This window comes from Colwellia sp. SU-HH01172 (assembly GCF_057553355.1).
On the sequence record NZ_BAAJMB010000006.1, the window covers coordinates 57,672 to 173,014 of the forward strand.

Consider the following 115,343-nt stretch of genomic DNA (forward strand, 5'->3'; position numbering starts at 1 on the left):
CATAATTGAACTGGGTCATGGTTTGATCACAGGCATCAGCACAAGCACCACAATTTATGCACTCATATTGCAGGCCATTACGAATATCAATACCAACTGGGCAAACTTCCACACAAAGATTACAGTCAACACAGTCTCCTAGCCCTAGCTCTTTAGGATCTTGTTTGCGCTTACGGCGACCACGATTTTCTCCACGTAGTTTGTCATAGGCAACCAATAAGGTATTTTTATCGAACATCGCAGATTGAAAACGTGAGTATGGACACATATATATGCACATTTTTTCACGCAACCAGCCAGCATTACCGTAAGTGCATACAGCAAAAAAAAGCACCCAAAACGTTGTTAAACTATCCCAATTAAATTGAATTAAATCGAGATACAGTTCGCGTGTCGGCAAGAAGTAGCTCATAAAGGTGGTGGCGGTTAAAAAAGCCATTAAGCCCCAAACCAAATGCTTAGCTGATTTTCTCGTAATGGTATCTAGCGTTTTAGGTTGCTTATCGCGCTTAATTCGTTGATTACGACTTCCTTCAAGCCACTCTTCAACCCAAATAAAACTGAAGGTCCACACCGTTTGTGGACAAACGTAGCCACACCAAATTCTTCCTAGCCAAGTGGTAACAAAAAACAGTAAGTAACAACTCACTATCAACAGACCCGCTAACAAAGTGAAGTCTTGTGGAAAAAAGGTTTGTGAAAAAATATGAAATTGCTGTTTACCAATATCGAGTAACACAGCTTGATTACCCTGATAATTAATCCAAGGCAACAAAATAAATATCATGACAAATATAATGCCGGTAAGTTTTCTAATTTTTTGATAGCGCCCTTTTTGCTTACGAACATAAACGGGGGACTCAGACTTGTACGGCTTAATGATCAAATCTTCGGCTTTATAATCAAACTTCATGGTTTACTACTAATACGAACAACAGGATACTCGCTATTAGCAAAATAAACGCCAACTATAAAATAAAAGTTAACGTATTGTTTTAATTAAATAAAAGCATAATTCACTTACAATTCCAAGCCTCAAAAGCCACGATATAACGCGCATCCACGATATATCGTGCCATCAATAATAATTAACTGTGTATTACCGGGTCTAATTTGGTCTAATGATTTTTAACTTTTTCATCCGAGACCGTAACGTGCTTTCAGGTAAAGCGAGTAGTTTTGCTGCCCCCATTTCTCCACCGATACGCCATTTGCAAGCTTTAAGTACACTGCTAATATGCTTTTTCTCTGCTTGTGCCAAGGTGTCAAACTCAACTAATTCAGGTGCTTTTACTGAGCTTTTAAAATTAAAATTTAGAATGTCTGATTTTGCCAAGATCATTTCTCGTTCTAATAAGTTCTGCAGCTCTCGTATATTGCCCGGCCATTGATACTGCATTAATTTAGCTAAACTGCGATTACTTATCGCAGTAATGCTCTTTCCTAGTTTTTTATTCAACGAGCTTATTATAGCTTGTGACAGTAATGGAATATCTTCTTGTCGATCTCTTAACGGCGGCACAGTTACGGGGAAAACATTCAGCCGATAGAATAAATCAATCCTAAAATCTCCATTAGCCACCATAGCAGACAAATCTCTATTGGTTGCCGCAATAACACGAATATCAATGGCCAGTGTTTCACTGCCACCTACACGCTCAAACTCTTGCTCCTGTAGTACCCGTAATAATTTCCCCTGTGCTTCCATGGATAACTCGCCGATTTCATCGAGAAAAAGCGTACCGCCATTGGCTAGTTCAAAGCGGCCTTTACGACGCTCTGTTGCGCCGGTAAAAGCGCCTTTTTCATGACCAAATAATTCTGACTCTAATAAGCTTGGTGTAAAAGCAGCACAATTCACTTTCACCAATGTGGAGTTTTTCCGTTGACTTAAGGCATGAATATTACGTGCCACCAGCTCTTTACCTGTACCATTCTCACCAAGGATTAATACCGTACTATCAGTTTGTGCCACCAATTCAACTTGCGAGAGCATTTTTGTTACAACTGGGCTCTTACCTACCAAACCTGCTGAGGACCATTCTTGTGCGAGTTCATTCTGTAAATAAGTATTTTCAGCTTTCAATTGCTCGGTGAGTGATTGCACATTTTCTAAGGCACTACGCAATGCCAGTTCAATTTGTTGCTGCTGACTAACATCACGAAATACTGCAACCGCGCCAATGATTTCTTTATTCTTAAAAACAGCCTGTGTAGTGTATTCTACAGGGAAACTAGTGCCGTCCTTGCGCCAAAAAACCTCACCGCTAACTTGTCGAGAAATGCCGTCAAGTGCGGTATTGAATATTTTGCAATCACAGGCCGGGTAAGGTTCGCCATTGCTATAACTGTGATGATGAAACTGATGAATGTTTTGACCGAGTAATTCAGCGGATGACCAACCTGTCATTGCTTCTGCCGCTGGGTTAATAAAAATAGCTCGTCCTTGCGCATCGACGCCGTAAATACCTTCACCGACAGCGTTAAGCAATAATTCTGAATCTGCAAGATAGGCTTTAATTTCTTTATTCATTTATTCCTCAAGCAAAAAAATGCTCAACATTTTCTTTAAATTAAGTAGCTAAAAACACAGCCACGATATATCGAGGGTATTATGATTGATATTTAGAAGATTAAAAAGAAAACTTTTAAAAGATAAAAAAAACAGCGACATCCATTTTATTGATGCAGTCGACAATTTCCTTATTTTTCGTCTTTCAATCGTTACCAATTAGCCCTAAGCTAGTTTTTCAACATTATATAATTAGCATAGAGGTGGCTATGAAAGATAATTTGACCGCGCTATTTAAAGCCATGCGTTTACCATTTTTGTTGCTAACATTATCCGTTGTTTTACTTGCTATAGCCGCAGCGATTAACACTGGCGTCAAGGTATCGAATACCGACATTATTTTGGTATTTTTCGGTGCCTTGGCTGCTCATATCAGCGTTAACTTACTTAATGAATATCAGGATTATCATAGTGGGCTTGATGCCCTAACTGAAAAAACACCTTTTAGTGGCGGTAGTGGCGCTTTGATAGCCACCCCCTCGGCAGCTCATTTTATTGCGAAAATGACGGTGTTCTTTTTAGTGTTAACCATTGTAGTAGGAGCATACTTCGCTGCGACAGTAGGCTTAACTATTATTATAATTGGCCTGTCAGGCTTAGCGATCATCCTATTCTATACTCAATGGATAAATAAACAGCCCATTCTTTGTTTGATTAGTAGTGGCTTGGCCTTTGGACCGTTAATGATATTAGGGACTTATGTTGTTTTAACGGCAGAAGTTAGCTGGCATGTTTTTTCAATTTCGCTTGTGCCATTTTTCTTAACAAATAACCTACTGCTCATTAATCAATTTCCCGATATAGCAGCAGATAAAAGTGTCGGTAGAAATCATTTTTCAATTTATTATGGTATCAACACTAGCCTTTACGTTTATCTTTCATTTTCAGTTTTAGCGCTTATCAGTACGATTGTAGTGTTGTTTAATCACGACTCTTCTGCAATCGCCTACCTTACACTAGCGCCTATTGTACTTGCGCTGTTGGTGATTTCAGTTTTTATGAAAAATGGAACAATTATGAAAAACATAATCACCGCAATGTTAGTGTCGGTTATAAGTGCAGTACTTACGCCACTCTTTTTAGCTACTGCGATATATTTAGCTTAGCGTTAGGTGAATATTAATTATTAAAAAAGGGAAGCAGTTAGCTTCCCTTTTTGTTATTTGATGAAGTGTCGCTTTAAGCTATAACTAGCCATTATAATTTTCTGGCATTTCTAATGCGGCAACACCTGAATCAACCGCGGCTTGCGCAACGGCGATGGCAACGGCAGAACGTAAACGTGAGTCCATAGGTTTTGGAATAATATAATCTTTACCAAACACTAAGCTAGTATCACCACTTGCTGCTAGCACTTCTGCTGGCACGTCTTCTTTTGCTAACGCACGAATTGCGTGTACTGCGGCAATTTTCATTTCGTCATTAATAGTACGTGCGCGCACATCTAACGCACCACGAAATATAAACGGAAAACAAAGTACATTGTTTACTTGGTTTGGATAGTCTGAACGCCCGGTCGCCATAATTAGGTCATCGCGTGTTGCCATGGCAAGTTCAGGCTTAATTTCAGGATCAGGGTTTGAGCAAGCAAAAATCACAGGCTTGGCTGCCATCAGCTTAATATGCTCAGGCGATAATACGTTTGGCCCAGAAACACCCACAAAAACATCTGCGCCATCAATAGCCTCTTCTAACGTACGTTTATCAGTATTGTTAGCAAAAAGCTTTTTATATTCATTAAGATCATCACGGCGCGTATGAATGACACCTTTAGTATCAAGCATATAAATTTTTTCACGCTGTGCGCCACACTTAATCAATAACTCCATACAGGCGATTGCAGCAGCACCCGCACCCATACAAACAATATTAGCATGGCGAAGCTCTTTACCTTGTATTTCGAGTGCGTTAATCATACCTGCGGCCGTAACAATGGCCGTTCCATGTTGATCATCATGGAACACTGGTACTTTACAACGCTCAATAAGAGCTTTTTCGATAGCAAAACACTCAGGTGCTTTAATATCTTCGAGGTTAATACCACCAAAACTATCAGCAATGTTTGCCACGGTATTAACAAAGTCTTCAACAGTTTTGTGTTTAACTTCAATATCAAAAGAGTTAATGCCAGCGAAACGCTTAAATAATAATGCTTTACCTTCCATCACTGGCTTAGAAGCCATTGGCCCTAAATTACCTAACCCTAAAATAGCGGTACCATTCGTAATAACAGCAACGGTATTGCCTTTGCCTGTATATTTATAAACATCATCAGGATTTTCAGCAATGGCACGAACAGGCTCAGCAACACCTGGGCTATAGGCGAGAGAGAGATCTTGGCTCGTTTCAGCTGGCGTCGTTAATTCAACGCTGATTTTCCCTGGAGTCGGGTAAGCGTGGTAATCAAGTGCTTGTTGGCGAAGATCTGTCATGTCTATTCCTAATATGTGAAGCTAATGCGTGGGTTTAGTTCGATCTTAATGTTGCATGTGCAACAATTCATGATATCTATAGTCAATATTTCTATATTATATGTTATTGCATTGCGCTTGCTAATTTCAAGCCCTTTTATATATATTAATTCGCTACAAGCTATAAATAATATAGCCTTAGCAATTTCATATTTCACATAATTTAGCTGAATATTCAGCATAAACCACTAACTATTCATGTGTAAATGGCGGTTAGAATACCTTATCAAGCGATAAGCAGTTTAAATATAAAACTTAAGTTTAAAACACCTGTTTTATATATGAAATGACTGAGTTTTGTATCATTTCATAACAGATAACAGAATTTAGCGACAGTTCGTCAAAGTTGCTTTTTAACTGGTTAACCTGCTAATTAAGATAACTAAGTATAGCCTGTAATTCTTTCTGTCTATTTTAGGAGCTGAATGCAGAAACCCTAATTGGATAATTAAACAATTTCAGCTATAAAAAAACCACCTAGAAGGTGGCTTTTAAAAACTTGGTCAAAACAACAAAAATTTAATTATTCGTCAAACGGATTAACTAAAATCATGGTTTCGTTACGATCTGGACCGGTTGAAATAATATCAACAGGTACGCCAGTCACTTCTTCGATACGCTTAATATAAGCAATAGCGTTTGCCGGTAAAGCATCAACAGAAGTAGCACCAACCGTTGTTTCAGTCCAACCTGGCATTTCTTCGTATACTGGTGTGATTTTTTCGTAACCCTCAGCCGCTGTTGGTGGCACAGTGATAACATCACCTTCTGCCGTTTTATAACCAACACAGATTTTTAAGGTTTCTAAACCATCTAAAACATCAAGTTTAGTTAAACAAAAACCACTAATGCTATTTACTTGCACGGCACGGTGCATCGCAACCGCATCAAACCAACCACAACGACGTTCACGACCCGTTGTCGCGCCAAACTCATGACCAACAGTACCTAAGTGATGACCTACTTCGTCATCCAATTCTGTTGGGAACGGGCCTGAGCCAACACGTGTAGTGTACGCTTTAGTAATACCTAAAACATAGTCTAAGTAACGTGGACCAAAACCACTACCAGTAGCAACGCCACCCACAGTGGTATTTGATGAAGTTACATACGGGTAGGTACCGTGGTCGATATCAAGCAATGTACCTTGCGCACCTTCAAACATGATAGAGTCACCCGCTTTACGCGCTTGATCTAACATTTCTGAGATATCGGCAACCATGCTCTTAATGGTTTCAGCAACCGCCATGGCATCGGCAAGTACTGTTTCGTAACTTACCGGTTCAGCTTTGTAGTATGTGGTTAATACGAAATTATGGTATTCCATAATTTCTTTTAATTTCGCGGCAAATGACTCGGCGCAAAATAAATCACCAACACGTAAACCACGACGAGCAGCTTTATCTTCGTAAGCTGGACCGATACCACGACCGGTAGTACCAATAGCTTTGCTACCACGAGCTTTTTCACGAGCTGCATCTAAAGCATTATGGTAAGGAAGAATTAACGGACATGCATCGCTAATTAAAAGACGTTCACGTACAGGTACGCCACGCTCTTCTAACATTGCCATTTCTGTCATAAGTGCTTTAGGACAAAGAACTACACCGTTACCGATCAGGCACTTTACGTTATCACGTAATACGCCAGATGGAATAAGATGTAATACGGTTTTTTCACCGTTAATGACTAGTGTATGACCTGCGTTGTGGCCACCTTGGTAGCGCACTACATATTTGGCTTTATCAGTAAGTAAGTCGACGACTTTACCTTTACCTTCGTCACCCCATTGGGTGCCTAGAACTACGACGTTTTTACCCATGTTCACATATTGGTAAGAAAATTAGGCGGGGATTCTATCAAATATCAATATTGAGTCCAAGCAATAATTGTTGATTTTTAATTCAATTATAAAAAAGCTTTACATAAAAGTAGGTTAGCAAAAATTTAATTTATCAACCATAACAACAAGGCACCAACGGCTACTAGAAAAAGTCCTATTTGTCGTATCGAACCAGCAGACTCATTTGCCAGCTTAAGCACATATGCTCGCCATTTATTAGGAAATAAGGCTGGAATAAGCCCTTCAATAATTAGTGCGATGGCAATCGCCATAAGTAATGTCGATGTCATTATTTTTCCTTATAAAAACAAAAGCCATGACAATTGCCATGGCTTTTATAATGATTTTTAAAATCTATTACTTCTCTTTTTTACCATCTTTTAAGTAGTGGAAGAAGTCGCTGTCAGGCTTCACCACTAAGATATCATTCTTAGAACTAAAGCTTGTTTCATAGGCTTCTAAACTACGGAAGAAGTTAAAGAATTCGGCATCTTGTCCGTAAGAATCAGCATACACTTTTGCCGCTAAGGCATCACCTTCACCACGTATCTCTCGAGCGTTCTTTTGCGCTGTTGCCAGCATTACCGTTACTTTAGCATCAATAGTTGCACGAATGATTTCAGACTGCTCTTGACCTTGAGAGCGATGCTCTTTCGCCACAGCTGTACGTTCTGCACGCATACGTTCGTATATTGAGTTACTCACTTCTGTCGGTAAATTAATGGCTTTAATACGCACATCAATCACTTCGATACCTAAATCTTCACGGCTACTTGCAGCACTTTCTAATGCTTTAGCCATGATTTCATCACGATCACCTGAAACAATCTCTTTAATAGTACGGGTACCAAACTCAGTACGTAAGCCATTATTTACTTTTTGCTTTAATAATGCGCGGGCGTTATCAATCGAACCTGAGGTACGCAAATAGTAGGTAGAGAAATCAACGATACGCCATTTAACAAATGAATCGACCATTAAATCTTTCTTTTCAGATGTAACGAAACGATCTGGCGCTTCATCTAAGGTTTGAATGCGGGCATCAAGTTTACGTACGGTGTTAATAAATGGGAATTTAAAATGTAGACCTGGGTCATACACTTTCATATCACCACTATCGCCGTCACGTTTAATTTTTGAGAATTCAAACACGATACCGCGTTGGCCTTCAAAAACAACAAATACCGAAGAAACCGTCAAAATAAAGAGTAAAGCAATCACTGCCAATATAAAGTTCTTCATGGCTTAGTTTCTCCCATTATTGAAGCGGTCATTACGGCCCGATAACGCTGGCGCAGTGTTATTACTATTGGTCGAGTTTACACTCGGTAATGACTGTTGAATAACACGTTGTCCGGTAGACTGCTGCTGCATAATTTTATCTAACGGTAGATACATCATGTTATTACCACCATCAACATCAACCATCACTTTACTGGTGTTACTGTAAACTTTTTCCATCGTCGTTAAGTACATACGTTGGCGAGTCACTTCAGGAGCTGCCTGATATTCAGGAAGTAATTTATTAAAGCGAGCAACTTCACCTTCTGCATCTAACAAGATTTGTGCTTTATAGGCTAATGCTTCTTGCTCTAAGCGTTTAACACGACCACGCGCACGCGGTTCAATGCCTCTAGCATAGGCTTCAGCTTCACGTAAAAACCTAACTTCATCTTCTTGTGCCGCAATGGCATCATCAAAAGCATCTTTCACTTCTTCAGGAGGACGAGCATCTTTAAAGTTAACATCGACAATAATCAAACCTAAATTATAAGGTTCAATGATTTTATCTAATTCTCTCCAAACTGATTGACGTACTTCTTCACGACCACTGGTAAGAATATCGTCCATTTTCGCATGACCGATAACATAACGTAGCGCACTATCAAGAGATTGGCTTAAACTGTCATCAGCGTTAGTCACGCTAAAGATATAGTTACGTGCATCAACCACACGGTATTGGATCTGCATCTCTACACGGACAACGTTTTCATCTTGTGTCAACATAAAACCAGCAGATGGCAAATCACGTGTTGTTTGCATATCAACCGGAATAATGCGTTCAACAAATGTCCACTTCCAACGTAAACCTGGCTCTACTGTGCCGGCATACTGACCAAAGCGTAAGACGATACCTTTTTCAGCCTCTTTAATGGTATAGAAACCCGTGAAGGCGTATACCAAAATAGCAACAATCAATAAAACCATGATGCCAACACTAGAAAGACTTTTCCCAGAGCCGCCACCAGATTTTTTACCACCAAAAATACCGCCAAATTTATTACCGATATCTTTTAGTAAATCATCTAAGTCTGGTGGACCTTGATTTTTGCCACCTTTATTTTTCCAGGGATCCTTATCATTATTCCCCGGTTCATTCCAAGCCATGGTACTCTCCGCTATAAAAAATTAATGCCTAACTGATGTATATGCAATAAAACCTTAGGTTTAGGCTAATATATCAGTCTGTTAAGTTTGAATAAAGTGCTCTATTTTTGCTTCATCTAGTTTTAATAACCGATTCCACTCTCGAACCGGTAATTTCACATCCATCATGCAATTACCTTGTTCATCATAATATTCGTTAGTAATACAATTTAATTCATAAAGTTGACCACGAAGTTTACCTGCACTTGGTGGTAAACAGAGTAAGTGTTTGACTACTTGTTTGCCCAAGCGTTCAGCTAAGGCGGTAAATAAAAGTTCAATGCCAACACCTTGTTGTGCAGACAACCAAACACGAATTGGCATACCGAATTCATCTCGGTCAATTCTTGGTTCAACGTCATCCAAACGGTCTATTTTGTTACAAATTAATAATTGTGGAACATCACCCGCTTCAATTTCTTTTAAAACTTCTTCTACTTGTTCAATATTCTCGCTACGACGCTCATCAGAAATATCGATAACGTGCAGCAACAGCTCTGCTTCACGTGTTTCGGTTAATGTTGCTTTAAACGCCGCCACTAAGTCATGTGGAAGGTGACGTATAAAGCCAACCGTATCCGCCAATATCACTCGGCCAACGTCTTCAACTTCAATTTTTCGTAACGTCGGATCTAAGGTGGCAAATAATTGATCCGCAGCATAAACATCAGCATTAGTAATATGATTAAATAATGTCGATTTACCGGCATTGGTATAACCCACTAAAGATACCGTTGGAATTTCCGCTCGGTTTCTTGCTCGACGCCCCTGTTGTCTTTGCTTTTCAACTTTACCTAAGCGTTTGCGGATATTAACCATACGCTCATGTAATAAACGTCTATCAGTTTCTAACTGAGTTTCACCCGGACCACGTAAGCCAATACCACCTTTTTGGCGCTCTAAATGCGTCCAGCCTCGGATCAAACGCGTACTCATATGACGTAATTGCGCTAACTCTACTTGTAACTTACCTTCGTGAGTTCTGGCGCGTTGGGCAAAAATGTCTAATATCAAGGTTGTGCGATCAACCACTCGGCATTCACATAATGCTTCAACATTTTTTTCCTGCGACGGCGATAAACTATGATTAAATAGCACGACGTTTGCATCATACATGCGCACAGCATCGGCAACTTCATCTGCCTTGCCTGTACCGACAAAAAATTTCGGATGTGGCGTACTACGTTTACCGGTAACGGTATTTAACGCGTTCACTCCCGCAGAGCTAACAAGCATTTCAAATTCTTGCAGATCTTCTCGAGTATTATCATCAGGGAAATCTAAATGAACAAGTATCGCCTGCTCACCTGCTTGATACCTATCAAACAAATGAGCGACTCCATACAATACTAGCTTTAGCCATTAATCTTGTGATTCCTGATTATAATCTGACTGGTTAGTTTGGGGGGCAGGCATAGTAGATACTGCACGCGCTGGAACTACCGTAGAAATAGCATGCTTATACACCATTTGGCTGACGGTATTTTTAAGTAAAATTACAAACTGATCAAATGACTCTACTTGCCCTTGTAGTTTAATGCCATTAACTAAGTAAATTGCTACAGGAATACGATCACGACGTAACGCATTCAAAAATGGGTCTTGTAAAGATTGCCCCTTTGCCATTATTTGGCCCCTTTTGTTATTTTTAGTAAAAAGTTAAAATTTCTTTTCATATGTTTTATTAAAATTATCAATAAAACTAGCTGGTTAATGCACAACTAAATTAATTATACATCAATGTTTAAAGTTTGCTTACTGCTGACAAAATAACTTGTAAATTATTTTCATCTTCCATATGCAACCAGTGTAAATTTTGCCAACTGCGTAACCAAGTTAATTGCCGTTTTGCCAATTGACGAGTTGCACAGATACCTTTGAATACCATTTCATCATGATCACATTCACCTTGTAAATGTTGCCACATTTGACGATATCCTACACAACGTATGGCAGGTAAATCATGATGTAAATCATTTCTTGCTTTTAAAGCGACAACTTCTTGCTGAAAGTTTTGTTCGATCATTTGATTAAAACGTAATTCTATGCGCGCATGTAGGTCACTACGTTCTTTCGGTGCTATAGCGAACTGTAAAACATTTCCGCTGACTTTATCACCCTTTATTTCGGTTAATTGTGTCAAAGTATTACCTGTTTTTCGGTAAACTTCGATCGCTCGCGCTAGACGTTGCGGGTCATTACAATGAATTCGCTCGGCCGATACCGGATCAAAACTGGCTAATTGCTCATGCATTGCCAGCCAACCTTTTTGCTTTGCTTCAAGTTCAATGGCTTTGCGTATTTCTGGATCTGCCTCGGGTAACGGCGAAATCCCTTCTATTAAACTTTTGAAATACATCATAGTGCCGCCAACCAATAGCGGAATTCGTCCTTTGGCTCGACTAACAGCAATTGCTTTGAGGGCATCATGACAAAAATCAGCCGCTGAATAGCTTTCTGCTGGATCGCGAATATCAATCAATTGATGTGGATATTTTGCTAACTCTTCTGCTGTTGGCTTTGCCGTGCCTATGTCCATACCTTTATAGACAAGTGCAGAATCAACGCTAATAATGTCACATGGCAACGCGTCATAAAGCGCCATCGCTAACGCGGTTTTCCCCGATGCTGTTGGCCCCATTAAACAAATAACAGGAGGCTGTTGTAACTCAACATTATTTCGGCTTGCACTGTCAGTCATTTACTTAGCTATTTACTCTAATTGGCTTATAAACGATGTGAGGTCGATGGCGACGGAATTCAAGCGCAATTGCTGCTCAAATTGGCAATTAAATTGGTTTTTTGCCTTTTGCCATATTTGTAGTGCCTGCTTTTCATCAACTTCCTCATTCACCATTAGCGCCGACAAGGCCATTTGCCAATCAATTTCTGAAAGTACTTCGTCTCGTTCTTCGACTTGTAACTGGCTAATTAACCTATCAAAACTGTAAGCAACATCTTTATTTCTTAACAATGCTGGGAATTGACGAATTTGTAATGTGGTTTTATTTAGTTGGTGAATTTCCATACCCAAATGCTGAAATTGCCGGCCATTAATTTTGACAAAATCAGCAACTTTTTCACTAACGGTTATTTTTACTGGTAATAATAACGGCTGACAAATCAGCTTTTCATGCCAACGCTGCTGTACCGTTTGCAACTTCACCAGTAAATCGAGCTTATTAATTGACAGCAATCTCAACTCTTGCTGTTGTTGGAATACGATGTAATGCGGTGCTTGCCAATGCAAAACTTTAGTTGCTTGGCTGTTTACCAGTGATTCTTCTGCCGCGGGGTTAACTACCGGCTCTTCTCGCGTTACTGTCGGCTTTTCGTTCGGCGAAAAGCTATCGACTAAAGGCGTCATTAGCTCACTATAAGCTTTACTCGCTTGTTCATTCACCTTGGCCGTATATGAGTGCGCCGGCGAATATTGCTTTACCGAACTTTGCCCAAACTGCCCTGACGAAACTTGCCTTGTCGACCGAGAAGCTGTGCCGTGTGCGACAGAACCCGCACTTGAATTCGTTTCGGTACGCAACGGCGTAACAAAACTGGTATCTGCACTGGTAGCCGTATTTAGCTGTAAAGTATCGCTGCTAGCAGGAATAATCTCGCCAGTATTATCATCAATAGTTAGCTCAGGCTCACGTGCAGAAATTAAGGCTTGATGACAAACAGAGTAAATAAAATCATGAACATAGCGTCCTTGATGAAATCTGACTTCATGTTTTGCCGGATGAACATTAACATCAACCTCTCGGAAGTCGAGATTAAGAAATAAAACAAATGCTGAGTAACTATCATTAGGTAATAGTTCGGCATACGCCTGACGAATAGCGTGATTGATTAATTTATCACGCATCATGCGACCATTGACATAACTGTAGCAAAGATCATTTTGACTGCGGTAAAAACTCGGTTGCGCTATCCAGCCATGAAGATGAAAACCATCATGTTGGCAGTCAACTTCTAAGGCATTATCAATAAATTTTTGTCCACAAATTTGCGCCACTCGCTTACTGCGTTGGGCGGCAGAATTGACCAAACGAAACTGTTTAATGACTTTTTGGTTGTGGGTCAACACAAAACTAACATCAAAGCGAGCCAACGCAACTCGTTTGATCACTTCTTCAATATGGCCAAATTCAGTTTTTTCTGTCCGTAAAAATTTTCGTCTTGCGGGGGTATTAAAAAATAGATCACAAACATCTATTGTTGTGCCATTGGGGTGTGCAGCCGGATTTACCGTAACCGCCATATCGCGGCCTTCAGCATTGGCTTGCCACGCTGATTCTTGCTCATGAGGTTTTGAGGTAAGCGTTAACCGAGAAACCGAACTAATACTGGCTAATGCTTCACCACGAAAGCCTAAACTACTAATTGACTCTAAGTCGTTAAGATTTTTAATTTTGCTGGTGGCATGTCGACTAAGCGCTAAACCTAATTCGTCTTTAGCAATGCCTTTACCATTATCAATGATGCGTATGCGCTTAGCGCCACCTTTTTCAATATCTATTCGAATGCTCGTTGCACCCGCATCTAAACTGTTTTCCACCAGTTCTTTGACAACGGATGCCGGGCGCTCCACCACCTCACCAGCAGCAATTTGGTTGGCAAGACGAGCGGGAAGTATTGCAATGGTCATGTCTAAATTAGTCTGCCTGTGGAATTTTTAATGTTTGGCCTATTCGAACAACATTGGATTTTAGATTGTTTGCTGACTTTAGCTCACGTATTGAGACTTTATAACGCTGAGCAACAACCGAAAGTGATTCGCCTCGACTGACTTTATGCTCTCGCACACGAGTCGCAGCGAATAAGCTACCATCAGGCGGATTACGAGAAAAATAATTGTCGATCGCGATATAAATCGCTTTCGCTAATTTTTGCTGATGTGCGGGGTTATTTAAGCGCTTTTCTTCTTGATGGTTGGAAATAAAGCCGGTCTCAATTAATACCGATGGAATATCAGAAGACTTTAAAACCGCTAAGCTTAAACGCTCCGGTTTCTTCTTGTGCAACTTAGTGACTTTTTTCAATTGTTTTACTACATGCTCAGCAAAATCGTAGCTGCTGGCCATAGTGTATTCTTTTTTCATATCAGCAAGCGCTATTGCTAAATTATCATCTTTTGTTTTCTTAATGGTCTCGCCCGCTCCACCTAATAACTCTGAATTTTTTTCTCTATTTTGAATCCAACGAGCAAACTCTGAATCGGCACGGCGGGTGGCTTGCACCCATACAGAAGCACCATTAGGTTTAGATGAGGTAAATGCGTCAGCATGAATAGAAATCAACAAATCAGCCTTGGACTTTCTTGCCAATACTGTTTTACGATTATGATTTACATAATAATCGCCGCTGCGGATCATCACAGCTTTTAAGCCTTTTTTGCGATTAATTAACTTAGCAAGTTTCTGTGCTATTTTTAATGTGACTTTTTTTTCATATGTCCCTGCAGCGCCAATCGAACCAGGATCGTCACCACCATGACCGGCAACAATAGCGATAACTATATCGCGTTTACCTGTGCTGTTGTCATGTTTGGCAACGGCTTTGCTTTTTTTATCATATAGGTCGATAACAAGACGATCGCCATACTGTCCAGCAGGCGCTAATGGAAAAACAGAGATACGGTAACTATCAGCTAGCTCTAATACTAAGCGAGTTGAGCCTTTCTTTTTGGAAGTACTTGAACGAATTTTCTTAACACGTTTATCGGCTTTTATTGCTGACATCAGGGAAGCAATATTTTTACTATTTTTAAAATCAATGACTAAACGATGAGGTGACTTTAGAGAAAAATATTTAAAATCTGGCTTTTGGCTAAGATCAAACACCACTCGAGTATTTTCAGGTGCAGGCCATACCCTGACATTTTTAATATTATTAACGGCATGAGCAGCAGCAACCATACCAAACCATAGCATGGTGATAGTGGCTAATTGTTGTGCGAATTTATTAAAACGCATTTAAATTTATTCCCCTTTAACTAGCACTTTTATTGGCTATTTTTATTATTATTTTTTGGCATATTCATTTGCCAGTCAACCATCAAAGTCATTCGTCAAATTGCATAAACGCGAGCATAAGTTGCTGCCCTATTGCTGTCGCCGACTGCATAGTAATAGCGCGTTTATTATCATGATATGCTAAATCTATGATTATATCTGCAGCGGCAATCATACCATGACCTTTTTCAGGCCATTCAATAAAACTACAACTACGAGGATTAAAATAATCTCTAATGCCCATATATTCCAGCTCTTCAGGGTCAGCTAAGCGGTATAAATCAAAATGATAAACCTGCCAATCTTGCAGCTCATAAGGCTCAACCAAAGTATAAGTCGGGCTTTTAACATTACCAACATGCCCCATACCTTGCACAAAACCACGAGTTAATGTTGTTTTCCCCGCGCCAAGATCGCCATTTAAATATACAGTAATACCGTGCTGTAAGTCTGACTTTACAATATCAGCAATACGTTTACCCATAGCTATAGTGGCTGCTTCATCGGCTAAAATAAAGCTCTGTTTTGTCACAAAATCATTCATCTTTCATTTTTACTTCTGGTTTATTGCTATTGCAGTTATCACATACATGGCATTGTTAAATCGCTTTCACCATTAATCAAGCGTTGCACTTCTGGATAAAGATCGCTGGCCAGTATACCAATTTTTCCATGCTTCTTGGCAATAATATCAGCTGCACGGCCATGAATATAGACACCAAGGCGAGCGGCTTGAAATAAATCAGCCGTTTGTAAAATTAACGCGGCAATAATGCCACTTAAAACATCCCCCATACCACCGCTTGCCATACCGGGATTGCCCGTGCTATTAATCCAAATAGTTTCTCCATCAGATATCAGTGTTCCTGCCCCTTTCAACACACATATACCGCCATAGCGATGAGCTATTTTTTTAACGGCCGAAAAACGATCTGCTTCAACTTCAGCAATTGAACATCCCAGTAATACCGCCGCCTCCCCAGGATGTGGCGTAAGCACCCAAGAATTATCTTTTCTCGGTTGCTGCGCAAGAAAATACAAGGCATCGGCATCAACTACTTTACTTGGTGTAAATTCGATAGCGCAATCAAATAAGGCCTTTGACCAGACATTTCGTCCTAAGCCTGGGCCAAGCACAATTGACTTTACTTTATCTAATGCATTTGATGCTTTTAGGGCTTGCGCGCAATTAGCAATGACCATCAATTCAGGCCGACGCGCTAACAAAACATCTCGAGACTGTTCATGGCAACAAACACTGACCAAAGCGGCGCCAGCACGCAACGCCGCTTCTGATGCTAAACATATTGCGCCAGTAAACGTACTTTCACCGCCGATGGCTAGCACCATGCCAATACTGCCTTTATGACTTGCAACTTGCCGTTTTGTTAATGTCGGCAAATGAGCAAAATTTTGACGAAAGCAGCTGCTTGAGGCTAAGTTGGCGAATGTTTGATTCACTCCTAGTGTTTCTAACTGTAACTCACCAACATAATTTGCGGCTTGCCCGGTTAGTAAACCTTGTTTGTACGCAATAAAGGTAATGGTTAAATCGGCATTTATCGCTACCGAGTTCACGACGCCTAAATCAGCATCAAGACCCGATGGCACATCAACAGCAACCCTAAGGCAGTTTTTATCATTTATTGCCGATATCAGTTGAATAAGCTCGCAGGCTAACTGACCACGAAAGCCAATCCCAAATATGCAATCCAATAGCAAATCACCATCAAATGCTGTTATCGCTGCAATGGCTTGTGGCGATTGAGTCGCATAAAATATCTGAACTGAACATTGCTCTAGTAATTCTAGCGCTTGCAGGGCATCACCCTTAATTTCAGATCTTGTTGCATTGACAACAACGGTCACTGTCATGCCCGCTTGATGGGCCAATTTCGCAACAATGTAACCATCACCACCATTGTTGCCCTTGCCCGCCACCACTAATATTTGCCGTGCACTCGGATAAAACTCTCGAATATTTTGGAAAACGGCTGTACCTGCACGCTGCATTAATTGAAATAAGTTTATGCCAATAGCTTGCGCTGCATCAGCCTCATAACGCTGCAGTTGATTAACCTTATAGGCTTGATGTGTTAAACTCGTCGACATTGTTTTTCCACCTTATCACTCTAGCCACTGCTACCATGACAACTCCTGCTATTAACTATCAAGAATTAACAGAAAAAATCAAGCTTTGGGGTCAAGAACTTGGTTTTTCGCAAGTAGGTATCTGCGATGTTGATTTATCGGCGCATGAAGCGGCATTAACGCGCTGGTTGGAAAACAACTATCATGGCAATATGGACTACATGGCACGTCATGGGTTAATGCGGGCTCGGGCTAAAGAGTTAGTGGCTGGCACTTTAAATGTGATCAGTGTTCGGATGGACTACTTACCAACCGATGCTAAATTTGCTCGAATATTGAAAAACCGTGATCATGCTTATATTAGCCGTTATGCATTAGGGCGAGATTATCACAAATTAATGCGTAAACGGTTAAAGCAACTTGGCGAGAAAATTAAAGACCACTGCGAAATATTTAACTACCGACCTTTTGTCGACTCTGCACCGATACTAGAACGACCATTAGCCGAAAAAGCTGGGCTGGGCTGGGTTGGCAAGCACTCACTGCTCATTAATAAACAAGCCGGTTCATGGTTCTTTTTAGGCGAACTATTAGTTGATTTACCCTTAGCCGTTGATAAAAAACCGGAGAATGATTGCGGCAGCTGCGTCGCTTGTATAAAAATTTGCCCAACACAGGCTATTGTCGAACCTTACGTAGTTGATGCTCGACGTTGCATTTCATACCTCACCATTGAGCTACGAGATGCAATTCCAGTTGAGTTTAGACCATTGATAGGTAACCGAATATATGGCTGCGACGATTGTCAGCTTATTTGTCCATGGAATAAGTTTGCCAAACTGGGCAGTGAAGACGATTTCAAACCACGACAAAATTTAGATAACATTGATTTACTGACACTATTTTCATGGGACGAAAAGAGCTTTTTACATAAAACCGAGGGCTCACCAATTCGCCGTATTGGTTTTGCTTGTTGGCAGCGAAATATTGCCGTTGCTTTAGGTAACGCAAATTATTCTTTGGCTAATGTCGCTGCGTTAACAGAAAAGCTAACAACTGCTGATGACATGGTAGCAGAGCATATTCATTGGGCACTTGCGCAACAAGAATTAAAGTTGCAAGAAATGAGTCAAGATAAAAACTCACGCCTAACCGCTAGGTTAATTCGCTCGGTAGAAAAAGGCATGCCACGCGATGCCTAATCTAATATTGAATTATTTCAATAACATCTATTAAACGTTCACAATGAAACCGCAGAGCTCAATACCTTTAGGCGCAAAGTTTCTGCCACTTACTGGTTAATTCATTTAATATCGCTGGCGTTTTACCCGCTGATGCTAGCTTGGAAAACTGACTAATTAACTGTTCGGCAAGCGCTATATGGGCATTGGTTGCCTCACCTTGTTGTTTGATGGTAATTAATATCTTCAGCTGGCTGATCATCAGTTTTGTATTTTCTGGGCTCAAATGTAGTGCTTGCATAATGGCCTCTAAAGCCGGCAATAAACGGTTCTTTTGGAAATGCTCCACCGCCATGCTATATAACTGCTTAGCGGTAAAGTGTATTTCTTCACGGTCTTGAGTTTCCTGCTCAATATAGCGTTTAACCACCTGACAATTTAATGATTCACCAGAAATTTGGTTGTTAATTGCCTTTAATATATGAATAGCATCTTCTCGCATGCCAAGCTCATGTAATACTTTTACTTTATCAAGATTGTCTTCAACCACAGTCGTTGGCTTTAATGACAGATGATTCTCAACTAACCTTGTTGCTTTACTTTCTTCATTGCGAACATTGTGCAGCCTGGCTTTTACCACCAATAACTGCTGCTTGAATAACTGAATATCCTGATAATCGTTTTCAAGTTGTTCAATATAACGATCAGTTTGCTTTAACACGGCTTCCGCGCTTTCATCTGGGGTCGCACAAGCGAGATCTATTCCAGCTCTGATGACATTAAAGATCAGCTCAGGTGAATCATGAATTGAATTTTTTGCTTGCTGAGCAATATTTCGTGTCGCGAGATACTGACCTTTGTGGTCATGGGTTAAACGGGCTAAATCCCATGATTTTTTATTGCGCTCAATATTTCGGGGAGCTAATGCCGTCGCTTTTTTAATTTCTTCGTAGGCTTGTTGATACTGCTCTTGTTCGATGTAATATTGTGCCATCATGTCATGAGCACCAAAGCGGGTTTCTGGTTTATCAGTCAAGTTACTTAGCATTTCACGAATTTCATCAATCCGCCCCTGTTTTAGCAATGCTTTGGCATAACCTAAATAAACCCATGAATGTTGATACTGCTTAAACAACTTTTTATAGAATACTTCTGCTTCTTTAAATTCTAATAACTGTAGAAATGATTCGCCTTTAATGCGGTTAATATTGGCGTGAAATGGTGCCAATTTACTGTTCAACAAATGCCGGTCTGCAAAATAAATCGCCTTGGCAAACGCTTTTCTATCAATAGCACTATAAATATTAAACAGCACTTGTTTTACTTTTAAGGTGCTTGTTAAACGCGCTTGTACTTTTTTTATCGCTAGCGGTTTAGTCCAAAAATCATCAGGTTGTAATTCAATAATTGAATTAACTAAGGATTCATCGGTTTCAGAACTAAGAAAAATTAAAACCGTAGTTTTAGTAACGTGGCCCTTAAACTTTAACTCTTCTAATAAATGAAAACCGTCTTTGTCACTTTTAACATTAAAGGCACAAATAATGACATGAAAATGCATTTCATCGCATAATTTTAAACCATAATAGGCATTTTCTGCACAGCGGACTTCTTTAATACCCAGTTCAAATAAGCTTTCTTTCAAAACCTCATGAACAAGTAGATTATCATCAATAATCAAAACATTGAGTTTATCTAACTGTGCTAAAGTATTTTTTTCAGCACTTTTCATTATTTACCTTAACCATCATTTTCACTTTATTCTCTGCTGCTGTCGTTGTTGACATTGCATCAGGACATTTTTTTTTGCTTGGTTATCAAGTTGCCGCCAAGCCATTATTTCTTCAATATGACGATTACATCCCAAGCAAATATCTTGCTGATCTAAACAACAGTTTCGTACACAAGGGCTGGCTATATCGACCTCAGCCGCATGGGATTGTTCTATCTTCATATGGACTCTGCAAACTCGGATAACTGAGCGAAAGATAATTTAAGTTGCACTATGCCTTGGTGTAATTGCTCACGTTGTCGTGACGAGAGTCCAATTCCACTGTCAACATTAGCCAGTATTTCTTTACATGCTTGGCATGACATCAACAAAGGTTGTGCTGCAATAACATCAGCACGATGCGCCAGATGCTGCAGGCACGACGATACTAATGATATATTATTATCAGCAATATGCTGCTCTAGTTCTAGTAGTTGCTGTTCGATATCCATCAAGTAATCATCTAACATATATGCCGCTAATTCAGCAGAGCCTTGATTCCTAGCATAAGCTGTAAGATCAAACGCTGCACTTGTATCAGACATTTGATTTAGTGCCGCCTGCGAAACTTTGACTGATTCACTCTCTTGCTGCGCGTTTTTCACCGCATTATCGTTAACCGTAGGCGTAATAAGTTTCAATGTCGGTTCAACATCAAGCTTAGCGTTAATCGATTTTTCCGTTGTTGTATTTGCCCGTGCACTGTCTTGGACTGGCACTGGTTTTAGCCAAGTCGACAATAATTGAATTATCGTTTCAATATCAAGAGCAGCCGGCATCTGACCTTTTTCCCATGACTGAGTCGATGGCACCGATGCTAAAAATTCACTGGCCGCTTTTTCGTCATTTGCCAGCGCAAAGACAGCGCGGGTACAGGAAATCTGGTCAGCGACTTCAAGGCGTAGTGCGGTAAATTCTGAAATCAGTACTAAGTATTGACCTGTTTGCCAATATTGTTCTGCCTGCTGTGATTGGGAAACCAAAGTCACCCGTAAACCTAACCAAAGTAAAATTTGCATTAACAACTGGTGCTCGCTCGGTATAGCAACAGCTAGCAAAACATTGACTTGCGTTGCAGAGAATTGGTATTGAGCGATAATGGCGCGATCAACTAAAAGATTTTGTTGATTTTGACTATCCAATAATTGCACAAGGTTATTTTTGAGTTCTTGCTCATACCATGGCAGGTTGCACAGAGAAAAGATCCCTGTTCTGGTAATATTTGCGGTATAAAAAGGCTGTAACACCATCACTTTAGGTTTTAATTTACTCGGTAATGTCGAGAGGTACTGAACGATTAAATCAAAATCAGAGCAATACACTTCTGGCGACATTATGATAGCGTCGAGCTTATTTCGCGTTAAGTGTTTGATGCTTAATTGTCGTTGAAACAAGGTCAAATCTTGCATAGTTTCAATGACAACTTTACTGTCACTAAATGCCTGTGAAATTCTTTCACGGTTAGTTTTATCTGTCGCTATAACTAGAATACGACGTTTAGCTAACTTAGCCACATGCTGCTGAATTTTTTTCTGCGCCAATGTTGTATTGACTTGCTCTTCATTAGCAAGCTCAGCGACAACCAAAGGAATATCAAAGGTAAATTTAGCAACTTCATCTAAAATAATATTTTCTTTGTTACTGACGTTAAACATCAACATTAAGTCATGCAAATAGTCGATAGTATATTGTGGCCCCTGCACACTCTCTTCACGGTCTTGGACTAAGTCATTTATCGTTCGTGCTAGTTCATCAGCGCATGAAGGCTTGCTAACAGTGAAGCAGCAACGGACAATTTGTTGTGCGCTACTGACATCAACAAGTTTAAAGCTAATATCTAAACTGGTATCAGATTGTTTTGTTAATAACACTGAGCACAGCGAGCGTATCATTGCTTGGAAAAATTCACTTTCTATAGTGATATTAGGGTTTAGGTTGTTATCAACATTGACATACAAGGCATTATTATTTTCAACTTCTGCCAGAGCAATATTCATCACCGCACAATGAATGTCATTAATAATATTAACACTCGACAAAGTCAGTAAATAATCATCCCGTCGCAGCAGCGCTCGTGTTTTTTGATGATCACACCAATTCAGTAATTGCGCTAGTGATTTATCCGTAACATATTCTCGATGTTGTGCATCTACCGACAATAGTTGCTTCTGCAAAATAGCATTTTGTATCGTGCGAGCAACATGATCGCTACTGTTAATAATGTTAAGTTTATCGACTTGATTCTGTTGTTGGAGTTGTTGCTGTAATTGACTATTTTCAATCTGTAAGTTTTGCAATTCTTCTGCTAAACAAACACTGCCACGCCATGCATCGTTGTGGTATTCAATAGTCAACATTATCGCTTTTTCTTGCACAGTAACAAGCATAAGCTTTTGCATACTTTGCTTTGTTTTTGCGCGGCGTGCGGCGCTAATAATAACGCCAATATCTGTGCGACTAAATAAATGACGCCAATGTTGTTTGGTTGATTTAATGTTCAACAAGGATAAAAGAGGCTTAATTTTCAATGGTTCAAGCTGTGGTAACTGCCAATAAGCATGACCACTATGTTGAACCATAAACGCTGTCTGCAACTGCTGTTTCTGTGCGAGATTAAGGTAGTCTGCTTCACTATATTTAGGCCGAGAAAGTTGTTCAATAGTCGCCAATATTTGCGCCGTTTCATGACAAGGTAATGCGTCTAACACCTCGCCTTTTTCAACAAATTTTGTCACAGCTAAAGTGCTTTGCTGGCCGATGCGTTTTAACTTGTTGCGCATGCTTAAAACCACAAGGAAGAATAGCAAGATCAAAAAACTAAATATCGCTATCACTAACCAAACGTAATCACTATCGGTCAACGTTATATTGATTTTTGCAAACCATTTTTTAATTAACGCGTTTAATTGGCTTGGTTTCGGTGCGACTATGGTTGACGTTTTGGCTGAAATAACTTGGAGTTCAGCTTTTAGTGCCAATAATTCGCTACGATAATCCAACATTCTCCGCAATTGACCACGCCATTTGGCGAAAGTATTCTGTTCGACAAACAATAATTCATTTAAGACCAAAATTTGCGCTTCAAGTGCTTTTTCTGCCTCACTTTTGTTGAGGTTTTTACCAATATTGATTAGCCATTGCTGAAGCTCTGAATTGGCTCGCTCTTGCAGATAGTCAAACTCAGTCAAATCATATTGTAAATCTAAACGGCTAAACATCACTAAGTTATCAAAAAGTAAACGGGATAGCTCACGATTACCATTTAAGACAATCGCAAGTTCACTTAATGCTTTTGCTCTTACTGCGGTAACACGATCTGTTAAACGGTCCGAAGTGAGCTGTTGATGTAGGAGATTTTGTTGCTGAGACTGAGCTGAAATTAACGCAGACAAACTATCGGTTACTAATGTCAGCTGGATAATCACGCTATCTTTCAATTGAATATTTCGTCGGTCGTTATCATGTAAACGAACAACATTCTCAGCTTGTTTTTGCAGTTGCTGTGATAACTGCTCCAATAAACGCCGGTTATTTCTTGAAAGTAAGGATAACTGTTTTAAATTATCATTAAGCTCTTTGTAAAAACGCGTAAATTCTGTCGCTTCCGCACTTTCGATAACAGCATGAATCAAGCGTTCGTTATTTATTAAAACGGCTTGCCGCTGATTAGCTTGAGAATAAGCAGGAATTTGTTGATTATTTAAGAGAAATAATTGCTGTGATTGGTAAAAATAAAAACCTACACCGATTGTACAACTTAATAGGAAGCACAAAATTAGCAAAAAATATCGACCAGAAAATTGGCGATAAAGTGGCAAAGTTAAATCCATGAAAGAAACAATATCCCAACAAGTCAAAGACAAATAAATAATATCAATAACAGTGTATGGATTTAACCGCAATTAGCAACGATTAATCATCGCTAGTTTTTTGCCATCAAAACTATCGGTAAGTCTTACTTAGACTTGGTTCGTTTCTCGATCCATGCCCAAGTCATGATACATTCAATCGGTTGCTGGCCTGACTCATCAGTAATTTCAACAATAATTTCCATATTGCCTTTTTCTTCGGTCAACTGCTCAACTTGCTGAGCAGATATGGTAGCAACTGCTGTTAACGAACCTTGCATACGCCGTTGATAATTAATGGTCATCGATTTTAATAATGGCAATCGGCTGTCTGGTAAATTCATACCAAAAACAATACCCGTAGCCGACTCGGCCAAAAGTGCTGCCGCTATCGCATGTACTCCACCGATATGGTTTTGTACTCTCTTTTTATTTGCCAAGGTCAATCTAACTTCTCGTGGCTTGATATCCACTATGGTGACTTTAGCGGTATTAGCAAACTTAACCTGTGAGCAGAATAGTTTTGTCATTAAAAATGAGTGTGTTGCATTGGGAAATTTCTTGATTAACGCAACTGCACGACTAAATCGGTTTGCCATAGCTATCCTTAAGTATTTATAAATTAATGGCACTAGATTGCAACAAACTGGTCTGACCTGCAAGGATAATATAAAAAAAAGACACCTAGGTGTCTCTTTCTAACATTATTATAACGATTTAATTAAGTTTGAAGAAATGCTGCTGATAAACCTTCAACTCTGCAATCGACTCTCGAATATCATCTAATGCTAAATGAGCTCCGGTTTTAATCACTTTATCTAGTACCTCAGGTTTCCAGCGACGCGCAAGTTCTTTGATTGTGCTGACATCAAGGTTACGGTAATGAAAGTAATCTTCAAACTCGGGCATATATTTATTAATAAAGCGTCTGTCTTGACCTATGCTATTGCCACACATAGGTGATTTGCCTTTAACCGCATATTGCTCAAAAAATGCTAATGACGCGGCACTTGCTTGTGCTAATGTTGTTGAACTTTCGCGACAGCGCTGGGTTAGTCCTGATTTTCCGTGATGTTCAATACACCATTGGCTCATGTTATTTAGAACATCGTCACTTTGATGAATTGCAAAAACAGGGCCTTCTGCCAATATATTCAATTGACTATCTGTCACTATTGTCGCAATTTCTAAGATAACATCCGTACTCGGCTCAAGACCGGTCATTTCTAAATCTAACCAAATCAAATTGCTATCATTTGCACTCATTGTTTTTCCTATATCAATTAGAGTCAATTGCTTGATTTTTCCAATCAAGCTTTAGCAAGATCTATATGCAAAAGGCGTTATTACACATGCATCTTGACTGGTAACAAGTATATAATACGTTAGAATGGTGCACGATTAAATTTATTTGTGGTTTGTCTACACAGATTAAATGTAAATTCTGAGTAAATATAAAAATGAGAATAACTTGTGGCTAAAGCCAAAAAATTAACTAAAGGCCAAGCACGTCAGATCAAAGCGAACCAAAGTAAAAAGTTACGTAAATCAACTGAGAAGGTGCAGTGGCAGGATGAGCAATTAGGTCCTGCAGAAACCGGAACTGTGATTAGCCGCTTTGGTCAACATGCCGATGTAGAAGATAATGACGGAACAATTTGTCGTTGTAATATGCGCCGCAGTATTTCTTCTTTAGTTTGTGGTGATAAAGTGCTTTGGCGTAAAAGCAAAGAAACTCAACATAGCATTTCTGGCGTTATTGAAGCCGTGCATGAACGAGGTTCAGTTTTAAGCCGCCCCGATGTATACGATGGTGTAAAACCAATCGCGGCCAATATAACTCAAATACTCATTGTCTCTTCGGTATTACCGGCTTTTAATGCTGACATTATTGATCGCTATTTAGTGGCAGCAGAGCAAACTGGCATTACGCCGGTTATTCTCATGAATAAAATTGACTTACTAGATGATAGCAACCGAGATGAAATAGAAAAGCAACTCAGTATTTATCGTGATATCGGTTATCAAGTCACTTATGTAAGCAATGAAACCGGTGATGGTATTGCCGAACTAAAAAAACAACTTAGCCAGCACACCAGTGTATTTGTCGGCCAATCTGGCGTTGGTAAGTCAACACTCACCAACACCTTGATGCCTGAGTTAGGGGTAGTCACTCAAGTGGTTTCTGAGAACTCAGGGTTAGGGCAACATACCACAACCGTCGCTCGGCTTTATCATTTTGAAGATGGCGGTGATCTTATTGATTCACCGGGCATTCGAGAATTTGGTCTATGGCATTTGTCGCCGGAGCAAGTCAGCAATGGCTTTACCGAATTTAATGATTACTTAGGCACCTGCAAGTTCAGGGACTGTAAACATCAAACCGACCCAGGTTGCGCTTTAGTCGCCGCCAAAGATGCTGGTCATATCCACCCTGAACGCCTGGCAAGCTTTCAACGAATTTTAGCAAGTTTAGGTGACAACACCCTAACCACTCGCTTTAACGATTAAAAACAAAAGAAAATTAAGGAACAACAGTGTTACTCAACAAAATAAAAATTGCTTTGCAATATCTAATGCCTAAACATGGAATTTCACGCTTAGTTGGCAAATTTGCTGCCGCTGAAGCGGGCTGGTTAACCACCAAAGCGATTAGTTATTTCATTAAGGCCTACGATATTAATATGGCAGAAGCCAAATTAAAAAATGCCAGCGACTTTAAAACCTTTAATGATTTCTTCACCCGTGAACTCGAAGATGGTGCTCGAACCATGGATAGTGACCCAAGCACAATATGTTACCCTGTTGACGGAGCAATAAGTCAGCAAGGTCCTATTCAGCAAGGACAACTTATTCAAGCGAAAGGATTTGATTATAGCTTAGTAACCTTACTTGGTGGCGACGAAGCAACAGCTGCGCCATTTCAGGATGGTGAATTTTCCTGCATTTACTTAGCACCAAAAGACTACCATCGTATTCACATGCCGATCACCGGCACCTTACGCGAAATGATTTATGTACCCGGTGATTTATTTTCTGTGAACCCGTTAACGGCAAATAACGTCCCTAACTTGTTCGCGCGTAATGAACGCGTTGTTGCTATTTTTGATACTGCTCAAGGCGCAATGGCCATGGTGTTAGTTGGCGCAACCATTGTCGCTAGTATTGAAACGGTTTGGGCAGGTACGGTAACCCCACCTGCTGGTAAAGATGTTTTTCGCTGGCAGTACCCTGCGACTGGTGTTGACGCTATCACCCTTGAAAAAGGTGCAGAAATGGGCCGCTTTAAATTAGGTTCAACTGTAGTAACTACCTTTGCCCCGAACATGGTGAAATTTAACCCGCAAGCCGGACCAGAAACCGTTACTCGCTTGGGTGAACATTATGCGGACTTAATTGCTGAACAACAAAAAAATGCTATTGAAACCGATCATGGCTAACGCTATTTCCCTGCAACGAATCCCAAGCAAGTGGACAGAAATGTGCAGATAATTGCCCATCGAGGAGCGAGTGGAGAGTTTCCTGAAAACTCTCTGTTAGCCTTTGAACAAGCGATAAAACAAGGCTGTGATGGTATTGAATTGGATGTGCAATATCATCAAGCCAGTGGTGAGTTCGTATTAATTCATGACCGATTTGTACAGTACAAAGGGCAAAAAACTCATTTTAATCAGCTATCTATCACAGAGCTGCTGAATATTGAATCAGATCCCATGCATAGTATCTGCACTTTGCCAACAGCACTCGATTTAATTGCAGGACATTGCTTGATCAATATTGAGATAAAGTCATCGGCACAGGGTACACAATTAACGCAAGAGATCACTCAACTAAAAAAAATCATTCAGCAAGCAAAAATAACTAAGGGCATTCTTGAGCAGCACCTTGTTGTATCATCGTTTAATCACTCAGCCTTAATATCTGTCGCGACATTATTGCCCAATGTAGAAACTGCGGCGCTTATTGCCTGTTGTCCCGTAGATTATGCCAAATTTTGCCAAGTATTAAATGTATCACAATTGAACCTTTCAATAGATTGCCTCAATCAAGAGATAGTGGCAGATGCACACTCGAGAGGACTTAAAGTGTGGGCTTATACTGTTGACGGTATTGATGATATTAAACTATGCAAAGAATATGGCGTAGACGGTATCTTCACTAATTTTCCGCAGTATTCGAAGCAGCGAGTACTGGCATTAAAATAGTCCGTTTATAAGTCACTTAGTCAATGAAAGATTACAAAAAATGGTCTTTTCTAATCGTCAATCAGTAAAGAATTTAGCAATTACTATTGCTCATTTATTCGTCTCAAGCTAGGATAACTGTCATCAGATACGACTATGTTCGTATAATAAGAATGTGAACAATTTGCTTTAAGGAATCTCAATGTTACGAGATAAATCAGATATCAAACCAACGGAAGCTGAGCTGACGTTGCTTAATATCCTTTGGAAAATGGGCCCAGCCACAGTTCGACAAATTCACGAATCGGTTAGCCAAACTCAAAAAACCGGCTATACTACGGTATTGAAAATATTACAAATTATGCATGAAAAAGCATTAGTTATTCGTGATGAAAGTAATCGAGCACACGTTTATGCGGCTGCGAATAGCGAAATGGTAACGCAATCTTCATTACTAAAAGATTTAGTATCAAAAGCTTTTGGTGGTTCAACATCAAAGTTGGTTATGCGAGCCTTAGATGACTCAACCAGCAAAGAAGAAATTGAAGATATTAGACAGTTACTAAAAGAATTAGACGAGCAATCGTAGTTACTAGCAAAGTTAACTAAAGCAATAGAAGCTAAGCAAAATATTCAATGATACAAGAAAGCTTAATTAATAGCCCATTATTGGCTGGCATAGCAATAACCCTTATCCATTTTTTATGGCAAGGGGTATTAGTTGCGTTGGTATTAAAGCTTTTACTGTCATTAATCTCCTACCAAAAGTCTCAAGTTCGTTATACCTTAGCGTCTTCTGCAATGTTGGCCAACCTTGCTTTACCGCTAATTACCTTTTTTATTGTCTATGATAGTGAATACCGGCAAGCAACGAGCTTAGTGCAAGCCCTTCCCTTGCTTGATCAAAGCTTTTATTTAGATAACATGCCGACAAACGCTTGGTATATTGAATGGTTTGAATATTTACCTACGATATCAATATTTTGGCTAAGTATAGTGAGCTTACTTTCAGTAAAGCTTTTGATCGAACTGTTCAATGTCAATAAATTGCCCTTGCAAGGGACATTAGCAGCGCCGCCATTACTACAAACACGCTTTGAAAGTTTAATGACTAAAATAGGGCTATCACGTCAGGTTAGGTTATTATTATCGCATAAAACTGATGTACCTATGGCCATTGGCTGGCTAAAACCTGTGGTATTAATACCTGTTAGCATGATATCTGGCTTAACCCCTCAGCAATTAGATATGTTAATGCTGCATGAATTAGCACATATTCGACGCCACGATTATTTAGTTAATTTTTTACAAACCTTAGTAGAGACATTGTTGTTCTTTCACCCAACAGTACGTTGGGTCTCAAAACAAATGCGTAATGAAAGAGAGTATTGTAGCGACGATATCGCAGTGCAACATAGCGATAGTGCATTGGCTTATGCTCATACCTTGGCGGATACCGCATCTTTGTGTCAAAAGCATAGACATCACGCTATTCCAAGTATGGCGATGGCAGCATCTGGCGGAGATCTCAAACAGCGGGTAGTAAGGTTATTAGATAATCAACCACATTGTACGCAAACATCAGATTCAGGAAAATGGCTGGCTTCATTTACCATTTTATTGGTTATTATCTTTGGTTTTTCTAAGTACTCGTTAACACTACCTATCATAGATTTACAATCAGGTAGTATCTCGTTAAGCCGCTCTCCCGTTGAATTAAATAAAAGTTCGATAACATACGCCCCCATGTCGCTTGAAAACGTAACTGGCCATTCACCGTTAGCTGAGCAACTAATTGCCATGAATAGCGCCAAAACGAACCTTTATCAACACTTGTCAAAGCCTACCAACAGTCAGGAGAATTCAGCCAAACAAGGTGTTGTGAATAGTTCGCCTACCCCAAAAAAACAAGAGATGAAGAAAACAACGGGCAGCAACCATCAGATTACAAAGTATTATGATGAATTACCTATAGTGCTAGATTCGGCGCCAGAAAAAAACGTTGAAGAAATTAACAGTAAACTTATGCATAAAGCTGCCGCGGCTGATAAAATGGCACTTAATGCAACTAAGTCCATTTCAGATATAGCGTTTGAGCGTACAGATTCAAGTAATAAATCAGTGACTTTTAAAAACCCATATTCAAACCGCGTAGCATCTTTATTAAATGACCCCAAAACATCTAATAGACAATTGCCTTCAAGCAAAAATTTGTCGCACAATGCAGTCGATAACAAGTCATTCGAAGAAAACTCATACAACCAACTCGGTCAAGCTATCAACAGCAACTTCCCTGAGAAATACAATAATGGCTTTGCGAAAAACCTCGAGCTTCAAGCGCAAAATAGTGACGCGAAACTCATCACGTCAATCGAGCCTAGATACCCGTCTTCAGCAAAAAGAAAAGGCATTGAGCTTGAAATCATGGTGGAATTTAGCATTGATAAGCATGGTTTAGTGAAAGACATCCAATTTGAGTCTAAAAGTAAAGTGAGCTATTTCCGTAACGCCATTCGTAATGCTATGGAAAAATGGCGCTTTCTACCAGCGGAAAAAAATGGCATTGCGGTAGAAAGCAAAATGTCGAAAATATTTTCATTTAGTCTACTGAAATAATGCCCCACGTTGCTCACGCAAAGAAGCAAACTTCTCTTGTTGTTCCGGCGTTAATACTTGAAAAACTGCATGGCGCATTTTTGCCTTTTCCATGGCAATATTCTGAAAATCTAACTGAAACTCTGCATAAATAGCTTTAAATTTATCTTCATTGAATTCACTGTCTTGTGCTAAAGACTTAACCTGTTCTTTAAAGCCAGACATAGCTTCTCGACGATCTTTTTTATCAACTTTTGTTGCAGCAAAAATATCTCGTACTTGTTGTCGCTGCTCTTTCGTTAAATCAAGTTGCATTGCCATCATTCTGAAACGTTTTTTCATCCGTTGCTGATGGTTCGAATGACCTTTCTGATAATCACTATACTTAGCCTGATTGGTATTTTTCTCATCATTGTAGCCTTGTGAATTAACGTTAAAGGTTGTTAAGCATAGCGCTGCAGCGCCCATTGCCATATAGGGTTTTATCACTGAATATAATTTATTTGCTTTCATAAGTTTTACTCCTCAATTAAGTTAGACCCAGTATAAAAGCTGCAACGAAAAGAAACGCAAACCAACGTAAATGTTATGTAAATATCCTAAGCGCGGTTAAATTTTTACGCTATTATAGTGACAAGTTAAGGCAAATAAGTATGACAAAAATGAAAAAACATAAGCTTTTATTAATAGATGATGACAAAGAACTTGCTGAATTGTTATCTGATTATCTTGCTACTGAAGGTTTTGAACTTATTTGTTGTTATGATGGTATTTCGGGTTTAGAAAAAGCATTTGACGAAAATATTTCACTTATTCTTTTAGATGTTATGATGCCTGGCTTAACCGGTTTTGAAGTTTTAAAAGCGCTGGGTGGTAATCACAAAACACCAATACTAATGCTAACCGCAAAAGGTGACAATGCTGATAGAATCTTAGGTTTAGAGTTGGGTGCCGATGATTATTTGCCAAAACCTTTTCAACACCGAGAACTGCTAGCACGCATTAACGCTATTCTCAGAAGAATCGACATTGTTCAAAATAGTAAAGAACAAAATAGTGCCTTAGAAGTCAATGGCGTTGTTCTCAATCACGCAACCAGACAGGTTAGTTGTCACAATGAATTCATTGAACTGACCGGCACTGAGTATCAAATAATTGAGCATCTGATGTCTAAACCTGGCGAAATTGTTAGTAAAAATGAAATTTCTGAACGGGTATTGAAACGCAAACTCAGCGCCTTTGATCGCAGCATCGATATGCATGTCAGTAACATCCGAAGAAAATTATTACCTTATAGCCCGAGTGATAAGCTTAAAACCATTCGAGGTGCCGGCTATATTTTCTTGGCAGGAGAGCTTATTTAATGGCTAAACTCCCAGAGTCATTTTCTTCTATCGGTGCAAAACTTTTTCTATGTTTTTGGTTGATTGTTATTTTTACTATCGCTACTACGCGATTAGTATCTGAACAATTTACACCAAAAAGCTTTATAGCGCCTAGCCACCAATCCGATATTTCGATACTAAATCGTGTCAATCGCTTGCTCAGTAATTCTGCGCCGACTAGCGCTGAAGAAACCCTGAATATTTTGCCAACACGTAAAGGCAGAGAATTATTATTGAAAAATATGCTGACCAATGAAGTGCTCTCTTCAGATACATGGCAAATTAATAGTTTAGCGACATTTTTAAACGACAATAACTTAGAAAGCTTAACAACGGTTAAATTTGAATTTTTTCGTATGACCGGCCCAATCGATCTTAAAATAAATGAGATCCCATACCAACTATTTCTTGCCAGTCGCGATAGAAGAGCGCGCTTTGGAAGCTTTATGCTGCGCTTACCAATATGGATTCGCGCTGGTATCCCCATCATCATCAGCTCGATATTTCTTTGGTTATTAGCGCGTTCGTTGACTAAACCGTTAATTGCTATGCAAAAAACAGTGGCAAGCTTTGGTGATGGCGAGTTCACAGCCCGTGTGCCATTAGCAGCACAACGTAATGATGAAATCGGTGCCTGTGCAGCAAGCTTTAACTTAATGGCCGAGAAGCTTGAGCAAAATATAAGTTCACACCAGCGCTTAATGGCTGATGTATCACATGAATTACGTTCACCAATGACACGCCTGCAAATTGCTTTAGGATTGGCACAACAAGACAATATTAACCCTGAATTGTTACAAAAGCATTTGCAACGTTGTGAATTGGAAGTTGCTCGCCTTGATGAGATGATTTCCAACGTGCTTTCGCTTTCTCGTATGGAAAATACCATCAGCCAAATGGAGTTAATGTCAGTTGATCTGAAGCCGCTACTAGAGCTTTGTATTGAAGATGCCCAATATATCGCTAATGAAAAATCAATCAACATTGCTTTTCACTGCAGTGGTAGCTGTTTAATTCAGGCAGATCCAACACTACTGTCAAGTGCCCTCAATAATATATTGGTGAATGCCGTTAAATATAGCCATAAAAATGACATCCTTAATGTTTGCCTAAGTCAGAATAGCACTAGCTTTATCATAGATATCATTGATACCGGCACTGGCGTGCCCCCTGAAGATTTAAGCAAACTATTCGAGCCCTTTTACCGAGTGGCACAAGCTCGAGATCGGGCGACAGGCGGCACGGGCTTAGGTATGGCGATAGCGAAGCAAGCCGTTATGGCTCATAACGGTTCAATTAGCGCGAAAAACAATGCCAGTAAAGGTTTAACCGTTACTATCGAATTACCTTTCACATCAGGCAAAGATTCCGTACATGAAGCAGCCTAAAGTAAAGTTAATCATTTTATTTACCCTTAATTTAATAGGAATCTCCTTGATGGCCAATGCTGATAGTAACACCAATAAACAAATGCTTACGCCAGAAAAAATTACCGCTATTAGCCAATTTTGGCAATCAGTTACTGAAGCAACATTTACAACGCACGACAATATCAGTATTGCCTACACGACAAACTTTAAACGTCCAAACAAGCCTTATGTCGTCATAGTGCCAGGGCGTTCAGAAAGTTACCTGAAGTATCAAGAATTAATGTACGACTTTGATCAACAAGGTTTTGATACGGTTGTGATTGATCATCGAGGACAAGGCTTATCGCAGCGCCTGCTGACAAATAGATTTAAAGGGTACGTAAATAGTTTTGATGATTATGCCCAAGACTTACACCAGTTGTTAAACGAGGTAATACCGCAAAACTATCCCGAACACCATGAGGAGGCATTTATGCTTGCCCACTCTATGGGGGGAGCAATTGCACTTAGATACCTGCAATTACAGCAACATAAAATAAAAGCGCTAGTATTAAGCTCACCTATGATTGCGATTTCAAGTGGTAACATTCCCAAAGGCCTCGCAAAATTCGTTGTGGAGTCGGGCAGTAAATTAAATCAATGGTTTAGTGAATCTCCATGGTACTTTTTGGGGCAAAGTGATAGTAATCAAACATCATATCAAGACAATAAGCTAATGCACTCACAGGAGCGCTTTCAACGTTTCCAAAACCTTTATCAAACAAAACCAGAGCTAAAACTAGGTGGCGTTACTTTTAAGTGGCTACAACAAGCACTGGCGGCGAACAAAAATATTTTTTCCGACTTATCGAAACTTTCAACTCCCATATTACTGATGCAATCAGGTGAAGAGCATATTGTTGATAACTCAGCCCAAAATGAATTTTGCCAACAATTACATAAAATACAGCCGCAATCTTGCTTTGGCGGCAAGCCTTTGACTATTGACGGTGCATATCACGAACTATTATTCGAAATTGATGAGTATCGTAGCCAAGCACTCACCCGCACTCTAGACTGGTTTATCACTCAGCACTAACGTTAGCAATAGCTCTAGAATATAATCGGAACTAAACGTCGACTGAGCTGAGTGTAGCAACAACAATTTAGTTGACTGACTTTTCATTAGTCGCCAGCTCGCTACTAACCACCGATGATGGGTCATGATGAATAAAAACTTCACATGGCGCTAATGCACGAATGATTTCCGCTTCAATCGCTTCACCTATGCCGTGGGCTTCTAATAGCGATAATTCATCATTTAACTCTAAATGAAATTGAATAAAGCGACTTTGCCCAGCCTGTCGCGTTCTCAATTCATGCAAACCTAGCGCACCTTTATGCCCTTTTACTATGGCTATAATCGCCTCGGTTTCATCTTCAGTTAACTCATGATCCATTAATTGATGAACACTTAGCCAAATAATTTTGCTGGCGCCAACAAGTAAAAAAACACCGACACCGATAGTAAAGGTACCATCAGCTTGCAACCAATAACCTTGACTTAAAAACAGGGCCGCCAGTACGCCTAAATTTAACAATATGTCAGATTGATAGTGCAGTGCGTCCGCACTTATCGCCACCGATTTAGTTTTAGCAATCACATACCTTTGTAGCAGCACTAACAGTAATGTCATGACTATTGCCACTATGGAAACCCCAATGCCGACTTCAGTACGAATCACTTGTTGTGGGTTTATAACACGTTCAACACCATTAAAAACTAATAACAAGGCTGAGCCCATAACAAAGGCTGCTTGCACTAAGCCCGCTAAACTTTCTGCTTTCCCGTGACCAAACTTATGTTCTTCGTCAGCGGGAGCAAGGGCAAAACGCAATATCACCACATTCATTATTGACGCAAATAAGTCTAGAATCGAGTCAGTGGCGGAAGCTAACATGGCACTCGCGTCAGTTACAAACCAAGCATATAACTTCAAAACAACTAGCAGCAGTGCCGTCGTTGTTGCCGCAAAAGCCGCCAGCTTGACCAAGAAAGCATATTGATTTGAATGTGTCTGCGATGATTCCATTAAAGCCTCAATTTATGCCTGTTCAAGTTAAGTTTAGCAAAGCAATGCTTAAGCATTAACTATAAGCAGGTTATAATAGTGCCACTATAAAATTGATTAAGCACTGATATGTTAGACGTTGTATTATTTCAACCTCAAATTCCACCTAATACCGGCAACATAATTCGGTTATGTGCCAATACCGGCTTTAGATTACATCTTATCGAGCCTTTAGGCTTTGATCTAGAAGATAAAAAACTGCGAAGAGCAGGATTAGATTATCACGAGTTTGCCGCCCTTAAGCGTCATGCCAACTACCAAGAGTTTGTTAAAAGCGAACAACCTAAGCGAGTATTAGCGGTGACAACTAAGTCAACCGGCTACTATGGTGACATTGACTTTCAACAAGGTGATTATTTACTTTTTGGCTCTGAAACAGGTGGCTTGCCTGAGCACGTTAGACAGCAAATTCCCGACCAAGACAAAATTCGCATCCCGATGCTAAAAGATAGTCGAAGCATGAATTTATCCAATGCCACGGCCGTCATCGTTTATGAAGCTTGGCGCCAATTAGGTTTTGCAAATTCAATTTAAGTAGTCTAAAAAATAAAAAGGCGTATCACTTATCGTAATACGCCTTGTTAGCAAAACTGTCGTAGAGTCTACTATTCAAATTTTCGTTCGCGAGAAAGTAAGTCTGCTGCCGCAAGCTTAGCGTTTTTATTGCGGTAAAGCACTTGATACACTTGCTCAACAATCGGCATTTCCACACCCATACGCTCAGCTAGCATATAAACTTCTTTCGTATTACGATAACCTTCGACAACTTGGCCGATATCTGCCATGGCTTTTTCAACGCCAATACCATGACCGAGCGCAAGACCAAAGCGTCGATTTCGAGACTGATTATCAGTACAAGTTAAGACTAAATCGCCTAAACCTGCCATGCCCATAAAGGTTGATGCTTGTGCATTCAATGCACAACCTAAACGTGTCATTTCCGCTAAACCACGGGTGATCAACGCGGTACGAGCATTTGCGCCAAAGCCTATGCCATCCGCCATTCCTGCCCCTATGGCAATAACGTTTTTGACCGCACCACCAAGCTGCACGCCAATAAAGTCATTATTACTATAGACTCTAAAAGTTCTTTCGCAATGCAATAGGTTTGAAATATCGCTAACAAAGGCCTCATCGCTAGACGATAAAGAAATCGCGGTTGGTAACCCTGCCGCCATTTCTTTTGCAAAAGTAGGACCTGAAAGTACCGCTAGAGAAATATCTTCTCCGAGCGCTTCTCTGGCAACATCTTGTAGCAGCCGGCCAGAGTCATGTTCTAAACCTTTAGTTGCCCAGACTAAACGTGCATCTTGACGCATGTGGGGCTTTATTTGACTTAATACGTCACCAAAGGCATGACTAGGTACAACTAATAAAATATTTTTACTGGCACTAGCCACAGTGGCTAAATCGGCACAAACTTCTAACGCTTCAGGAAATTTACTGCCCGGTAAATACTTTTCATTAGCTCGGCTACGCGCCATTTCAGCCACATGCTCAGCGTCTCGTCCCCAAAGTAGGGTTTTATGACCGTTACGTGCTAAACAAATAGCCAGTGCAGTGCCGTATGAACCGGCACCGATAACAGCAATAGCAGCCGTTTTACTGGTCATAGATTAATGAGTTTCAGTACTAGCAGGCACTTGCTCTGCTTGTGCTTGAGCAGCACGTTGTTGCACATAATTAGCAAATAATGCTTCAAAGTTCACAGGGGCAAGGTTAATTTGTGGGAATGAACCACGACTAACCAAGTTTGCTACCGACTCACGAGCATATGGGAATAATGTTGTTGGACAAAAGGCACCAATAGTGTGAGCTAATTGCGCTTCAGGTAAATTACCAATCGTAAAAATACCGGCTTGTTGTACTTCAGCTAAAAATGCGGTTTGTTCTTCAATTTTAGCCGTTACCGTTAATGACAATGTTACTTCATAGGTATCATCAGCCAATTTATTTGACTTGGTATCAATATCTAGTTGAACTTCAGGCTTCCACTCTTTTTGAAAAATTGCTGGAGAGTTAGGCGTTTCAAATGAAATATCTTTAGTGTAAACACGTTGAATTGCAAATTGCGGAGCTGGTTGTTCGTTTGTTGCTTCTGCGCTGTTTTGGTTTTCGTCAGCCATGGTATTACTTCCTATTATTCGCATCATTAAGACACGTTATCTGCTAATTTAATGTTATTCAATTATTGTCGATGTAGATTAAGCGCCAATGACTGAAGATAGTTTTCCTTGGGCATGCAATGCAAATAAATCGTCACAACCACCAATATGTTGGTCGTTAATAAAAATTTGTGGCACGGTTGACGCACCTTGACTACGTTTGATCATTTTTTCACGTAATTGAGCATCGCCGTCAATTTTAATTTCGTTATAAGCAACTTGCATATCATCAAATAAAGCTTTCGCTCTCATACAATAAAAACAAGTGACTTTAGTATAGATTTCAACTGCCATCATAATATCTCGTGGTGTTTGTTACTTTTTAGCAACTGGTAAGCCAGCACTTTGCCATGCGTTCATACCACCTTTAAGTAAATTCACACGAGTAAAGCCAGCTTTAGCCATTTGGCTAGCGACTTTGCTTGCACTGATACCTGCGGTACATACAATAATGATGGGATCATCTTTATGCTTTTCAAGACTAGTGAAGTCATTTTTACTAACTTTTTCACTATTCAAATGAATTGCATCAACAATATGTCCGGCTTTAAAGTCTTTCTCACTGCGGGTATCAACCACAACACCTGATTCTCGATTGACTAAAAAAGTCATTTGTTGTGTGCTCAATTGTTTAATTGGCGACATTTGAATTCTGATCGTTAGTACGATAATCATTAATACAATGGCAAGCCAAGCGGTACTAAGTAATGGTTGGCTCATTGCAAACGTAATAAATTGGTCCATAAATTCTATATTCTACTAAACTAAAATTGGCAACAGTATACAGGCTAATAATATAAACCCAAACTGAACTTTACAAAGAAATAAATAATTACCACTTAACATTACTTTTTCTTCTTCACAATGATCTGCTGCGCTTTTACTTTTAGCCTCAATTAGCAGAATTGCTTAAAACATTTTCTAGTTAACGACAGAAGATATTCCTTAGATCTCTTGATATACTAGCGCGATAATTTTACATTTTATCTATTTATCGACGTTGTCTAGACGTTGGATCTAATCTCTGAGTATTTATAGGAAGCCGCAATGCCAAACAAGAAGTCAACAGTTCTTATTATTTTAGATGGTTGGGGATATAGAGAAAACCCAGAATCCAACGCTATTTATCATGCTAATACCCCAGTAATTGACAACTTAATGGCAAATAAACCCAATATGCTAATTCAAACCTCAGGAATGGCAGTAGGCTTACCTGATGGCCAAATGGGCAACTCCGAAGTGGGTCATGTTAATTTAGGTGCTGGTCGCATTGTTTATCAAGACTTTACCCGTATAACAAAAGCGATAGAAGATAAAGAATTTCAAGCTAATCCTGCATTATCCAACGCCATTGATAACGCGATTAATAACCAAAAAGCTATCCATGTTTTCGGCTTGTTATCACCTGGTGGTGTACATAGTCATGAAGAACATATTTTTGCTTTACTTGAGATGGCGGCGAATAAAGGCGCTAAACAGGTTTATTTGCATGCCTTTTTAGATGGACGAGACACACCACCTCGTAGCGCGTTAGCATCTCTTGAAAAAGCCCAAGCAAAATTTGCCGAGCTTAATTGTGGTCAAGTTGCTTCTATCATTGGTCGTTACTACGCAATGGACAGAGACCAGCGTTGGGATCGTGTTGAACTAGCCTATAACTTAATGGTTTCCGGTGAAGCAGCATTTGAATTTAGCTCAGCAACCGACGCCTTAGCTGCCGCTTATCAGCGAGATGAAAATGACGAATTCGTACAAGCATCGGCAATAACGACAGCGGCCGGAAAAACCATTAACGTTGCAGAAGGCGATGCCATGATTTTTATGAATTTTCGCGCCGACCGTGCTCGACAATTTACCCGTTGTTTTACCGAAGAGAACTTCTCTGGTTTTAACCGAAAACAACAACCTAAAATTAACGATTTTGTCATGCTGACAGAGTACGCTGCAGATATAAAAACTCCTTGTGCCTTTCCAACCGTCGCACTTGAAAACGTTTTAGGTCAGTGGCTAGAAAAGCATAACAAGACTCAGCTAAGGATATCGGAAACAGAGAAATATGCCCATGTGACATTTTTCTTTAGTGGCGGTAAAGAAGACACCTTCGTTGGTGAAGAACGAGTGCTTATTCCATCACCACAAGTGGCCACATATGACTTACAACCGGAAATGAACTCTACCTTGTTAACCAATAAACTTGTCACAGCTATTGAAAGCGGCGAGCATGACTTTATTGTTTGTAACTACCCCAATGGCGACATGGTTGGCCATACTGGTGACTTTAATGCCGCGGTAAAAGCCTGTGAAGCCGTAGATGCTAGCATAGGTAAAGTTATTCAAGCGTTGAAAAATACTGGCGGGGAATGTTTAATTACTGCCGATCATGGCAACGCAGAACAGATGGTTGATACCAGCTCAGGTCAAGCACATACCGCACATACCTGTGAACCCGTGCCATTAATTTATGTTGGCCGTGATGCTGAGATGAAAACGACCGGAGCCCTTAGTGATATCGCACCAACACTGTTAGCATTAATGGACTTACCTCAACCCGAAGAAATGACAGGTAGCAGTTTACTGCAGCTAAAATAAGGCCTTATTTTGGCTTTCTTTCCACTCAAAAAAAGTAATCTGCATCATTACCATCAAGCTAAAGTTATGATGGTAATATCGCTATTGCTTTTTGGGGTTTATTTTCCGGTGTATGGTCAGAATTCTCTGCCGAAAAATTCCACGGAAACCGATCAAAAACTCCATGACATTCAACTGGCCATCACTCAACAAAAGCAGTTATTAAATAGTACTGAAGTTAAAATTAGTGATTTAGAAACACAGTTAAAAAAAGATGACCTTGCTATTGGTAAGGTAGCAAAAGAGCTAAACCTAACAAATAAGCAACTCACCGATACCCAAAAAAAATTAGCTCAGCTCAGCACTGAAAAGCAGCAACTCGAAACTGAGAAAAAACAGCAAGAGAAAATATTAGCAAAACAGCTCAGGGCTGCTTATTCAACTGGCCATCACGATTATCTAAAATTAATTCTTAATCAAGAAAACCCGGCAAGCGTGCAACGGACCATTACCCATTATCAATATTTAAATAAAGCACGAATAAATGAAATAGAAAATTTCAAAGCCACAATAGTCAAATTGGAAAATGTTACCAATCAATACCAAGAGCAGGCGGAACAATTAACGCAATTAACTCAAGAGCAGCAGCAACAAAAACAACTACTAGAGTTATCTAAAACTAAGCAAAAGCAAACCTTGCGGGCACTCAATAACAAAAAGCTCAGCAGTCAACAGCGCTTGGCCAAGCTAGAACAAGAGGAAGCCTCTGTTGTTGCCCTACTCCAAAAAATGGCGGAAGCGGCTCGCAACGAAGTAAACTTACAAGGCTTAAGTAAGCTAAAACGAAAATTAGCTTGGCCAGTAAAAGGAAGAATAAGACATAGCTTTGGTAGTCGAAAACAGGATCACCTAAAATGGAAAGGGGTATTCTTATCGGCTCCTATTGGTCGACAAGTTAAAACAATACACAATGGTACCATCTTGTTTTCAGACTGGTTAAAAGGCTACGGTTTAGTATCCGTTGTCGACCATGGTGATGGCTATATGAGTTTATATGGACATAACCAAGCCTTACTCAAATCAGTCGGTGACCGCGTTGAAGCAGGCGAGCCAATTGCACTTATTGGACAAAGCGGTGGTCAAACTGAATCTGGCTTATATTTTGAAATTCGACATACAGGTAAAGCGGTAAATCCAAAACTTTGGTGTAAATAATCAAGCACAATGATTGTCATATCCGCATCGATTTTAGCCATTTTACATGTTAGGCTAATATCAATTTCATAATAAAAATAAGAAAAACTGTGTTGCGACTATTTTTTATCTTCTGTTTATTCTCCTGTTTTTTCGTTTCAGCGCAGCCGGCACAAGTGGCAATCATTATTGATGATATTGGCTATCGTAAAAGTGACGTACAAGCGCTATATTTACCTGGCAATATCAGTTATGCCATTTTGCCTCATACCCCTTATGGCCGTTCATTAGCGTTACAAGCAAAAGCAAAAAACAATGATGTTATCTTGCACATTCCGATGGAAGCCCAAAACGGTAGAAAGCTGGGTCCTGGGGCGCTAACTAGCACAATGAATGAGTCAACAATTAGACAAAGCTTATCAGCGGCATTTGCTGAAGTGCCGTTTGCGCTGGGCATCAACAATCATATGGGTAGTAAGCTTACGGAATTATATTCGCCAATGGCGTGGACAATGCAATTTCTAAAAGAGCGTAATTTAATTTTTGTCGACAGCATGACCACTAGCGCCAGCCAAGCAGAGACGGTGGCAAAAAGCTTTGGAGTACCCAGTTTACACCGCCATATTTTCCTCGATAATGAACTTAGCCATCACTACATTAGTGCTCAATTTCAACAACTGATTGTCGATGCCAAAAAATATCGCCGCGTTGTCGCCATTGCCCACCCTCACCCAGAAACGGTAATGGCTTTATCAAAACTTTTACCACTACTAGCCCAGAACGAAATTGAACTTGTGCCAATTTCAAGCTTACTGAGCAATGAGAGTCTTGGGCAATTGCCACAAATTAGTGCCGACGAATAGCAGCCAAGCCATTATTTGGCTTAGATAAGAATTAAACTTTTATTTTGTTTTTTTCCAACAGTTGATGTAAATATTTTACCGGTATTGCATAGGTAATGCCGCTTGGATTACTGATCACTGTTTCTTTACTTTTCTGAACAAATACCTTGTTAATAATACCGACAACTTCTCCTGTTTTAACATCGTACATAGCACTACCACTATTGCCTGGGTAAGCGGTTGCATCTAATTGATAAACTAAATATGGATCTCGCATTCGTTTTAACATTGCAATACTGATTTGCCTCGAATTATCAACCGGAATAATTGTTGGTGTTACCGCCGCAATCATGCCTCTGTGTGTTACAGGATAAAGTCCTAACACGGCACCAATAGGAAAGCCGGTAAAAGCAATATCACTGCCTTCAGGGCGAAAGTCACGATTCGCTAATGCCATTGCGGGTAACGATGGTCCACCAATTTTAAGCACGGCGATGTCATGTTCTTTATCTGTTGCAACCAATTGAGCAACTCTCACTTTAGTTGCCGGCCCTTTACCGGTAAAAACGGCAAGCTCTTGCAATAAGGTGTCGTCGAGCTCCCGATCAACTACATGGCTATTGGTAATAATATAAGTGCCATTACCAATAACAAAACCACTACCATAGAGTCGATTTTTCGGTTGACCTGTCGGGGTATAAACACCAATACCCACTACCGACGGTTTTATTGCTTTAACCGTTTCTACTAAATTACCACGAGCAACGGAGCTGAATATCAGCAGTGCAAATAGTAATGCTTGGAATATACGACTCATAAATAAACCCTTTTCAATAAATTCTCACATTACCTCAACTTAGCACACTTTTTAGCTAGCGAATTCGAAATTTTTGCCCATAATTAAGTGACTTACTATTGAGAAGCACACATGGAGGAAGATAAGTGGCAAGTATAGTACCTATTTTGGCAGGCGGTGGCACGCGGTTACCAGCACATATTGGAGTATTGCAAGCACTAAAAGAGCTGCAGGTTAATTTTTCTCATATTGTTGGTGTATCAGGTGGAAGTATCATTGCTAGCCTTTATGCTGTGGGACTCTCAATCGAGGAAATAAAGCATATTGCCGTCACCACTAACTATAATCAGTTTAGAGGCTTTTCGTTGCTCGGCTTAATTCGCAATGGCGGCTTAAGCTCAGGAGATGTATTTGAGCAATGGGTTGATCGACATTTAGATGGCAGAACATTTGCTGAACTTGACTATCATTTGCATATTGTTGCCACCGATGTAAAAACAGGTCGGCCTGTGATATTTAACCGCGATAGAACACCCGGTATGAAAATATCGCAAGCGGTGCGATTTTCCATGTCCATTCCACTTGTTTTTAGCTTCAAAAATTTTGGTAAACATCTAATGGTCGACGGTAGTATATTGTCTGAAGATGCCTTACATCGTGACTGGGCCAACAATGGCACACCTGTATTATGTTTTCGCCTGCGCGGAGAGCATGAATATGATGAGCTGAAAACTAACGGGCTATTTCCGATAGTGAACTATGTCACACTTTTGATCAGAACATTTATGACGACAATTTCGAGAGAATATATCAATGACGCTTTTTGGCATAGCACTATCATCATTAACACCGGTCTATCCTCTGCCGTTGACTTTGGTATGAGTGAAGAAAAAAAGTTTGGCTTATTTGATATTGGCTATAAAACCGCAATGGAAATAGTCCCCATTAAAACAAAGTTCAAAAACTAATTTGTGAACAGTAGCTTGCCGTATGTTAGCTGAACTTTAGGCGAAGCAGATGAGTGTTTGATAACCCTAGGTAAATTAATTAAGGTTTACTGCAAGAAGATCAAAAGTCTCAGCTATTATTTAGCGAAGTTTTATTAATATAATCTATAATCTAGCGATAAAATGTTAAATTAATTATACAAGCATGTTTAAATCAAGTAATAATAGTGGCTACGCTTAACCTTTTATATGCTAGGAAGCAGAGGTAACAATGAATTGGAGCAAGAAATTGCTAAATGTGCCTGTTATTGGCCATATCACTAAACGAATTGCATCGATGAAAGTCAATCATGATGCCATGAATATTGCTGAGCATTTTACCCAATTCTTAAAACCAGAAGTGGCGATTAACGACGAACTACGCGATGAAGTATTTCGTATTCGCCACAATGTTTATTGTGAAGAGCTTGCCTTTGAAAAAGTAAAAGATGAAGGTAAAGAGCAGGATGAGTTTGATGCCCAATCAATTTTTTCAATGATTAAGCATAAGCCGTCAAATACCTACACTAGCTGTGTCAGAGTGGTTAAATCAGCCAATGAAACAGAATTATTACCGATAGAAAAATATTGTCTTGAAGCTATTCAAAATGAAGAACTACACCCAAGTAACTTTCCACGCCACGAAATCGCTGAAATATCTCGCCTTGCAGTAAAAGCTGACTTTAGACGACGTAAAACAGATAAATTTAAGGGCTCCGCTATCGGTGCCATAAGTGAGTCAAGTTACTCAGAAACCGAGCTACGTTGCTTTCCATTTATTGCTATCGGATTATATATGGCAGCAGCAACCATGAGTATCGAAACAGGGGTAAAGCATGTTTACGTCATGATGGAGCCACGGTTAGCCCGTAGTATGAAGTTTGTTGGTATTAACTTTATTCAATTGGGTGAAGCAATTGACTATCATGGTTTACGAGCACCATACTATATCAACTCAACTATCTTCATGGAGAATCTTTCGCCAGGTTTCAAGTGTCTTTACAAAGAAATATCTGAAGATATTTGTAAGCACATTGCCGCTATTACCTAATACCTAATTTTTCGCATTAAGAGCGACAGACAGTTAGTATAAGTGTTGTTACTAGCAGGCTACCAAACCAACAGGGAGTTATAAATGTTAGATACCCTCCAAGAAATCAAAAATGTGCTGCACGAAAAGGCCGAGCTGCTAACAGAAAACGAAGAATTTTCTCATTATGTCAGAGGCACGGAAGGCTTAAATAGTTTTCCAGAAAAACAACGCTCAATTATTGGTGCCGTAAAGCCCAATAGTAAAAATGATGTTAAAGCCCTACTCAATTTAGCAAACCAACTCAGTGATAATGACCAGTTGAAATTCAGTATTCACCCGATTAGTAGTGGTCGAAATTGGGGCTACGGCACCAGTCAACCGCCGGCTCCAAATAGCCAAACACTGATACTAGATTTATCAACCTTAACAAAGATTGAATTTGATGACGAACTAGGACTTGTCACACTAGAGCCCGGCGTAACACAGCAGCAACTTAGTGAATTTTTAATCGCCCATGGTGATAACTTCATGGTTCCGGTTACTGGTGCAGGGCCTGATTGTTCAATCGTAGGCAACGCCATCGAACGTGGCTACGGCATTACCCCACACAGTGAACATTTTAACGCGGTCAATGCCATTAAAGGCTTTTGGGCCAACGGTCGTCCGTTCCAATCAGCCATTTATGAGTTAGACCAATCTGAAGATAAATTTGTTGATAAAACCTTTAAATGGGGGGTGGGGCCTCATTTAGATGCACTTTTTACTCAATCAAGTTTTGGCATAGTAACCGAGATGACGATACGGCTAGCCGCTCGCTCACCTGCTTTTTCTTCATTTTTCGTGCAACTAAAAGATAACGATGTCCTTGACCAAGCAGTACCTTTAATTCGACAAGTATTAAGGGAATATGAAGGTATAGTGGGCTCCATTAATCTTATGGATAAACGTCGAGTATTGGCCATGTTTGCTGAGAATCCAAACGGAAGCAATCAACATAAGGTTATGTCAGATGATGACGTTAGTCGCCTTGCTAAAAAGCACGATATTCCCAGTTGGACAATTGTCGGTAGCATTTATGGCAGCAAAGGTGTTGCTAAAGCTGCACAAAAAGAAATTTCAGCAATTTTTAACGCTTTATCAGGTAAACAAATTTTTTCAAATAGCTTGCTTGTGCGCACAGGAAAGCTATTCATTTACAATACCCCAGAATTTTTATTTAAGTTAATCCCTCCTCTTGCTATGGTCAGAGAGCAACTCAGATCATTTGATATGGGTAATGAAATAATGCTTGGCAAACCCAATAAAGTCGCGCTAAAACTGCCGTACTGGCGTCATAGCGATAACAACATTTTGTCTCGCTCTTCGCTATCGCCCGGTAAAGATAAATGTGGACTACTTTGGTATGCACCGCTTGTTCCGATGAAACCAGAAGCAATGAAGGATTTTACCGCCTTTATCAGAAATACTTGCCCTAAATATCAAATAGAGCCTTTTATTACTTTTACTAACTTAAAACACGACTGTGTTGATAGCACCATTCCAATTGTATTTGACCAAGACAATGAACAAGCCGTGCGAGATGCCCATAGCTGTTTAGACGAACTTGTTAGCGAAGGACTGAAAAAAGGCTTTGTACCTTATCGTTTAAATATCGACCAACAACAAAATTTACTCAACAAAGAGTCTGATTTTTGGCAAACAACTAACGAATTAAAGAAAGTATTAGATCCAAATAGAGTATTGAGCCCTGGTAGATATAACCCTATTTAAGTTGTCTTTTTGATTATCCTATCTTAAATTTTCTTGCTATGTTATTGCGTGAATTGAAAGGCCAGAGCATAGCAAGTTAAGAAGTCACTTTATTGGTTGATAATTATACAAAATTGCTGTCGACATATTTTACACCATCAAAAAACCTCTTATATACACCTTACAAAAAATCATACAAGCGCATGTTAAATAAGTACTTTTAATAAATGGCACGCATGATGCTTATTAACCATCAGCAATGACATGATGTTTTACATTCAAATAGATGGAAGAAGTGAAGTATGAACAAATTAATTAATAAAAAGATTATAGGTAGTTTAGCGCTAGGTGCAGCCCTTACATGTGCACAAGCAAATGCAGCTATCATCACTTTTTTTGGTGATGATATCGCTTCAGGTCAATGGGCAACAGATGGCTCAGGCCTAACAAGTAGCTTTGTTGATCAAAGCAATGTGATCGATGCAAGTAACGGTTACTTTATTGAAACTTTTGATACCGCTACGGCAATGACAGATTTAGCCGGTGTTCCAGACATGCAATACAATATTGCGGGCAATTCTGATGGCTGTGGCGTAAACACCTTAAGCCAACCTGGTATTACTGTTACTGAAACTGGTGGTGGTTTAGGTGTTGCTGATGGCAACCTACCAGGGCAAGCAGCACGACCAGGTAATACTGGTTCAGCAAATTATGTTGATAACACTTGTTACGGTTTTACTCCTCAAACAGGTAGTTCAGGTACTGTTGAAGTTGACTACACAGCCTTTTTAGCAGGTTTAGGCGGCGTACAGTTAGATTACTTTGGTTTCTACTGGGGTTCTGTTGATACCTATAACGATTTCGAATTCTTTAACGATAATGATGGCACTTCTGTAGCTATCACAGGTACTGAGTTATTAAACTTACTTGGTGGCCAATCAGGTAACCAAGGCTTACCAACGTCAAATACTTATGTAAACATCGATTTTGATGGCTTTGCTTGGAACCGCTTTGTCGTAACAAGTACAGGTATTGCTGGTGAGTTTGACAACGTTGTTACTGGTTTAACAACTCGTAATAGAGACGTTCCAGAGCCAATGTCACTTGCAGTATTTGGTTTAGGCTTATTTGGCTTAGGTGTTGCAAACCGCAAGCGTAAGTTTCAAAAATAAGCGATAACTTTTTGCTTGAATAAAATATAAACACTAAGGCTTACTGTTATTCAGTAAGCCTTTTTTAATACCCCATGACTTTCTTCACTTAATTCTCCCAGCACCCGAGTCTAAACAAAACGGCACTGGTGATAACTGTTCCGTCAAAGAGCAAAACCCTCGCGCATTAAAAAACTATCAACACTACTTTAGCTGTCAAGAAAATTTACAAAAATCGTATTTCAAAAGCTGCTGTACAAAAAACAACCAGGCAAGATGTTGTATTAGCAAGCAATTAAATTATTGGCATATTGAATGCATTTTTTAGCAAAGTTGTAGAAGTATATTCTTATAAATTTTTTTAAGGGATAACCTATAATGAAAAAAATTATCAAAAATTCGAGTGTGAAAACACTGGCTCTATTAATCGGACTATCTTGTACTGGAGCAAATGCTGGCATCATTGTAGGTTTTGGTGGTCAAGCAGCAACCGATGGCTCAGGTTTAACCAGTAGCTTGGTTAATGCTAACAATATACAAGATGTCTCTAGCGGATTATTTATTGAAACTTTTGACATCGCTACTGCGGTTACAGATGTTGGGGGTATCATTCCTGGTGGTCTAGGTGGTTCGGATACGACTCATAACTTTGATGCAACGGCTGATGCCGCAGGTTGTGGCGTTAATACCTTAGGTGCTCCAGGAATTGTATTGTCAGAAACTGGCGGTGGTTTTGGGGTCGGCTTTGATAACATCCCAGGCGTTGCCGCAAAACCTGGCAATGGTAATACTGACGTACCTTCAATAGAAGATAATACCTGTTATGGCTTTACGCCGGCAACTGGCTCTTCTGGTACAGTAACCATAGATTATTCGGGATTTTTAACCACCCTAGGCGGCGGCGTATTAATTGACTATTTTGGTTTTTATTGGGGTTCTGTCGATAATTACAATGATTTTACATTTTGTGATGGAGCTACTTGTGAAACCCTTCTAGGCACTACCTTATTGGCACTTGCTGGCACTCAATCTGGTGATCAAAGCGATGCGGGCTCTAACAGATATGTCAATATTACCTTTGATGGTGGCTTTGCATTTGATAAAGTTATTGTGAACAGTACCGGTATTGCTGGCGAATTTGATAATGTTGTTGCTGGCTTGAATAACAGACCAAATGTTCCTGAACCAACATCATTAGCCATTTTTGGCTTAGGGTTAATCGGTGTTGCATTAACTCGATTAAAACGTAGATAGAGTAACGATTGTTTGCCGATTTATTGGCTTTATGAAAATAGAAAAAACCCAGTACAGAGTGCTGGGTTTTTATTTGCTTAACTTAATTCATCTTCGAGCGAACCTTCACACAAATCACAAACGGCATTAAAAGCTATCCTAAGGATTATAACTTCGCCGTTAATGCATTAAGCTTTTCGGTTTGTACATCATTTTTTGGCTCAACGCCTGCGATTAATTTTTTTGCTTCTGCAGTTTTGTTATTAAGGATTAATAATTCAATATAATTAAGCGTTATATCAATATCTTTACCTTTTGAAAGTGAATGCGCTTCACTAGCTTTGCTAAGTGCAGTCACTTTATCACCGGATTTTAACAATATCTGCGCATAGGTATCTGGCACATTCGGAATGCTACCGGCCAACTCATAAGCTTTTTCAGCATAAGTCAAGGCGACAGCCATATTGTCAGCTTCCATATTAAGCCAAGCTAAATTATTAAGCGCAATCGCATTCTTTGGCTGACTTTCAACAATCACTTCATACGCTTTTAATGCTTTTTTCGGATCTGATTGAGTATAAAAATTAGCTAACAACTCTCTGATCCTAATAGCATCTGGGTTTTTATCTAAATGCGTTTCTAGGCCTGCAATTGCTTGTTCTCGTTGATTAGATCTGGCCTTGGCTACAGCAATGAAAATAGCGTTTTGGCTCGATGGTATCGCTTGATAAAATTCATTTAGTAAAGGTATCGCCTCGGCATAATTTCCTTCTAATAGAGCAATTCTTCCCTGCATACCTTGACGATTAGTTTCACTTAACCCTTGTGCTGATAGCTCTTTAAATAAGCTTTTTGCTTCGCTAACTTTACTCGAATCGAGTAACAGCTTCATTTTTGCCAGCTGTAAAATTTTACTATTATTTGGTTGCGTTACGATTGCTTTTTCAATGACACTCAAGGCGCGACCAAACTGCTTAGACATCGAATAGCCATTGACCAGCAACAACACAGGTTCAATATGATATGGATTTGACAATAACCAATTTTGAGCAATATTCTGTATTTCTGCGTTATTCTTTTGCTTCATCTGAGCAATAATTTTTAATTGCCACAATTTTTTAGGTGAATTAATCGACGTGGTATAGGATGATAATATTTCATTGGCTTCGGTAGGTTTAGCAAGGTCAAGTAACACTTCCGCATATAGCAAACCGTATTGAATATTAGCCTTTTGACTTTCATAAAGCGCCTTAATGCTTGCTAAAGTCTCGCTGTCTTTCACAATAAAATAGTGCTGCTTTAAAATGCTAACATTATTGGGGAAAAGTGATATCGCTTTAGATGACCATGCTTTTGCCTCGTCTTCTTTCCCTTCATTTAGCGCTATTGCCGTTAATTCTCGTAGAGCAAATAAATTTTTTGGCTGTAACTCAATGCTTTTCATTAGCGTTTCTTTGGCTTTGGCAATATCACCTTGTTTTATTTGTATCGCTGCCTGTATATTGTAGCCTTCTGCCTTTTCAGGATGAGCTTGCTGCCATTTTTCAGCAATACTAGCAGCTTGTTCAAAATCACCGGTTTCTATCGCAAGATAGGCAATGGCTAATTCCGCCCCTTTCATATTAGGATCTTGAGCGACGGCCAGCTCTAAATCCTTAATTCCTGACGGGTCGTTTAACATTAGCTTTAAAAAACCTTCACGGACATTATTTTTAGCGCTATTTGGGTCTTCTACCCTTTTTTGACCTGCCAGCTTGTCTGATATTTCTTTTGCCTTTTCAAAAGCGCCTAACTTTGCCAGCTGAAAACTAAGTGAGGACAAAAAGTCGATATCCTCTTCAGACGTTGGGCTAAGTTCACCAATACTGTCATCTAGATCTGTCACTAAACCAAGTTGTAATTGATTAACAGCAAACATCTTACGAGCCGGATGCGCTGGTGCCAGATATTTTACTATCGGCTTCAAATGCACATAACTTTGTTCATAGCTCTTTAGAAAATATGAACTAATACCAGCAATAAGTTGCAAATAAGGCTTATTAAAATTGCTGGTAAGCGCTTGCTCGGCGTGAGATTTTGCTTCTTTATAATTTTTTCCCTGAAACTTCACCGCCGCTTTAACATAATGTGCAAACGCCTGGTTAGGGAAGTTAGCTAAAATAGAGTCGGCATATTTTTCAGCTTCATCAAAGCGTTGCTCTTTTAAGAGTGACTCAGTCAGATAAACAGAGCCAATCCCAGACAGCGGTTGTATTTCAACATAACGCGTAAAACTTTTGCTGGCTTGGCTAAAGTCGCTAAGAGCCGTGGAGATTTGCCCTTGTAACATTAAAGCGTCAGGATTATTTGGCTCAATTGATAAGGCTTGCAAAATCAACTTCTTCGCTTCTTCGGGGGTGTTTTTTGATAAATTTAAATAACCATTCGCCATTAAGGAGTATATATTTTCTGGAGCAAGTTCATTTACCGTAGCCACTGCGGCTTCGGCGGCGTCATTATCGCCGGTTCTCAGCGCAGCTAAGGTTTTATAAGAGAAGTACTGAGCTTTAGCATCAGCTGAGAGTTTATCGCTATGTTCATCAAGGGACAAAACACCAGCATCATCCTCAACCAGTAAATAGGCTCTTGCCAATGAAGGTATTACTTGGCTATCAGGGTAGTCAAAATCCAGTGCTTTTTCTAACTCCTTCGCCGCATTCACCCCACTGCCTTGGCGTAAATAGGCTTGACCGAGTAAATAACGCGCTTCAGCATTTTTCGGCTCTAATTGAATCGCATTCTTTAGTTCGATAACAACTTGATTAATTTCACTAGCTTCAGTCAAGCTTTTTGCTTTAGCAAGGTGTGAGCTAGCCGTTTGTTGTTCACCACAACCAACTACACCGATTAACAGAATAAGCCAACAGGCAATAATTTTTTTCAGTCTCATGATTTCATCCTTTTCAAGCCAAAGACTTTTGACTTAGCTGTCAATTTTTCTTCTTGGTATTATGAACACCTTGTATGCCGACACCAAGGTTTATGCTTTCTATTAACAATAAATACTAGCATAGAGCCAGTAAAGATAACATCCATCTATTAGGATTGCTTGCTTGGTTGCCGTGATGTAATTTAGGACCAGTAATAACAAGTTGCTAACAAGTGAGCAGTGCTGTTAAGGTTACTCAAACGTAATGCTAACGTATTCAAGAAATAGAATATTATTCACAGGTGTTAGGTTTATTCATGCTTTCGCCATTAACAACATTAAAAATAAAATCAATGAAGCCGACAGAAAATAAAACTTTAAGCATACTTCGCCAGAATTCGACGTTTTTAGCGATCACTTTACTCTTTTTTGTTATCTGGTTGTTAAATATCCCTATTGCGAAAACCCTGTGGCGCCATAGCTTTGATGATGGTACTTATTCCCATGCTTATCTGATCCCGTTTATTGTGCTTTATTTATACTACAGCCTTGCAAGTGTAAAGCTGTTGGAATTCTCTTCAGACATTAAGCTTGCAAAAGTAGTACTGCTCGCCTTAAGTTGTTTTTGTCTATTTTTAACTGCCACCGCTCAATTGAGTGTTGGTTACTGGCTTTCAATACTTTTAGTATCTTTAGCCTCGGTTAACTTATTGTTTCGCTTTAATTGGTACCTGCTTTTTCCAACGACACTACTGATATTTATTTTTCCAGTCTGGGGCGCCTTGGTGCCATTATTGCAAAATATTTCTACAAAAGCCGTGACCTTTATTATGGGCTTTAGTGGTATACCTATTTATGTTGAAGGTCAATTTATCACCATTCCCGCCGGTGTATTTGAAATTGCCGGAGGCTGTAGCGGCTTAAGATATCTTATTGTTTCTTTGGCAATTAGTTCATTGTTCATCTTTTTGTATATTCAAAATGTAAAGCGCGCAAGCTTGTTTTTAACGGTTGCTATTTTAGGGGCTTTATTAACCAATTGGATCCGCATTACTGCCTTGATTGTCATTGGTGATTACACCGATATGCAGAGTAGCTTGATGACAGATCATAACGCCTTTGGTTGGTATTTATATATGCCATTTATGCTCTTATTATTTCTCTGGGGTAATAGACTTTCCGATCATGATCTAGTTAATACAAAACGTAGCGCCCAGACAAAAACTTCAGATTCAGCTCAACATTATGGCAATGTATGGGTATTGTTACTGTGTTTAATGATTTCCTCAACGACGATCAGCGCCTCATTCTCCGCAAATGAAACACCTGATATAGCGCATGAATTTACAAGCAAAACAAAGCCATCGGTTCACTTTTATTCTGCCGTAGAACAACATAAAAATACCGGCAATAGTATTAAGTTAACCTATTACTTTAATGGCAATGAACTCGACGGCAAACCAAGTTATTATGAAAACAACTTAATCCCTAATGGTTGGAAGATAATTGACCAACAACGTCAGTCAATAGGCTTAGTTTATAACGTATTTCGAGCAAATAAAGAGGCGCTAATTGTCGCTAACTATGAAATTAATCAGCAGAAATTCTCTTCATTAAGCGCATTTAAAATGGCGCGTCTAACCTTAGCAGCAAAAAACATTAGCAAAACCAAACTAAATTGGTTATTTGTACCCTGTACAACGAGTTGTGACGATGAGTTAAACGCACTGAAACACTACAGCAGTGACCTTTAACTCACCAGCATGACAGTATCAACCTTGTATTTTGATTAATAAGGCGTGTTTAAAGCTCACACTCAACATTAATTTGTTGCCCAATTGGCACCCAATATTAAATGCGCGAGCCAAGGTAAGTCACTGGTGGTTGAATACATCCAAGCAAATCGTCTTGGCGGTTTAATTTCCCAATACGCTTTCGGTTGCTTGCTTTTTTGTTCTTTTAGCCACTTAACGTAGCTTGCTTTACATTGTTCGGTTAGCGCAGCAAATAAGGTTTCTACTAAAAAACCATCTTGTTTAGTTTGTTGTTTAATATAAACCGACTTCCCCAATAGCGCCGCAACATCACAGGCATGTTGTGGGTCCGTCCACTGGTTCAATTCTTCTTGGTTGGGGTTTTCCATCGACACTAAATATTTAGGGATCACGATATTTTTAACCCTTTTATTTCCATAATAAATGCCATGATTTAAAATAAAGTCGCCAAAGGCATCAATTAATGAAGCTGCCCGTTTATCGCCGGAAAGAAGATAAAAACGCCACAAAGCATCTCCTAATAATGCCATCATCCATGGTGAACATGTTGGCGAGTTATCTCCCCAGCCTTCGTGTGCTTTGAAGCTATGTTGAGGGCAACCGCGTAATGGCCAATCATTACCGGGATTAAATGTCATTTCAACGGTCGCATTTATAATATCATTAATGCGCTTTAATGCGTTTGGCTCATTGCTAAGTTCCCAATATGAAACCGCAACATTTAATGCCGCTGCTTGGTTACGCTCGGTCCAAAAGCCACGCCATGAGTTATAGCTTTCATCCCAATCCAAAGATTTTTCGAACATTCGTTGCAAAGTTTTTTTCGCTTCGAAATCACCGCTGAGAAAAAAGCGATAAAGCAAACCTTTTGGCATTAACATTTTAGGGTCGAACTGCTTCTTTAATGTAAACTGGCCAGTTTCATCGATATGCTGCTGGTAAAATAAACTTAACTGATCGGCACTTATTTGCCATTTGCTTTCCCCTGTCATGACATATAATTGATATATGGCTTGTGCCCTGTCATAAAGCCATTGAGAAGCCCGAGTCTCCGGATAGCCCTTTTGATTAAGCAATGCGCTGTTAGTTATGTAATTGGCATATTTTTTCTGGGGTTCAAGATACCAGTCAGCATTAACATTTCCTATGTCATGCAAAAGTACACTTTGAGATAGCCAAGAAAGAGAGGGATAAACTAGAGCAACATTACTTGGCATTGTTTTAAATGATAATGCTAACGGCTTTTGCTTAGTGCTGTTTACAGGCAATAGTGGTTGCCAAGATAATGTCAGTGCTTGAGGTAAACTTTTTTCACCGGCAATCTCGACTAATAATAGTCGAATAAATTGTCGCTCTAACTTATATTTCTTTGCTGCAACCGTAGGCCATGTATTAATTAGTGAAAAATCTGCCGAAAGCACTCTATCGCCACTTTTTATTTTCAGGGCAGTATTTTCCTCAATATATTGAGGCAAAATGGGTAACAATAACGCGTAATTCCCACGCTTATCTTGATGAATACCGTTCGAGACTTCAAACGATATCTCATTGTTTTTACCGTAACTTGCCACAGAGCAAAATAACAAAAGAAATAAAGAAAGTTTACGCATGATGTTTTGCATTAGTTAACCTCAGCCTTTGTTAATGAAACAGTATAATGACACTAAACAAGACTTTCTTGTAACTATTTCACTTGTCAGTTAATGCTGTATTTTTAATCGAGTTAACACCGGCCGATGATCGCCAGAAAGAGAATTAACGACTTCGACATCAAGTAATTGAAAGTCATCTGAATACAAAACATGATCGATACGAATACCGTGCCAAAAAGTATGCTTAGTGTCGTTAAAAGCAAAGCCTTTGGCATCAATAGCATTATTTAACTTTGAAAAATTATCTTGATAAATATTCTCGTCTACGGGCATGTTAAAATCGCCGACAATCAAAGAGTGGCTTTTATTTTCTGACCATAAACTTACTAGCTCAGCCTGGAATTTACGATTACTTTCAATGCTATTCGCGAGTTGAAAATCAAATGTACGATGAATAAGCCCCATCAATACTGACCGAGGCGTTTCAAAATGAACGTTCGCCAATGAAACGGCACCTGCTTCAGTTTCAACGGAATAAAACACCGCAAAACTTCCCCAACCACCAAACAGTTTTCGATCTAATTTTTTGATCTGTTTAAAGGGATATTTGCTCAAAATACAAAGACCCGAAACACAGTCCGCAAAGGGGTAGTCAGTAAAGTTGCTTGATAAATCCAACCTTCTCGCTTCTTGTAATAAGATAAGATCTGGCTGAATATTTTTAGCTAGAAAATTTAGCCCAGTTTTCGAGCCTCCACCGCCAATGTTAGCGCTAAGAATAGTGATGTCGGCAATATCATCATTACCCGTAAAATACTCACCAAGTTTTGGCAACTGAAAGTCGAGATAATTTAAAGACAGTAGTAACAGAAGTATAGATACTGACAATTGCTTTTTTGAAAGTTGCCGCCAAAAAAACACCAACACAATGACCGCCAGTAATAACCACCAGCGCGGGCCGAATAACAAAGCATACTTAGGAATAGTAAATAATTGATTAGACGGCCAATAAGGTAGGCTGGTCACTAATAAGCACAAACTTAAACAGCCGTAAAAATACCATTGACTGAAACACCGTAACCTAGCCTGATAATTAATTTTCATAAAGCTCAGCGTATTTATTCGCAGAAGATTGTATTGAAAAATTTTCACTAATATAGTTAAAAGCGTTGTCACCCATCGACGTCAAACTTGATCCCTCGTTGATAATGTTGGCCATAATTTTAGCTAAGGTTTCGTTATCATCATAATCAAATAACCAACCCGTCTTGTGATCTATGACTAATTTGGGATTGCCGCCAACATTCGTCGCGATAACTGGAATGTTGTTAGCCATAGCTTCGATAATCACCATCGACAAGCCTTCCGTTTCAGAGCAAACCACTAACACATCAATGTTTGAATATATCTTTTCTCTATCACTCACCATGCCATGAAATGTCGTTGGTACATTAACAATCATTTCATTGTGATAAGATTCCAATTGCTTTAAACATTCGCCGTCACCAAAAAAATGTAACGCGATTTTATCTTGGAGATGCTTATTCAAATGATTAACAGCTTTTAATAAGCCTTGTTGATTTTTTAAAGGCACCATTCTACCCACAGAGCCTATTCGTACTATACCCCCGCTTTCAGAAACCTTATTGACAGGATTAATAATGACGCCATTATCAATGACAGAGTGAGGAATATCAGACCAAGAATGATATTTTTGAAAATTTTCCATCCCTTCCTGAGAAACAAAAGTTATAAAATCAATATACTTTTTGGCCCTAAGATGTAATTTGACCCAGAAATTTTCGTGCATAGTTTTTGCACCGTGGCGGGTATAAATAACCTGACAATTTAGATAGGGTAATATCCAAATTAACGATTTTAGTGCATAAGGCGTGTGGATGTGAATAACATCAAAATTGCGTAATTTATGATACATCTCCATTAGTTTTAACAGCTTGTTTTTTTTATAACTAACAATAATGGGAATTTTCAACTTGTTACATTCTTCAACTAAAGGCGTATCGCCCGAATAAAATGAAAAAATGGAGGGTTGTAAACTACTTTTTAATTGCGTGTGACTTAGATCTATAACAAATCGTTCAGCTCCACCAACTTGCAAGCTGCCAACAATATGTGCAATTTTTAACATGCTTATCTTTAACCAAGGTAATATTATTTTTATTGCCCATACATTAACATAAATACAAGAAATATTGACCTTAATAAAAAGGTTTCCAAAAAACAATTTTGCCTATATTATTTTATTAACTTGGTTATGTATTTCAAAAAAATGAATAACTTAAAAAATAATAAAATTGGCATTATTTTCTTTGGAGAGCATACCATTATCAACCAGTGGCGCTCACTGACTGAAAGTAATAAAAATTTTTCAGTTTGTCACAATCATCACCAATTATCACAGTACAAGCCAAATGAAAATATTGTTATTTATTTTAATACCAATACGAGAGAAGCGGTAAAAACAGCCTTAAGAATCAGACTAAAAGGTTTTAAAGTTATCAAGTTTTGGACTGGCACTGATGTGCTAAACCTGAACTGTTTATCTTTTTTTAAAAAAGCGTTATCTCTATTTTTGCTCAATAGGTTAGTTAAATTACATTTAACTAACAGCTCTTGGCTAACCGAGGAATTACACGAACTAAATATAAAATCAGAACATTGGATATCTCCCACCCCTTTATATTTTGCAGCAAAAAAAGCCTCATCAGCAGAGTTAGCAAAAAAAGAAAACATCGTTCTCATCTATTCAAATGAAGGCCGAGAGTGGCTATATAATTCTGAGTTAATGCTTGAAGTAGCAAAATTAACTCCGCAATTAAAGTTTATTTTTATTGGCAATAATGCCTTAAATACTGACCACTTACCAAACACCGAGTCATTAGGCATTGTTTCTCCAGAAAAAATGATAGCGCTGTACAAACAAGCACATATTCTTTTAAGAGTTACCGAGCACGATGGTTTTCCGCGCATGATAATTGAAGCCTTGTATTTTGGCTTAAACGTCATTTTCAACCGACCGGTACCACATACGATTTTATGTTCAAAAAATATCAACGAAATCAAGCAAAAGCTCACATCATTGCCGTTAGATGCGATAAATACTCAAGGAAGGGAATATGCACTACATGAATTTTCTGCACACCAATGGATAAAACAAATTCAACAATATGCCACTCAAATAATGGCGAAATAACATGAATAAGACTTCAGTTATTATCCCCTATTATAATAATGTTGACTACATAGAAGAATGTATAAACTCGATACTTATGCAAACCTGCCCACCGAAGGAAATCATTATAGTTAATGACGGTTCATCGGCAGAAAACCGCCAGTATCTAGAACAATTCAATGAAAAAGTTACCATTATCGATCACGAGGTAAACCGTGGAATAGCGCAAGCTAGGAACACAGGTGCAAGCAATGCAACAGGTGAGTATTTGGCATTTCTTGATGCTGATGACACTTGGGATCCAAATAAAGGCCAACATCAACAAGACTTATTGGATAGTGATGCTAAGTTAGCTGGCTGTCATACCGGTGTGCATGTGTTCTCAAAAAACAAAAATATTATCGAAACATGCATCACAAAACCCGCCATCCTAAACTTTAAAAACAGTGCGATAGAATCACATGTAGTGCCATCAAGCTTTATGCTCAGAAAGTCTATTTTCGAAGAAGTAGGAGGGTTTGATCCCAAAGTTGGCGTTGAAGACTATGATTTTTTTCTTAGCATGTTAACAAAAGGCCATCTAATCAGCTTTATTCCCCTGCCATTAACTTGGCTTAGAAGAGATGAACATGGTAACGAGTCAGCAAAATGGCAATATATTTTTCATGGTCGAAATGATGTACTGAAAAAGCATTGGCGGGTGTTATACCAGCACAACGGTTTTCTAGCTTTGCTAAAGTTCTTCCAAAGAACATGTGAATTGGCGCGATGGCGTGCTAAGAAACCAATGAGATACCTCTTTATGGCACTTTCATTGCTTCTACCAAGTGCTAAGTAAACTTTCCGTAACGCCACTTCAAGCCATTTAAAGTTGATATAAAGGCTATGCTTGTTCAAGCCAAGTGTTTAACAATCTAGCGTGGCTATTGCTTTTTAAATTGAGCATCACATTGAATATTAGCGATTGAGATTAACAATTTTTATCGCTTTTATTTGGTTAAATTAACAAATGTATTATTTAGCATTTGCATATGTAAATAAAGAAGAGATAATAGGTTAAAAAATTGTAAGTTTTTAATTTCGGGCACACTTATGCCGGCCATTTTTCATGTCATTAAAGTGGAGTTAACTTAGCTCATTAATAGATGTAATTGTTAAAAGTTAGCGATAACAATGTCGTTATTTGAATAATAGATTATTGATTGGTATGAGATGCAATATAATAAAAACTTAAGAATACTAGAAGTTGTTCAAAGCTTAGAAAAAGGCGGTAGGACCACACGGTTCTCTGACACAGTTTCCGGGCTGAGAGAGCATAAGCACTTCGTATTACCTTTGTGTTTATCAAAACCAAAGCAATGGGTAAATATTCCTGACTTGCAAATAATCGAAAAGCACACAGGCATTAATTGGACACTGGTTTTTCAAATAAGAAAAGTTATAAAAGAGAGTAAAATTAATCTTATTCATGCCCATTGTGAATTCAGTCAATTATACGCCAGTATCGCCGGATTCAGCCTAGGTATAAAAACAGTAGCTACCTTTCATCGTTCAGATTTAGCCAAATATCGTCCAAATTTGGTTAATAGCCTAATTCAGTTATTCGCGTCTCATTTTGTTGCCGTGTCTCATAATCGCCTTTCGTTATTGACTGAAAACCTAAAACTGCCTGCCAGTAAATGCCATGTTGTACACGGTGGCACTGTCATCGAAAATAAGCCAACTTCGGATTCTACCAACAAAATAAGAGCTGAGCTTAACATCCCGAAAAATCAAGTTATGTTACTCAGTATAGGTCACTTGGGCGTAATTAAGGGCCATCAAGATACGCTAACAGCCTTAGCTCAGCTTAGCCAAGAAAGCCAAGATATACACTTATATATTGCTGGCGATGGCTCAGACGACGAAAAACAACAACTATCGACCCTAGTAGAAAAATTACAAATCCAAAAACATGTCACTTTTCTTGGCCAAGTTAATCATTCATGCAAATGGTTAGAAGCGTGTGATATTTTCATTCAACCTTCAATAGAAGAAGCCTTTGGCCTGGTATTTGTTGAAGCTGGTGCAAAAGCAAAACCTGTTATAGCAACAGCCGTTGGCGGTATTAAAGAAATCATATTGCCTGAAATAACGGGTTTATTAGTGCCACCCGCTGCACCGGAAGAATTAAAGCATGCGTTAACTGTTTTAATAAACTCAAGCGCATTACGAACACAGTATGGTGAAAATGGCTATCAGCGTGTTACTGAAAGTTTTTCCCTTACCGCTATGATTAATAAATATACCGAGATATTCAACATCATTGTAAAGTAGCAGTACTTACACAACCACCTGTAGGGAGCATGAAATGGAAGATGTTAAAGTAACCGTTGTTATCACCCCACGCGATAGATATTCAGGCGTTATCGAGTGTATAGAAAACTTGTATAAACTAACCCCTGAGCCCTTTTTACTGAAGGTAGTCGATCTCGCTTACCCCAAAAAAATAAAGCGTCAACTAATTGAGTTGCTAGCCAGCAAAGATAACGCTGAACTCCTTGAAATGGGGTTAATAATCCCGATGGAAGCAATGCGCAACGTGCGAGAAAGCATTACGACTCCCTATGTTATGTTTTTGGATAATGACTCCAATGTTACAGAAGGTTGGTTACCACCTTTATTAGCGGTTGCTGAATCTGATGAAAAAATTGCCCTAGTTAACCCTTTAACGTTAGAAAAAGCGGGGGTCGACATCGGCGCACCGCTACGTAATCATTTGTTCACCAATGAAATAACATGCTTAGAAGTTGAGGGAACGGATTACCTTATCGAAGAAAAGCACTATCGACGTGCATTACCTGAAGACATTCCCCAAGAAGTTGTTGCGTCTGAAATGTTTGAGCTGCATGGTGTACTATTTAACACGAAAATTTTACAAGAAATTGAGTTGCCGCAAATGGTGATCCGTGAGCATATCGACATTGCCATTCAACTGAAAAAACTCGGTTACAAGGTATTTTCTCAACCGAACTCTATTGTTGTTTTTGATAATTTAGGCACAAGAATGGAATTGGCCGACATGAAATTCTTTTTCTTTCGCTGGGGCAAAACCCTAACTTGGCAATCTTCTCGCCTATTTGAACAGCGTTGGGGTTATAACTTTTATGCTGAACAAGCTATGTACCACTGGGTATTTAGAAGAAGAATATTCCTTTACTGTCGCTGGCTTCATATACCGATCAGCCTGGCAAACCAAGTGACTCGCGTTTTCGCAAAAATTAAAACCCTGATCAAACCCGTTTGGGATCCCGTAAAAAACCCTAGTGAGAAAGCAGTAAATTTTTTTGAAAACAAAAATATTTAATTTTCATTGACTAGCTTTTAACAGCAAGCATTAACATTGATTGCAAATAGACGGAAAATTTACCGAATTAAAGGAAATATTATGAATTGGACAGGGCTTATGCCGCAGGTAAAAACAGGCTTTGCTGGTTGGATAGAGTGTCAGCCATTTGATGATCTTAACCTAGTAACATCAGATCGACGCTGGCAAAGTGAGATGTTTTTATTTGAGTCGAAATCGACCTCTTCATTTAAGTTAGCAGACAATGGCTGGTTTATCTTTGCCCAAGGGCTCAACGATATTGAGTTTGATGATGTTTGTAAAAAAATAGTCCAAGAGCCTATTTTTGATGAAGAGCAAATCGCTGATCAGGAAGTTTTTTCCGATATAAAAAAAGAAATCACAGATTTACTTTTACCTGGTGCTATCGTTTTTTCTATACAGCCTTCTTTAGGGCGAGTTGTTGTCTTGCGTGATGCCTGTGGCTTTATCCCAATTTATTATCACTTTAGCCAAAATAAATTAATCTTTTCTTCGAATTTAGAAACATTGCGAAAACACACTCAATTTAGCGGCATAAATACCGATAAAATTAATGAAATGCTCGTTTACGCACACCGCACAGGTAAACGGACTTTGTGGCAAAATCACAATACTATTTCACCGGGTGGTGTCAGTATTTTCACTCAAAATCAACTAGCCGTTCACCAGTGGCTACTCACAGAACAATCTCAATATATCCCGAAATTACAAGAGAAGTTTAAATCCTTATCCGAATCAGCCCTGTTACTTGAAATTAAAAAGGCAATGGATAAAGCGTTAGAGCCTTTAGAAAATGAACCTCATGTATCAGTTCCTTGTGGTGGAGGTGTCGACTCTTCATTTCTCGGCGCTTATTTAGCGCAACGAGGACAAGACGTGACGTTTTGGTGTATTAATCAGCCAGAGGCCCCAGTCAGTGAAGATGAGTGGATGAAGCCATTATCTAAGCAACTCAATATTCCGTGCGAGTATGCCAACTTAAATAAAACCGTTTTTTTAGATAACCTTTTAGATCGAATGATTCAAGCTCATCAACCGATGACAGGACCTAACGCTGTTGGCGGCATATATGCGCGAAAGCTAGCACTAGAAGCGGGCGACAAAGTATTTATTTCTGGTGAAGGGGCCGATACCGTTTTTGGTGGTTTATCGCCATTTGGCCGATTAGTCCCTATGGTAAGTTTATTTAGAATGCTATCAAAGCTACCGAAAAGGCTGCGAATGCAATTAGATCGAGGAATAATTTCAGAAGCAGCGTGGGTGATGGACATGTCGCAAGTTGCTCCCACTGAAGATTTAGCCAAAATTTCTATGGGTGATATAGAGCGTGCAGAACTTTTAGCTGAAGTGCTAGAGTTTCCTGAAAATTCCAGCTCAAAAGAACGATTTGCCGATATTTTCAGCTGGATCCAGTTGAAAGAAGTTCCTTCTGGTTTGAACCATATATTCTTTGAAAAAGATGAATTTGAAGGAGGGGTAACTCATTATCCCTTTGCCCATCAAGCATTAATTAATTTAGGCTTAAATTTACCCTACAAATATAAAGTGAATGAAGGACATAAAAAGTGGTTATGGCGTAAATTTACCAGCGAATATATTGGTCACGATGTCGCTTTTAGAAAAAAATATGCCTTCCCTACGCTAACCCATATTTGGTTAGAGCCATCAGCGGCGCTATTAAAAGGCGGCTTTCTACAAGATTTATTATGCGCAAATGTTTCAGCTGTATTCGAGTCTTTACCAAAGTCAGATCCTGCCCGTTGGACATTACTAAACATCGAATTGTGGGGACGAATTCATTGTTTAGGACAAAGTAAAGAACAGCTGTTAAATACTATGATGAGTGCAAACTAGTATGGAAAAAAGTAATAACAGTCCATACGTGGTTCATTTAATACCGTCATTGGAAGTTGGCGGTATGGAAAGATTGGTATCTGATTTGGCCATTGGCAGAACCTCAGGGAAAACTTCGATTTTGTGCCTAAACAAATTGGGGGCACTTGGAGAACAAATTGAGAAAGATGTGTCAATTGACGTGCTTAACATTCCTCAAAACTTAATTTTAGCTACGTTAAAAGTTTATATAGCGCTAAGAAAGCTAAAACCTGACGTTATACATTGCCATAATTTACAGGCGCACTTTTTTGGCGGCATTTGCGCAATGCTGTTGCCAAAAACCCGAGTGCTTATCACCAAGCATGGCCAACACATTCCATCATCAGGTTTTACCTCAAAAATCAACAAACTAACATTGCAAAAAAGCAAAATAATTGGCGTATCTGCTGACATTACTAAGCTCATGCAACAGTGGATTACAAAAAATCATCATCCTATTGAATATATTGCCAACGGGATTTCTCTTGCGCCTTATCAAAACCCCAAACAAAAAGAAGATGCAAAAAAAGCGCTAGGTATTGAACAAAATGCCTTTTGCATTGGTATTGTTGCTCGTCTTGCTGAGCCTAAAGATCACTTGCTGCTTATCGACGCCATTGCCTCTTTGTCTCAAGCTCACCCTGATATTAAGCTAGTTATCGCCGGCGATGGCCCATTACGCAATAAAATAGCAACTTATATCAACGAACATCAATATCAACACACGGTACTTATGCTCGGAGAGAGAAAAGACATTGCCAACATACTCAATGCCTTAGACGTATTTTCGTTAACGTCTTCATCTGAAGGTATTCCAATGACCATCCTCGAAGCGATGGCGGCTAGCTTACCGGTAATTGCTACCGATGTTGGTGGCATCCCGCAAGTAGTTATTAATGAAGAAACTGGCTTTTTGGTTAAAGACAAAGATAAGCATGGACTTACCAAGGCAATAAAACAACTTTTTGAACAGCCGAAATTACGGCAAGAGTTTGGACAAAAAGGTCATTTATTTTTAAAAGACAATTATTCCATTACGCAAGTTGTGGCAAAATATGAAAGCGCTTATTTAAACCTAGGGCTTTCACGTTAAAAGGGCATTGAATGTTTGGTACCGTAAGAACGATATGGGCCCTAATGGTTGTTATCGGACATATATTTTGGGTTAGTGACTTTGGCCGATTTGCCGTCTTTGGCTTTTATATTTTAAGTGGTTTTTTAATGACCTATGTCATGCAAGAAAACTATGGCTACTCATTTGCATCAAAAATAAAATTTGCGGTAAACCGCTTTCTTCGCCTTTTCCCAGCTTATTGGCTCGCATGCGCAATAACAATATTAATAATTCTAATACTAGGCAATTCAGAAGACGGTAAGTATGCCATCATGACAATCCCTGATACTGCATTGTCAATCATAGCTAATTTAACCTTAATCTTTCCTCATTGGATGCCAAGCCAAGTTGAACCTAGGCTATCGCCAGCGACATGGGCATTAACGGTAGAGCTATTTTTTTATAGCGTGATTGCCTTAGGTGCCTCAAAAACCCTAGTTAGAACCTATATTTGGCTAGCACTTTCCGTGCTATTCATCTTGGCCACATACATGTTAGATTTATTTTGGCATGCACGTTATTTCTCAATACCTGCTGGCTCGTTGCCCTTCTCACTTGGAGCATTGATTTACTTTCTGGTAAAGGAAAATAAAACTAAATTTGTACCGCCAGTTTTAATTAGCTCACCACTCGCCTTATTCGCGGCAATGTTTGCAATTGCCATCTTTGTTTCTGTTACCATCACAAAAGGTCTCCCTTTATGGGCAATGGAAGTTTTATTTTATTGCAGTATGTTTTTTAGCTTCTTTCTTATACTTTCCTTAGCCATGGGTAAACCATTTACCCTCTTTATTTCCAAAAGCTTAGATAAAAAATTCGGTGATTTTTCTTATCCTTTTTATTTATTGCATTATCAAGCGGCGGCAATTTCAAGCTATCTAATATTTGGTCAAACAACTGTTTTCAAAGGAAATACAACGCTAATCGCAATACTAACTACGTTTACTATTTTGTTATTGCTGTCCTATGTCGCGATCAAGTGGGTGGACAATCCTATAGAGAAGTTACGAAGCAAAATTAAAAACATAACATCTAAAAAATCTCCACTCACTGACCCTCCTCCCTCTGAGAATAAGTAATATGAGCAATAACATTAGCTGGCGTGAACTAACAAAAATAGCGCAATTAGACGAAATACAAACTCAGTGGCAGGAATTAAATCAAGCGCAGAGTTCTTATAAAATATTCAACAGTACGTTTTGGATATTTTCATGGCTCAAAACATTTTGGCAAGAGCAATGGCAGCTAAAAGTATTAACCGCGTGGGATGGTACTAAACTAATCGCCATTGTGCCTTTGTACTGTCAACAGGAAAGTACTTTTTCCTTAAAAACCTTTTATCCACTGGGCCAAGGGGAAGAAGAAACAGCCGAAATATCATCAGAATATTTAGACATACTCATTCAAGACGAGCGCCGAGAAGAAATAACAGCTGAAATCATCCAATGGCTAAAAAACCTGCAAGCTGATCAACTAATCTGGCGGGCATTATTGGCTGAAAGTACCGCTAAAAATTTACTCCAAGAGCTTGGTATTCAAAATCAGATGAGCACCGCCACCCGCTATGTTGTTGAGCAACAATCATGGTCATCAAAAGAGCTATCTAAAAACATGCGCTCACGTTACCGACGAGGCTTAAACCAATTAAGAAAATTAGATGCCAAAATAGATTGGGTTGAAAAAGAGCATTTCGATGAGTATTGGCAAGTGATGAAAGAGTTTCATCAGCAAAGGTGGCATAACAAAAATAAGCAAGGCGCATTTTATAGTGATGAATTTAACCACTTTCATGATGAATTTCGCAGACAATTACCAGAAAATATCGCCATGAGTGCAATATCGGTTAACGACTCTCCTATCGCTATTCATTATTATTTTGCGGATTGTTCAACACTTTATTTTTATCAATCAGGATGGAATGAAGTCGAGTATGCAAAGTTGTCTCCTGGTTTGCTACTGCATTTATGGACGATTGAGCACAACAAGACAGCAACTTATGATTTTATGATGGGCAAAAAGCAGGACAGTTACAAAGCAAATTTCAATACAAAACAAGAGACTATGTATAATGCAAAGATCATATTCAGCCCACTTAAATTGCTAGCAGTTCGTCTGCTAACGAAAATAAAATTTTTCGGCTAATCGAAAGACATAGCAGTTAAGTCACGAATAGTAAGTACTAGCAACAGTATTTACCAGTTATCACTTTTCAAGTGACAATATCTCAATGGCATAAATAGTCATTTTAATAGATAATGTATTGAAACAAAGGCTACAAAATACAATAAACCATTGTTTTTAATGGTAAAGGACTAGCAGTTTAATGGCACGACAATTTCCAACTAGTGAAAACAACGACTCAACACTGGCATTTTTCTTTTTGTTTTTGTATACCGCCTCAGTGTTAATTAGACCCCATGAGATGTTTTTATCAAGCGTTGAATGGATCACCATTAAAGTATTTGCAATTCTAGCTTTTATTACCGTACTTGCCGCCCAAAGACCGATAACAATGCATCCGCAACATTGGATGCTACTTGGCTTAATTCCACTAATCGCTGTTTCTGGTTTTTTAAATGGCTCAGGAATGTACGGTATTGAACAATCCCAAAAACTCTTTGTCAGTTCGATAATCCCACTATTTCTCTATAGTAACTGTATTACCAGTATTAAGAAGCAGCATATTTTGATGGTTGTTTGCTTAGTCGCAGCAATGCTAATGGTGCACAACGGTCATGTTCAACAAACTGCCGTACAGGGCTTTGGTTGGGCCTTAGATACCCATTCCGTTGGCTATATCAACTTGGGCGAGCGAAGAATTACTTACTTAGGTTTTTTTAATGATCCGAATGATCTCGGTATGTTTCTGGTAATGAATATTCCATTTGTAATCTACTTCTATAGTAGAGGAAGTTTTCTAACGAAAGTAGCCATGCTGGCAGTCTTAACAGCATTAGGCTACGGCATATATCTTACCGGCTCACGTGGTACTATGTTAGGGGCTGGCGCTTTGATTGCTGTCTATATTTTAGTCGTAAATGCAGGACCAAAATTATTTTTGATTTCAACAATTTTAGCACCTATTGCTGCAACAGTTGTTGCCTCCTTGCAAAGTAGTATGGATGCGTCAGCAAGTGGTCGACTCGAAGCTTGGTATGCAGGAATTTTAATGTTGCTTGGTAATCCTGTATTTGGGATCGGCAAAGGACAATTTTTAGAAGAACATGGTTTAGTGGCACACAATTCCTATATCCATGTTGCGGGAGAGCTTGGAATTCCCGGGTATTCATTATGGGGTGGTGCCCTAATCTTTACAGTATTGTCGGGGTACCTACTGATCAGGGCAAGAAAGGCTAGCAATAATCCATCTGAACAAGCCGAATTAGAAGAAATATCAGCTGAATGCCAGAATGAATTAGCATTAAATAAAACCATATTTTTCTCTTTGGTTGGCTTTATGATCACTGGCTTTTTCATCAGCCGAATGTATACATTACTGCTATTTATTTTTATGGGAATGGCACTCGCTTCACATATACGGGTAATGAAACTAATGCCTGACTACCGACAGTTTTTTACCAATTCATTAGCCTTTAAAAGCATGGGCTATTGTTGGTTTATTATTGTCGCGGTATATATATCACTAAAATTAGGCTTATAGATAAGCTGACTACACTATTGAAAATAGGAGAACTAAATGATACTCGGATACACAACTGGCGTTTTTGATTTATTCCATGTCGGTCATGTCAATTTACTACGCAATGCCAAAGGCATGTGCGACAAACTTGTTGTTGGCGTAACTACTGACGAGTTGGTGAGTTATAAAAATAAAAAGTCGGTCATTTCATTCGAAGAGCGAATGGAAGTTGTGCGCTCGTGTCGATATGTTGATGCGGTAATACCTCAAGAAGACATGGATAAATATACTCAGTGGCAAAAAGTAAAATTTGACGTGATGTTTGTTGGGGATGATTGGTTTAAAACCGAAAAATGGCAGGCTATTGACAATAAATTTAAAGAAGAAGGTGTGCGGGTAGTTTACTTTCCATACACTAAAGGAACCTCATCAACTTTAATCAATAATGTGTTATTAGATTTAAGAAAAGAAAAATAAAAATAGGATAAGCTCAGGGACATATATGTGCGGAATATTAGCAACAATCGGTAATGTGAACAGTACGATTAGCCAAGAAGACTTTAATTTAGCTTTATCGCTTCAAGCTCACCGAGGGCCAGATGATATAGGCTTTGAAGAATTCCATGGTAATAAACTTGGCCATACACGACTAAGTATCATGGACTTATCAGAGTCAGGTCACCAACCTATGTACTCTGAAAATAAAGAGGTAGCCATTATTTTCAATGGTGAAATTTATAACTTCCAAGAATTAAAACAAGAGTTAGTCAAAATAGGAGTAACCTTTACTTCACAATCTGATACTGAAGTTTTACTAAAATTATATTTACACTATGGTATTGATTGTATTCAGCAGTTAATTGGCATGTTTGCCTTTATTGTTGTTGATAAAAGAACTAATAAAAACTGCAGCTATGTGGTACGTGACCGCTTAGGGATTAAGCCGCTGTTCTATTACAACGATGATAATAGTTACATATTTTCTTCTGAAATCAAGTCTATTTTAAAGCTTGCAAAACAAAAGTTTACGCTGAACAAACGAACTATTTCTTCATACTTATCTTATAGATATTCAATATTAGATGAAACATTCTTCGATGGTATTCAAAACCTGTCTCCAGGTAGCTACTTACATATTACAGAAAGTGGTACAACTCACCATAAATATTGGCAATTAGCAGATCACGTCAAAGAAAATGAAGATAAAGGCGAGCAATACTATTTAGATAAATTAGACGAATTGCTACATTCGTCTATTAAATACAGAATGATTTCCGACGTGCCATTTGGCGCTTATTTATCAGGTGGGGTCGATTCAAGTTTAGTCACCGCAATAATGTCAAAATATACTGACGAACGCCTCAAAACATATACTATTGGCTTTTCTGAAGCAGGATACAATGAGTTTGATTTCGCAGATACGGTTGCAAAACTGTACAACACAGAGCACAAAGCCATAAATATTGATGTGAATGACTATTTCAATACGCTTAATGAGCTGATCAGATATAAAGATGCGCCACTTGCCGTACCCAATGAAATACCACTTTATTTAATGAGTAAAGAGTTAAAAAAAGATATAACCGTTGTTTTGTCTGGCGAAGGTGCTGATGAAATATTTGGCGGCTATGGCCGTATATTTCGTTCGACTGATGACTATAATAATCAGCAAGCCTTAAAAGCTGATACTAAAACATCTGCACAGTTTCTACGTAAATATGGTCAAGAAAACTTTCAACGAGATGTTGACCATTTCATCTATAATTATAGCTATACAAAACCAAGATTAAAACATGGCTTGCTGTCAAAGAATATTGATTGGCAAGAAATTGAATCGTCATTAAATCAAAGGTTTATTGATAATTTCAATGAAGTTCCAGATGCCGATTATCAAACAAAAATGATGTATACATTTGAAACTATGCATCTTCAAGGTCTACTAGCAAGAGTCGATACAACCACAATGGCAACATCTGTCGAAGCCAGAGTGCCTTTTGTTGATCATCGCTTAGTTGAGTTTTCTTTTAGTATTCCTAATAAATATAAGTTGAAATGGAATTCTAAGCAAGATGAAGAAATAGCAAAAAATATGCTCGCTGATCAGTCTTCTGAACTTCACGACATCCCAAAATATATTTTGAAAAAAGTGGGGGAAAAATATTTACCGGATTCTGTGCTTTACCGGAAAAAAATGGGCTTTCCTGTGCCGCTGGATAAATGGTTGGGCGGCAGCTTCGCCGAACAAGCAAAATTAATTCTAAAAGATAAAACTAATATCGCAAACCAAGTTATCGATACTGATTTTGTTTTAAGCTTGTTAGATCAAGAAGATATTGAAAATGATCACGGTCTGGCAATGAAAGTTTGGATGGTATTAAATTTATTTGCCTTTTGTGAAACCTATAACGAGCACCTAATCGCCTAAGCAAATAAGGCAAACATGATCTTTGCTATAAAGGTCATGTTTGCATTTTTCAATTGATTTACATTTGTCCTATCTTATTCTTATCGCAACAAGACAAATGCTAACGCAATTTCTCAAGAGTTTGATAAAGGGTTTCTGAAAAGGTTAGTCCATTTAAAGGCCGATGAAACTTCGCTTTAAGCTCGTCATAAGCGTCCCTATACAAGGCTGACATTCCGTGTTGCTTAAGATTAATCATATTTTCGATTAGCTCTGACCAGTTTTTAGCATAAGGTGCCAACGTTACCTCCTCATAGTCATAGTACAAATCTCTTTCTTGAGCTTTATATTTCTCAAGATCAAAAGGCGCAAAAAGAACCGGTCTATTTGAGAGAATAAAATCAAAATATCCGCCTGAATAATCCGTGATCATACAATCATAACTGGCGATTGAATCAAAGATATCACCACTACTATCTATGGAAATACTTCGTGATTTTGCTATCTGCTCAACTAAATATTCAGGCGGTTTATTGACTGGGTGCATTCTAAGTACTAACTGAATATTATGTTGAGATAGTTGTTGGTCAATTTCTTCAGCATTAAAGCCGAAATGCTCAAACAAATCACTTTCTGGATCAAGGCGAAATGTCGGCATATAAATGCATCGAAATGATTGTTCTGGCGTTTTTGCTTTATTATTTAAAAAAACATCATTACGCGGAAAGCCCGTAATTAGCGTTCGACATTTATCGAGACGAAAGGCCTTTGACAGCGTATTTTGTGTTTCCTCACTCGTTGCCAATAAATAATCATTACGTACGTCATCGTAAGGTGAAATAGCGTCGACAAACCTGCCCCAGCTATTTTTAGTACAAACTCGATCACCAAAAACATCATACATTATTTTTTTAAGTGGCAAGCCATGCCATAAATTAATTACTTTAGTTTTTTTACCGACCGCTGGTGAAAATAAATCGTCAGGTAAAGCTTGGCAAACAAAAGCAAATTCCGCCCGCAACTGCAAATAAACACCAATAAGACTATCAGCAAGGTAAGCAGAGTAGCCAAGCTTCCTGACGGCAGCAACAAGCTCTTTATCTTTCGCCAGCCATATTGTTGTTATGCTGGGCTGATGACTATTAAGGTATTCAAAAAATGCTTTTGGATTATCACTATAACGCGTGCCAAACCAAGCACCAAAGACCCATAGGTTTCTTTTTTTGGGAATGATGTTAGCAATGATATAAACAAGGTATTTAATCACTAACAAAAATATTTTCAGTAACTTATCTTTCATATTCACCGATTCACTAAGATTCACACGACGTTAATATAAGTCTAACTTCCGCTATGTTTAAACTAACGGCTATGCCTTCACTGGTTTTTTATTCAAAAACAAAGATTTCACTTCTAGAATAGCGGGTTTGTCTATTAACAATAAAGTAATAGAAAATACAACGCCACCAAGTACCATTTGTCCCAGCATATTTAAAATTGATACTTCGATCATTATTAACTTCGACAGATAGACGGATAACAACATTAATCCGCCGGCAATACCAGGAGCAACAAACAAGCGGGCAACTTTACTCAGTGATATATTGAAGAGCTGACTATTACGCTTGACGACCCACAAAAAAGCGATAGGAAAACCACCGGCCCAAGCAAGCGCTAAACCAACAGCGCCGTATTTAACACCGAGAAAAATAGCGACTGACATGATGACCATCATGATCCAAATGTTAATCATCATATGCTTAACTTTACGTTGGCTTTTTAACGCGGGATTGAATAATTCTTCACAAAATCTTAATGGCATAACCATCAAAATAATCATAGTAGGCACCACAGCTTCCAGCCATTTCTCACCTAGAATAATCGGAATTATTAGATCAACAATTGACGCTAAGCCCCAAAACACCGGAATGGTAACCAGTAAACTTAGTTTTTGTGCTTTAAGAATATAATTATTTATCTTCTCAGGTTGGTCTTGAATTTTTGAAAATGCCGGAAAAGCAACCTGTTTTAATAACGGCAATATTTTCTTTTGCGGCATCAGCGCAAACTGTAAGCCAACGGCAAATAACCCGATCTCGACAGCAGACATATAGCGCCCAGCAATTGCGACATCCATATGCAAAAACACATAAGCAATAATAGCGTGGCCAGTCAGTAAACCACCAAATTTCATCATAGTGCTAATTTCAGAAAAACGAAAACTCGGCAAAAATGTGATAGGTCTAATAGCAAGCGTTAATACGGTACGTATACTGATAGAAACAATTTCACCAACGATTAATGCCCAAAACCCGTAGCCTAACCAGGCCATAGCCAAGGTGGTAATAGCCGCGGTTATATTTGCAATAGCAGAAATGATAGAAACTTTTTTAAATTCCATTTCCTTGGCTAATAGTGCGGCCGGAATAATTTCCAGCGCTATAATCAAGAAACACCACGCATTCACTTTTAAAATACTAGCAACCATATCCGATTGATAATAAAGGCCAATGTAGTCGGCAATAAGCAGCTGCAGCGCAAACAGCGAACCATGAACGATAAGGATCATGCCAAACGTTTGCTTTAGTGTTTGTCGATTTAAGTCTCTATTTTGAATAAGCGCCGGGGTAAATAAAGCACCAACAAGTAATGTCAGGAAACTAAAGAACACATCCGCCATGGCAACAACACCATAGTCTTCCGGTACCAGTAGACGAATCACCCAAAACGTCATCACCCATCGTATGACTTGTGTCGCGACTTTCCCTAAAGCAACCCATTTCAGGGAGTGCATGACCTGATGCTTAAAGTCTGTATTTTCGTTCATGAAGTACGCTAACCTTTAATTTAAACGGATGCTTTTGCGAAAAGGCTACGTTTTATTTTTTGCAAAACCTGCCAGATAAAATTAGGCGTATATTTGAAAATCAGTCCTTTGACATAGCAAAGTAGATTACGTTGGGTTTTATGAGCACGAATAAAGGTATCACCGGCTAAATCATATAAACCAGAAAATATATAGGAATAGGCATAACGAATGTGTAATTGTTGTTTTATCAACGCCCAGTTACTATTTTTAAACTCAGCTGTCGCTAACTGTTCTATTTTTTCTAAACAAACAATTTCTGCCTCATGCATTTTTTCGTCATTTAAAGAGTAATTATCCCCATGAAAAACATGTACCGCCAAATGTTCTGCTACAAAATCAAACTCGCATACCATGGCTAACTTTAACCATAAGTGCCAGTCATCGACGCCCATTAGCGCCCTGTCGTCGTCAAAACCACCAACCTGTTGGAGATATTTCTTCCGAGCAACCGCGGTGCAACAGGTCAGCATATTCAGTTGTACTAATTGCTCAAAAACCTGACCTTTTTGCTTACTTTCAAAACTCGGCTTAGATTGTTTGCCATATAAAACATAATCGGCAATTGCACCACAATAAACTAGGCCAACCTTGTCATTATCAAATAATGGAATTTGCTTGCTAAGTTTAGTCGGCAGCCATAAATCGTCTTGATCACAAAAAGCAACAAAATCGCCTTGTGTTTGCTCAATACCAAAATTACGCGCAGAAGCAACACCACCATTGCTGTTAAAAAAAGGCTTTATACGAGGATCTAGCTTGGCGAGTTTAGTAATGAGTTGTTTTGAATCATCTTTGGAGCCGTCATCAACCAAAATAAGTTCAATATTTTGATAATCCTGAGTCAATATCGATTCAACGGTTTTTTCTAAATATTCTGCTCCGTTATATACCGGAACTACAACAGAAACTAATACTTGCGACACGCGACTTCCTTATATTTATGATGTTTTAAACATACTTAGCGCTATGATTTATTACAAATACCGACGAGCCGTCCGTGTGACACTATAATCTGCTTATAGTTAAACGGGTTATCAGCAATCAAATCGGTATTTCAAATGAACAACAAATTCTATTGTTTAAATAAGCGCATTAGCTTAGTAAAAACAAAAAATAAAGCCGCTGTCGTCTTATCGGTTAAACGCACAATTTTTTCTTATACGAGAATATTACTATAAAAGTGTTACTTTCATATAATTAATTTGTTAAATTCAATCGATTAACACTGCTAAAAATAATAGGAAGATTTTTACTGATGTATACCGCAATTTTTCGTCATTTTTTAATGCCGACCTATGAACTTGTTAAAGGTAAAAATCTTGTTGAACATATAAAGAACTATGAACAACATTTAACGTGGACTCCAGAAGCGTTAGCACAACATCAGTGGCAAGAACTTCGTAAACTCCTTGAACATGCCTATCAGCATACCAGTTTCTATCCTAAGCATTGGAAGAATGCGGGTATAAATTCTATCAATGACATCTCATCAATGTCAGATTTTACCAAATTGCCACTGATATCAAAAAATGATATCAACCAGCACTATAGCGAAATTGTTGCCGACAATAGTAAAGGTAACATCAAAAAAGCAACAGGGGGCTCAACAGGACAACCCTTTCGTTTCGAACTCGATATCGATAGCAATACTCGCCGCGAAGCCATTATGTGGCGTGGATATGGTTGGTTAGGGGCAGGCTTAGGACAGAAAACACTATATTTGTGGGGGGCTGATATTGGCCAACCAAGTAAATTAAAATCATTAAAAAACGATTTATATCACAGGTTTTATAATCGTAAAATGCTTAACTCTTTCGCCATGAATAGCAGCAATATGGCCAGTTATGTTGCTGAAATAAATAGTTATCGACCGAGTGCGCTGGTTTCCTATGTCAATCCACTCTATGAATTAGCGCGATATATTAGCGCAGAAAATCTATCCGTGTTTTCACCGAAAACAATTCTTACTGGCGCCGAACCTCTACATGACTTTCAACGAGAGGTTATCGAGAAGGCCTTTAATTGCCAAGTTTATGACACCTTTGGCTGTCGCGAATTTATGCTAATGTCTGCCGAATGCCAAGAAAATAAACAGCTGCACATTAATAGCGATCATTTAGTCGTTGAAACCGTTGATGATACAGGCCAAGCGATTACCGGCCAGTCTGGTGATTTAGTGGTTACAGATTTATACAACTATGGCATGCCACTCATTCGCTATGTTAATGGCGATCGGGCCACATTAATCAATGAACCATGTGGTTGTAATAACCCGCTGCCGATCATGAGCAGTATCGATGGCCGCAAACTTGATATTATTAAAACCACTTCTGGTAAAACAATTCCCGGTGAGCTGTTCCCACATTTATTCAAAGAATTTGGCGGTATTGATAAGTTTCAAGTAAAGCAAAGCGAAATATCGTCTTTACAGATATCGCTGATAATAAATAAACAATTTACCGAACAAGATAAAGTTAACATTGCCGAAGAAATCAATAAGTATGCTAACAATGAATTACAGCTAATTTTTAATATTGTTGATGATATTCCATTAACTGTCAGTGGCAAACATAGGGTTACCATCTGTGAAATCTAAACTAGACAAGCCCTCTCTTGTTATCGTAACTAACCTTTATCCGTTACCTTGGGAACCGAATAGAGCAACCTTTAACCGTCAGCAATTTTCGCAACTTGATGATACTTTTGAAAAAAATGTATTGGTACCGGTCGCTTTTCCTGAATGGTTTTCCCATAGAAAAGAAATCAAGCAAAGCACGAATTTACGCTATGTCCCCTACTTCTACCTACCTAAATTCGGCCGACGTTTTTATAGTGCCATGATGTTTATCTCCATCATGCTACATTCCGGTTGGTGGTTATTTAGCAAAAAGCCGAAAACACTGTTGGCAAGCTGGGCGTTTCCTGAAGCCGTTGCCACAAGCTGGATAAGTAAACTCCTCAACTGCCCATTTTTTTTCAAAGTCCATGGCAGCGATATTAATCTGCATGGAAAAATCCCCGCTCGTGCCAAGCAAATTGTCAGTGCCAGCAAACGAGCAACGGGAATTTTATCAGTTTCTCAAGCGCTTGCAGATGAAATGGTCAATATTGGGGTTAATAAAGAAAAAATTCATGTTATTTACAATGGTGTTGATCACCAAAAATTTCGAATCAGTCAGGCTGAGTCGGACCAAATCATGGTTGATTATATTTTATATGTCGGTAATTTAAAAAAAGAAAAAGGCGTTCTAGAATTACTGAACGGTTTTGCGGCAATCCATAAAAAGCACCCTGCCCTTAAGTTACTGTATGCCGGCGCTGGAAATATGAGCTCGCAAATATGTAGCCAAGCTAAATCGATGGCGCTTAGTGACAAAGTAGAACTACTCGGTAGCGTTGATCATGACCAATTACCTCAACTGATCAGCCAAGCACGAGTGTTAGCATTACCCAGTTATAATGAAGGTGTTCCCAATGTGGTGCTTGAAGCTATGGCTTGTGGCACGCCGGTGTTAGTCAGTGACGTTGGCGGAATTCCTGAAGTTGTTGATGAACATATTTGTGGGAAAATCATTCCGTCCAAATGCGAAACAGCGGTAGCAGAAGGGCTAGATGCTATTTTATCAGCGCAGTGGAGTAAGGAAAATATACAACAACATAGTCAACAGTTTTCCTGGCAAAATAACAAGCATCAACTACTGCAAATGTTAACGAATATTAACATTCAAGGGTATGATTCTTAATCGTTACTGTTACAATATGGTTTTTGTGAATAATGGAATTATCATTTAATGCTCAGTAAACTAAAATATCTGCTCCGGTCATTTATTTTACCCGACCGACTATTTTTATTGAGCAAAAATCAAAATGAAAAAGCCCTTTATTTAACTTTTGACGATGGCCCTGTACCGGGTGTCATCGAACGTTTACTGAATTTACTCGATAAACATCAAATTAAAGTGACCTTTTTTGTTATTGGTAGTCGAGCAGAAAAACACCACGACTTGCTCGCTGAGATTCATAAACGTGCCCACACTATTGCCAACCATAGCTATAGTCATCCTGAGTTTCATAAAATTTCACATGCGGAAAAAATAGCAGAAATCAATAAAACGAATCAAATTATTGAGCAAATTGTTGACGAACCTTGCACCTTATTTAGAGCCCCACAAGGGCGCTGGGATCTAAAACTTTTGTTTACCATGTTGAATAAAAAAATTACCGCTGTGCATTGGAGTCGAGACTCAATGGATTTTTTAAAAGAGCCCGCCAACAAAATTGTTGAACGCTTTATCAAACACCCCGTCAAAGCTGGGGATATTATTTTATTTCATGATGACCACGAGCGCTGTGTTGACGCACTTGAAATTTTAATTCCTCAGTGGCTTGAACAAGGCTATCGTTTTAATGCATTGGAGGCAAAGCAGTAGTGAACATATTATTTCATCATAGAACCCGAGGCAGAGGCGCTGAAGGCGTACATATTCGCGGTGTTGTTAAGGGGTTAACGGAACTGGGTAATAGCGTCAGTATATTATCCTTTCCTGGCGCAGAGCCAGAAGCGGAAGAGCAAGTAACGCCAGCACAAACTCAAAATAAGCCAACTAAAAAAAGTGCTTTTTCTTTTCTTTCAGACATCACTAAGCATGTGCCTGAGTTTGTTTTTGAAATGTTTGAGCTCGCTTATAATCTACTCGCCGTTTTTAGACTTAAAAAGTCAGTGAAAAGTAATAATATCGAGTTAATTTATGAACGTTACTCATTGTTTATGTTTATCAGTGTTTGGTGGGCAAAACGCAACAATATTGACATTATTTTGGAGATCAATGATTCCTGTCAGGTTCATCGTGTTAGGGCATTAACCTTTAAGCGTTTAGCGGGAAAAATTGAAGCTTGGATTTTTAAAAATGCGACAGGATTAGTATTTATTTCTAGCCGATTTAAAGAAGTTGCCCAACAGGCTTATGGTGAAATAGCGCCTTGTGTGGTTTCTCCTAACGCTGCCGATTTAGATAAATTTATTATTGACCCACAGGCAGGCACCAATCTGCGACAGGAGCTTGGCATTGATGACAAGCTAGTACTCGGTTATGTGGGCGCATTTGTTCATTGGCACGGCATTGATTGGTTTGTTGATTTAATTTGTCAGCATTTACCAGACAATCCAAACTTAGTGCTGTTATTAGTCGGTGACGGTGTTGCTTTTGAAGCAATAAAAAATCGAGTCGATGCGGCAGGCGTAAATTCACAAGTAATTTTGACCGGTAAAGTCGAACATAAACAAGTTGCAAATTATTTGTCTGCCATGGATTTCGGTATCTTACCAGATTCGAATGATTACGGCTCACCGATGAAGCTATTTGAATTTATGGCCATGGGCAAAGGCATGCTAGCGCCTAATTTTTCACCTATTGCCGAAGTGGTTACTGACGGTGAAACCAGTTGGCTGTTCCCTGCTGGCGATCGAAATGCTTGTATTGAAAAAGTGCTCGATATAGCGAATAACCCTACCGCGCACAAACAAGTGGGGTTAAATGCTCGAGCCTACATCGAAAGAGAGCGCCAATGGCGACACAACGCCCAGCAGTTATTGTCTTTAGTTAAGCAAGATGTGAATTCAAATGGGTAATTTAAAAGCAGATTTAAAACGCAAACAACAAATTTTTGCCGAAGACGGTGCCCATGTCAGCATGCTGAGAATATGGATGGCCGATGGCACCAGTGCTAATGTCCTGTATCGATGCATGCGCTGGTGTGCTTTGCACCGACTTGGCTTACTGGCTTATTTCTTTCAGTGGTTTAATAAATACTTAAATGGTTGTGTCATTGGCAGTGGCGCTGATTTTGCTGCCGGTTTTGTTATTATGCACCCTGTCGGTATTGTTATTAACTCTAAAGTCACCGGTGGTCGTAATATTACTTTAGAAAGTGGTGTCGTTATCGGTGATGAAAAAGGTAAATCTCCAGTGCTGGCAAATAATATTTTTGTTGGCGCTGGGGCAAAAATTATTGGCGCATTAACGGTTGCTGATAATGTCAAAATCGGTGCTAATGCCGTACTAACAAAAAATGCGGATGAAGGTGCAACTATGTTGGGTATTCCAGCCAAAGCTTATAAAAAGAATGTTAATGGGGCGAATGACTAATGGAGGTTTTGTTTTGGGCTAGTGTTGCGGTCATTATTTATAGTTATTTTCTTTATCCTTTAATGTTATTTATTTTTAGTGGTATCAAGCAAGCGGTCAGTGATACCAAATATTTATGGCGCAGACGTCAACGTCGCACCTTGAATGTGAAAAACTACCCGGCAGTTTCCGTCATTATTGCGGCATATAACGAAGAGTCGTGTATCAAGGCTAGAGTAGAAAACCTATTAGCGCTAGATTATCCTCAAGATAAGATAACCTTTTTAATTGGCTCAGATGGTAGCCGTGATCAAACCGCCGAAATACTGTCACAGTTTAGCGCCGACAACTTGCAAGTGCATATATTCACTGAAAATCGTGGAAAAATGAGTGTTTTAAATGACTTGGTAGAAAAAACTGCAGATGAACTAATTATCTTTTCTGATGCTAACACCCATTTCCAAGCCGATACTATTTCGCAGCTAACCCGTCATTTCAGCAATGATAAAATTGGCGCCGTATGCGGCGAACTCCACCTAGTTGACGGCGACACCGGCGATAATAAAGACAATGTATATTGGCGCTACGAACAAGTACTTAAATTTCATGAATCAAGACTGAATGCATTGCAAGGTGCCAATGGTGCAATATATGCCATCAGAAAGTCACTTTTTATTCCGTTACCTGCTAATACTATCGTTGATGATTTTCAGATCGCCATGAATGTTGCCAAGCAAGGTTTTCGTTTGGTCTACGACCCAGAGGCCGTGGCTATTGAGGAAATAGCCCCGAACCTTGCCGAAGAAGAAGGTCGAAGAGTGCGTATTGGTTTAGGCAACTATCAAGCATTTTTTAAAATGCCTTGGGCGTTGAACCCTTTATTAGGCTGGCGATTTATCGCCTATATCAGTCATAAAGTTTGCCGCTGGTTTGTGCCGCATTTCATGTTAATTGCCTTAATTGCAAATCTCAGCTTGCTGGAGAGCAGTTTTTATCAACTAACACTTGCTGGACAATTTATCTTTTATTTCATAGCCTTTTATGGCATAAAACAACAATCCAAGGGCAAAAAAACGGCAACGTTAACTGCCTTATTAGCATTTTTTGTAGCAATGAACCTAGCGTTAATGCGTGGATTTATTAAATATTTCAGTTCCAATGTACAAGGAACTTGGCAAAGGACAACCCGCTAGTGATCATTTTATTTTTATTTATTACCGCTTTATATCTATTCTTTTTAATTTTGAAAAAGAAGAATATGCAGGAATGGCTGCCGCAATATATCAAGCAACGCATGAACAAAGCCGAGCAAGAATCGAGCGACACCAAGCATGTTATTTTCTCCTTTGTTGACCATTACGAGCCACAATGGGGCAAGCCTAATAGTATTGAAATCGAACGCAGTCGTGTAGACCGATGGTGTGCTGAATACCCTGCCATGGCTAAAAAGCATGCCGATGCCAACGGCATACATCCACAACATACTTTCTTTTACCCTGAAGAAGAATATCGAGTTGAACATTTAGATAAAATTGCCAAATTATGCCGCGATGGTTTTGGTGAAATTGAAGTACACCTTCATCATGATGATGATACCTCTGAAAACCTGAGAGCTTCTATTAGCAAGTTTTGTCATGTGTTACACAATGATCATGGCGCCTTGTCTCATCATCCTGAAACAGGACAATTAATGTATGGTTTTATTCATGGCAACTGGACCTTAGATAATTCAGGCCATGACGGAAAACTTTGTGGTGTCAATGATGAGTTAATTGTCTTAAAAGAAACTGGCTGTTATGCCGACTTTACCTACCCTTCTGCGCCGCATAGCACTCAACCAAAAACCATTAACAGTATTTACTATGCCAAAGATGATCCACTTAAGCCCAAATCACATAACACTGGTGTTGATGTCACGGTTGGTGGCTCCGCTTGGGGTGACTTAATGATGGTAAATGGCCCTCTAATGTTAAATTGGAAGAAATTAAAAAAAGGCATCTTTCCACAAATCGAGAACTCTGACATTAGGAAGGGTATGGAGCCGACTAAAGAGCGAGTAGATTTATGGGTCGAGGCCAATGTTCATGTCAAAGGAAAACCGGACTGGATATTCATTAAAGTGCATACCCACGGCACGCAAGAAAGAGATATGGACGTTTTACTGGGCAAACCCGTTGATGATATGTTTTCTTATTTGGAAGCGAAATACAACGATGGTGAGCGCCACCAATTGCACTATGTTAATAGTAGGGAAATGTACAATATGATTAAAGCAGCGGAAGCAAATGAAGTCGGCAGTCCTCACCAGTATCGTGATTATATTTTGCCAAAACCTAACTTTATTGCGAAATAGCTAATGCTGCTCAGTAAAATTAGAACAAGAATTATGCGTCATCTTGGCATGACGCATACATTATGGAATTATCGAAAAAACGGTGTTTACTGTTTTAACTTTCATCGCATCGGCGATGCCAATACTTGTCAATATGACCCTAATGTCTTTTCTTGCAGCGCTGAAGATTTAGAACAGCACTTACGGTTTATCAAAAGTAATTTTGACATCATAGATCAAGCAAGCTTTATCAACATCATCAATAGTAATGCTCCCGTCGATAAAAAGTTAGCTTACATTACTTTTGATGATGGCTATGTTGATAACTATCAATTAGCCTTTCCTATTTTAACCGCGCTGAAAATTCCGGCGACCTTCTTTGTCGCGACCGGGCTTATTGAATCTAAAACAATCCCTTGGTGGGACGAAATTGCTTGGCATATAAAACACTGCCATTTGGACGAACTTAGGCTGCAATCGTGGCAAAAAACAATTTCATTATCTAAATCAACAGAACAACTAAATATCCGTGAAGTATTGAGCCAGTTTAAATCCGCTTCAGCGACGATTGAAGAGCAGTTACTTGAACTGCGCAAAGCTACCGGCTTACTGCTAGAGCACTACGACAATGAGTTTATGACCTGGCAGCATTTGATTGAAATGGAGTCGGCTGGTATGACAATCGGCGCTCACTCTCACTCTCATCGTATTTTTTCTAGCTTAAATGCCAATGAACTGTCACACGAATTATCTTATGCAAAAAAACTATTAGAAGAACAACTTAGCAGCCAGGTACTTTCAATATCTTACCCGGTAGGTGACGCGTCAACCTACAATTTTGAAATGTTTGATGAGATCGAGCGTCAAGGCTACCAACTTGCCTTTACCTTTAGGTATTATATTAATCAGGAAATACAGCAGAACAAATTCCAATTGGCCCGACTTTCCATTTCAGAGCCATTTGATAAAATTAAATTTATGGAATTATGCTTAAACGCACCAGTTCTTTAGTAAAGGCTTGCTAAAGAACTGTCATCGAAAGGTGGAAAGAAGCTTTAGCGCCCTTTGCCAAATAGTACGATTTCAACGGTACGAATTAGGATCAACAAATCAAGCATAAAGCTACGATGCTTAATGTAGTACAAATCATATTTAAGTTTTTCTAACGAGTCTTCTTCCGTGGCACCATAAGGGTATTTTAGCTGTGCCCAACCGGTTAAACCCGGTTTAACATTATGACGCTCGTTATAATAAGGAATGTTTTTAATCAATTGTTGAACAAACTCAGGTCGTTCTGGACGGGGTCCAACAAAGCCCATATCACCACGCATTACGTTGTATATTTGCGGTAATTCATCAATACGGTACTTACGGATAAATTTACCTATTTTTGTGGTTCTATCATCGTTTTCAGATGCCATTTGTGCGCCATTTTTTTCGGCATCAACACGCATACTTCGAAACTTAATAATATTGAAAGCCTGACCATCTAAACCCACTCTTTCTTGAAAATAGAATATCGGTGCTTTAAAGCCCTCATCAAGTTTAATTAACAGTGTGGTAATCAACATCACTGGCCATGTCAGCATCAGTAGCGCAAAGCCCATGCTGGCATTGAACACCCAATCTAAGGTGTTACGTAGGTGATTAGCTGAGGCAAAACCATTCGAATAAATAACCCAACTAGGATAAATCAAGTTAACGGCAATTTGCCCAGTTTCACGCTCAATAAAGTCTAGTATTTCAGTAACTTCAACACCACGTATTTTACAAGCAAACAGTTCATCAACCGGCAAATTTTCTCGACGTTCGTCATTGGCAACAACAATTTCATCGATTTCATGTTCCAAGGCGTAATTGACTAATGAACCATCTAAGGTAATTCTATTTTCATTGATAATGCCATGCTCGGCATCACCAGCCATAATAACAAAGCCGTGCATAAAAAAACCTTGGCGATCGACATCTCGACGCATACGTTTTTCAATAATGGAAGCTCGTTCACCGGCACCCAACACAAGAACATTGCGCTTATTAAAACCGAAAAAGTCTATTTGCAAGGTTAAATAACGAACGCCACTGGCAATAATTAAACTGATGAGTGAAGCCATCGCCAATAATTCAATAGCTAAAGCACCAACACCATAAAATGGATTGATTAACGAGGCGATAAAAAAGCCTATCGCTACCGAAACAAGCAGCCTTCTAACAACGCCGCGAAAATTCTCTCGTAACTTGGAATTATAAAGTCCCATTGCCAATGAGGACAGTTGTACCACTAAAGCAAACACTATCGCGTGAATAAACAAAACATTTATCGCAATATTTTCGCTTTCGTGAGTAACAAAATGAAATAAGCTATTCAGGTATAAACTCAACAATAGCGCACCTGCAAAGCAGATAAACTCGATTAAGACTAAAGACTTACTACCCGCAGATAAATCGCGAAATTTAGAGCTAGACATAAGGTTAGAAAGTTCCTTTCCAGTAAGAAAAATAAATCAGCGTTCGACACTTTTGCTTTTTAGGCAGTATATTAGAATTGATTCGTCAGTAAATGTAAACATTAGCAGATTTAAATTAGTGCAATAACAATATATTTACAGAAATTAAATAATGTGCATCGTATGTAAAAATCAAATACAATCTGGTAGCTTATATAAAAAACGGTTGTAAATAAGAAGGTTGATACCATGGAAAAAGGCATGACTACTACAATAAAAGCGATTTTATTTCTTGCATTGGGTTACATTTTGACTGGGTGTAGTACATCTACATTACCTCCTGCAACACTTCATCAATCAAATACAGTTGATGTTAATTCATATAAATATTTAATTGGTGCTGGCGATGTTGTTAACATATTCGTTTGGCGTAACCCTGAAGTATCGGGAACATTCATTGTTAGACCTGATGGTATGATCACCACCTCACTCGTGGAAGATATCCCAGTATCAGGGAAAACACCGACAGAATTGGCACGTTCAATCGAAGAAATATTAGCAACTTATTTACGTGACCCAGTTGTTACCGTAACAGTAAACGACTTTGTTGGACCATTTAGCGAACAAATTAGGGTTATTGGTGAAGCAACTGAACCAAAAGCCGTCAACTATATCCAGCATATGACCTTGTTAGACGTCATGATCCGTGTCGGTGGTTTAACTGAGTTTGCCAACGGTAATGGTGCAGTGTTAGTGCGTGTAGAAAATGGGCTACAAAAGCAATACGATATATTTATAGAAGATTTAATTAAAAATGGTGAAATCTCGGCGAACGTCGATGTTTTACCTGGCGATATCATTGTAATACCTGAGACATGGTTTTAAATACAATAGATTTATTTACCTGTTTTAGAGGTCAGGAATGCAAGAAATTATCGAACAAGTTGTAGACTATCTTAAAGGCATATGGCTAAAACGTCGATTCATTATCGTCTCGACTTGGTTAATTTGTCCGTTTGCGTGGGTTTTTATTTCCCAGCTCGACAATGTTTACGAGTCAGAAGCACGGGTATATGCTGATACCCAGTCTATTCTTGGGCCATTGTTAAAAGGCTTAACCGTAGAAACAAACCCTGAAGTGCAAATTCGCTTAATGATTAAAACATTATTAAGCCGTCCTAACCTCGAACGCATTACTCGGATGACAGATCTTGATGTACAGGCGGGAACCCCTGAGGCATACGAAGGATTAATTGACGATTTAAAATCAAATATTATTATAAGAAAAACCGGTGGTCGTAAAGAAAATATCTTTACCATTACCTACCAAAACAAAGATCCAGAAATGGCCAAGAATGTGGTGAATTCGGCGCTGACGGTTTTTATTGAAAATACCTTAGGCGAAAACCGTAGCGATTCAAATTCCGCACAGAAGTTTTTAGAGACACAAATCAAAGACTATGAAAATCGTTTACTTGCTGCCGAATCAAGGTTAACCGATTTCAAACAGAAATATAGCGGCGTATTACCTGATCAGTATGGTGGTTTTTACCAAAAGTTAAATGTAGTAAAAGAACAGCTAAAAATTGTTGAATTAAGCTTGCTAGAGCAAGAAACTCAATTAAAGTCGGCAAAAGCACAATTGGTGGCCTCACCAAGCAATAGTAGCAATCCGCAAAACAAAATTAAGAACTCTAATAGCATTCAAACAACTTATGATGAACGTATTTCTGAGTTAGAGGCAACATTAGACTCTTTACAATTACGATATACCGAAAAACATCCTGATGTTATCGAAGTAAATCGTCGTTTAACGCACCTCAACAAACAACGTAGTAAAGAAATTGATGAATATTTAACAGCCACTAAAGACGGTGATACCAGCAAAATTTCCACCAGCCAAAACCCGGTAATCCAACAGTTGCAAATTCAAGTCAATCAGCTTGAAAATCAAGTAGCTTCAACCACGGTTAGAGCAAATGACTATCGCCAGCAAGTGAAAGAACTTGAAAGTAAAATTCATATTTTGCCAGAAATTGAAGCTGAGCTGACATCACTTAATCGTGGTTATGAAATAACTAAAACAAAGTATGAAGAGCTGTTAAACCGAAAAGAAACTGCGCAACTGGCACAACAGGCGGATGAAACCACTAACCCAATTCAATTTAGGGTTATTGATCCCCCTCGTGCGCCAACCGAACCAGCAGGACCAAAGCGGATCTTATTTTTAATTGCCGCAACTATTTTAGGTTTTGGTATCGGTGTTGGCTTGTCATTATTATTTAGTCAAATTAACCCTGTGGTGACTTCAAGTAGCCAAGTTTCTAAAGCGACTGGTATTCCGGTTTTTGGTATCGTATCTGCGGCTGAAAACTTAGGCCTACAGCAGTGGCACCGTAGAAAAACAATCATCTTTATAATTTCTAATAGCGTTTTATTTATTATGCTGGCATTTTTCGTCCTTTATGCCATCGCACCAAATGTCATATTAGCGCCAATCAGAGGGATTTTATAAATTATGAGCATCATTGAAAAAGCGCTAGCTAAACAACAGAAAAAAAGCGAACAGCAATCACCTGAAGTCGAAACAGTTCAGACTCAGGCACAAGAACCAAAAGCAGAAACAGTTGCAACGACAAGTACTAAAGCGAGCTTAACGCTCGACAAAGTCAGCTTGGAAGAACGCGGTTATTTGATTGATACCGGTACTCGAAAAAGTATCAAAGATGAGTTTCGACAAATTAAACGTAAGTTACTTAATAATGCTTTTGGTAGTGGTGCGAAAAGACTTGAAAATAGTAACCTGATTATGGTCAGCAGTGCCAAGCCAAATGAAGGAAAAACTTTTGTCGCAATTAATTTGGCGCTAAGTATTGCTTTGGAACAAGATAAAACCGTACTACTCATCGATGCCGACGTACTACGACCCAGCGTGATTCGTGAGCTTGGCCTTGAAGAGACACCTGGACTTATAGAATATCTACTAGGGAAAGAAGGGCAAGTCAGTGATATTATTTACAATACCGATATCGATAAGCTTAAATTAATTCCGGCCGGTAAGCCACATCATTTATCCAACGAATTATTAGCCAGTGAAAAAATGGCGGCATTGGCACTTGAGCTCGCTAATCGCTATCCCGATCGAATCGTTATTTTTGATTGCCCACCATTAATAGGTGTCACTGAAACTTTAGTGTTAGCGAATTTAATGGGACAAGCAGTCATTGTTGTTGAGGAGTCAAAAAGTTCAATAGCCGATATAAAATCAGCAACAGAACACCTCAATGAAGATTTAGCATTAGGACTGGTACTTAACAAAGCAATAAGATCTCATAAGGATTTGTATGGCTACTACGGCTATGGATACGGCGCAAAAGACTAAGCTTAGCGCAGTATGTCTTGCTCTATTCTGCTCAAAATTTGTCATGGCAGGTGATTGGCAATTTGAACCGAGTATAGTAATTGATGAAACGTATACTGATAATGTTGGTATCGCTACCACTAATGAAGTTTCCAGTTTGGTGAGCCAAACGGGTATCAACATTGAATCTGTCTATCAAGCACAGCAAGCGATTTTCAACTTTTCATCTCAAAGCAGATATGCGTTTTACAGTCATGATCATGAGCTTGATAACGACTACCATACAGTAGCAAGTGATTTTCGCCTGCAACTTTGGCCTAACGGCATTATTCTTTCCGCCGGTATAGATATCGACAATCAATCCCGTAATGGCAGTCGAAACGCCTTAGCTGATATCGTGTCTGCCGATACGGTGCAAGTGGAAACCTATAATGGTGGTATTGAATACAATATCAATAATAGTGATTTTGTCATTGAATCTGCCGTTGGTTATCTGCAAACCAATTCAGAAGATAACATAGGTAATAGAGAAGGTGTCGTTGCCACCCTTAATAGCACCAATGGTACAGGTGCCAGACACGCCTTTTGGGAAATGGAACATAATTACCAAGAGTTGAAAAATAATGGTCAAGACGGCAAGTTAAGCCAAAGCGAAGCCATTATCGGTTTAATTACTGATTACAAAATCAACCCTTTTATCCGTTACTATGATGAAGATAATAGCGGTAATTTAAGCAACGCCAACAATTCTACCGAGTCAAATTCCTACGGTTTAGGTGTTCGTTGGTTAATCTCACCACGACTATATTTAGACACTTCGTATAATAAGCCGATTGGCAATAACCTTGATATTGATGGTAAAGAGCAAAAAGAGTATGTAAACGCGGCCATTAATTGGCAGCCGAGTATTCGAACGACTTTAGAAGCGAGTTACTCTGAACGTTTCTTTGGTGATAGCTATGGACTCAACTTTATCCATAGAAATAAACGTTTAACTAATACCATCACTTACATCGAAGACGTACAAACCTTAACTCGCGATAATTTTGTCGCTGAAACGGTAGGGTTTTACTTATGCCCAAATAATAGCGTGACCTTGATCTCGGAATGTACTGTGCAAGACGGTAGCACCATCATTCCTGATAACCCTAATGATCCAGACGACCAGGGCTACAGCCTTTTTCCAATCCAAGAATTCGTTTTAGTGGAAGATAATGCTTTTTCACTGAATAAAACCTTAAATTGGAATTCAACGTTAGAACTTGCGCGCACCACCATTAGTTTTAATGCCAATCGACAAAGTCGTGATAACCTTGATACCCGTATTGAAGATGAATCAGGTGCGGTAGCTTTGCAGGTTAGGCGTAATGTAAGTGGCCGTTCTAGCGTTAGTTTAGAGCTATCTTATACTGAAACTAATCTGCAAATTGATACCGAACAAGAACGTACTGACCGTTATCGTCGTTACCAGCTAGGCTATGAAAAATCGTTAAATAGTGCATTATCCGTCAATTTCACGGTGAGCTATCTTGATAGAAGCTCAGGAAATGCAACGCTCAATTATGAAGAAGGCCGCGTTAGCGCCAAAATTACCAAAGGCTTCTAGTAGTATGTATGAAAGTTATTATGGTTTTAAAGAAAGACCATTTCAATTAAGCCCAGACCCTAGGTTCTTTTTTGCCTCGAGCCATCATCAACGTGCCTTATCCTATTTACAATATGGTTTAGACCAAGGAGAAGGCTTTATCGTGGTTACCGGGCCAATAGGGACAGGTAAAACCACGATTGCGCGAAACTTACTCAATAATATCGGCGACGCTAGCATTGTTGCCGCGCAGCTTGTCACTACGAAACTGGATCCGAAAGAGCTATTAGAATTAGTAGTATCTGAATTCAATATCAGCATCGAAGGCGACAGTAAGGCAGATTTATTGCAAGCTATCGAAAAATTTCTTGTACAGTTACATCAACAAGGAAAACGAGCACTGTTAATCGTTGACGAAGCGCAAAACCTACCTACTGAAACGGTGGAAGAGCTGCGCATGTTGTCCAACTTCCAATTGGATAATAAACCGCTTATACAAAGCTTTTTGCTTGGCCAAGAAGAGCTTAAGGGCATAATTCAAGCCCCTAACATGGAGCAATTTCGCCAAAGGATCATCGCCTCTGCTCACCTAAAACCGCTATCAAGCGAAGAGGTTAAAGAGTATATCAACCACCGTTTGCATCAGGCTGGCTGCAACAAAGAGCAAGTATTCTCTGATGAAGCATTTGAGCTGATCCACGAAAAAACCTTAGGTGTGCCTAGAAAAATAAACATTTTTGTTGACCGATTACTACTGTTTGGCTTTCTTGAAGAGCTTGACAGCATTAACGTTGAGGCAATTAATGAAGTTGCCAAAGAGATGGAGCTAGAACTTACGGGCTCTTTAAATGGTGAGCAATTACAAAGTAATGAGCCAAATCAGGTGGTTGTGAATTCGACGGAAAAAGTCGCTAGCATGAAAGATGTACTGCGTGAAGTAGAGGACATTTTAGAAACCAGTATCAAAGAAAAAATTAAAATGGCCCGCTATGTCGATAAAATGTTGAAGCATAAAAGCCGTATTTACACCGATACTGCTGAAACAACAAAAGAGTAACGCATTACTATTTGAAAGCTTGCCATAAAAAAACCGCAATTTAGCGGTTTTTTTTATTTCTACTTATAAACACTGAACATGGTGTTAATCATTTATTGTTAATTCATACTTTTCAATCAAAGAATACAAAGTGGGTCTTGTTACCCCTAACAATTCAGCGGTCTTCGACATATTCCCATCGGCCAAGGCATAGGCTTTTTGAATCGCGATAGATTCTGCATGCTCTCTTACCGTACGCAAATTCAGCGATAACTCAAAGTTTTTGTCCTGATGATCAAAAAAACCAAGATCGTATGCCGTTACTTGTCGTCCCGTCGTCATGATTACAGAGCTTTTAACTTTGTTTTGTAGCTCTCGGATGTTACCGGGCCACCTATGTGCTTTAATCGCACTTAAGGCGTCCTCAGAGAAGCTTTTGACATTACGTTTATACTCAGTTGCATAATGCTGTAAAAAATACTGCGCTAAAATAATGACGTCTTCATCACGATCTCGTAATGGTGGAATATTCAGCGTGATTTCGCTGACACGATAAAATAAATCTTCTCTAAAAGTTTTTTCTGCAACCATTTCTTCAAGATTTTGATTCGTTGCACAAACCACTCTGACATCAACCGCAATTTCTTGTCGGCCGCCTAAACGCTCAATGCGCTTCTCTTGTAAAAAACGTAGCAACTTTGCTTGCAGGCTATAAGGCATATCACCAATTTCATCAAGAAATAATGTACCGCCTTCAGCACATTCAATTTTCCCTTTCGTTGTACGATGTGCACCGGTAAAAGCGCCTTTCTCGAAACCAAATAACTCACTTTCCAACAAAGTCTCTGGGATTGAGGCACAATTAATCGCAATAAATGGCTTCTTTTTACGGTCGCTTGCTAAATGAACGGCATTAGCAGTAACCTCTTTACCTGTGCCACTTTCACCTAATAACAGCGCCGTAATTTCAGTTGGCGCGATGCGCTTAACCATCATGCGTAATCTATCTATGCTTTCACTATTCCCTATAATGCCAATATCGCTACCAGCAACCGCACGCATTTTGCGGTTTTCTTCTTCAATTGCTGCAACGCTAAATGCCCTTGAAACAATGACATTGATAACTTCGGTATCGACCGGTTTTTGATAAAAGTCATAAGCACCGGCCGCAATAGCGGTTAAAGCATTCGTTCTATCATCATTGCCGGTTATAACAATAACTTTAGTGTGAGGTGCAATCGTAAGTATTTCTTGTAATGCCGCTAGGCCTTCTGAGGCGTTAGTTTCATCAGGTGGCAAACCTAAATCTAATGTAATCACTTTTGGCTCATGTCTGCGCACTGCCGCCACCGCGCCTTCACGATCGCCGGCTAATACCACATCGTAATCTGATAAGCTCCATTTCAGCTGCTTTTGAATGCCTTTATCGTCATCTACGATTAACAACTTTTCCATTTTAGGAAATCCTTCTAATTATTCTTAAATACTTACTGCATCTTTTGAAAGTAGCGGTAAATCAATAGTGAACTGCGTGCCTTGGCTAAGTATACTCTCTACTTTGATAATACCGGCCATATTCTCAAAAAATTGCTTTGCTTCAAAAACACCGATACCCATGCCTGCATTCCCTTTCGTGGTATCAAATGGGCGAAACAAGCGAGTATTAATAAAGTCTTCACTCATGCCACAGCCGTTGTCTTCAACGGTTATTCTTATAGTACGTTTTTTCTCAGCTAAGGTCACCTTAACCCAACCTTGATTATCACATGCTTCCTGCGCATTTTGAATGAGATGATGCATAACAGAGTGAAACGATTCATGATCAAGTAAGGTACAACAGTTACCTTCATGGTTAAATGTAACTTTCGGCTGCTGAACATTACATTGCTGTACCACCTTTTCAACAATTTCAACGAGATTTACTTGACGATTTGTCGACTGTTCCACTTGTTTCTTGCGTAATTGTGATAACACTTTTGCTAATCGCTCTGTCGCAGACTCTACCGTTTCAAATACATCATCAATAAATTCTGGGTTATTTCTATGTTTTTCGGCATTGGTGGTAATTAAGCTCAACTGAGCTTGGACATTTTTTAAATCATGTACTAGAAAAGCTGACATACGATTAAACGCATCAAATTGCTTTGATTCACTCAACTTGTCGGTTGCTTCATAGAGCGAAATAAAATTGCCTAATTGCTTTGATACCGCAAAAAGCAGATCCCTATCTTCCCAATTTAGTTGCTTTATTTTACTTTCATCACCTAAAACAAATAAACCATAAAAGGCTTTGCCAATAAAAATAGGTACAATAATCTGAATATTTTGCTGTTTACAAAAGTCTATATTCAAGCTTAAATCAGGATAAATATTGGGTGACTGTTCGTATTCATTAACATCTATGATCCAACCCTGCTTTTGGCAAAACATACCAACTTCAATAAGTTGCTCTTCAAGGTTTTCATCTATATCTATGCCGTGACAATATTGTTGCTGATAATGTTGTTCGGTAACTTTTTTCATCATAGCGCCACGCAAGGCGTTGACTTTCGACATCATGATCTGAGTCGCCATTTGATAGTGGTTCTCACCACTGGTGGTTTCAATTTTTTCAATTAAATTTAACCATTCATCGCGATATTCATATTTGTTAGCAAAAAAATTCTTCGCAATAAAAACTTTAACGCGACGACGCAAAGACTCAGTGATCAATAACGCAATAAGCACAATACCGCTCAACATTAAAAAGCCAATGCTAACTAAACTGCCCCATTCACCGCCAATATAATTAATCACATAACCAGCTAGTGCCATTAACAGTAAGTAAGCACCTGCTATCATCAACATTGAGCTATAAAAAACAACATTACGAGAAACAAAAATTCGTACCTCGCCGTTCTTTACTCGGCGGGTGCTGATCAGCAGCAATGGCGCAACAAACAGCGCCAAAAAGCCTCGACTATACCAAAAATCAAAATCAATACCATCGACCATAGTGGCTTGGGCATACAAAACAAAATCAAAAATTGCAGCACTGGCTAACGCGATCACTAACGGCCAAATCGCCCACCGCACCTGCAAATTTGCATTGCGATATAATTGCTCTAACAAGACTAACATCCATAAATTAAGCACGATAAAGAGCAAGAAAATATATTGATAAGCATAACCAAGCCAATAGCTAGCGAGCCAACCGCCCGCCATTAACAGTGACCAAATACCAATATACTGGCGGACAAAATAATTCTTCGCCAATGTTCGAATGCTGCGATCTTGGGTATTAAATAAGATAATCAGTAATGACCAACAAGCGATTTTAATGCCATCACTAAACATCGCCCATTGCAGGCTATAGCCAAACTTTATTTGTAACGCTGCAACCAAGCTACTGGCCTGTGTCACAACAATACAAAAGAGTAACCAACGAGCGATCAGGCTTTTATTACGCGCGGCAACAATAAGAAGAGCAAACACTGTATATGCTGCACTGGCTAACGAAAAGCCTACTAATCCAATAAAATCCATTGCTTGCTCTACTTTTCTACAGGTTTAGTTTGAGTAAATATCTCGGTCAATATCGGCACAATAATAAAACTTGCCAGTGCCGAAATACATAAACCGGAAATGATCACCACACCTAATGGTTGCCATAAACTACCACCAAACAAAGTTAACGGGAGTAACCCTCCTATGGTGGTTAAAGTCGTTAATAATATCGGAGTAAAACGGGTTGCACTCGCCGATAGAATTGCTTGCTCTTTTTCAAGCTGATTGGCTAAGTTTTTATTCGTGGTATCAATCAGAATAATGGCATTATTGACAACAATACCAAATAAGCTGATCAAGCCAATAAATGCCATCATAGAAAACGACAAATTGGTGATGTATAACCCTAAAACTGCGCCGGCGATTGCAAAAGGAATCGAGGTAAAAATAACCAAGGGCTGCAAAAATGATTTAAATTGCAGCACTAAAATAGCAAAAATACCTATCGCGGTGATCAACATGATTTGCGACAAACCAGCAAACGACTCCTGTCGTGATTCCTCTTCTCCGCCCAAAATATAATACATCCCCGCTGGCAGGCTATATTCGTCAAGATAACTAACAATTTCACTAGTCAACTCTTGTACTGAATATCCTTTTTCCGCAGCTGCCGACACTTTTGCCATTCGTAGTTTTTGATAATGAAAAAAATCAGTTCGACCTTTTTGTAACTTTGACTCGACAAATTGTGTCAGTGGAATATTCTCGCCTTGCTGATTATCAATAGTGATATCAGCCAGCCCGGTTAAATCACTTTTAGCCCGTCGAACCAGTATCGGATAATTTTCGCCATTACTTTCATTAAATTGGCCGATAAAAGTTCCAGAAAGCGCAGTTTGTACGGTGTTTTCCAGCGTAGCAATATCAACCCCTGATAAACCCGCCTTGTCATAATCAATATCTAGCACAAGTTCGGTATTGGCAATATTTATCGGGCTTTCCGGATTTAACGTCCCTGGCATAGACTTAATTTTATTTTGTAAATCTCCTGCCACTCGCTCAAGGTCGCTCAATGATTCACTGATCAATCTAACCGTGATAGGTTGATCCGTTACAGGGCCTTGAGTAAATTCTTTAACCGTGATCTTAGCTTGATGCCATTGAGAAAATTCTTGCCGTAAGGTCGCTACTAGCGCTTGAATTTTTTTCTCATCATATTCCTTAAGCACTAATAACGCTTGGCCGTAAGTTACAACCCCTCTTTTAGGGATTTCATTGTAATAGATGCGAGGATTGGAATTACCGACATTTAACGCAACTTTATCGACATAGGGTTGCTGTTCTATAAAGCGAGTCATCGACTGCATTACTGAATTGGTATAATCCAATGATGAATTAGGCGGCGTTTCCACATCGACTAACAGCATCGATTTCTCTGCTTTGGGGAACAAGCTCATGCCCACTTGACTAAATAAAGACCCCATAACAAATAAAGTAAGAAAGGCGATCAGTAATATCACAGTTTTAGCATTTAAGAGTCGCTTCAGTCCCGCAATATAATAATGCTCAGCAAAGTTATTTGCATAATATTGCAGTGTTTTAATCTTATTGGCTTTTTGACTAAAAAATTGACTGGCCAATAAAGGCGTTAGCGTTAACGCGATCAATAAAGACGCAAGTAAGACAAAAACAACGGTAACAGGCATTGAACGAATAAAGTCTCCTGTATCACTTTTTAGCATTAACATAGGCAAAAAAGCCAGCATGGTAGTCACTGTACCGCTGGCAATTGCCCAACCAACGCGACTGGTGCCAGCTGCAGCAGCCTCAATAATTGAGGGATAGTTTTTCTTCTCTCGGTGAATACTTTCAGTAACAACAATAGCATTATCAACTAACAGGCCTAGGGCAATAATTAAGCCGACAATTGACATTTGTTGTAAGCCATAACCCGAGAAATCTAACCAACCAATCGCAATTAAAAATGATAATGGAATTGCAATAATAACCACTATGGCTTCACGTACACCTAAAAATAGCAGAGACATGATCCCCACCAGAATTAAGCCCTGCCACAAATTATCAAAAAAACCATTGACTCGACTTTCAACACTAGTTGCCTGTTTAAAAAGCGTATTGATATGTAACGTATCGGGCAATGTTTGTTTAAACAGCGCTATTTCTTGGTCAATTTTTTCGCTAAGCTCAAATATATTGGTATTTTTTCTTTGCTCGACAGTGAGAAAAATTACCGGTTTATTGTCAAAATAAGCCAGATAATTTGCATCCTGATTAGAAAACTCCACTCTGGCAACATCTTTCAAACGAATAACCGAACTCTCATCGGCAAATACCACAGTGTTGTTTATCTCGGTAAGGCTTTGGTAGTTCCCACTGGCTTTGACGTTAAATCTTCGAGTGTTAGCATCGACAAAGCCAGGAGTCACATTCGCGGCGCGCTGTTGCAATATATTATTGATTTTTGTAACACTCAGACCATAGTGCTTTAACAATGCTAGATTTAAGTCAACCGCAACAATTTGCTTAGGGTAACCCCAAATATCTGCTTTTTTAACCTGCTCTATTGCCTCTAAGCGCTTTTCCAATTGTTTAGCATAAAACTCCATGGTTTTATAATCTGTTGGTTCACTCCATAAAGCCAATTGCATTACCGCAACACTCGTTGGTGTTGCTTTTATAACTAAGACATCTTGAACACCCGCCGGTAAGTTGGGCTTTACTGTCGATACCGCTTGTTTAATTTCGTTGTAAGCGGTATTTGGATCACTTTCGTATAGAAAAGTAATATCTATTCGAGCGCCACCATTTTTTATTTGCGACTCGATTTTCTTAATGCCTTCAATATCGGCAAACTCTTCTTCTAACGGGTCAACAACCAAAGTTTCAATATCATTAGGTGATGCACCGGGATAAATCACTTCTAGCAAGGTAATAGGAATATCAAATTGCGGATCCTCTGAGCGAGGCATTTGAAAATAAGAAACAATACCCACTAACACCATTAACACGACAATAGTTAAGGTAAATTGGGCATTTTTAATGGCGGCGCGAGGAATGTGCATGGTAATTATTGTTTTTCCATTGAGTAGTTCTGCCAACCTTTCGTAATAATATTTAACGCTGCATCATTTTGCTCGGCGGTTAAATAGAGATAATTATTACCCAATTGAAAAATATCAAAACTAAGCTGTTCAAATTCACCAAGCTTTCCTTTTTGCGCAAGAACCACGGCTTTGCCTTGTTCATTAACCGTCACTAAAGCTTCAATGGGTAACCGATAAACAAACTTATTACTTTCAACAGCAATGGTAATTCCGGCAAGTTGCCCGGCAATAACACCAGAACTTAATGCTAAGCTCGGTAATGAAACTTCAATGGTAAATAAATTGCTTTGACTGTTAGCAATTGCAGGAATTTTGCTAATAACCCCCTCGATAATGCCAACATTGTTCAAAGCAACGTCAACCTTTTGTTTTAATCGAACCTGACTCACTTCCTGACCGGTAAGTGCGACTTTAACCACCCACTCTAGTTTGGCAACTTCCAATGCTGTTTGCCCTGGACTTTGCAGTTCGCCTAACTCAGTATGGCGCGCTAAAACAATGCCTGAAAAAGGCGCATAAATTTGTGCTTTCTCTAAATTATAATAAGAAACTTGGTAGGCAGCTCGAGACGTTTCAACTTGTGTAATAGCAGCATCTAAATCGCGTTCTGATGCCATTTTATTTTCCATTAAACTGCTGATTCTTTTAACTTCACGTTTAGCTTGTATTAACTTAGCGTAATTAGCGTTTTTTTCTTCTTTTAATTCAGTAATATCAAGTGATGCGAGCAACTGCCCTTGCTTGAATTGCTGACCTTCGTCAATTTTCAGTGACTTCAAATAACCGCCACTTTTGAATGATAAAGCTAGCGTTCGTTTATAAGCGAGTTTACCGGTGCGATCAATCTTGTCACTGTATAGTTCAACTGTCACCATCTCGGTATCGAATGTTTGCGTAAATGCTGGAACGGCGGCTGAGATCAGTAACAATGTCAGTACAACATAAAAATGTTTCATGGCTAAACGATTACTTATAGTTTATTGAGATAATTGATTTTATTATAATCTTTACTTTAGGCATCTTCCCGATAAATGTACACCTTTTTCCCTACGTTAGCTCAACAATAGTAACCAAATCAGTAAGTCGATAAATTTGCAATAGCCAAGCCGGTAACTATTGGCTTTAGAAAATTTATTACATTTTAAAAGCAAAAATATTAATGCCAACTATTTGCTCATTCGACCTAGACATAATCTTGGATAATCTATACTATTTGCCGCGTTCAGTATTTTCGCAATGCACCCATAGCTCAGCTGGATAGAGCGCTGCCCTCCGGAGGCAGAGGTCGCAGGTTCGACTCCTGCTGGGTGCGCCATTTGCTTACTCAATTCAATACCTCTCTAAGTTAATTCATTACCTATCTTTATATAAGCACTAGCTAATATAAGCCTAATTCCCTACAATATTGATTCTTGTCAGATTTAGGAATGTAATAATGAAAGCAGAAGTTAAATGGGTTGGCGATGAACTATTTATGGGTACCTCTGAAAGTGGCCATATCATTGTATTAGACGCAAACGCTGGGGCACTAGCACCTAGCCCTCTAGAAAATGTTTTAATTTCCTTGGGCGGTTGTTCTTCTGTTGACGTGGTCAGCATATTGGAAAAAGCCCGCCAAGACATTAAGGGCTGCAAGGTTGAAATTGATGCGACTCGTGTTGATAGCGTGCCAAAGTTATTTTCTGATATACACCTGCATTTCATCATTGAAGGTAATAACATTAGTGAAAAGCATGTTGAGCGTGCGGTAAATTTATCTGCTGACAAATATTGCTCGGTAGCACTTATGCTCAATAAGTCAGTAAATATTACTCATGACTTTGAAATTAAATCAGTTTAAAACTGGGAAATTATTAATAACTGGTGGGGCGTTATCAATCACTCCCTACCAGCTTTCTAAAGTTATCGATATGTTCTTTAGATAAACCATAGTTGCTGTCTGCAAGCGATAAAAGCATTTCACTATTAACCTGATTATCAATACTAGAGCGTTCCATAAATGCTAACCACAATGTCTCAGTGGCATCATTTCCTGAGTAGCCTCTCTCAATAGTATTAAAGATATACAGTCCACAATCATAGAGTGATTGATAGTTACCTATTTCTATTTGTTCTGCTAAAGATGACGCCGAAATAATTTCCAAGCATTGAGCTTCTGCGTAGGCTATTTTCTTTTCAACATAGGCATTAAATTGCGGTAACAAATTAAGCATTATTTTTTTTGCCATCATTTCGGCATGGCCTTCATGTAACCAATTATCGACGGGGCTCTTTGCCTTACCCACCATATTTTGATACATGTGTGCTGCTTCATGGGCAAAAAACCATAACGTTGCAGCAGGATTTTGCTCTTGATAAGTATCGCTACCATACCAATGCATAAAAACTTGATTAGGTAATGTTCCGCCTTGACGACCAAAGTTGCCATCGTGAGTTTCACCAAATGACGCAAACAGCATTGGCTTATCAGGTAACACCCCATAACTTTCTTCTAATAACGACATCATCTTAGGTAAAATATCATGTAACTGTTTACCAACAGTCAGGGCCAATTTGGGATCAACGATACTGATATAACTTGTATTTTGGCTAGTGTGTTGTTGACCTATGTAAACTTTTTGACCATCATTTTTATCCCACCATGAAGTTTTACCTACATGAGTTTGGCCATCGGCAAGGATGGTATCGTTTAAGGGTGCTTTGACGGCCATAGCCCATAAGTTTTCATTGCCTGTACATAAGTTAGGGCAAGCAAAAAATCGAGCACTGTGTAGTAACATCGCTCCATTTGAAAATGGCGAAAAGGGAGCGTAATTCTTAGGTAAATGAATGTATGTTGGTGTCAATTTAAGCTTAACAGAGGTAAAGCTAGCGCCATCTTTACGTGTGACAATCTCTGTTGCATTAACATAGCTTAGAATGAATTCAGAAGAAATCGGCTGCCATCTTTTCAAACGACTATTGTCTGGCGAAATTGCAAACACGATTGCTTTAATGGCTTTTGGAGACTGGTAATTTACTGTCCAATTTTCTTTTGAATGTTTCTCAATTTCAGTAAAAAGCAACTGCTGAGCATTCACAATATTCGGTAATAATAAAATACTCAATATTAGCCGACTTAAAAAACGCCTTACAGACATGGACATTACTATAAATCGCTCATCCAATCTAACTGCTTATTGGCTTCATGCTTTTTATGCATTAAGTCTTTTATTAGCGGCGTTAATATCAGCTCCATTGCCAAGCCCATTTTGCCACCGGGTACAACAAGGGTATTCATCCGCGACATAAATGCGCCCTCAATCATACTTAAATAATAAGGAAAATCTAAATGACTAGATTCACGGCAACGAATAACAACAAAACTCTCGTCTAAGGTTGGTATTGCCTTAGCGCTAAACGGATTTGATGTGTCCACGGTTGGCACCCGCTGAAAATTAATATGGGTGCGAGAAAACTGTGGCGTAATAAAGGAAATATAATCTTCCATACTACGAACGATACTTGCTGTTACCGCCTCTCTACTGTGGCCGCGTTGGTTAGTATCGCGGATGATTTTTTGTATCCATTCTAAGTTTACTATCGGCACCATGCCTATAAGCAGATCGACATGTTTAGCTACATCGTTCTTCTCTGTAACTACCCCCCCGTGTAAGCCCTCATAGAAGAGCAAATCAGTTCCTTCACCTAACTCTTCCCATGGCGTGAATGTGCCTGGCATTTGGTTATAAGGCACTGCTTCATCGAAGGTATGTAAATAACGGCGCATCTTACCTTTACCGGTTTCTGAATAGTCTTTAAAAAGCTTCTCTAAGGCATCAAAGTCGTTTGCCGCATCACCGAAATAACTCACATTGCGTTGCTCTTCACGGGCCTTGCGCTTTTCCAAATCCATTTCTTGTCGAGAGAAACGATGAAAACTATCGCCTTCAACCGTCGCTGACGAAACGCCAAGCGAGCGAAAAATATGCTCAAACGACTCTATGGTCGTAGACGTACCAGCACCAGAGGAACCAGTAACAGCAATGATAGGGTTACGTGACGACATTATATATAGCCTTTTTATAGGTGGACAATTGTTATACGAGGTATTACTTGATGGGTCAAGCTTTTAGGGCATGTTACTAAATAACGGGCACAAAAAAGCGGAGCCTAAGCTCCGCTTTCAATTCCGTCAGAACCAACTTAGTACAAGTACTAAATTATGCTTCTGCGCTAGCTTCTTCAACTACTTCAGGAGCATCTTCTACTACTGGGCGGTCTACAAGCTCAACGTAAGCCATAGGCGCTTTATCACCAGTACGGTAACCGCATTTCAAAATGCGAGTGTAACCACCTGGACGTTCTTGGTAACGAGCACCAAGTTCGCTAAATAAAATACCTACAACTTCTTTATCACGTGTGCGAGCAAATGCTAAACGACGATTTGCTACGCTGTCGGTTTTGGCCAATGTAATTAGTGGCTCAACAACGCGACGTAATTCTTTAGCTTTAGCTACAGTCGTTTTAATAACGCCATGCTTTACTAAAGAACTTGCCATATTGCGGAACATCGCCTGGCGATGACTGCTATTACGGTTTAACTGGCGACCGCTTTTACGATGGCGCATAAGTTAATCCTTATCTCAAGTATTAAAAAAACGATGATCGACTTAGTCGTTATCAGCTATGCTTTCAGGTGGCCAGTTTTCTAGGCGCATACCTAGAGACAAACCACGAGACGCCAAAACGTCTTTGATTTCAGTCAAAGACTTCTTACCTAAATTAGGTGTTTTAAGAAGTTCAACTTCAGCACGCTGTACTAAATCGCCAATATATTGAATTGCTTCTGCTTTTAAGCAGTTTGCTGAACGAACAGTAAGTTCAAGGTCATCAACAGGACGAAGCAAAATAGGATCAAACAGTGGTTTTTCCTCTTTTGGTTCAACTTCAGTCACATCACGTAGCTCAACAAACGCATCTAGCTGTTCAGCTAGAATAGTTGAAGCGCGACGAATTGCTTCTTCAGGATCTAACGTACCGTTAGTTTCCATGTCTAGTACCAACTTGTCCAAATCTGTACGTTGTTCAACACGTGCAGAATCAACATCATAGGCAATTCTTACAACAGGACTGAATGAAGCGTCAACTAACAAACGTCCGATTGCGCGATCTTCTTCCTCGGCATCGCGTCGGGCAGAAGCTGGAACATAACCACGTCCCATTTCAACCTTAATACGCATACTGATAGAGCCATCACCTGTCAAATGACAGATAACATGTTCTGGATTTGCAATTTCTACATCACCATCATGTTGGATATCGGCTGCCGTTACAGGGCCTTCACCGGACTTAGTTAAGGTAAGAACAGCTTCATCTTTGCCTTCTAAACTTATAGCTAGTCCCTTAAGGTTTAACAGTATTTCGATGATGTCTTCTTGCACACCTTCTTTACTGCTGTACTCATGAAGTACACCGTCAATTTCAACTTCAGTTACAGCACAACCTGGCATTGAAGATAAAAGAATGCGGCGTAACGCATTACCTAAAGTGTGACCAAAACCACGTTCTAATGGCTCTAAAGTTACTTTAGCACGCGTAGTACTAACAGTTTCGATATCAACCAATCGTGGTCTAAGGAATTCGGTTACAGAACCCTGCATGTTTGTCCTCTCTTAAAGTGCAACTTTACTTAGAGTAAAGTTCAACAATCAACTGTTCATTAATTTCGGCAGATAGGTCAGAACGATCAGGAACACGTTTGAAAACGCCTTCAAGTTTCTTGTTATCTACTTCAACCCAAACTGGCTTCTCACGTTGCTCAGCTAATTCTAAAGCAGCGATAATACGCGCTTGAGTTTTAGACTTTTCACGTACAGAAACAACATCTTCGGCTTTAACAGTGAAAGATGGAATATTAACAACAACACCGTTAACTACGATAGCTTTATGGCTAACAAGTTGACGAGCTTCAGCACGAGTGCTTGCATAGCCCATACGGTATACTACGTTATCAAGACGTTTCTCTAAAAGCTGTAACAAGTTTTCACCTGTGTTGCCTTTTAGGCGAGCCGCTTCTTTATAGTAGTTGCGGAATTGTTTTTCTAGTACGCCATAAATACGACGAACTTTTTGTTTTTCACGAAGCTGAATACCGTAATCAGATAAACGACCGCGACGGGCGCCATGCTGACCTGGAATAGTTTCGATTTTACATTTAGTGTCAATTGCTCTAACACCGCTTTTAAGGAACAAATCTGTACCTTCGCGACGACTAAGCTTTAACTTAGGACCTAAATATCTAGCCATGTTCTTTCTCCAACTATCCTATTAAACGCGACGTTTCTTAGGAGGACGACAACCATTATGAGGAATAGGTGTAACGTCAGTAATGTTGGTGATTTTAAAACCAGCAGCATTTAAGGCACGGATTGCAGATTCACGACCTGGACCTGGACCTTTAACGAACACTTCAATATTCTTCAAGCCAAACTCTTGTGCAGTTTTACCGGCACGATCAGCAGCAACCTGTGCAGCGAATGGAGTAGATTTACGTGAACCACGGAAACCTGAACCACCTGCAGTTGCCCAAGATAAAGCATTACCTTGACGATCTGTAAGAGTCACGATTGTGTTGTTGAAAGATGCATGGATATGAGCCATGCCATCAGCAACTTGTTTTTTTACGCGTTTACGCGTTTTTACTGGTGTTTTTGCCATTGTCTAGTCCCTCGTTACTTTTTAATTGGCTTACGAGGACCTTTACGAGTGCGCGCATTAGTTTTAGTGCGTTGCCCACGTAGAGGAAGACTGCGACGATGGCGAATGCCACGATAACAGCCAAGGTCCATAAGACGCTTGATGTTCATTGAAACTTCACGGCGTAAATCACCTTCAACGGTGTATTTATCCACTTCAGCACGAAGCAAATCAATTTGAGCTTCGTCCAGTTCACTGATCTTAGTTGACTCTGCAATACCAGTAGCTGCACAAATTGCTTTCGCACGTGTAGCTCCGATACCGTAGATCGCAGTAATGGCGATTACTGCATGCTTACGATCAGGGATGTTAATGCCAGCGATACGGGCCACTAACACATCTCCTATTCTTAATTTAAAATTTACCGGTTGAAAAGCCCGTTAGGATACTCAACCAGCCGCTTTTTTTGCAAATCGAAGCGGCATTATACAGAGTTATCTACATAATGCCACTTCTAAAAGATTTAGCTTTCGCTTAGGTTAATATTAACCTTGACGTTGCTTATGCTTCGGCTCTTCGCAGATTACACGAACAACACCAGCGCGCTTAACAACTTTACAGTTACGACAAATCTTTTTTACGGATGCACGTACTTTCATTTTATACTCCGTTACCTAATGGCTCAGTCTAACGACCGTAGCCCTTAAGGTTTGCTTTTTTAAGTACATTGTCATATTGATGAGACATCAAATGCGTTTGTACTTGTGCCATAAAGTCCATTATCACAACTACAATAATAAGTAGTGATGTGCCGCCAAAGTAAAAATTGACGTCCCATGCCATGATAATAAACTGAGGTACTAAACAGATAAAGGTAATATACATCGCACCCGCTAGGGTTAAACGCGTCATTACTTTATCGATATATTTAGACGTTTGCTCACCAGGACGGATCCCAGGAATAAACGCACCAGATTTTTTCAGGTTATCTGCCGTTTCACGCGGATTGAAAACAAGAGCCGTGTAAAAGAAGCAGAAAAATATTATCGCTGCTGCAAGTAACATAACGTAAAGCGGCTGTCCTGGAGAAATAGCAATTGATACTTCTTGTAGGAAATCAGCAACCATACCATCACCTTGACCAAACCAGCTCGCAAGCGTGCCTGGGAACAAGATAATACTTGAGGCAAAAATTGGTGGAATAACACCTGCCATATTCACTTTCAACGGTAAATGTGTGCTTTGCGCAGCGAAAACCTTACGGCCTTGTTGACGTTTAGCATAGTTAACAACAATACGTCGTTGACCACGTTCCACAAATACGACAAAGAAAGTCGTAGCAAATATAATCACGCCAATTAGCAATAATACTAATAAGTGCAATTCACCTTGACGCGCCGCCTCTGCTGTTTGACCAACAGCTGACGGCATACCAGCAACAATACCAGCAAATATCAAGATAGAAATACCGTTACCAATACCACGTTCCGTAATTTGCTCACCTAACCACATTAAAAACATGGTGCCAGTAACCAAACTTACTACCGCAGCAAAGTAGAATCCGAAACCTGCGTCCATTACTAGACCTGGCATCATTCCCGGTAAACTTCTTGCTATTGCAATTGATTGTACAGTCGCTAGAACTAAAGTGCCGTAGCGGGTGTATTGACTAATTTTACGACGTCCAGCTTCACCTTCTTTCTTAAGCTCTGCCATTGCGGGATGAACCACAGTAAGCAATTGCATAATAATTGAAGCTGAGATGTACGGCATAATACCAAGTGCCAATACAGAGGCTCGCTCAAGTGCACCACCAGAGAACATGTTAAACATTTCTACGATGGTGCCCTTTTGTTGTTCAAACAACTGAGCTAATACAGCGGCGTCAATACCAGGGATTGGCACAAATGATCCCAAACGAAACACAATAAGTGCGCCGAATACAAACCACAATCTTTGTTTAAGCTCAGACAATCCGCCCTGCGCTTTATTATCCATTCCTGGTGTAGCCATAACCTGTACTATTCCTCGATTGTTCCGCCTGCTGCTTCAATAGCTGCACGAGCGCCTTTAGTAACACTTAAACCACGAACAGTAAGTGGACGTGTGATTTCACCAGAAAGCATGATTTTCACAGACACAATGTTACGTGTGATTAAGTTAGCATCTTTAAGGGCAAAGATATCGACAACATCACCTGTGATGTTGTTTAGCTCATGTAAACGTACTTCAGCGCGAACTAAAGATTTACGTGACGTGAAACCAAACTTAGGTAAACGTTGTTTCAATGGCATTTGACCACCTTCGAAACCAGGACGTACACTACCGCCAGAACGAGACTTCTGACCTTTGTGACCACGACCACCTGTTTTACCTATGCCAGAACCAATACCACGACCACAGCGTTTCTTGGCTTTCTTAGCACCTGGTGCAGGAGATAAAGTATTTAAATGCATTATTAATCCTCCACCTTAATCATATAAGATACTTGATTGATCATACCGCGTACAGATGGAGTATCTTCTAACTCAACTGTATGACGAATACGACGTAAACCAAGACCTTTTAAAGTAGCTCTATGCTTCGGTAAACGACCGATAGAACTTTTTAACTGAGTTATTCTAACTGTTTTAGCCATGCTCAATTACCCCAAAATGTCTGAAACGCTTTTGCCACGTTTAGCTGCAACAGCTTCAGGCGAATGCATATTCGCAAGAGCAGAAACAGTAGCGCGAACTACGTTGATTGGGTTAGTAGAACCGTATGCTTTTGACAATACGTTCTGTACGCCTGCAACTTCAAGTACTGCACGCATCGCGCCACCGGCGATGATACCTGTACCTTCAGAAGCTGGTTGCATGTAAACTTTAGAACCAGAATGACGACCCTTGATAGGGTGTTGAAGAGTTGTACCCTTCAAGTCAACGGTTACTAAGTTACGACGCGCTTTTTCCATTGCTTTTTGGATTGCAGCAGGCACTTCACGTGCTTTACCGTAACCAAAACCAACACGGCCAGCGCCATCACCAACTACGGTTAGTGCTGTGAAACTGAAAATACGACCACCTTTAACCACTTTTGATACGCGGTTAACTGCGATTAGCTTTTCAGCCATATCACTTTGTTGTGAGTTTTCTTGATTATGATTAGCCATTATCAACCCCTAAAACTGAAGACCAGCTTCACGAGCTGCATCTGCTAACGCTTTCACGCGACCATGGTAACGGAAACCTGAACGGTCAAAAGCAACACTAGTGATGCCTTTAGCCACAGCACGTTCTGCAATAGCTTTACCTACAGCAGTAGCTGCTTCAACGTTACCTGTTTTCTTTAACTGAGCACTAACTTCTTTATCTAAAGTAGACGCAGTAGCGATTACTTCAGAACCAGTTGGAGCGATCAATTGCGCGTAAATGTGGCGAGGAGTACGGTGAACGACTAAACGATTCGCACCCAGCTCGCTAATTTTTGCACGAGCGCGTTTAGCGCGGCGCAAACGAGATGTTTTCTTATCCATCGTATTACCCTACTTTTTCTTAGCTTCTTTACGACGTACATGCTCATCGCTATAACGAATACCTTTACCTTTATAAGGCTCTGGTTTACGGTAAGCGCGGATGTTCGCTGCTGTTTGACCAACTAACTGCTTGTCAGCGCCTTTCAGCGTGATTTCAGTTTGGCTAGGAGTTTCAACGGTAATTCCTTCAGGAATAGCGTGGTCAACTGGATGTGAAAAGCCTAAAGATAAGTTTAAGTTCTTACCTGCAGCTTTAGCACGGTAACCAACACCGTTTAAAACTAATTTCTTTTCAAAACCTTTACTTACACCTTCAACCATATTATTGATCAAAGCACGTGCAGTACCGGCTTGAGCCCAAGCGCCTTTAACGTCAGCAACGATGTTAGTGATAATGTTGTTTTCTTCTTGAGAAACAACAACGTCACCGTGAATCGTGCGAGATAATTCGCCTACTGGACCTTTAACTTTAATGTCTTGACCTGATAACGTAACAGTAACGCCAGCAGGAATTTCGACAGGTGCTTTTGCAACACGAGACATAATTCTGCTCCCTTACTCTACGAAACCAAGAACTTCACCGCCAAGACCCGCATTGCGAGCGGCGCGATCAGTCATTAGACCTTTAGAAGTAGAAATAATAGCAATACCCATACCCGCTAATACTTTAGGAAGCTCTTGAGCACCTTTGTATACGCGAAGACCTGGACGAGAAACACGTTTAATTGTTTCAATTACTTCTTTACCTTCAAAATATTTCAATTCAACAGTTAGCTCAGGTTTAACACCTTCAGCAACTGAAAATTCTGAAATGTAACCTTCTTCTTTAAGCAAGTTGGCAATTGCAACTTTAACCTTAGAAGATGGCATTGTTACTGCAGTCTTTGCTGCAGATTGACCGTTGCGGATGCGTGTAAACATGTCCGCGATAGGATCAGTCATCATAACCATTTACTCCCGTGAATTACCAACTAGCTTTCTTAAGACCTGGAACTTCACCGCGCATAGTTGCTTCACGCAACTTGATTCGGCTTAAACCGAATTTACGCAAGTAACCATGTGGACGACCAGTAACATTACAACGATTACGTTGACGGCTGCTACTAGAATCACGTGGTAAACTTTGAAGTTTCAATACAGCATCCCAGCGTTCTTCTTCAGAAGAATCAACACCAGAGATGATTGCTTTTAGTGCTGCACGCTTTTCAGCGTACTGTGCAACTAATTTGGTTCTTTTAGCTTCACGAGCTTTCATTGACGATTTAGCCATAACTCTACACCTTCTTCTTAAATGGGAAGTTGAAGGCAGTCAATAATGCATGACCTTCTTCGTTGTTCTTCGCACTTGTAGTGATAGTGATATCCATACCACGGATTTTGTCGATTTTATCGTAATCAATTTCCGGGAAGATGATTTGCTCACGTACGCCCATGCTGTAGTTACCACGACCATCGAATGACTTAGGGTTCAAGCCACGGAAATCGCGGATACGAGGAATTGAAATAGAGATTAAACGCTCTAAAAATTCCCACATACGTTCGCCACGTAGAGTTACTTTTGTACCAATAGGATAGCCTTCACGAATTTTGAAGCCCGCAACTGATTTGCGTGCTACTGTCGTGACCGGCTTTTGACCTGAGATTGCAGTAAGATCATTTGTGGCGTGTTCTAATACTTTTTTATCAGCAATAGCTTCGCCAACACCCATGTTAAGGGTGATCTTTTCAATCCGAGGGACTTGCATGACACTTTTATAGTCAAACTTCGTTTGAAGTTCAGCTACAACTGTATCTTTGTAAAAATCATGCAGTTTCGCCATCGTTTACTCCAATTAAATTAATTCGTTATTAGATTTGAAGAAACGAACTTTTTTGCCGTCTTCAACTCTAAAACCAACACGATCTGCTTTCCCAGTAGCTGGGTTAACAATCGCAACGTTGGAAACATGTAAAGGTGCTTCTTTATCAACAATGCCACCAGGCTGCTGTAACTGAGGTACAGGTTTCTGATGTTTCTTGATTAAGTTGATACCTTCAACAAATACTTTGCTGTCTTCAACAAGAACTTTGGTCACTTTACCAGTTTTGCCCTTGTCTTTGCCTGCAAGTACGATTACTTCATCATCACGACGAATCTTAGATGCCATTATCGTGACTCCTTATAGTACTTCTGGTGCAAGTGAAACAATTTTCATGAACTTTTCATTACGAAGTTCACGTGTCACAGGACCGAAAATACGAGTACCAATTGGTTGTAAGTTAGCATTTAACATTACAGCCGCGTTTTCATCAAAACGGATGGTAGAACCATCTGAACGACGAACACCTTTCTTAGTGCGCACCACTACTGCAGTAAGAACATCACCTTTTTTAACTTTACCGCGAGGATTTGATTCCTTCACCGCAATTTTAATGATGTCACCAATGCGTGCGTAGCGACGGTGCGAACCACCAAGAACCTTTATACATTGTACACGTCGAGCGCCGCTGTTATCAGCTACGTTCAATTGTGATTGCATTTGGATCATTTAATATGTCTCCGCTAAATTATCTTATAAAAGATTAAATTCAAGGCCAGAAATTTGACCCGTCACTGCCTTTTAAATCCCGCTCACAACGAGCGGGCGCGAGATTATAACACCAGTTATTAAAAAGTGGTACCTTATTTAGCTAAAAAATAACCACTATGGGTGCTTGACCGCATCTAGTAATCATTAAAACCACCTTCAACCGCTAGTTTAATAAGCGCAATCTAGAGATGGTGTTAAAAAATGAAAATTCAATGGCGCGATTTTCAAAAGAAAAAGTCGACTTGGTTTGTTTTATCGGATAAATAATATGGGGAGTTTGAAACTTGAAGATAAGCTGGAAGTTAAATAGTGCTTTTTTCGTTATATAATAAAAAGGCCCTGCCTAAGCAGAGCCTTATTAAAGTACTTATTGTGAATTAGTGTCAGCGATTAAGCTTTTTCTAATACGTCAACCAAAGTCCAAGATTTGCTCTTAGAAATTGGTGCACATTCACGAATAGATACTAAATCACCAGCTGCACATTGGTTAGTTTCATCATGCGCTTTCAACTTAGTTGAACGCGTCATGAACTTACCGTACATTGGGTGCTTAACACGACGTTCGATCAGGACAGTGATAGACTTATCCATTTTGTCACTGATAACGCGACCTTGTAGTGTACGAATTTTTGCTTCGCTCATTACTTACCTGCCTTTTCAGTTATGATAGTCTTAACACGCGCGATATTACGGCGTACTTGTCTTAGCAAATGAGTTTGTGCTAATTGGCCAGTGCTTGCTTGCATGCGATAGTTAAACTGTTCGCGTAGCAATTCAAGCAATTCAGCGTTTAGCTCTTCAATGCTTTTTTCTTTCAATTCGCTTGCTTTCATTACATCACCGTTCTAGTTACGAAAGTTGTTTTGAAAGGAAGTTTAGCTGCTGCTAAAGCAAATGCTTCGCGTGCTAATTCTTCCGAAACACCTTCCATTTCATAAAGAACACGACCAGGAAGAATTTGGCATACCCAATATTCCACTGAACCTTTACCTTTACCCATACGAACCTCAAGAGGTTTCTTAGTAATTGGCTTATCAGGGAATACACGGATCCAGATTTTACCTTGACGCTTCACGTGACGAGTCATTGCTCGACGAGCCGCTTCAATTTGACGCGCAGTCATACGACCACGTTCCATTGATTTTAACCCGAAAGTACCGAAGCTAACTGAGCTACCAGTGTGTGCAAGACCACGGTTACGCAGTTTAAATTGCTTACGGAATTTAGTACGTTTTGGTTGTAACATTACTTATTCCTCTACTTACTGGTCTTACGGTTAGATTTTCTTTTAGGCTTAGCTGCTGGTTGCTCAGCTTGTAATGGCATTTTACCAATTACTTCACCTTTAAAGATCCATACTTTGATACCAATAACACCGTAAGTGGTATCAGCACGTGCGATTGAGTAATCAATGTCAGCACGTAAAGTGTGTAATGGAACACGACCTTCACGGTACCATTCAGAACGAGCAATATCTGCACCGCCTAAACGACCACTAACTTCAACTTTGATACCCTTAGCACCTAAACGCATTGCGTTTTGTACTGCACGTTTCATAGCACGACGGAACATTACGCGACGTTCTAATTGACTAGCGATGCTGTCAGCAACAAGCTGCGAATCCATTTCTGGCTTACGAACTTCAGCGATGTTGATTTGAGCAGGAACACCAGCAATTTTAGAAACTGCTAAACGTAATTTTTCTACGTCTTCGCCTTTCTTACCGATTACAACACCCGGACGAGCCGTGTGAATTGTAACGCGGATAGATTTAGCTGGACGCTCAATTACGATTTTTGATAATGATGCACGCTTAAGCTTTTCAGATAAGTATTCACGAACCAAATGGTCACCGTGTAAGTTATCTGCGAAATCTTTGCTACTTGCAAACCAAGTAGACGCGAAAGGTTTCGTGATACCTAAGCGAATACCATTTGGATGGACTTTTTGACCCATTCTAATATCTCCTAGCTATCAGATACAATCACAGTAATGTGACTTGTACGCTTAAGGATACGATCCGCGCGACCTTTCGCACGAGGCTTAATACGTTTCATTGTTGGACCATCGTCAACCATAATAGTTTTAACGAATAACTCATCAATGTCTGCACCTTCATTGTGTTCTGCGTTTGCAATTGCTGAATCAAGTACTTTTTTAACTAAAACAGCAGCAGATTTGTTGCTGAAAGTTAAAATTTCAAGTGCTTTTTCAACATGCTCGCCACGGATTTGATCCGCAACTAAACGTGCTTTTTGCGCTGAACCACGGGCAAATTTATGTTTAGCAATAGCTTCCATCTAATTTCCCCTATCTTTTCGCTTTCTTATCCGCGACATGGCCACGGTAAGTACGAGTTGGTGCAAATTCACCTAACTTGTGACCGATCATTTCATCAGTTACAAATACAGGTACGTGTTGACGGCCATTATGGACGGCAATGGTCAATCCGATCATATTAGGTATGATCATTGAACGACGGGACCAAGTTTTAATTGGCTTTTTATTCCCGCTTTCCACCGCTGTCTCTACCTTCGTCAACAAGTGTAGGTCAATAAATGGACCTTTCTTGAGAGAACGTGGCATGGTGATTCCTCTTTAATTAAAAGTACTATTTAGTACGACGACGTACGATAAATTTATCGGTACGCTTGTTCTTACGAGTCTTGTAACCCTTAGTTGGCACACCCCAAGGTGATACCGGGTGACGACCGCCTGATGTTTTACCTTCACCACCACCGTGTGGGTGATCAACTGGGTTCATGGCAACACCACGAACAGTTGGGCGAACACCGCGCCAGCGTGAAGCACCTGCTTTACCTAGAGAGCGAAGCATGTGTTCAGCATTGCCGATTTCACCTAAAGTAGCACGACAATCTGACTCAATTTTACGCATTTCGCCAGAACGAAGACGTAAAGTGACATAAGCACCGTCTTTCGCTACTAACTGAGCATAAGTACCAGCAGCACGTGCGATTTGAGCACCTTTACCTGGCTTAAGTTCGATTGCGTGAACAACACTACCTAATGGTGTGTTGCGTAGTGGTAAAGTGTTACCCGCTTTAATAGGAGCATCTACACCAGACTGGATTGAATCACCAGCTTTTAAGCCTTTAGGGGCTAAGATGTAACGACGTTCACCATCTGCGTAAAGTACAAGTGCAATGTTTGCACTACGGTTTGGATCATATTCCAAACGCTCAACTTTTGCAGGGATACCATCTTTAGTGCGCTTAAAGTCGATCATGCGGTAATGGTGCTTGTGACCACCACCAACGTGACGAACTGTAATACGACCAGTATTGTTACGACCACCAGACTTAGACTTAGTGTCTAATAATGGTGCGTAAGGCTTACCTTTATGCAACTCCGCGTTAACCACTTTAACAACGTGGCGACGACCCGGAGAAGTAGGTTTACATTTAACAATAGCCATTTTCGTAAACTCCTATGATTCCGCGCCGACGAAGTCGATGTCGCTGCCTTCAGCAAGAGTAACGTATGCTTTTTTCCAATCGCTTCTGCGACCAAAACGAGCACCAGTACGTTTTGTCTTACCTTTAACATTTAATGTGCGAACACCTTCAACTGAAACTTCGAAAAGTTTCTCAACAGCAGCTTTGATTTCAGCTTTAGTAGCAGTAGTAGCAACTTTGAAAACAACTGTGTTGTTTGCTTCAGCAGCCATTGTGCTTTTCTCAGAAATGTTTGGTGCTAAAAGCACTTTCAGTAAACGTTCTTCGTTTATCATCCTAACATCTCCTCAAGTTGTTTAACTGCAGTAGCAGTCATCAAAACTTTTTCGAAACCAACCAAGCTAACTGGGTCAATACCGTCTACGTCACGAACGTCAACTTTGTATAAGTTGCGTGCTGATAAGAACAAGTTCTCATCAACTTCTGGAGTAACGATTAATACGTCTTTTAACTCCAAACCGTTTAGTTTAGCTACTAACTCTTTAGTTTTTGGTGTTTCAACTGCAAAATTTTCTACCACAACTAAGCGTTCTTGACGAACTAACTCAGAAAGGATGCTTTTAATCGCACCACGGTACATTTTACGGTTAACTTTTTGGCTGTGATCTTGTGGCTTAGCAGCGAATGTTACGCCACCAGTACGCCAGATTGGACCACGAGTAGTACCAGCACGTGCACGGCCAGTACCTTTTTGACGCCATGGTTTTGCGCCACCGCCACTAACTTCTGAACGAGTTTTTTGAGCACGAGTACCAGCACGAGCACCAGCTGCGTATGCAACTACTACTTGATGTACAAGAGCTTCGTTAAACTCAAGTCCAAAAGTTGTTTCAGAAACTTCAAGAGCGCCTGAAGCGTCTTTTAATGCTAATTCCATCACAAATCTCCTGGACTAGGCTTTAACAGCTGGTTTAATGATTACGTTGCCGTTGATAGCACCCGGAACCGCACCTTTAATAAGGAGCAAGTTACGTTCTGCATCGACACGAACCAATTCAAGGTTTTGCGTAGTAACTTTCGCAGCACCCATATGACCAGACATTTTTTTGCCTTTGAAAACACGGCCTGGTGTTTGACACTGGCCGATTGAACCGTTTGAACGGTGAGAGATAGAGTTACCGTGAGTTGCATCTTGCATGCTGAAATTCCAGCGCTTAATACCACCTTGGAAACCTTTACCTTTCGAAGTACCGGTTACGTCTACTAATTTAGTGTCGTTGAATAACTCAACAGTGATTTCACTGCCAGTTTCAAGACCTTCACCTTCGTTTTCGTTTAAACGGAATTCCCA

112 protein-coding genes and 1 tRNA gene (2 of these 113 cut by a window edge) are annotated in these 115,343 nt (G+C 39.5%); 46 read left to right on the forward strand and 67 right to left on the reverse strand.

All coding sequences use genetic code 11. The annotated features are described in order from the left end of the window. Together ccoG and AC27JP_RS15390 are read right to left on the reverse strand one after the other, a co-directional pair. A protein-coding gene (ccoG, locus tag AC27JP_RS15385) for a cytochrome c oxidase accessory protein CcoG (RefSeq protein WP_487116651.1) crosses the window boundary here: on the reverse strand, nt 1-913 show its 5' portion. It extends 467 nt beyond the left edge of the window; the window shows 913 of its 1,380 coding nt (coding positions 1-913); its start codon is at nt 911-913; its stop codon lies off the left edge, out of view. A 195-nt stretch (nt 914-1,108) separates the two neighbouring features. Continuing rightward, the gene (locus AC27JP_RS15390; RefSeq protein WP_487116653.1) at nt 1,109-2,533 is read right to left on the reverse strand and encodes a sigma-54 interaction domain-containing protein; all 1,425 of its coding nucleotides are present in this window, start codon (nt 2,531-2,533) and stop codon (nt 1,109-1,111) included. A 248-nt stretch (nt 2,534-2,781) separates the two neighbouring features. On the opposite strand from AC27JP_RS15390, the gene AC27JP_RS15395 reads away from it, so the two are divergent. Continuing rightward, on the forward strand, nt 2,782-3,678 hold the full coding sequence (locus tag AC27JP_RS15395) for a prenyltransferase (protein WP_487116655.1): 897 nt from the start codon (nt 2,782-2,784) through the stop codon (nt 3,676-3,678). Nucleotides 3,679-3,762: 84 nt separating this feature from the next. Here AC27JP_RS15395 and AC27JP_RS15400 read toward each other — a convergent pair whose 3' ends face one another. The 12 genes from AC27JP_RS15400 to AC27JP_RS15455 all read right to left on the reverse strand — a co-directional run bounded on the left by AC27JP_RS15400 (nt 3,763) and on the right by AC27JP_RS15455 (nt 17,439). Then, nucleotides 3,763-5,004 carry a malic enzyme-like NAD(P)-binding protein gene (locus tag AC27JP_RS15400; RefSeq protein ID WP_487116657.1) on the reverse strand — a complete coding sequence of 414 codons (1,242 nt, stop codon included), beginning with the start codon at nt 5,002-5,004 and terminating at the stop codon, nt 3,763-3,765. A 562-nt stretch (nt 5,005-5,566) separates the two neighbouring features. Continuing rightward, nucleotides 5,567-6,865: an adenylosuccinate synthase gene (locus AC27JP_RS15405; protein ID WP_487116659.1), complete on the reverse strand. Its 1,299-nt coding sequence runs from the start codon at nt 6,863-6,865 to the stop codon at nt 5,567-5,569. A 125-nt stretch (nt 6,866-6,990) separates the two neighbouring features. Further along, on the reverse strand, nt 6,991-7,176 hold the full coding sequence (locus AC27JP_RS15410) for a DUF2065 domain-containing protein (RefSeq protein WP_487116661.1): 186 nt from the start codon (nt 7,174-7,176) through the stop codon (nt 6,991-6,993). Nucleotides 7,177-7,243: 67 nt separating this feature from the next. Then, nucleotides 7,244-8,128 carry a protease modulator HflC gene (hflC, locus tag AC27JP_RS15415; RefSeq protein ID WP_487116662.1) on the reverse strand — a complete coding sequence of 295 codons (885 nt, stop codon included), beginning with the start codon at nt 8,126-8,128 and terminating at the stop codon, nt 7,244-7,246. A gap of 3 nt (nt 8,129-8,131) precedes the next feature. Further along, nucleotides 8,132-9,274, reverse strand: coding sequence for an FtsH protease activity modulator HflK (hflK, locus tag AC27JP_RS15420; protein ID WP_487116664.1), 1,143 nt, complete (start codon nt 9,272-9,274; stop codon nt 8,132-8,134). 81 nt (nt 9,275-9,355) lie between these two features. Beyond that, complete coding sequence (hflX, locus tag AC27JP_RS15425) at nt 9,356-10,642, reverse strand: ribosome rescue GTPase HflX (protein WP_487116666.1); 1,287 nt, start codon at nt 10,640-10,642, stop codon at nt 9,356-9,358. A gap of 33 nt (nt 10,643-10,675) precedes the next feature. Continuing rightward, nucleotides 10,676-10,939, reverse strand: a complete 264-nt coding sequence (gene hfq, locus AC27JP_RS15430; RefSeq protein WP_487116668.1) for an RNA chaperone Hfq — start codon at nt 10,937-10,939, stop codon at nt 10,676-10,678. Nucleotides 10,940-11,057: 118 nt separating this feature from the next. After that, nucleotides 11,058-12,014, reverse strand: a complete 957-nt coding sequence (miaA, locus tag AC27JP_RS15435; protein ID WP_487116670.1) for a tRNA (adenosine(37)-N6)-dimethylallyltransferase MiaA — start codon at nt 12,012-12,014, stop codon at nt 11,058-11,060. Between the two features lie 12 nt (nt 12,015-12,026). Further along, on the reverse strand, nt 12,027-13,961 hold the full coding sequence (gene mutL / locus AC27JP_RS15440) for a DNA mismatch repair endonuclease MutL (protein WP_487116672.1): 1,935 nt from the start codon (nt 13,959-13,961) through the stop codon (nt 12,027-12,029). Between the two features lie 7 nt (nt 13,962-13,968). Continuing rightward, nucleotides 13,969-15,288 carry an N-acetylmuramoyl-L-alanine amidase gene (locus AC27JP_RS15445; protein ID WP_487116674.1) on the reverse strand — a complete coding sequence of 440 codons (1,320 nt, stop codon included), beginning with the start codon at nt 15,286-15,288 and terminating at the stop codon, nt 13,969-13,971. Nucleotides 15,289-15,376: 88 nt separating this feature from the next. Further along, nucleotides 15,377-15,859, reverse strand: coding sequence for a tRNA (adenosine(37)-N6)-threonylcarbamoyltransferase complex ATPase subunit type 1 TsaE (gene tsaE, locus AC27JP_RS15450; protein WP_487116676.1), 483 nt, complete (start codon nt 15,857-15,859; stop codon nt 15,377-15,379). 50 nt (nt 15,860-15,909) lie between these two features. Beyond that, complete coding sequence (locus tag AC27JP_RS15455; RefSeq protein WP_487116678.1) at nt 15,910-17,439, reverse strand: NAD(P)H-hydrate dehydratase; 1,530 nt, start codon at nt 17,437-17,439, stop codon at nt 15,910-15,912. A gap of 35 nt (nt 17,440-17,474) precedes the next feature. Between AC27JP_RS15455 and queG the strand changes: the two genes are divergently transcribed. Beyond that, a complete protein-coding gene (queG, locus tag AC27JP_RS15460) occupies nt 17,475-18,620 on the forward strand; it encodes a tRNA epoxyqueuosine(34) reductase QueG (RefSeq protein ID WP_487116680.1) in 1,146 nt (381 codons plus the stop codon). Nucleotides 18,621-18,687: 67 nt separating this feature from the next. Here the strand turns inward: queG and AC27JP_RS15465 are convergent, their stop codons facing one another. From AC27JP_RS15465 to orn, 5 genes are all read right to left on the reverse strand, one after another. After that, nucleotides 18,688-20,331, reverse strand: coding sequence for a response regulator (locus AC27JP_RS15465; RefSeq protein WP_487116682.1), 1,644 nt, complete (start codon nt 20,329-20,331; stop codon nt 18,688-18,690). Between the two features lie 21 nt (nt 20,332-20,352). After that, a complete protein-coding gene (locus AC27JP_RS15470) occupies nt 20,353-20,553 on the reverse strand; it encodes a DUF1289 domain-containing protein (protein ID WP_487116684.1) in 201 nt (66 codons plus the stop codon). Beyond that, nucleotides 20,550-24,200, reverse strand: coding sequence for a hypothetical protein (locus tag AC27JP_RS15475; protein ID WP_487116686.1), 3,651 nt, complete (start codon nt 24,198-24,200; stop codon nt 20,550-20,552). Before AC27JP_RS15475 ends, AC27JP_RS15470 begins: the two co-directional genes overlap by 4 nt. Nucleotides 24,201-24,325: 125 nt before the next feature. Further along, nucleotides 24,326-24,817 (reverse strand): DUF4442 domain-containing protein, encoded by a 492-nt coding sequence (locus AC27JP_RS15480; protein WP_487116688.1) that lies wholly within the window; start codon nt 24,815-24,817, stop codon nt 24,326-24,328. A 118-nt stretch (nt 24,818-24,935) separates the two neighbouring features. After that, the gene (orn, locus tag AC27JP_RS15485) at nt 24,936-25,484 is read right to left on the reverse strand and encodes an oligoribonuclease (protein ID WP_487116690.1); all 549 of its coding nucleotides are present in this window, start codon (nt 25,482-25,484) and stop codon (nt 24,936-24,938) included. 207 nt (nt 25,485-25,691) lie between these two features. Between orn and rsgA the strand changes: the two genes are divergently transcribed. The 5 genes from rsgA to AC27JP_RS15510 all read left to right on the forward strand — a co-directional run bounded on the left by rsgA (nt 25,692) and on the right by AC27JP_RS15510 (nt 31,018). Beyond that, nucleotides 25,692-26,729, forward strand: a complete 1,038-nt coding sequence (gene rsgA, locus AC27JP_RS15490; RefSeq protein ID WP_487116692.1) for a small ribosomal subunit biogenesis GTPase RsgA — start codon at nt 25,692-25,694, stop codon at nt 26,727-26,729. A 65-nt stretch (nt 26,730-26,794) separates the two neighbouring features. Beyond that, nucleotides 26,795-27,658 carry an archaetidylserine decarboxylase gene (gene asd / locus AC27JP_RS15495; RefSeq protein WP_487117007.1) on the forward strand — a complete coding sequence of 288 codons (864 nt, stop codon included), beginning with the start codon at nt 26,795-26,797 and terminating at the stop codon, nt 27,656-27,658. A 42-nt stretch (nt 27,659-27,700) separates the two neighbouring features. Next, nucleotides 27,701-28,423 carry a glycerophosphodiester phosphodiesterase gene (locus AC27JP_RS15500; protein WP_487116694.1) on the forward strand — a complete coding sequence of 241 codons (723 nt, stop codon included), beginning with the start codon at nt 27,701-27,703 and terminating at the stop codon, nt 28,421-28,423. A 181-nt stretch (nt 28,424-28,604) separates the two neighbouring features. After that, the gene (locus tag AC27JP_RS15505; RefSeq protein ID WP_487116696.1) at nt 28,605-28,991 is read left to right on the forward strand and encodes a BlaI/MecI/CopY family transcriptional regulator; all 387 of its coding nucleotides are present in this window, start codon (nt 28,605-28,607) and stop codon (nt 28,989-28,991) included. 47 nt (nt 28,992-29,038) lie between these two features. Continuing rightward, a complete protein-coding gene (locus AC27JP_RS15510; RefSeq protein ID WP_487116698.1) occupies nt 29,039-31,018 on the forward strand; it encodes a TonB family protein in 1,980 nt (659 codons plus the stop codon). On the opposite strand, the gene AC27JP_RS15515 is transcribed toward AC27JP_RS15510, so the two are convergent. Further along, on the reverse strand, nt 31,007-31,510 hold the full coding sequence (locus AC27JP_RS15515; RefSeq protein WP_487116700.1) for a Spy/CpxP family protein refolding chaperone: 504 nt from the start codon (nt 31,508-31,510) through the stop codon (nt 31,007-31,009). The two genes, AC27JP_RS15510 and AC27JP_RS15515, sit on opposite strands and share 12 nt — an antisense overlap. A gap of 140 nt (nt 31,511-31,650) precedes the next feature. Here AC27JP_RS15515 and AC27JP_RS15520 point away from each other — a divergent pair, with 140 nt between their 5' ends. Genes AC27JP_RS15520 through AC27JP_RS15530 form a run of 3 tightly spaced genes read left to right on the forward strand, consistent with a single transcriptional unit; the run spans nt 31,651 to nt 34,830 of the window. Next, a complete protein-coding gene (locus AC27JP_RS15520; RefSeq protein ID WP_487116702.1) occupies nt 31,651-32,361 on the forward strand; it encodes a response regulator in 711 nt (236 codons plus the stop codon). Further along, nucleotides 32,361-33,770, forward strand: coding sequence for a sensor histidine kinase (locus AC27JP_RS15525; RefSeq protein WP_487116704.1), 1,410 nt, complete (start codon nt 32,361-32,363; stop codon nt 33,768-33,770). The genes AC27JP_RS15520 and AC27JP_RS15525 overlap by 1 nt, the downstream gene beginning before the upstream one ends. A gap of 49 nt (nt 33,771-33,819) precedes the next feature. Then, nucleotides 33,820-34,830 (forward strand): alpha/beta fold hydrolase, encoded by a 1,011-nt coding sequence (locus AC27JP_RS15530; RefSeq protein WP_487116706.1) that lies wholly within the window; start codon nt 33,820-33,822, stop codon nt 34,828-34,830. A gap of 67 nt (nt 34,831-34,897) precedes the next feature. Here the strand turns inward: AC27JP_RS15530 and AC27JP_RS15535 are convergent, their stop codons facing one another. Then, nucleotides 34,898-35,824 carry a cation diffusion facilitator family transporter gene (locus AC27JP_RS15535; protein WP_487116708.1) on the reverse strand — a complete coding sequence of 309 codons (927 nt, stop codon included), beginning with the start codon at nt 35,822-35,824 and terminating at the stop codon, nt 34,898-34,900. A gap of 108 nt (nt 35,825-35,932) precedes the next feature. On the opposite strand from AC27JP_RS15535, the gene trmL reads away from it, so the two are divergent. Next, entirely contained in the window at nt 35,933-36,397 is a 465-nt protein-coding gene (trmL, locus tag AC27JP_RS15540) for a tRNA (uridine(34)/cytosine(34)/5-carboxymethylaminomethyluridine(34)-2'-O)-methyltransferase TrmL (RefSeq protein ID WP_487116710.1), read from the forward strand. A 71-nt stretch (nt 36,398-36,468) separates the two neighbouring features. Here the strand turns inward: trmL and gpsA are convergent, their stop codons facing one another. From gpsA to AC27JP_RS15560, 4 genes are all read right to left on the reverse strand, one after another. Beyond that, on the reverse strand, nt 36,469-37,476 hold the full coding sequence (gene gpsA, locus AC27JP_RS15545; protein ID WP_487116712.1) for an NAD(P)H-dependent glycerol-3-phosphate dehydrogenase: 1,008 nt from the start codon (nt 37,474-37,476) through the stop codon (nt 36,469-36,471). Between the two features lie 3 nt (nt 37,477-37,479). Further along, complete coding sequence (gene secB, locus AC27JP_RS15550; RefSeq protein ID WP_487116714.1) at nt 37,480-37,989, reverse strand: protein-export chaperone SecB; 510 nt, start codon at nt 37,987-37,989, stop codon at nt 37,480-37,482. A gap of 78 nt (nt 37,990-38,067) precedes the next feature. Next, nucleotides 38,068-38,325 carry a glutaredoxin 3 gene (grxC, locus tag AC27JP_RS15555; RefSeq protein ID WP_487116716.1) on the reverse strand — a complete coding sequence of 86 codons (258 nt, stop codon included), beginning with the start codon at nt 38,323-38,325 and terminating at the stop codon, nt 38,068-38,070. A gap of 18 nt (nt 38,326-38,343) precedes the next feature. Then, complete coding sequence (locus AC27JP_RS15560) at nt 38,344-38,772, reverse strand: rhodanese-like domain-containing protein (RefSeq protein WP_487116718.1); 429 nt, start codon at nt 38,770-38,772, stop codon at nt 38,344-38,346. A gap of 303 nt (nt 38,773-39,075) precedes the next feature. Between AC27JP_RS15560 and gpmI the strand changes: the two genes are divergently transcribed. The 3 genes from gpmI to AC27JP_RS15575 all read left to right on the forward strand — a co-directional run bounded on the left by gpmI (nt 39,076) and on the right by AC27JP_RS15575 (nt 42,653). Further along, entirely contained in the window at nt 39,076-40,617 is a 1,542-nt protein-coding gene (gpmI, locus tag AC27JP_RS15565) for a 2,3-bisphosphoglycerate-independent phosphoglycerate mutase (protein ID WP_487116720.1), read from the forward strand. 66 nt (nt 40,618-40,683) lie between these two features. Next, nucleotides 40,684-41,811: a murein hydrolase activator EnvC family protein gene (locus tag AC27JP_RS15570; protein WP_487116722.1), complete on the forward strand. Its 1,128-nt coding sequence runs from the start codon at nt 40,684-40,686 to the stop codon at nt 41,809-41,811. A gap of 89 nt (nt 41,812-41,900) precedes the next feature. Further along, on the forward strand, nt 41,901-42,653 hold the full coding sequence (locus AC27JP_RS15575) for a divergent polysaccharide deacetylase family protein (protein WP_487116724.1): 753 nt from the start codon (nt 41,901-41,903) through the stop codon (nt 42,651-42,653). 31 nt (nt 42,654-42,684) lie between these two features. Here the strand turns inward: AC27JP_RS15575 and AC27JP_RS15580 are convergent, their stop codons facing one another. Next, the gene (locus tag AC27JP_RS15580; RefSeq protein WP_487116726.1) at nt 42,685-43,449 is read right to left on the reverse strand and encodes a S1 family peptidase; all 765 of its coding nucleotides are present in this window, start codon (nt 43,447-43,449) and stop codon (nt 42,685-42,687) included. Nucleotides 43,450-43,574: 125 nt separating this feature from the next. Here AC27JP_RS15580 and AC27JP_RS15585 point away from each other — a divergent pair, with 125 nt between their 5' ends. From AC27JP_RS15585 to AC27JP_RS15605, 5 genes are all read left to right on the forward strand, one after another. Beyond that, the gene (locus AC27JP_RS15585; RefSeq protein WP_487116728.1) at nt 43,575-44,396 is read left to right on the forward strand and encodes a patatin-like phospholipase family protein; all 822 of its coding nucleotides are present in this window, start codon (nt 43,575-43,577) and stop codon (nt 44,394-44,396) included. A gap of 250 nt (nt 44,397-44,646) precedes the next feature. Beyond that, on the forward strand, nt 44,647-45,465 hold the full coding sequence (locus tag AC27JP_RS15590) for a PEP-CTERM/exosortase system-associated acyltransferase (protein ID WP_487116730.1): 819 nt from the start codon (nt 44,647-44,649) through the stop codon (nt 45,463-45,465). 84 nt (nt 45,466-45,549) lie between these two features. Beyond that, on the forward strand, nt 45,550-47,217 hold the full coding sequence (locus tag AC27JP_RS15595) for an FAD-binding oxidoreductase (RefSeq protein WP_487116732.1): 1,668 nt from the start codon (nt 45,550-45,552) through the stop codon (nt 47,215-47,217). Between the two features lie 281 nt (nt 47,218-47,498). Next, nucleotides 47,499-48,368, forward strand: coding sequence for an Npun_F0296 family exosortase-dependent surface protein (locus tag AC27JP_RS15600; protein WP_487116734.1), 870 nt, complete (start codon nt 47,499-47,501; stop codon nt 48,366-48,368). 357 nt (nt 48,369-48,725) lie between these two features. Next, nucleotides 48,726-49,601, forward strand: a complete 876-nt coding sequence (locus tag AC27JP_RS15605) for a PEP-CTERM sorting domain-containing protein (protein WP_487116736.1) — start codon at nt 48,726-48,728, stop codon at nt 49,599-49,601. 145 nt (nt 49,602-49,746) lie between these two features. On the opposite strand, the gene prsT is transcribed toward AC27JP_RS15605, so the two are convergent. Further along, nucleotides 49,747-52,509, reverse strand: a complete 2,763-nt coding sequence (gene prsT / locus AC27JP_RS15610; RefSeq protein ID WP_487116738.1) for an XrtA/PEP-CTERM system TPR-repeat protein PrsT — start codon at nt 52,507-52,509, stop codon at nt 49,747-49,749. Between the two features lie 296 nt (nt 52,510-52,805). Between prsT and xrt the strand changes: the two genes are divergently transcribed. Continuing rightward, on the forward strand, nt 52,806-54,242 hold the full coding sequence (xrt, locus tag AC27JP_RS15615; protein WP_487116740.1) for an exosortase: 1,437 nt from the start codon (nt 52,806-52,808) through the stop codon (nt 54,240-54,242). Between the two features lie 68 nt (nt 54,243-54,310). Here xrt and AC27JP_RS15620 read toward each other — a convergent pair whose 3' ends face one another. The 3 genes from AC27JP_RS15620 to AC27JP_RS15630 all read right to left on the reverse strand — a co-directional run bounded on the left by AC27JP_RS15620 (nt 54,311) and on the right by AC27JP_RS15630 (nt 58,004). Beyond that, entirely contained in the window at nt 54,311-55,885 is a 1,575-nt protein-coding gene (locus AC27JP_RS15620; RefSeq protein WP_487116742.1) for a hypothetical protein, read from the reverse strand. A 78-nt stretch (nt 55,886-55,963) separates the two neighbouring features. After that, complete coding sequence (locus tag AC27JP_RS15625; protein WP_487116744.1) at nt 55,964-56,959, reverse strand: endonuclease/exonuclease/phosphatase family protein; 996 nt, start codon at nt 56,957-56,959, stop codon at nt 55,964-55,966. After that, entirely contained in the window at nt 56,949-58,004 is a 1,056-nt protein-coding gene (locus AC27JP_RS15630; protein WP_487116746.1) for a glycosyltransferase family 4 protein, read from the reverse strand. The genes AC27JP_RS15625 and AC27JP_RS15630 overlap by 11 nt, the downstream gene beginning before the upstream one ends. Before the next feature lie 141 nt (nt 58,005-58,145). On the opposite strand from AC27JP_RS15630, the gene AC27JP_RS15635 reads away from it, so the two are divergent. The 11 genes from AC27JP_RS15635 (at nt 58,146) to asnB (ending at nt 71,469) form a co-directional block, all read left to right on the forward strand. Further along, nucleotides 58,146-59,069 (forward strand): glycosyltransferase, encoded by a 924-nt coding sequence (locus tag AC27JP_RS15635; RefSeq protein WP_487116748.1) that lies wholly within the window; start codon nt 58,146-58,148, stop codon nt 59,067-59,069. 1 nt (nt 59,070) lies between these two features. Continuing rightward, entirely contained in the window at nt 59,071-59,886 is an 816-nt protein-coding gene (locus AC27JP_RS15640; protein WP_487116750.1) for a glycosyltransferase family 2 protein, read from the forward strand. Nucleotides 59,887-60,260: 374 nt separating this feature from the next. Next, nucleotides 60,261-61,364, forward strand: a complete 1,104-nt coding sequence (locus AC27JP_RS15645; RefSeq protein ID WP_487116752.1) for a glycosyltransferase family 4 protein — start codon at nt 60,261-60,263, stop codon at nt 61,362-61,364. A 34-nt stretch (nt 61,365-61,398) separates the two neighbouring features. Beyond that, nucleotides 61,399-62,394: a glycosyltransferase family 2 protein gene (locus tag AC27JP_RS15650; RefSeq protein WP_487116754.1), complete on the forward strand. Its 996-nt coding sequence runs from the start codon at nt 61,399-61,401 to the stop codon at nt 62,392-62,394. Nucleotides 62,395-62,475: 81 nt separating this feature from the next. Further along, nucleotides 62,476-64,269, forward strand: coding sequence for an asparagine synthase-related protein (locus tag AC27JP_RS15655; RefSeq protein WP_487116756.1), 1,794 nt, complete (start codon nt 62,476-62,478; stop codon nt 64,267-64,269). 1 nt (nt 64,270) lies between these two features. After that, a complete protein-coding gene (locus tag AC27JP_RS15660) occupies nt 64,271-65,383 on the forward strand; it encodes a glycosyltransferase (RefSeq protein ID WP_487116758.1) in 1,113 nt (370 codons plus the stop codon). Nucleotides 65,384-65,394: 11 nt separating this feature from the next. After that, complete coding sequence (locus AC27JP_RS15665; RefSeq protein ID WP_487116760.1) at nt 65,395-66,483, forward strand: acyltransferase family protein; 1,089 nt, start codon at nt 65,395-65,397, stop codon at nt 66,481-66,483. Nucleotide 66,484: 1 nt separating this feature from the next. Then, nucleotides 66,485-67,546: a GNAT family N-acetyltransferase gene (locus tag AC27JP_RS15670; RefSeq protein ID WP_487116762.1), complete on the forward strand. Its 1,062-nt coding sequence runs from the start codon at nt 66,485-66,487 to the stop codon at nt 67,544-67,546. Nucleotides 67,547-67,727: 181 nt separating this feature from the next. Then, complete coding sequence (locus tag AC27JP_RS15675; RefSeq protein WP_487116764.1) at nt 67,728-69,065, forward strand: O-antigen ligase family protein; 1,338 nt, start codon at nt 67,728-67,730, stop codon at nt 69,063-69,065. A 36-nt stretch (nt 69,066-69,101) separates the two neighbouring features. Next, a complete protein-coding gene (locus AC27JP_RS15680) occupies nt 69,102-69,521 on the forward strand; it encodes an FAD synthase family protein (RefSeq protein ID WP_487116765.1) in 420 nt (139 codons plus the stop codon). A gap of 25 nt (nt 69,522-69,546) precedes the next feature. Further along, nucleotides 69,547-71,469: an asparagine synthase (glutamine-hydrolyzing) gene (asnB, locus tag AC27JP_RS15685; protein WP_487116767.1), complete on the forward strand. Its 1,923-nt coding sequence runs from the start codon at nt 69,547-69,549 to the stop codon at nt 71,467-71,469. A gap of 100 nt (nt 71,470-71,569) precedes the next feature. Here the strand turns inward: asnB and AC27JP_RS15690 are convergent, their stop codons facing one another. From AC27JP_RS15690 to AC27JP_RS15700, 3 genes are all read right to left on the reverse strand, one after another. After that, a complete protein-coding gene (locus tag AC27JP_RS15690) occupies nt 71,570-72,748 on the reverse strand; it encodes a CDP-glycerol glycerophosphotransferase family protein (protein ID WP_487116769.1) in 1,179 nt (392 codons plus the stop codon). A gap of 69 nt (nt 72,749-72,817) precedes the next feature. Next, nucleotides 72,818-74,275, reverse strand: coding sequence for a lipopolysaccharide biosynthesis protein (locus AC27JP_RS15695; protein ID WP_487116771.1), 1,458 nt, complete (start codon nt 74,273-74,275; stop codon nt 72,818-72,820). A gap of 20 nt (nt 74,276-74,295) precedes the next feature. Continuing rightward, entirely contained in the window at nt 74,296-75,240 is a 945-nt protein-coding gene (locus tag AC27JP_RS15700) for a glycosyltransferase family 2 protein (RefSeq protein ID WP_487116773.1), read from the reverse strand. 332 nt (nt 75,241-75,572) lie between these two features. Here AC27JP_RS15700 and AC27JP_RS15705 point away from each other — a divergent pair, with 332 nt between their 5' ends. From AC27JP_RS15705 to AC27JP_RS15740, 8 genes are read left to right on the forward strand one after another with little or no spacing between them, the layout of a single operon-like run. After that, a complete protein-coding gene (locus tag AC27JP_RS15705; protein ID WP_487116775.1) occupies nt 75,573-76,913 on the forward strand; it encodes a phenylacetate--CoA ligase family protein in 1,341 nt (446 codons plus the stop codon). Further along, entirely contained in the window at nt 76,903-78,060 is a 1,158-nt protein-coding gene (locus AC27JP_RS15710; protein WP_487116777.1) for a glycosyltransferase, read from the forward strand. The genes AC27JP_RS15705 and AC27JP_RS15710 overlap by 11 nt, the downstream gene beginning before the upstream one ends. A gap of 48 nt (nt 78,061-78,108) precedes the next feature. Further along, nucleotides 78,109-78,747: a polysaccharide deacetylase family protein gene (locus AC27JP_RS15715; protein ID WP_487116779.1), complete on the forward strand. Its 639-nt coding sequence runs from the start codon at nt 78,109-78,111 to the stop codon at nt 78,745-78,747. Then, a complete protein-coding gene (locus AC27JP_RS15720; protein ID WP_487116781.1) occupies nt 78,747-79,946 on the forward strand; it encodes a glycosyltransferase family 4 protein in 1,200 nt (399 codons plus the stop codon). Before AC27JP_RS15715 ends, AC27JP_RS15720 begins: the two co-directional genes overlap by 1 nt. Next, nucleotides 79,939-80,463 (forward strand): serine O-acetyltransferase, encoded by a 525-nt coding sequence (locus AC27JP_RS15725; protein ID WP_487116783.1) that lies wholly within the window; start codon nt 79,939-79,941, stop codon nt 80,461-80,463. The genes AC27JP_RS15720 and AC27JP_RS15725 overlap by 8 nt, the downstream gene beginning before the upstream one ends. Continuing rightward, nucleotides 80,463-81,635, forward strand: a complete 1,173-nt coding sequence (locus AC27JP_RS15730; RefSeq protein WP_487116785.1) for a glycosyltransferase family 2 protein — start codon at nt 80,463-80,465, stop codon at nt 81,633-81,635. Before AC27JP_RS15725 ends, AC27JP_RS15730 begins: the two co-directional genes overlap by 1 nt. Further along, on the forward strand, nt 81,635-82,795 hold the full coding sequence (locus AC27JP_RS15735) for a hypothetical protein (RefSeq protein WP_487116787.1): 1,161 nt from the start codon (nt 81,635-81,637) through the stop codon (nt 82,793-82,795). The genes AC27JP_RS15730 and AC27JP_RS15735 overlap by 1 nt, the downstream gene beginning before the upstream one ends. 48 nt (nt 82,796-82,843) lie before the next feature. Then, nucleotides 82,844-83,785, forward strand: coding sequence for a polysaccharide deacetylase family protein (locus AC27JP_RS15740; RefSeq protein WP_487116789.1), 942 nt, complete (start codon nt 82,844-82,846; stop codon nt 83,783-83,785). Between the two features lie 44 nt (nt 83,786-83,829). Here the strand turns inward: AC27JP_RS15740 and AC27JP_RS15745 are convergent, their stop codons facing one another. After that, nucleotides 83,830-85,239 (reverse strand): TIGR03013 family XrtA/PEP-CTERM system glycosyltransferase, encoded by a 1,410-nt coding sequence (locus AC27JP_RS15745; RefSeq protein WP_487116791.1) that lies wholly within the window; start codon nt 85,237-85,239, stop codon nt 83,830-83,832. Between the two features lie 240 nt (nt 85,240-85,479). Here AC27JP_RS15745 and AC27JP_RS15750 point away from each other — a divergent pair, with 240 nt between their 5' ends. From AC27JP_RS15750 to AC27JP_RS15770, 5 genes are read left to right on the forward strand one after another with little or no spacing between them, the layout of a single operon-like run. Then, complete coding sequence (locus tag AC27JP_RS15750; protein WP_487116793.1) at nt 85,480-86,103, forward strand: XrtA/PEP-CTERM system exopolysaccharide export protein; 624 nt, start codon at nt 85,480-85,482, stop codon at nt 86,101-86,103. 37 nt (nt 86,104-86,140) lie between these two features. Then, nucleotides 86,141-87,733, forward strand: coding sequence for an XrtA system polysaccharide chain length determinant (locus AC27JP_RS15755; RefSeq protein ID WP_487116795.1), 1,593 nt, complete (start codon nt 86,141-86,143; stop codon nt 87,731-87,733). A gap of 3 nt (nt 87,734-87,736) precedes the next feature. After that, nucleotides 87,737-88,600 (forward strand): XrtA-associated tyrosine autokinase, encoded by an 864-nt coding sequence (locus AC27JP_RS15760; protein ID WP_487116797.1) that lies wholly within the window; start codon nt 87,737-87,739, stop codon nt 88,598-88,600. Then, nucleotides 88,563-90,185, forward strand: a complete 1,623-nt coding sequence (locus AC27JP_RS15765; RefSeq protein ID WP_487116799.1) for a TIGR03016 family PEP-CTERM system-associated outer membrane protein — start codon at nt 88,563-88,565, stop codon at nt 90,183-90,185. The genes AC27JP_RS15760 and AC27JP_RS15765 overlap by 38 nt, the downstream gene beginning before the upstream one ends. Before the next feature lie 4 nt (nt 90,186-90,189). Continuing rightward, nucleotides 90,190-91,221 (forward strand): XrtA/PEP-CTERM system-associated ATPase, encoded by a 1,032-nt coding sequence (locus AC27JP_RS15770; RefSeq protein WP_487117009.1) that lies wholly within the window; start codon nt 90,190-90,192, stop codon nt 91,219-91,221. Between the two features lie 84 nt (nt 91,222-91,305). On the opposite strand, the gene prsR is transcribed toward AC27JP_RS15770, so the two are convergent. From prsR to AC27JP_RS15790, 4 genes are read right to left on the reverse strand one after another with little or no spacing between them, the layout of a single operon-like run. Then, nucleotides 91,306-92,655 (reverse strand): PEP-CTERM-box response regulator transcription factor, encoded by a 1,350-nt coding sequence (gene prsR, locus AC27JP_RS15775; RefSeq protein ID WP_487116801.1) that lies wholly within the window; start codon nt 92,653-92,655, stop codon nt 91,306-91,308. Between the two features lie 24 nt (nt 92,656-92,679). Next, nucleotides 92,680-94,725 carry an XrtA/PEP-CTERM system histidine kinase PrsK gene (prsK, locus tag AC27JP_RS15780; RefSeq protein WP_487116803.1) on the reverse strand — a complete coding sequence of 682 codons (2,046 nt, stop codon included), beginning with the start codon at nt 94,723-94,725 and terminating at the stop codon, nt 92,680-92,682. A gap of 8 nt (nt 94,726-94,733) precedes the next feature. Further along, entirely contained in the window at nt 94,734-97,769 is a 3,036-nt protein-coding gene (locus tag AC27JP_RS15785) for an efflux RND transporter permease subunit (RefSeq protein WP_487116805.1), read from the reverse strand. 5 nt (nt 97,770-97,774) lie between these two features. Further along, entirely contained in the window at nt 97,775-98,767 is a 993-nt protein-coding gene (locus AC27JP_RS15790) for an efflux RND transporter periplasmic adaptor subunit (RefSeq protein ID WP_487116807.1), read from the reverse strand. Nucleotides 98,768-99,049: 282 nt separating this feature from the next. On the opposite strand from AC27JP_RS15790, the gene AC27JP_RS15795 reads away from it, so the two are divergent. Continuing rightward, a tRNA-Arg gene (locus tag AC27JP_RS15795) sits at nt 99,050-99,126 on the forward strand. Nucleotides 99,127-99,246: 120 nt separating this feature from the next. After that, nucleotides 99,247-99,651 (forward strand): OsmC family protein, encoded by a 405-nt coding sequence (locus AC27JP_RS15800; RefSeq protein ID WP_487116809.1) that lies wholly within the window; start codon nt 99,247-99,249, stop codon nt 99,649-99,651. Between the two features lie 34 nt (nt 99,652-99,685). On the opposite strand, the gene AC27JP_RS15805 is transcribed toward AC27JP_RS15800, so the two are convergent. From AC27JP_RS15805 to rplC, 29 genes are all read right to left on the reverse strand, one after another. Continuing rightward, nucleotides 99,686-100,918 carry a hypothetical protein gene (locus tag AC27JP_RS15805; protein WP_487116811.1) on the reverse strand — a complete coding sequence of 411 codons (1,233 nt, stop codon included), beginning with the start codon at nt 100,916-100,918 and terminating at the stop codon, nt 99,686-99,688. Between the two features lie 41 nt (nt 100,919-100,959). Further along, nucleotides 100,960-101,859 (reverse strand): phosphoribulokinase, encoded by a 900-nt coding sequence (locus tag AC27JP_RS15810; protein ID WP_487116813.1) that lies wholly within the window; start codon nt 101,857-101,859, stop codon nt 100,960-100,962. A 154-nt stretch (nt 101,860-102,013) separates the two neighbouring features. After that, nucleotides 102,014-102,421 (reverse strand): 50S ribosomal protein L17, encoded by a 408-nt coding sequence (rplQ, locus tag AC27JP_RS15815; RefSeq protein ID WP_487116815.1) that lies wholly within the window; start codon nt 102,419-102,421, stop codon nt 102,014-102,016. 42 nt (nt 102,422-102,463) lie between these two features. Beyond that, entirely contained in the window at nt 102,464-103,453 is a 990-nt protein-coding gene (locus AC27JP_RS15820) for a DNA-directed RNA polymerase subunit alpha (protein ID WP_487082133.1), read from the reverse strand. A gap of 25 nt (nt 103,454-103,478) precedes the next feature. Further along, a complete protein-coding gene (rpsD, locus tag AC27JP_RS15825) occupies nt 103,479-104,099 on the reverse strand; it encodes a 30S ribosomal protein S4 (protein WP_077287458.1) in 621 nt (206 codons plus the stop codon). A gap of 21 nt (nt 104,100-104,120) precedes the next feature. After that, nucleotides 104,121-104,510, reverse strand: a complete 390-nt coding sequence (gene rpsK, locus AC27JP_RS15830; protein ID WP_085300443.1) for a 30S ribosomal protein S11 — start codon at nt 104,508-104,510, stop codon at nt 104,121-104,123. A 14-nt stretch (nt 104,511-104,524) separates the two neighbouring features. After that, nucleotides 104,525-104,881: a 30S ribosomal protein S13 gene (rpsM, locus tag AC27JP_RS15835; RefSeq protein WP_487116817.1), complete on the reverse strand. Its 357-nt coding sequence runs from the start codon at nt 104,879-104,881 to the stop codon at nt 104,525-104,527. A 153-nt stretch (nt 104,882-105,034) separates the two neighbouring features. Next, nucleotides 105,035-105,148, reverse strand: a complete 114-nt coding sequence (gene rpmJ / locus AC27JP_RS15840; protein WP_077287462.1) for a 50S ribosomal protein L36 — start codon at nt 105,146-105,148, stop codon at nt 105,035-105,037. 28 nt (nt 105,149-105,176) lie between these two features. Continuing rightward, the gene (secY, locus tag AC27JP_RS15845) at nt 105,177-106,502 is read right to left on the reverse strand and encodes a preprotein translocase subunit SecY (protein ID WP_487116819.1); all 1,326 of its coding nucleotides are present in this window, start codon (nt 106,500-106,502) and stop codon (nt 105,177-105,179) included. Nucleotides 106,503-106,510: 8 nt separating this feature from the next. Further along, nucleotides 106,511-106,945, reverse strand: coding sequence for a 50S ribosomal protein L15 (gene rplO, locus AC27JP_RS15850; protein ID WP_487116821.1), 435 nt, complete (start codon nt 106,943-106,945; stop codon nt 106,511-106,513). 2 nt (nt 106,946-106,947) lie between these two features. Further along, complete coding sequence (rpmD, locus tag AC27JP_RS15855; protein WP_077287469.1) at nt 106,948-107,127, reverse strand: 50S ribosomal protein L30; 180 nt, start codon at nt 107,125-107,127, stop codon at nt 106,948-106,950. A gap of 6 nt (nt 107,128-107,133) precedes the next feature. After that, nucleotides 107,134-107,643 carry a 30S ribosomal protein S5 gene (gene rpsE / locus AC27JP_RS15860; protein WP_487082129.1) on the reverse strand — a complete coding sequence of 170 codons (510 nt, stop codon included), beginning with the start codon at nt 107,641-107,643 and terminating at the stop codon, nt 107,134-107,136. A 9-nt stretch (nt 107,644-107,652) separates the two neighbouring features. Continuing rightward, entirely contained in the window at nt 107,653-108,006 is a 354-nt protein-coding gene (gene rplR, locus AC27JP_RS15865) for a 50S ribosomal protein L18 (protein WP_487116824.1), read from the reverse strand. Nucleotides 108,007-108,015: 9 nt separating this feature from the next. Next, entirely contained in the window at nt 108,016-108,549 is a 534-nt protein-coding gene (gene rplF / locus AC27JP_RS15870) for a 50S ribosomal protein L6 (RefSeq protein WP_487116826.1), read from the reverse strand. 12 nt (nt 108,550-108,561) lie between these two features. Beyond that, entirely contained in the window at nt 108,562-108,951 is a 390-nt protein-coding gene (gene rpsH / locus AC27JP_RS15875; protein WP_487116828.1) for a 30S ribosomal protein S8, read from the reverse strand. A 19-nt stretch (nt 108,952-108,970) separates the two neighbouring features. Next, nucleotides 108,971-109,276 (reverse strand): 30S ribosomal protein S14, encoded by a 306-nt coding sequence (gene rpsN / locus AC27JP_RS15880; protein WP_303455078.1) that lies wholly within the window; start codon nt 109,274-109,276, stop codon nt 108,971-108,973. A gap of 4 nt (nt 109,277-109,280) precedes the next feature. After that, entirely contained in the window at nt 109,281-109,826 is a 546-nt protein-coding gene (gene rplE / locus AC27JP_RS15885; RefSeq protein ID WP_487116830.1) for a 50S ribosomal protein L5, read from the reverse strand. Between the two features lie 12 nt (nt 109,827-109,838). Further along, on the reverse strand, nt 109,839-110,153 hold the full coding sequence (gene rplX, locus AC27JP_RS15890) for a 50S ribosomal protein L24 (RefSeq protein WP_487116832.1): 315 nt from the start codon (nt 110,151-110,153) through the stop codon (nt 109,839-109,841). Between the two features lie 12 nt (nt 110,154-110,165). Then, nucleotides 110,166-110,534: a 50S ribosomal protein L14 gene (gene rplN, locus AC27JP_RS15895; protein WP_070375069.1), complete on the reverse strand. Its 369-nt coding sequence runs from the start codon at nt 110,532-110,534 to the stop codon at nt 110,166-110,168. A gap of 432 nt (nt 110,535-110,966) precedes the next feature. After that, entirely contained in the window at nt 110,967-111,218 is a 252-nt protein-coding gene (gene rpsQ / locus AC27JP_RS15900) for a 30S ribosomal protein S17 (RefSeq protein WP_487116834.1), read from the reverse strand. Then, nucleotides 111,218-111,409: a 50S ribosomal protein L29 gene (rpmC, locus tag AC27JP_RS15905; protein ID WP_130601348.1), complete on the reverse strand. Its 192-nt coding sequence runs from the start codon at nt 111,407-111,409 to the stop codon at nt 111,218-111,220. The genes rpsQ and rpmC overlap by 1 nt, the downstream gene beginning before the upstream one ends. Continuing rightward, nucleotides 111,409-111,822, reverse strand: a complete 414-nt coding sequence (gene rplP, locus AC27JP_RS15910) for a 50S ribosomal protein L16 (protein ID WP_085301057.1) — start codon at nt 111,820-111,822, stop codon at nt 111,409-111,411. Before rplP ends, rpmC begins: the two co-directional genes overlap by 1 nt. A gap of 11 nt (nt 111,823-111,833) precedes the next feature. After that, nucleotides 111,834-112,532, reverse strand: coding sequence for a 30S ribosomal protein S3 (gene rpsC / locus AC27JP_RS15915; RefSeq protein ID WP_487082121.1), 699 nt, complete (start codon nt 112,530-112,532; stop codon nt 111,834-111,836). 11 nt (nt 112,533-112,543) lie between these two features. Next, nucleotides 112,544-112,876, reverse strand: coding sequence for a 50S ribosomal protein L22 (gene rplV / locus AC27JP_RS15920; protein ID WP_487082120.1), 333 nt, complete (start codon nt 112,874-112,876; stop codon nt 112,544-112,546). A gap of 10 nt (nt 112,877-112,886) precedes the next feature. Then, complete coding sequence (gene rpsS / locus AC27JP_RS15925) at nt 112,887-113,162, reverse strand: 30S ribosomal protein S19 (protein ID WP_077287496.1); 276 nt, start codon at nt 113,160-113,162, stop codon at nt 112,887-112,889. A gap of 25 nt (nt 113,163-113,187) precedes the next feature. Further along, nucleotides 113,188-114,012 carry a 50S ribosomal protein L2 gene (gene rplB, locus AC27JP_RS15930; protein ID WP_085284013.1) on the reverse strand — a complete coding sequence of 275 codons (825 nt, stop codon included), beginning with the start codon at nt 114,010-114,012 and terminating at the stop codon, nt 113,188-113,190. A 12-nt stretch (nt 114,013-114,024) separates the two neighbouring features. Continuing rightward, the gene (rplW, locus tag AC27JP_RS15935; protein WP_085284014.1) at nt 114,025-114,327 is read right to left on the reverse strand and encodes a 50S ribosomal protein L23; all 303 of its coding nucleotides are present in this window, start codon (nt 114,325-114,327) and stop codon (nt 114,025-114,027) included. Beyond that, nucleotides 114,324-114,929 carry a 50S ribosomal protein L4 gene (gene rplD, locus AC27JP_RS15940; RefSeq protein WP_487082119.1) on the reverse strand — a complete coding sequence of 202 codons (606 nt, stop codon included), beginning with the start codon at nt 114,927-114,929 and terminating at the stop codon, nt 114,324-114,326. The genes rplW and rplD overlap by 4 nt, the downstream gene beginning before the upstream one ends. Before the next feature lie 15 nt (nt 114,930-114,944). Continuing rightward, nucleotides 114,945-115,343, reverse strand: the 3' portion of a protein-coding gene (gene rplC / locus AC27JP_RS15945; RefSeq protein ID WP_077287504.1) for a 50S ribosomal protein L3. The gene runs 240 nt beyond the window's last position; the window shows 399 of its 639 coding nt (coding positions 241-639); the start codon falls outside the window, past its right edge — the gene reads right to left on this strand; its stop codon occupies nt 114,945-114,947.

What these genes read in the sequence shown, in the direction of transcription:
- AC27JP_RS15520 (WP_487116702.1), top strand. Translation starts at nt 31,651, where the DNA reads ATGACAAAAATGAAAAAACATAAGCTTTTATTAATAGATGATGACAAA.
- AC27JP_RS15410 (WP_487116661.1), bottom strand. Translation starts at nt 7,176, where the DNA reads ATGACATCGACATTACTTATGGCGATTGCCATCGCACTAATTATTGAA.
- rplN (WP_070375069.1), bottom strand. Translation starts at nt 110,534, where the DNA reads ATGATCCAAATGCAATCACAATTGAACGTAGCTGATAACAGCGGCGCT.
- AC27JP_RS15625 (WP_487116744.1), bottom strand. Translation starts at nt 56,959, where the DNA reads ATGAAAATTAATTATCAGGCTAGGTTACGGTGTTTCAGTCAATGGTAT.
- AC27JP_RS15740 (WP_487116789.1), top strand. Translation starts at nt 82,844, where the DNA reads ATGACGCATACATTATGGAATTATCGAAAAAACGGTGTTTACTGTTTT.
- AC27JP_RS15705 (WP_487116775.1), top strand. Translation starts at nt 75,573, where the DNA reads ATGTATACCGCAATTTTTCGTCATTTTTTAATGCCGACCTATGAACTT.
- AC27JP_RS15675 (WP_487116764.1), top strand. Translation starts at nt 67,728, where the DNA reads ATGGCACGACAATTTCCAACTAGTGAAAACAACGACTCAACACTGGCA.
- rpsD (WP_077287458.1), bottom strand. Translation starts at nt 104,099, where the DNA reads ATGGCTAGATATTTAGGTCCTAAGTTAAAGCTTAGTCGTCGCGAAGGT.
- AC27JP_RS15405 (WP_487116659.1), bottom strand. Translation starts at nt 6,865, where the DNA reads ATGGGTAAAAACGTCGTAGTTCTAGGCACCCAATGGGGTGACGAAGGT.
- rpmD (WP_077287469.1), bottom strand. Translation starts at nt 107,127, where the DNA reads ATGGCTAAAACAGTTAGAATAACTCAGTTAAAAAGTTCTATCGGTCGT.
- rplR (WP_487116824.1), bottom strand. Translation starts at nt 108,006, where the DNA reads ATGGATAAGAAAACATCTCGTTTGCGCCGCGCTAAACGCGCTCGTGCA.
- hfq (WP_487116668.1), bottom strand. Translation starts at nt 10,939, where the DNA reads ATGGCAAAGGGGCAATCTTTACAAGACCCATTTTTGAATGCGTTACGT.
- AC27JP_RS15510 (WP_487116698.1), top strand. Translation starts at nt 29,039, where the DNA reads ATGATACAAGAAAGCTTAATTAATAGCCCATTATTGGCTGGCATAGCA.
- secB (WP_487116714.1), bottom strand. Translation starts at nt 37,989, where the DNA reads ATGGCTGACGAAAACCAAAACAGCGCAGAAGCAACAAACGAACAACCA.
- AC27JP_RS15475 (WP_487116686.1), bottom strand. Translation starts at nt 24,200, where the DNA reads ATGGATTTAACTTTGCCACTTTATCGCCAATTTTCTGGTCGATATTTT.
- rplE (WP_487116830.1), bottom strand. Translation starts at nt 109,826, where the DNA reads ATGGCGAAACTGCATGATTTTTACAAAGATACAGTTGTAGCTGAACTT.
- AC27JP_RS15730 (WP_487116785.1), top strand. Translation starts at nt 80,463, where the DNA reads ATGGAGGTTTTGTTTTGGGCTAGTGTTGCGGTCATTATTTATAGTTAT.
- queG (WP_487116680.1), top strand. Translation starts at nt 17,475, where the DNA reads ATGACAACTCCTGCTATTAACTATCAAGAATTAACAGAAAAAATCAAG.
- AC27JP_RS15800 (WP_487116809.1), top strand. Translation starts at nt 99,247, where the DNA reads ATGAAAGCAGAAGTTAAATGGGTTGGCGATGAACTATTTATGGGTACC.
- prsT (WP_487116738.1), bottom strand. Translation starts at nt 52,509, where the DNA reads ATGAGACTGAAAAAAATTATTGCCTGTTGGCTTATTCTGTTAATCGGT.
- AC27JP_RS15535 (WP_487116708.1), bottom strand. Translation starts at nt 35,824, where the DNA reads ATGGAATCATCGCAGACACATTCAAATCAATATGCTTTCTTGGTCAAG.
- rpsQ (WP_487116834.1), bottom strand. Translation starts at nt 111,218, where the DNA reads ATGAGCGAAGCAAAAATTCGTACACTACAAGGTCGCGTTATCAGTGAC.
- miaA (WP_487116670.1), bottom strand. Translation starts at nt 12,014, where the DNA reads ATGACTGACAGTGCAAGCCGAAATAATGTTGAGTTACAACAGCCTCCT.
- secY (WP_487116819.1), bottom strand. Translation starts at nt 106,502, where the DNA reads ATGGCTACACCAGGAATGGATAATAAAGCGCAGGGCGGATTGTCTGAG.
- prsK (WP_487116803.1), bottom strand. Translation starts at nt 94,725, where the DNA reads ATGGATTTTATTGGATTAGTAGGCTTTTCGTTAGCCAGTGCAGCATAT.
- AC27JP_RS15765 (WP_487116799.1), top strand. Translation starts at nt 88,563, where the DNA reads ATGGCTACTACGGCTATGGATACGGCGCAAAAGACTAAGCTTAGCGCA.
- AC27JP_RS15715 (WP_487116779.1), top strand. Translation starts at nt 78,109, where the DNA reads ATGCTCAGTAAACTAAAATATCTGCTCCGGTCATTTATTTTACCCGAC.
- hflC (WP_487116662.1), bottom strand. Translation starts at nt 8,128, where the DNA reads ATGAAGAACTTTATATTGGCAGTGATTGCTTTACTCTTTATTTTGACG.
- AC27JP_RS15445 (WP_487116674.1), bottom strand. Translation starts at nt 15,288, where the DNA reads ATGCGTTTTAATAAATTCGCACAACAATTAGCCACTATCACCATGCTA.
- AC27JP_RS15580 (WP_487116726.1), bottom strand. Translation starts at nt 43,449, where the DNA reads ATGAGTCGTATATTCCAAGCATTACTATTTGCACTGCTGATATTCAGC.
- AC27JP_RS15760 (WP_487116797.1), top strand. Translation starts at nt 87,737, where the DNA reads ATGAGCATCATTGAAAAAGCGCTAGCTAAACAACAGAAAAAAAGCGAA.
- asnB (WP_487116767.1), top strand. Translation starts at nt 69,547, where the DNA reads ATGTGCGGAATATTAGCAACAATCGGTAATGTGAACAGTACGATTAGC.
- AC27JP_RS15790 (WP_487116807.1), bottom strand. Translation starts at nt 98,767, where the DNA reads ATGAAACATTTTTATGTTGTACTGACATTGTTACTGATCTCAGCCGCC.
- AC27JP_RS15465 (WP_487116682.1), bottom strand. Translation starts at nt 20,331, where the DNA reads ATGAAAAGTGCTGAAAAAAATACTTTAGCACAGTTAGATAAACTCAAT.
- AC27JP_RS15525 (WP_487116704.1), top strand. Translation starts at nt 32,361, where the DNA reads ATGGCTAAACTCCCAGAGTCATTTTCTTCTATCGGTGCAAAACTTTTT.
- AC27JP_RS15390 (WP_487116653.1), bottom strand. Translation starts at nt 2,533, where the DNA reads ATGAATAAAGAAATTAAAGCCTATCTTGCAGATTCAGAATTATTGCTT.
- rplW (WP_085284014.1), bottom strand. Translation starts at nt 114,327, where the DNA reads ATGATAAACGAAGAACGTTTACTGAAAGTGCTTTTAGCACCAAACATT.
- rpsC (WP_487082121.1), bottom strand. Translation starts at nt 112,532, where the DNA reads ATGGGTCAAAAAGTCCATCCAAATGGTATTCGCTTAGGTATCACGAAA.
- AC27JP_RS15645 (WP_487116752.1), top strand. Translation starts at nt 60,261, where the DNA reads ATGCAATATAATAAAAACTTAAGAATACTAGAAGTTGTTCAAAGCTTA.
- AC27JP_RS15770 (WP_487117009.1), top strand. Translation starts at nt 90,190, where the DNA reads ATGTATGAAAGTTATTATGGTTTTAAAGAAAGACCATTTCAATTAAGC.
- AC27JP_RS15660 (WP_487116758.1), top strand. Translation starts at nt 64,271, where the DNA reads ATGGAAAAAAGTAATAACAGTCCATACGTGGTTCATTTAATACCGTCA.
- rplD (WP_487082119.1), bottom strand. Translation starts at nt 114,929, where the DNA reads ATGGAATTAGCATTAAAAGACGCTTCAGGCGCTCTTGAAGTTTCTGAA.
- AC27JP_RS15725 (WP_487116783.1), top strand. Translation starts at nt 79,939, where the DNA reads ATGGGTAATTTAAAAGCAGATTTAAAACGCAAACAACAAATTTTTGCC.
- rpsE (WP_487082129.1), bottom strand. Translation starts at nt 107,643, where the DNA reads ATGGCTAATCATAATCAAGAAAACTCACAACAAAGTGATATGGCTGAA.
- rpsS (WP_077287496.1), bottom strand. Translation starts at nt 113,162, where the DNA reads ATGCCACGTTCTCTCAAGAAAGGTCCATTTATTGACCTACACTTGTTG.
- grxC (WP_487116716.1), bottom strand. Translation starts at nt 38,325, where the DNA reads ATGATGGCAGTTGAAATCTATACTAAAGTCACTTGTTTTTATTGTATG.
- AC27JP_RS15400 (WP_487116657.1), bottom strand. Translation starts at nt 5,004, where the DNA reads ATGACAGATCTTCGCCAACAAGCACTTGATTACCACGCTTACCCGACT.
- AC27JP_RS15640 (WP_487116750.1), top strand. Translation starts at nt 59,071, where the DNA reads ATGAATAAGACTTCAGTTATTATCCCCTATTATAATAATGTTGACTAC.
- AC27JP_RS15595 (WP_487116732.1), top strand. Translation starts at nt 45,550, where the DNA reads ATGTTAGATACCCTCCAAGAAATCAAAAATGTGCTGCACGAAAAGGCC.
- trmL (WP_487116710.1), top strand. Translation starts at nt 35,933, where the DNA reads ATGTTAGACGTTGTATTATTTCAACCTCAAATTCCACCTAATACCGGC.
- AC27JP_RS15470 (WP_487116684.1), bottom strand. Translation starts at nt 20,553, where the DNA reads ATGAAGATAGAACAATCCCATGCGGCTGAGGTCGATATAGCCAGCCCT.
- AC27JP_RS15530 (WP_487116706.1), top strand. Translation starts at nt 33,820, where the DNA reads ATGGCCAATGCTGATAGTAACACCAATAAACAAATGCTTACGCCAGAA.
- AC27JP_RS15665 (WP_487116760.1), top strand. Translation starts at nt 65,395, where the DNA reads ATGTTTGGTACCGTAAGAACGATATGGGCCCTAATGGTTGTTATCGGA.
- gpmI (WP_487116720.1), top strand. Translation starts at nt 39,076, where the DNA reads ATGCCAAACAAGAAGTCAACAGTTCTTATTATTTTAGATGGTTGGGGA.
- rpsK (WP_085300443.1), bottom strand. Translation starts at nt 104,510, where the DNA reads ATGGCAAAAACACCAGTAAAAACGCGTAAACGCGTAAAAAAACAAGTT.
- mutL (WP_487116672.1), bottom strand. Translation starts at nt 13,961, where the DNA reads ATGACCATTGCAATACTTCCCGCTCGTCTTGCCAACCAAATTGCTGCT.
- rplV (WP_487082120.1), bottom strand. Translation starts at nt 112,876, where the DNA reads ATGGAAGCTATTGCTAAACATAAATTTGCCCGTGGTTCAGCGCAAAAA.
- prsR (WP_487116801.1), bottom strand. Translation starts at nt 92,655, where the DNA reads ATGGAAAAGTTGTTAATCGTAGATGACGATAAAGGCATTCAAAAGCAG.
- rplF (WP_487116826.1), bottom strand. Translation starts at nt 108,549, where the DNA reads ATGTCTCGTGTTGCAAAAGCACCTGTCGAAATTCCTGCTGGCGTTACT.
- AC27JP_RS15630 (WP_487116746.1), bottom strand. Translation starts at nt 58,004, where the DNA reads ATGTTAAAAATTGCACATATTGTTGGCAGCTTGCAAGTTGGTGGAGCT.
- rpmJ (WP_077287462.1), bottom strand. Translation starts at nt 105,148, where the DNA reads ATGAAAGTACGTGCATCCGTAAAAAAGATTTGTCGTAACTGTAAAGTT.
- rplP (WP_085301057.1), bottom strand. Translation starts at nt 111,822, where the DNA reads ATGTTACAACCAAAACGTACTAAATTCCGTAAGCAATTTAAACTGCGT.
- AC27JP_RS15690 (WP_487116769.1), bottom strand. Translation starts at nt 72,748, where the DNA reads ATGAAAGATAAGTTACTGAAAATATTTTTGTTAGTGATTAAATACCTT.
- rplB (WP_085284013.1), bottom strand. Translation starts at nt 114,012, where the DNA reads ATGGCTATTGTTAAATGTAAACCTACTTCTCCGGGTCGTCGCCACGTT.
- rplQ (WP_487116815.1), bottom strand. Translation starts at nt 102,421, where the DNA reads ATGCGCCATCGTAAAAGCGGTCGCCAGTTAAACCGTAATAGCAGTCAT.
- AC27JP_RS15635 (WP_487116748.1), top strand. Translation starts at nt 58,146, where the DNA reads ATGAATAACTTAAAAAATAATAAAATTGGCATTATTTTCTTTGGAGAG.
- AC27JP_RS15650 (WP_487116754.1), top strand. Translation starts at nt 61,399, where the DNA reads ATGGAAGATGTTAAAGTAACCGTTGTTATCACCCCACGCGATAGATAT.
- AC27JP_RS15480 (WP_487116688.1), bottom strand. Translation starts at nt 24,817, where the DNA reads ATGGCAAACCGATTTAGTCGTGCAGTTGCGTTAATCAAGAAATTTCCC.
- AC27JP_RS15745 (WP_487116791.1), bottom strand. Translation starts at nt 85,239, where the DNA reads ATGTCTAGCTCTAAATTTCGCGATTTATCTGCGGGTAGTAAGTCTTTA.
- AC27JP_RS15695 (WP_487116771.1), bottom strand. Translation starts at nt 74,275, where the DNA reads ATGAACGAAAATACAGACTTTAAGCATCAGGTCATGCACTCCCTGAAA.
- AC27JP_RS15590 (WP_487116730.1), top strand. Translation starts at nt 44,647, where the DNA reads ATGAATTGGAGCAAGAAATTGCTAAATGTGCCTGTTATTGGCCATATC.
- AC27JP_RS15455 (WP_487116678.1), bottom strand. Translation starts at nt 17,439, where the DNA reads ATGTCGACGAGTTTAACACATCAAGCCTATAAGGTTAATCAACTGCAG.
- rplO (WP_487116821.1), bottom strand. Translation starts at nt 106,945, where the DNA reads ATGCATTTAAATACTTTATCTCCTGCACCAGGTGCTAAGAAAGCCAAG.
- orn (WP_487116690.1), bottom strand. Translation starts at nt 25,484, where the DNA reads ATGAGTGCAAATGATAGCAATTTGATTTGGTTAGATTTAGAAATGACC.
- AC27JP_RS15810 (WP_487116813.1), bottom strand. Translation starts at nt 101,859, where the DNA reads ATGTCGTCACGTAACCCTATCATTGCTGTTACTGGTTCCTCTGGTGCT.
- rpsH (WP_487116828.1), bottom strand. Translation starts at nt 108,951, where the DNA reads ATGATGACTGATCCTATCGCGGACATGTTTACACGCATCCGCAACGGT.
- AC27JP_RS15515 (WP_487116700.1), bottom strand. Translation starts at nt 31,510, where the DNA reads ATGAAAGCAAATAAATTATATTCAGTGATAAAACCCTATATGGCAATG.
- AC27JP_RS15785 (WP_487116805.1), bottom strand. Translation starts at nt 97,769, where the DNA reads ATGCACATTCCTCGCGCCGCCATTAAAAATGCCCAATTTACCTTAACT.
- AC27JP_RS15600 (WP_487116734.1), top strand. Translation starts at nt 47,499, where the DNA reads ATGAACAAATTAATTAATAAAAAGATTATAGGTAGTTTAGCGCTAGGT.
- AC27JP_RS15505 (WP_487116696.1), top strand. Translation starts at nt 28,605, where the DNA reads ATGTTACGAGATAAATCAGATATCAAACCAACGGAAGCTGAGCTGACG.
- rplX (WP_487116832.1), bottom strand. Translation starts at nt 110,153, where the DNA reads ATGGCATCTAAGATTCGTCGTGATGATGAAGTAATCGTACTTGCAGGC.
- gpsA (WP_487116712.1), bottom strand. Translation starts at nt 37,476, where the DNA reads ATGACCAGTAAAACGGCTGCTATTGCTGTTATCGGTGCCGGTTCATAC.
- AC27JP_RS15570 (WP_487116722.1), top strand. Translation starts at nt 40,684, where the DNA reads ATGATGGTAATATCGCTATTGCTTTTTGGGGTTTATTTTCCGGTGTAT.
- AC27JP_RS15750 (WP_487116793.1), top strand. Translation starts at nt 85,480, where the DNA reads ATGACTACTACAATAAAAGCGATTTTATTTCTTGCATTGGGTTACATT.
- AC27JP_RS15680 (WP_487116765.1), top strand. Translation starts at nt 69,102, where the DNA reads ATGATACTCGGATACACAACTGGCGTTTTTGATTTATTCCATGTCGGT.
- AC27JP_RS15560 (WP_487116718.1), bottom strand. Translation starts at nt 38,772, where the DNA reads ATGGACCAATTTATTACGTTTGCAATGAGCCAACCATTACTTAGTACC.
- AC27JP_RS15620 (WP_487116742.1), bottom strand. Translation starts at nt 55,885, where the DNA reads ATGCAAAACATCATGCGTAAACTTTCTTTATTTCTTTTGTTATTTTGC.
- AC27JP_RS15670 (WP_487116762.1), top strand. Translation starts at nt 66,485, where the DNA reads ATGAGCAATAACATTAGCTGGCGTGAACTAACAAAAATAGCGCAATTA.
- AC27JP_RS15755 (WP_487116795.1), top strand. Translation starts at nt 86,141, where the DNA reads ATGCAAGAAATTATCGAACAAGTTGTAGACTATCTTAAAGGCATATGG.
- AC27JP_RS15655 (WP_487116756.1), top strand. Translation starts at nt 62,476, where the DNA reads ATGAATTGGACAGGGCTTATGCCGCAGGTAAAAACAGGCTTTGCTGGT.
- AC27JP_RS15395 (WP_487116655.1), top strand. Translation starts at nt 2,782, where the DNA reads ATGAAAGATAATTTGACCGCGCTATTTAAAGCCATGCGTTTACCATTT.
- asd (WP_487117007.1), top strand. Translation starts at nt 26,795, where the DNA reads ATGCCTAAACATGGAATTTCACGCTTAGTTGGCAAATTTGCTGCCGCT.
- hflK (WP_487116664.1), bottom strand. Translation starts at nt 9,274, where the DNA reads ATGGCTTGGAATGAACCGGGGAATAATGATAAGGATCCCTGGAAAAAT.
- AC27JP_RS15605 (WP_487116736.1), top strand. Translation starts at nt 48,726, where the DNA reads ATGAAAAAAATTATCAAAAATTCGAGTGTGAAAACACTGGCTCTATTA.
- AC27JP_RS15820 (WP_487082133.1), bottom strand. Translation starts at nt 103,453, where the DNA reads ATGCAGGGTTCTGTAACCGAATTCCTTAGACCACGATTGGTTGATATC.
- rpmC (WP_130601348.1), bottom strand. Translation starts at nt 111,409, where the DNA reads ATGAAAGCAAGCGAATTGAAAGAAAAAAGCATTGAAGAGCTAAACGCT.
- xrt (WP_487116740.1), top strand. Translation starts at nt 52,806, where the DNA reads ATGCTTTCGCCATTAACAACATTAAAAATAAAATCAATGAAGCCGACA.
- rpsN (WP_303455078.1), bottom strand. Translation starts at nt 109,276, where the DNA reads ATGGCTAAATCGTCAATGAAAGCTCGTGAAGCTAAAAGAACCAAATTA.